A 115,343-nucleotide genomic window follows, 5' to 3' on the forward strand; every position below is an offset into this window, starting at 1 on the left:
TGACTTGCAATAAACCTACTGTTTTAAGAGTAATACTTTTTCCTCCAGCATTAGGTCCCGAAATAACAATGATTCTACTATCTTGCTTTAATTCTATGGTTTGTGGAAAGGTCGTTTCTTTCTTTTCTAAGTTGTTTAAATATAAAAGGGGGTGATAGGCATCTCTCAAAAACATAGTTCTTTCTTCTGAAATTTCAGGAAGGATAGCATTCATAGCCCTCGCATACTTCGCTTTTGCCGAAATAACATCTATATTTATTAAGAATGCTTGGTAGTCTTCTAGTAATGGTAAAAACGGACGAATAAAATTAGTAAGGTCTTTTAAAATACGAATCACCTCTTCGTGTTCCTCATATTCTAAATTATTGAGTTCTCTTGAATGCTGTAAAGTCGTTTCTGGTTCAATATAGACAATACTGCCTGTTTTGCTCCCGCCCATAATAGCTCCCTTTACCTTACGACGATACATAGCCTTTACTGCGAGGACACGTTTATTGTCTACTACAGATTCACGAATATCATCTAAGTATTCAAGGTTGTGGTAGGTGTTTAGGGCTGTTGAGAAGCTGGCATTTATTTTACCTTTTATTTTATTGATGGACTGACGCAGTTCAAGGAGTAAGTTGGACGCGTTATCCTTTATATCTCCAAAACGATCTACGATGGCATCTACTTTTTCAATAATAGCTTTGGTGACTTCAATATGTGACGCATATTCGTTGAGCTTCGGATAGTATTCTTCAAACTTTTTTAAATATATAACGATGTCATTTGTTGTTAACGACATGGAGACTATTTTTTTCAATGCATGCACCTCTAAATAAGTGTTTTCAATGCGCAAAAGTTTGATTTCCTTTGAGATTGCATCAAAACCATGGTTTGGAATACGGTTATCATTGTAAAAAGAAGATAGGTACTCATTGGTTAATTGCAAAGCATCAGTAAGTTTATCCTTAGTTTTGTAAGGGCTAATCAACAATACTTTTTCATTACCTAATGGTGTCACACAATGTTCGCTTACTTGTTGCAGAACAGTTGAGAATTCCAGATCTTTTAATGTTTTGTCATGAATATTTATCATTCGTTTTCTCATCAAGAAATAAGTGAACAAAGTTAAAAATTCTATTCAATTAAGGTGCAGTTTTGAAAGAAGTAAATAAACACTCTGAAACTCTTAAATTATGTTAATTAACAGTAAATAATGATTCTTTAACATAATGCTAACATCTGCGGATGGGATTTGTACATACCTTGAAAACACAATCAAAAAATATGACTAAAATGAAAACTAACAATCTTACCGCATTATTTATGTGCTTATTACTTACATTAAGTTTTAGCTCATTTGCCCAAGTAAATACGCCTCGAGGAAGTCAACAAGCAACAATGACCCAACGTATTGGTATTTCAGATGTTTCAATAACCTATTCCAGACCAAGTGTAAAAGGCAGGGAAATATGGGGGAAATTGGTTCCCTATGGAATGAACAATTTAGGATTTGGAACGGCTACTGAAGCACCTTGGAGGGCAGGAGCGAACGAAAATACGATTATTACACTAACCCATGATGCTAAAATAGAAGGAAAAGCCATAAAAGCAGGAACCTATGGATTTCATGTGGAATTAAAAGATGCAGACAATGCCACCATCATTTTATCTCATGATGCCAATGCCTGGGGAAGCTATTTTTATGATGCTTCCAAAGATGCACTGCGAGCAGATGTTAAAACAAAGTCTGTAGCACATAGAGAATTGTTAACTTATGAAGTTAACGATATACAACCAACCTATGCTATAGTATCTCTTGTGTGGGAGAAAAAAGAGATTCCTTTTAAAGTTGAATTCGATGTAACCAATATTGTTTTAAACGAATTTAGAGCTAAATCTATAGGAAGTTTAGGTTTTAATAGGCAAAATTGGGAAAATATGGCTCGTTTTTCATTAAATAATGGTGGTGACTTAAATGAGGCCTTAGGGTGGATAAATGGTGCTATTACTGGTAACTTTTACAGTCAAAAGACGTTTAACAACCTAGCAATTAAAGGTCAAATATTGAATAAGCTTGGGAAGACTCAAGAATATGCGGCATTAATGGACGAGGCTTCAACTATGGCGAATAAAAACCAATTGAATAATATCGGTTATCAAATGTTAGCAGCCAAAGATTATGATCGGGCGCTTAAATACTTTAAGCTAAATGTTGCTAATAATCCCAAAGATGCTAATTCCCATGATAGTTTAGGTGAATGTTATAAAACGATGGGAGATAAGAAAAACGCCATTAAGCACTTAAAAAAGTCATTATCGCTAAATCCGCCTGCCAATGTAAAAGCAAATTCAGAAAAACTTTTAGGAGAACTGGGGGCTTTATAAAAAATCATCAATCAAACTACTTATACAAACTGTGTGATAAGCTCAACTTATTAAAGTTGAGCTTTTTTAATGTATATATTTAATGCAGTGAGGCGGCTAAATCACGAGATATAATTCCAGATATTTTTGTATTTCCCTAATGATTTATAAGTATCCAAAATGGCTTTATTGTCTATAGAAGATAATGTGGCATCGTTTTTTAGTATATTCTTAGCGTGATGCCTCGCTAATTTTAAAATATCATTATCTTTTATAATGTCCGCAATTTTAAGATTTAAAACACCGCTCTGCTGGGTTCCCATAATATCACCTGGACCACGTAAGCGCAAATCGACTTCTGCAATTTCAAAACCGTCACTGGTTCTTGCCATAGTTTCCAAACGCGTTTTGCTATCGTTGCTCAGCTTATGTCCAGTCATTAGAATACAATAACTTTGCTCGGCGCCACGACCTACACGACCACGGAGCTGATGTAGTTGTGATAAACCAAAGCGTTCTGCACTTTCTATAATCATAACAGAGGCATTAGGAACATTGACACCCACCTCAATAACAGTAGTAGCTACCATAATTTGCGTTTCGCCCTTTATAAAACGTTGCATTTCATAATCCTTATCCGCAGGCTTCATTTTTCCATGTACTATGGAGATTTGATAATCTGGCATAGGGAAATCTCTAGCAATACTTTCGTAACCATCCATTAAATCTTTATAATCCATTTTTTCATTTTCCTGAATTAATGGATAGACTATATAAATTTGTCTTCCTTTAGCTATTTCATCTCGAATAAATTTGAAAACATTCAATCGATTTTTGTCATAACGATGTACCGTTTTTATGGATTGTCTCCCTGGAGGTAATTCATCAATGATAGAGATGTCTAAATCGCCGTAAACCGACATGGCTAAGGTTCTGGGAATAGGGGTGGCTGTCATTACCAAAATGTGTGGGGGCGATGTATTTTTCTTCCATAATTTACTTCGTTGTGCCACTCCAAAGCGATGCTGTTCGTCTATAATTGCAAGCCCTAAATTTTTGAATTTCACCTTGTCTTCAAGTAGGGCATGTGTGCCAACTAGTACTTGTAAATCGCCATTTTCTAGACTTTCATGAATTTCTTTTCTTTCTGAAGTTTTAGTTGAACCTGTTAGTTTTTTTATTCTGATATTCAGTTTATTACACAATTCAAGTAACCCGTTATAGTGTTGAACTGACAAAATTTCAGTCGGAGCCATTAAACAGGCTTGAAAACCGTTGTCAAGTGCTATCAACATTGACATGAACGCTACTATAGTCTTTCCAGAACCCACATCTCCCTGCAACAATCTGTTCATTTGTGCATTGCTGCCCAGATCGGCACGGATTTCTTTTAAAACACGTTTCTGTGCGCCAGTTAATTCAAAGGGTAAATGTGTCTTAAAAAAGGTATTGAAGTAGTTGCCGACTTTTTCAAAAGGAAAGCCTTTTATTTTTGACTTCTGAGTTAAATTTTTGATGATAAGCTGCAGTTGGATATAAAATAATTCTTCAAATTTTAATCGAAATTGGGCTTTGGAAAGCAGCTCTGGACTCATCGGAAAATGTACATTAAAAAGGGCTTCGCTTTTTGAAATTAATTTGAGTTCGGCAAGCAAGTTTTCTGAGAGTGTTTCGGTAAACTTTTTCCCAGTTTCTAAAAATAATTGCTGCATGATTTTGCTAACTACACGATTTGTAATACCTCTATTTGATAATTTTTCTGTTGAGGGGTATATGGGCTGCATTGCGGAACGTAAATTCCCTTTGTGAACTTCTAATTCCTCTATATCTGGATGTGGCATGCTAAACTTGCCGCTAAACCAATTGGTTTTTCCGAAAATCACATATGGCTTATTGAGTTTTAAGCTGTCTCGAATCCATTTCTGACCTCTAAACCAAACGAGTTCCATGGTGCCAGTATCATCTTGAAATGTGGCTACTAGGCGTTTTCCGCGTTTTTGAGCTACTTCTTTGAAGGCCGTGATTTTACCAATTATTTGAACATCTGCATTACTGCGTTGTAGTTGATTGATTTTGTAATACCTGGTTCTGTCTATGTACCTGTTTGGGAATAAATTAATGAGATCTTGATAGGTATGAATACCTAATTCTTTCCGCAACAAATCGGCACGGTTAGGACCAACGCCTTTTAAATAATCTATTGGGGTTTGAAGCTTTGCAGACATGAAAGCGAATTTAGGGTATTTGGTTAAATTTTAAAAACAAACATTTGTCGTTATTGGTTCTTTTCTGGAAAGACCTTCATTTATACCCCGTATATGCTTTTGTTGGGTTTTTATAACTTATTTGTATATTTACAAGGCCTATTAACCCCAAAGACATGAAACCTTACTTAACCCTAGTAGTATTCGTATGCATGTTAAGTGCATGTGAAAAATCGAGTATTGAAAACTTAGAGAATCCTAATTTACCTACTTCAGAAAATGTCATATATGAAGATGTGGCTTGTTCGTCATGCGATTTTGTAGTGCAAGAGAACGCATGGCAAGTTGATGGAAATGTAGAACAACTTAGAGCAGATGGTACCATGGGAAAAATTCAACCTGGAGATACCATTGGAATAACAGGAAGCAGAGCAGGGATTCAATTTATAAATATTACTGGTACAGAAGAAAAACCTATTGTGATTACCAACTGTGATGGATCTGCAAGAATTGGTACCACCATAAATGAATCTAAAGGATTGCATTTTATAAAATCAAAACATTTTATAATATCTGGCGCAGGCAGTACGTCTCAAAAATACGGTATTAAACTTATAGGATATTTTGGTATTGAAATAACGGATTACTCAACCGATTTTGAGATTTTTGCAGTGGAAGTTCTAGGTGCGGGCTATGTTGGTATAGCAGCAAGAACGAGCCCTCCATCATATCCCGATTGTGTTAATGCAGATAACACCAGGGATATATTTACTCAAAAAAACACCATAATACATCACAATTACATTCACGATACAGGAGGAGAGGGTTTTTATATAGGAGGTTCTCATTGGCATAAACTATGGGATGAAAAATGTCCAGGTGTATACGAACCTGAGCTCCACGGTGTACGCGTACACCATAATATCTTAGAGAATATAGGTATGGATGGTATTCAGGTAGGGAGCGCCTCGAAAGATGTGAAAATTTATAACAATACCATCGATAATTTTGGAACACGCAGTATAGGTGGTCATATGACAGGTTTTCAAATTAACCCAGGTACCACTGGGGAGTTATACAATAATGTAGTGAATAAGGGTAATGGCTTTGGTATATTCGTTTTAGGTAGTGGGAATAACCTAATATATAATAATTTAATCATTAAGCCTTCTTACGATGGTATTTATACTCAAGATAGAAGTCCAGCTGCCAATGCAGGGTTTTATATTATTAACAATACGATTGTTGAACCAGGAGAAAAAGGTATTGGATGGAATTCTTATGAGACTAGCAACAATGAAATTATTAATAATATAATCTACAATCCAGTCCGTGAGTTCATAGGTAGTGATGGTCATAATGACAACTATTTTTACGACAATAATCTGGAATTAAGAAATAATGAAGGGATTGAATTTGGTGAAAATTATCAATTACTTAGCGGTTCTACCGAAGCAATTGATAGGGGGAAGGATGTCTCTAATAAGTATGATATAATGTTTGATATTATAGGTAATAAAAGGCCTTCTGGATCTGGTTATGACATAGGTGCCTATGAGTATAATGATTGATTTTTAGGTTTAAATCAGGTTTTGGGGGCTTGCTTTCGTGGGAACTTTAAAAAAATTGTATTTTGGCTTAACCTTTGATGTATTGATTGTATGAAGCGTCTATCTACTTTTGTCCTACTCCTTATTCTTGCTAAGTCCTGGTGCCAACAATCTGATTATGTCGATTTTAAAAAAGCTAAAGTTGATATTGCATTTGGTGAACTTACACAGAAGGAGGTAAAAGGTGTCGTTTCTTTTACATTTGATGTTTTAAAAGATATAGATTCTATCTATATAGACGCTGTTGATTTTGATGAAATAACATATGAATTAGATGGAGAAACTTTTGGTAGCTTCTATGATGGTAAACGTATAATAATGAAGTACCCTTTTAAATCGGGTCATCATCATAAAGTAGTTGTTACGTGGAAAACCAATCCTAAAAAAGCCATGTATTTTATTGATTGGAATCATGATAAAGGTAACAAGCAAATCTGGACACAAGGGCAAGGTAAATACACAAGTAATTGGTTACCCAGCATCGATGATATGAATGATAAAATTGAATTTGATCTATCGATTACTTTTCATCAAAATTATAAGGTCATTGCTAACGGAAAACTTGTTGAAAAAACGAAGAAAGGAAATAAGGTTAAGTGGCGTTATGATATGCAAAATCCCATGTCAAGTTATTTAGTGGCCTTGGCTATTGGTAAATATGACAAAAAAGTTGAATATTCAAAAAGCGGCATTCCTTTAGAAATGTATTATTACCCAGAAGACTCCTTAAAATTTGAGCCAACATATAGATACACCAGACAAATGTTTGATTTTTTAGAAGAAGAAATAGGGGTTTCGTATCCTTGGCAAAATTACAAGCAGGTACCTGTAAAAGATTTTCTATATGCTGGTATGGAAAATACAGGGACTACCATTTTTTCTGATGCTTTTGTAGTGGATTCCATTGGCTTTGTTGATAAAAACTACGTAAATATTAATGCTCACGAATTGGCACACCAATGGTTTGGGGACTTGGTTACCGAAATCTCCGGGACGCACCATTGGCTTCAAGAGGGCTTTGCCACCTATTATGCTTTATTAGCGGAGCGCGATATTTTTGGAAATGACTATTACTATTGGAAACTTTATGAATATGCTCAAGAATTACAAAAACAGCATAAGGCTAGGCAAAGCACATCGCTTTTAGACCCCAAATCGAGTAGCACCACATTTTATAAAAAAGGAGCATGGGTATTGCATTTGTTGCGAGAAAAAGTAGGAGATACAGCTTTTAAAATAGCAGTCAAAAACTACCTTCACAAGAATCAGTTTAAAAATGTTGAGACGGATGATTTTATACATGAAGTAGAAAAGGCTAGTAAGCAGAGTTTGGATGTCTTTGTAGAGACATGGTTAAAAACTAAAAAGTTTCATTATAACGATGCCCTTGAAAGCCTTAAGCGGTCAGTTTTTATCCAAGAGTATTTAATGGTAGATTGTGAGGCTTACACGTCTAAATGTCACGGATATTTATCATCTGGGATTTCAGACGAAGCTAAAATGAAAATCATTTCGCAAATACCAAATCGCTTACAAAAAGAAGATTTTAAAAACCCTGTAAAAGTTCGTCAAGCCATTGCAAAAACTTTATCTAAAGTGCCTGAGGCATTCAAAAAAGAATATGAAACACTTCTAAGTGATAAGTCCTATATAACTATCGAAGCTGCCTTTTTTGGGCTTTGGAACAGCTTTCCCGAGGACCGAAATAAATATTTTGAAAAAACTAAAGGTATACAAGGGTTTAATGATAAAAATATTAGAATTTTATGGTTAACCCTCGCTTTGCTTACTGATGATTTCGAACCTGAAAATGACGAGCTGTATTTTAAAGAATTACTTGATTATACAAGTCCAGCATATGGTTTCGAAGTCCGACAAAATGCATTTAGTTATTTAAAATGGATACGTGCCTGCGGTGAAAAATGTCAAGAACATTTACAGCAAGCGACTAAACATCATAGTTGGCAGTTTTCAAAATTTGCTAAAGAAATGCTAAAGGCAAAATAAATATTATTTTCTTCTTTCTAGCGTTGCTGGATTTCTGCAAATAAGGCAACCTGCTAAATACGTGATAGAAAGTTCGTAAACACCATCGGTTCTACCAATATTAGATGTGTTTAAATCATAGGAAAGACCAAAGCGTAGTTGCTCAAATTCTAACCCTACAAAAGCATTAATTGATGTTAATAAATGGCTATTGATACTATTCTTAGCAGGGTTGGTAACGGCTATGGCACCTAACATGAGTTTTTCAAGCTTTATAGTAGTACCAACATCTAATCTGTTATAAGGGCCTTGTTGCATGTAATTAACAGAAATAAGCATATCGTTATAATCAAAATAAGGAAACTTGTAATTGGCATGTATGGAATAAAAAATATCTAACGGAACATGACCATTTTCTATAAATGAAATATTGGGTTTGTTTAAATGTTTGATAGAAGCGCCTAACCATAAATCAGTGTCATTTCGTGTATTTTTTTTATCAAAAACAAAGCCAGCATTGAAATCAAAAAAAGTGACATTTCTATTTGCGTTCATGGCAAATACATCTGATGAAACAGGGTTTATGGTCTCAGAGTTAATGTTGATTTGATCAGCTAGCACTAAGTTTCCAAAATTAAAGGACTTTGTGCCAAAGCCAAATTCTACAGCAGGTCTAAAATACCAGTCGTTTGCCAATCTTACATGATAAGAGTAATTAATATTTCCTTGTAAGTGATTGTAATTGGTATTGTTTTCATGCTGATTTAAAATGCTAACACCAACACCTCCAACATTTTCAAGCCATGTATTAAAAAAAGCATATTCGGTGTCCACTCTTAAATTTAAACTTGGCCATTGTGTTCTATGAATTAACCCTAAGTATGTTGCATCTTCAAAGCCTGAAAAACCAGGGTTTATAGTTTCTGGTACTAAATGATACTGGGTGAATATTGGATCTTGGGCATTTATTTTTGAGCAAAAATAGCTAATAGTAATTAAGGCTAATATTTTAACTTTCATCTATTTGTGTTATTATCTAATTAAAACTAAAGCCCCCTCTTTTGTTACTTCTCTACCGTAAAAAGTTTTGGCTATAAATTTAAAATGGTAATTTCCATTTTCTGCTCTTGAGTTTTTTATTTTTCCATCCCAACCTCTAATGTTTTCACCGCTTTCGGAATATATCATGTTTCCCCACGTGTTATAAATGTTTAAGGTCATCTCGTTTAGCCCTATAAAAACAGGAGAAAAGTAATCGTTAAGATCATCTCCGTTTGGAGTGAATGCATTGGGCATAACAAGACTGTATCCTTTTTCGACAACAATAGTTGTTTCGCTAGAGTATTTGCATCCAAAAGGATAGGTGACAGTTTGTTTTATAGTATATGTGCCTACTTTGGTATAGACATGCTCTGGATTTATTTCGTTTGAAAGGTTGCCATCCCCAAAATCCCAGCTAATATTAATAAAGTCTCCTATAGCGGTGTTTGTAAACTGAATGGGATCGTATATGGAATAAAGATCGTAAGTGCTATATCCAAAAGAGTTTACTGTAAAACTTGAGCCATCCAAAACAGGTGTTTCAACTTGAAGTGAAAAATCTTTAACACAACCAAAACTATCGGTAACAGTAAGGATAACTAACCCATTGGTTTCGGTATTCATGATTTCGTTGTTATCTCCCGTTATGGTACCACTTGACCAACTAAGCTGATACGGTGGAATTCCCCCCTTAACATTGGCTATAAAGGTTTGATCAACCTCTCTGGTTTCACAATTAAAATTCGTGATTATTTCGAAAGGGGCTTCAAGCGGTTCAAACCTTTTAATTTCGAAGGATTCTGTTTCGGTACAGCCATTAGCATCTGTAATAGTAACTGTGTAAATATCTGGCGGGATGTTATTAAGGTCTTCTGTTCTGGCTCCATTACTCCAAGCAATTGACAGCGGTAAAGTACCTCCTGTAACTTCCAGGTCGATAGCGCCGCTATTCACATCGTCGCAATCCAAGGCATCAGATGCAATGCCTATAAGTGTTAAAAGGGGAGGTTCCAAAATAGTAAATGATTCTTGTAAAACACACCCTTTGGCATCTGTAATGGTTACCGAATAATCTCCAGGCCCTATGTTATTTCGTTCATCTCCAGAGGTTGAACTATCATCCCAAACTAATGTTACAGGTTTTTCACCTCCTATGAGGTTTAACTTTATGCTTGCATCGTTTTCTCCATAGCAAGACACATTTTTAATGTCTGGATCAATGTCGAAAATTGGTGCGTTATCCAGAGTTATCGGGAAGTCGACCGAGCAGTCTAAAGCATCGGTTATTGTAACAGTATAGGTGCCGTGCGATAAATTATCCTGAACCATGCCAGTGCCTAAATTGCTCCATTGTACAGCATCATAAGGAGGTACACCTCCAGAAATACCATTAATAGTAATGGCTCCGCTATCATCATTATAACAAACGATTTCTTTTACGGTATAATCTAATTTAATTTCTGGATTTTGTGGTACAATAACTTGTAAATCTTCTGTGCATCCAGAATTATCTGTGACAACTAAATTATAGGTTCCTGCCTCTATATTGTTTAAATTTTGACTGTTACTTCTAAATCCGTTTGGTCCAGTCCAGGTGTATCTGTAGTTAAAAACTCCAGGAGCTGTTTCGGTTGCTCTCCCTCCAGTTACGCTAACGTTTACTTGACCTGTAAAAGCTCCATAGCAAAGAATAATATCTACAGGGCTTGCTAAACTGACTTCTAGCAAAGGAGGTTCTATGATTGTATAGGAACCGTTAAGGGTATTGCAATTATTAACCTCTGTAATGGTTACTTCATATTCGCCAGGGGATAAATTGCTTATATCTTCAGTTGATGCAGAAAATGTTGGATCTCCAACTTTTGTCCAGACAAATGTATAAGGGGGCGTTCCCCCATTAACATTGAGATTAATTCTCCCGTTATTTAGACCGAAACATGTAATATCGCTCTTGTTCCCTGAAAACCTAAATAAGCCAGGTTCAGTAACTCTATAGCTCGTAGTGAAAGGACAATTACCATCATCGGTAATTCTCAAAGTGTAATTTCCTGGTTCTAAATCCCTAATATCTTCATCGGTGCTATTAAATCCGTTTGGTCCTGTCCAGGAAATGATATAAGGAGCTCCTGTCGAAAAGGGTGTGCCACCAGATATCGTGATATCAATGGAGCTATCATCCGAAGCAAAACATGTGTTATTGGTAATATTTCTTGTAACATTAATCAATGGATTAACAGTTACGATTACTGTAAAATCAGGACCTGGACAGCCGTTTGCGATAGGAGATATAGTATATGTTACTGTAGCTGGAGAACCTGTATTATTTGTTAGTCTCTGACTAATATTGCTCCTTGGTGATGATTGAGCGGTTGCTCCATTAATGGCTCCAGAAGGCGTTACAACGGGGGCTGACCAAGTATAGGTGGTTCCTGTCGGAACATTGTCTGTACTATTAGTAACTGGTCTGACTTGAAAAGTCTCACCGCTACAAATTTCTACAGATTTTGGCGATATAATGGGTGATAGTACCATGTCTACCGAAAAATCAGCTGTTTTAGTTGTTGTACCACAGCTATTGGTAACACTAAAAGTTGCTGTGTAGTTTCCGCTTGTAGTATAGTCTATAGATCCAGGGTTTAATGACGTTGATGAAGAAGGCGTACCACCGGGGAAGCTCCATAAATACGTTAGCGTTTCCGAACCAGGAGCACAAGTTTCAATAACCCTGCCTACGGGATTAATTGTTGCAGAATTACAAAAGTCTGAGATAGGGTCTAATTCAGTTTTAGGTCTTTGTTTTACTTGGATTGTTTTGGTTATAGAACGAGAGATGCCACATGAGTTCCTTGTGGTCAATCTTAAGTTATAAGTGCCAGAAGTAGAAAAAATAAATGTAGGCTCTCTAGACACTGAGTTAGTCCCATTTGTAAAGCTCCAGCGCTCTGGTTCTTCTCCACAAAAACCGTCATAATAATCTGTGATTTCCCAACGATAAGTTTCGGCCCCACAGCCTAAACTAGCATCTGTAGTATTTGTAACTTGAAAATTTTCTCCAAGACAAGCATTACCAAATGTGAAATTGGGTTCTAATATAGGCTCTACACATATTGTTTTTGAAACTGCAGTTCCTGCTCCGCAAGGTGTTTCGGCAGATAAAGTTATAGTGTATGTTCCTGGAGTTGTATATACATGGCTAGGACTAACGGCTCTGGAAGGTGGGCTTCCGTCACCAAAATCCCAAGTATATACATTAAATGTACTACAGTCATTGGTATAACCAGCTATAGTTGTATTACTGAAAAACGTAGATGTATTTGCGCATACAATGTTGCTTACATTAAAGTTTACTGTAGGTACATCTAAAATAATAATAGGACCAGCAGTAAGAAAGGTGCTACCGCAAGATGTGGTTATTGTTAGGCTTACAGTGTTGCCACCAGGACAATTAAATCTGGTAAACGTGTGTGGAATAGGGAAATTTTCGGATGCAGGAGGGTTTGCTATATTATAATAAGGGGAACTTTCTAATTGTGATTGTGTATAACTTACTGTATTGCCATCACCATAATTTATTTGATAATTCGTGTCCGAAGGATTTAAGGCCCATGATCCAATTGCAAATTCCATAGGGTCTAATGGTGTACATAAATTGGTCGTATTACCAGGAGCTATTAAAGCGCCAATAGGGTTGTTGGAGTTTTTTATTACATAAGTAATCGAGTTATTGCAACCACTATTCCCAATACCAGTTATAACCATGTTATAGGATCCTAAGGTTGAGTAGGTGTGCATTCTTGGAAATGTGACATTGGTTTCTGAAGTTCCATCACCCCAATCAACATTATATGACGTAATACATGCGGAGGAACTGGAGTTATTGCCAACATTAATAGTATATTCTGGATCGGTATTATTATCACCACATTTTTCAAAAGGAGCACTAGAGCCAGGAGGAGCATTTAAGTTTATAAATTCTAAATCGGGCTGTTGTTGAATCGAAATAATTTTCGTTATTGGCGTGCTATCCCCATTGCCATCTGTAACTGTTAACGTTACATTGTTATTTTGAAAACCACATCCTAATTCGGTATAGAGATGAGTAGGGTTGCTCTCGTTCGATGTTGTGCCATCTCCAAATTCCCAGTTATAGGTAAAAGGAGCAACACCAGTAACTATTGGTGTGAATGTAATTGCCGTCCCAGAACAAGAGCCATCGTTATTAAAAGTAAAATCGACAGTTGGAGGTTTGATAGTGCCTTCAATATTAGAAATATTATATATAGCAGATTTATTTAACCCAAAAAAAGTAACAATTATTAAAAAAAATAAAAAGGTAAGAAAGGAATTCTTGTTCATGTAGAATGTTTAGTAACAGTTGGTTAATGCTAAACTAATATTTTGTTAATGTTAGGCAAGTTTTTAGCGTTGAAAAGAAGTAAATTTCGATATGCTACATTTTTCTATTTAAATTAAAAAAGAGGGTGATTTGAATTCTGTTAACTATTATTGATTACATGTGATTTTTTTAATCGTTATTTCTTCTTGGATGTTTAAAATGATTATTCTTGCTTATTTAACCATAATTTTTTGATGAAATATGTTTATTCTACAAAATGCATAAAATGGCTATATAAAATTCCAAATACTTAAATAAAGAATTTTTAGTATTAAAATTAATATTGGTTCTTACTATATTTACAATTAGAATAATAAAAATGAAAGCATTAGTAATTTCAGGAGGAGGTAGTAAAGGTGCATATGCTGGTGGTGTGGCTCAGTATTTAATAAAAGAAGAAGGCCGGGACTATGATATGTATTTGGGGACTTCTACTGGTAGTTTACTGGTACCTCATTTAGCTGCTGGTGAAATTAACAAAATAAAAGAGGTCTTCACAAATGTTAACCAAAGTAATATTTTTAGTGTGAACCCTTTTGTACAGCGAAAAAAGGGAAACCGGGAATTCGTATCCATCGATTTTATAAATACCCTTTGGCAATTCATTAAAATGAAACGGACTTTTGGTGAAAGTAAAGCATTAAGGCGCTATTTGAAAAAGCATTTTACTGAAGCTGAGTACGATTTGATTAAAGAAACAAAAGAAGATGTTGTTGTTACTGTTTCCAATTTGTCTAAAAATAGGGTAGAATATAAGTCTATAAAAGATTTTAGTTACGACGAATTCTGTGATTGGATATGGATTTCGTGTAATTATATTCCTTTTATGTCCTTGGTTAAAAGGAATGGTTTTGAGTATGCCGATGGCGGGCTTGGTTGCGTAGTACCCATTAGAGAAGCCATCTTAAGAGGAGCGACAGAAGTCGATGCTATTGTCTTGGAGTCTGAGAACATGGAGTATAATAAAGTACTTGGTAAAAACCCGTTCTCTTTAATGATTAATCTGTTTAGTCATTTATTAGACCAAGTAGAACGTAGTGATATTACTATTGGAAAATTAGCGGCAAAAAATAAAGACGTAAAGCTTAATTTATATTACACACCTTCAAAACTTATAGAGAATTCATTGATTTTTAACAAAAAACTTATGACTTCGTGGTGGCAACAAGGTTACGATTATGCTCGGGAGAAATGTAGGGAGGCTCGTTCTAACGAGTTGCGTATTGATGATTCTGTGTTACCATAAATCCGATACTTCTTCTTTGATAAAAGAAAGTGCAGCATCACTAGGTGATCGCCGTTCCATCATTTCGGTTAAAACAACTTCTCTTAACTTATTTGCTGTATCAGTTTTTTCAAGTAGATTGGCTTTTCTAATAAGTTGAATGGTTGCGTTTTTTGCAGTGGTAATAATGTTCCAGCACTCATCGCTAATGTATATTTGTTGCGATAGGTTGTGTTCGAATTCCTGTTCAATATTTTGTATAAGTAAAGCTTCGTAATCTTCTTTATTTGAGGATAATGGTGTGGTTCGTATTAATAATTTTGATGGTGTGATACGTTCTAAAAATAAAGCCATTCTTTCATAAGCTTGTAAACGTAAAGGCATGGCAGTTACCTGCAAATCTTTTTTCAATAAAAACCGTCTGCGACCATCTTCATTTTTAGTATGCTCTCTAAAAAAATAATATGCAATAACCCCAGTTATTAATGATGGGATTGCAAATAAAAATAAGTCTAAAATTCTTTGTGCATCCATAAAATGTTAATCGATTTGGGTTTTGTTATAATTTCCGCCCAAATATAAACAATCTTTTAAATCTTGCATACTAGTAAATGGCACAGGTGTTTTTCTATACATATATGTTCTGTCTAATTCTTTTGAAAGATTATGGTCATCAACATTAATTTCAATATCACTCATTTTAAATTGGCAAGGGTGTTCATATCCAGCAGCATGGGTTATTTCAATGAGTTCTTTTTTAAAAGTCTTGAAGTATTGCGCTAATCGTTCCGATTTTAAAGTGGGGTCTATACCACTTTGCAACCATTTACTTTGTGTTGCGACACCACTAGGGCATCTGTTGGTATGACAGATTTGTGCTTGAATGCAACCAATGCTCATCATGGCTTCACGTGCCACATTAATACAGTCTATTCCCATGGCAAATGCCATAGCTGCTTTGGCTGGGAATCCTAATTTTCCACTACCAATAAATACGATACGTTCAGATAAGCCTTTGTGCTTAAAAAGCTTGTACAAGTCGCTAAACCCATAAACCCAAGGCAACGAGACATGGTCTGCAAAACTTGGGGGTGCAGCACCAGTTCCGCCTTCACCACCATCTATGGTAATAAAATCTGGCCCCTTTCCTGTTTTTAACATGATTTCTGCAAGTTCTTCCCATTGATCCAGTTTGCCAATGGCTGCTTTAATCCCCACAGGTAAGCCTGTGGCTTCAGCAATGTTTTCTACAAAATCCACCATCTCTGGGACGTTTGAAAATGCTTTGTGATTAGGGGGGGATAATACATCTTTACCTACTTCAACACCTCTAATTTTAGCAATTTCCTTGGTTATTTTTGCTCCAGGAAGCACACCGCCTTTTCCTGGTTTTGCCCCTTGGGATAGCTTTACTTCAATAGCCCTAATAAATGGATTGTCCTTAACCAGCTGCTGCATTTTTTCCATTGAAAAGCCACCATCTTCGGAACGCACACCAAAATAGCCTGTACCAAAATGAAATACCACATCACCACCGTTACTATGATAGGGCGATAATCCGCCTTCGCCAGTATTATGATAGGCTCCAGCTATTTCAACCCCTTTATTTAATGAATCTACAGCTCTAGCCGAAAGCGAGCCATAACTCATAGCAGACACATTAATAACCGATGCAGGGCGATATGGTCTTTCACGTTTGTTAAACGCACCTATAATTTTAGCACATGGTAAGAAGGTTTTATCGATACTATTCGGGTGGTTTTTATCAATTTTAAAAGGCATCATGGCATTGTTTATAAAAACATGTTGGTGCTCGTAAATATCCCTGTCGGTACCAAAACCTTCGTAATTATTTTCCTTTTTTGCAGAGGCATAAATCCAACCGCGCTCTATACGATTGAAAGGTAATTCTTCTCTATTATTGGCCACAAAATACTGACGCATTTCAGGTCCAATACTTTCTAATAAATATCGTAAATGCCCAATTATGGGGAAATTGTGGCTAATGGTATGGCTTTTTTGAAAAAAGATATCGCGTATAGCAATTAGGGCTAAACCAATCAAAATCCACCCCAACCAAGAAATATTTGATAGAAAATCTAATACGTTGTTCATATTAATTATTTAAATAGTCAAAAGCTATATGAGTTAATGTTTTTACGCCTAAAAGCATACCACTTTCATCGATCATGAAATCGGGTGTGTGATGTGGAAATGCTTCTTTGTTCCCTGGGGTCATGCCTCCTAAGAAGAAGTAAAATCCTGGGATAACTTCCTGAAAATATGAAAAGTCTTCCCCTCCAGTAGTTGCTTTTCTCAAGCGTACGTTCTTTACGCCAGCTACTCTTTGTAAAGTAGGTAGCATTTTGTCTACCAAATCGGAGTCATTATAAGTAATTGCTGTGTTGTTTTGAAAGCTGATAGTGGCCTCGCCTCCATATGCCTTTGCTAAGGCCGTCACCATTTCGGTCATTCGTTTTTCAATATGTGCTTTCATTTTGGGATCCAGAGTTCTTACGGTGCCAATGAGTTCGGCACTTTCTGGTATGATATTAAAACGTGTGCCAGCTGTGATTTTTCCAACAGTTATGACCGCTGCTTCATCTACTAATTTCGACTCTCGGCTAATAATGGTCTGTAATCCATCAATAATTTTAGCAGAAATTAAAATAGGATCTACACCTTGCCAGGGCCTGCCACCATGGGTTTGTTTGCCTTTTACGTTAATTACAAAGCGTTCTACTGAGGCCATAATGCCTCCTTTTTTATAGTGAATAGTTCCAACCTCATAGTTAGAACGAATATGCAACCCGAATATCGCATCCACTTTTGGATTTTCTAAAACCCCTTCTTTAATCATAAGTTTCGCACCACCTTCTTCACCTGGAGGCGGTCCTTCTTCGGCAGGTTGAAAAATAAACTTTACGGTACCTTTAATTTTATCTTTGTTTTTTGTTAAAACTTCGGCAACTCCCATTAAAATGGCTGTATGCGTATCGTGTCCGCAAGCATGCATAACACCAGTTTCGGTGTTTAAAAATGTTGTTTTTACTTCAGATTTAAAAGGCAAATCATTTCTTTCGGTTACAGGGAGTCCATCTATATCTGCTCTAAGAGCAACAACTTTGCCAGGTTCGTTCCCTTTTAAAATAGCAACAACTCCTGTATGGGCTACACCAGTTTGCACCTCTAACCCTAATGATTTTAGATGTTTAGCAATAGTTTCTGCCGTTTTAAGCTCTCTGTTCGAAAGTTCAGGGTTTTGATGAAAATGACGACGCCATTCAATAACTTTAGGTTCAATATCTATGAATTGTTGTTCCATACTATTCTGTCCTTGAACGATAACGATTCCGAAAAGGGTAAATACCAAAAAGAAGTATTTCATAATGCTTATTTAAATTTCGAAGCTTAAAGATATTCAAAAAGAAGATGCAAGTGATAATTGTTTATAATTATTAATAAATCCACTTAATTAAAAGCATAACATTGGTTATTTTCACATCTTAAAATGGAAATGAATTGGAAAAGTATTTAAGTCAGTTAAATGATGCACAATTAGAGCCTACAATTCAAATTGATGGGCCAATGATTGTTATTGCAGGTGCAGGTTCTGGAAAAACGCGTGTGCTTACATATCGTATTGCCTATATGATGAGTAAAGGAATTGATGCTTTCAATATTTTATCGTTAACCTTCACCAACAAAGCAGCCCGTGAAATGAAAGAGCGTATTGCTACGATTGTTGGAGCTAGTGAGGCCAAGAATTTATGGATGGGGACATTTCACTCTGTATTTGCCAAAATATTAAGGATAGAAGCAGATAGACTGGGGTATCCTAGTAATTTTACGATTTATGATACTCAAGACTCTGATAGGCTAATTGCGTCCATTATCAAGGAAATGAATCTAGATAAAGACATTTATAAGTACAAACAGGTACGTTCTAGAATTTCATCATATAAAAATAGTTTGATTACGGTACGTGCTTATTTTCAAAACCCGGAGTTGAAAGAAGCAGATGTTATGGCCAGACGTCCTAGAATGGGTGATATTTATAAAGAATATGTAGAGCGCTGTTTCAAGGCTGGTGCTATGGATTTTGATGATTTGCTCCTTAAAACAAATGAATTGTTGACACGATTTCCAGAGGTGTTGGCAAAATACCAAAATCGTTTTAAATATATTTTAGTTGATGAGTATCAAGATACCAATCATTCTCAGTACTTAATTGTAAGGGCGCTATCCGATAAGTTTCAAAATATTTGTGTGGTGGGGGATGATGCGCAGAGTATTTATGCGTTCCGTGGCGCCAATATTAACAATATTCTGAATTTCCAGAAAGATTACGATGATGTGAAAGTGTTTAGGCTGGAACAAAATTATCGCTCTACAAAAAATATTGTTAATGCTGCAAATTCCATTATCGATAAAAATCAGACGAAACTGGAAAAAGTTGTTTGGACGGCAAATGATGAAGGTCCAAAAATAAAGGTAAATCGTTCGCTAACGGATGGAGATGAAGGGCGTTATGTGGCGAGTACCATCTTTGAAAGCAAGATGCAAAATCAGTTGAAAAATGGTGATTTTGCGATTTTATATAGAACCAATGCACAATCGCGTTCTATTGAGGATGCTTTGCGTAAACGTGATATTCCTTATAGGATTTATGGTGGGTTGTCATTCTACCAACGCAAAGAGATAAAAGATGTTTTGTCTTACTTGAGATTAGTTATCAATCCAGCCGACGAAGAAGCTTTAAAACGTGTTATTAATTTCCCGCCTCGCGGCATAGGTCAGACTACAGTTGATAGATTGATCGTTTCGGCAAATGGATACAATCGTACCATATTTGAGGTGATGAAAAACATAGATAAGGCTGATGTTAAGATTAACTCGGGTACCAAAGCCAAGCTTCAGGATTTTGTAACTTTAATAGAGAGTTATCAGGTGTTGAACCAAACTGCTGATGTGTTTGAGTTAGCCGAGCATGTTACGAGAACAAGTGGTCTTATAAGAGAGTTTAATAAGGACGGTACACCAGAAGGTGTTACCCGAATGGAAAACATTGAGGAACTCTTAAATGGTATGAAGGATTTTGTGGAGGGGCAAAAAGAAATTGCCGACGCCACAGGGTCATTGGCAGAGTTCTTGGAAGATGTGGCGTTAGCAACCGATCTGGATAATGATAAAGACGATGCAGATCGTGTGTCATTAATGACTATACATTTGGCTAAAGGATTGGAATTCCCATATGTATATATTGTTGGCCTGGAAGAAGATTTGTTCCCCAGTGCTATGAGTATGAATACCCGTAGTGAATTGGAGGAGGAGCGACGGCTATTCTATGTGGCTTTAACACGTGCCGAAAAACAAGCTTATTTAACGTACGCACTGTCGAGATATCGTTGGGGAAAATTGGTCGATTCTGAACCAAGCCGTTTTATTGAAGAAATTGATGAGCAGTATTTGGACATTGTAACACCTACGGAGGAGCGTCGTTTTAACCCCATGTTGGATGCTGATATCTTTGGGGATGTTATCCCTGAACCTAATAAAATTAGGTATAAACCTGCTAAGCAACCAATTTTAAAGAAAGGTAGTGCAAAAAAAACACCCGAAAAATTTCAGGTTACAACTCCTAAAAAGCTAAAACCAGTTACAGATACTGCTTCTAATGGAAATACGAACTTATTTGACAGTAAACTAGTGGTTGGCAATATTGTTAAGCATATCCGTTTTGGAACTGGAGAGGTTCTAAAAATTGAAGGAGTAGGGGCAGATACTAAGGCAGAAATTAATTTTCAGCATGGAGGTGTTAAAAAGCTGTTATTGCGTTTTGCTAAATTAGAGGTTGTGGGATAATTTTCTGATAGAATATTATATTTGAATGTCCGTTTTGTGTCATAATAATACTTTTAGCGTCATTCCGAATTTATTTCGGAATTATATTGATTTGATTGTAAGATCATTATAGTGAGAACCTGAAATACTGAAACAAGTTCAGCACAGGCAAGTTCAGGTTGACATGTAGCTCCTTATGATTGATGATTGATTACGGGTATTCAAACTTTGTACATTAATTTTTTATAATACAAATAGAGTTTTGATAAAATCAGGCGGATTTATTTTCTAGTGTATTGTTTTTGAATTGCTTATTTTATCATACAAACAGAATTCACATGCCCCTTGTCGTCATATTCTTTAACACTATTGTTAGGGTCTACAATCCATACGCCATCTACAATGAATTTATAATGATGTTTTCCTCCAGATAATGGTACAACGTATTTCCAGCCATAATCCATTTTTCGCATCACAAAATCGTGTTTATTCCAATTGTTAAAAGACCCGGATAAAATGACTTTTTTAGCATTGGTGTAACCTTTAAGTTTGAACGCTGTATATTCTTTTATATCTATAACCGAATTATATTCACCAAATTCGTTTTCAATTTTATTAGGATTGTGAGGATCTTCCATCCAGTGTCCATCTACTATAAAACGATACTGGTATATGTCTGGTTTTAATTGCAATGTTAATTCCCAGCCACTTTCAGTTTTATTCATTTTAAATAGTGATTCGTTCCATTTGTTAAATGAACCTGCTAAAATGACTTTTTTAGCATTTTTGTAACCTTTTAATTTAAAACTGGCATTACCATTTTTATGGGGGTAAGCGGTATACATTTTTAGGTTATATACGCCCCGAAGCTTTCGTCCATTTTTGGTTGCTTTAGCAACATTTGGATCCTTTTTTGTAGGTTCAGCCCAATAGGCATTGTTTATAACGAATTTGAATTCCCACGAAAATGCATCTGTAAAGTCTTCGACATGCTTTCTGAGTTCATAGTTGAATTCATCAATTTTTTTCATCTTCCAATGGTCTCTGGACCATAAATTAAATTCTCCAGAGACGACAACATTTTCAATATCGAAATCTTCAAAATCGTGAATTTGACCAGTGTGTTCTTGAGTAAATTTAGAATAATCCCTAACATCAAAAGCAAATACGACGGTGTCGCCTTTTATTTTATAGCCTTTAAACCTGTGGTTCTGTCCGTATGCATAAAAACTAATAAAAGCGAAAATTAAATAGCTGATATATAATTTTTTTTGCTTCACCGTGTGTTTAGGGGGTAATTTATAAAATATAATTTTTCTTTTTGATAATTAATGATAGTCCGTTTTTGAGCAAAGAACTCATAGCCCAAAATACCATCCAATTGTGTACCAAAGGCATCGTTCATCTTGTTAAGATTTGTAAGAACTGTTAACATAGGGCCAAAATAAACCGTTTCACTTAGTTTAACACGATGCAATTTTCCTGCCAAAACAACTATTTTCTTATTACCGATACCAGATAAAGATATTCGCCTTTTAGGAATGAAATATTTCAAAGCTTTCCTGTTCACCTTTCTGTTTATTTGGTTAAATTCAGCTGCAGTATCTATTCCAAATTTAACTTCTTGATTGTTTATTGTTCCGTTAACTATAATAGTATGATTTTTTAAGTTAAAAGACAAGCTATCTTCGATTTTTTCTAAATACACATTATTATTTAGCTTATTTCCAAAACGATCTACTTTTGTTAATGTTATTTGATTTAAGTACAGATCTATAAAAACCTCGTAATCTTTTAAAACACTATACCCAATGATGCCTAGAAGTTTGATCTTTTTGCTTTTTTCAATATGAGAAATATCAATAACATCGGAGTCTTTGTTATGAAGCTTTAGGCTTTCTATAGCAAACTCTTTAATTCTTCTCTCATGTAAATTTTCAATTGACCGTAAAACACCTGAAGTTTCTTGGTTCTTTTTTTGGAAACCATAAAAATTAGGAAAATGAACCTCATTAAGTATCATGGTTTCAGAGCCTGTATCAATAATAAACTTTCCTTTTTTATTTAAAAGTTCTGCTTCAACTACAATTAAATGATCTACTAGCTTAAAAGGTATTCTAGTGGTATGATTATTTAAAACTTCTGCCTGAGTAAAGAAAATAGGAGTATGGGTATCATCATTTGCATGAGCCAGATTGATACCAAAAGCTAAAAATAATATAGAATAAAAAAACCTTAGCATATTATATAAGACTAAGATAAGAATGAATTGTTACATCTTTTCTGTTATAAATGCGTATTTATGAAAACTTTAAGTTTTGCCCAGGTGTCCAATAATTCTAACCCTACCCATCCATGACCAGCATCTGGGTATAGTGTCAGTTGATTGACGACGCCCAGGTTTTCAAGTTTATCTCGTAAATCGGTGCCTTGTGTTGTAGGAATCAAAGGATCTTTACCTCCATAAAATAGGATGGTAGGAGGTGCGGAGTCAGTGACCTGGTGGTATGGACTGGCCTCTTCTAAAAAAGATATTGTTGGATCTACGCCAAATAGGTCTAGTGCTTCTTGGAGTTCTACACTTGTATTATTTAAATAAGCTGGATCGGTGAAATTTGTAGGGCCAACTATGCTGCAAACCATATCTGTATTATTTCCGTTATCAAAAGCATAACTCCATAATAGAGATAGGTGACCACCAGCACTAATTCCAATAAAACCAATATTTTCGGATATGCTATATTTTATTTTATTACTTTTTAAGTAGTTAAAGAAAGCAGTGATATCTTGAACTTGCATAGGGTATGCCTTGTTGTTGTCATCTGCTAATCTGTAATTAATATTTGCAATAGCTAGGTTTGGAAAATCTTGTCGTAATAAATCCTTAATAGGATTCATGTCACTTTTATCCCCAGAAGTCCAACCACCTCCATGTACTAAAATAATTGTTTTGGTGTCTGAATTTCGATTTGCTGGTAAATATAAATCGAATTTTTGATTAACATCATCTCCATATGAAATGTTTAGTGCTTCGTAGTAATTAGTTGGGTCTAAATCATTAGTTTCCTTATCTTCTACTGTTTCATTGGAACAATTGAAACATGTTATTATAAAAATTAAGCTTAAGAAGTAGTATTTTAGATTTTCCATAACGAAAATAATATTTACTTTGTAAACGGAAATGCAAGATAGTTATTATGGCTGATTTTTTTAGAATATATGAAGAAAACCCTAATCCTAAAGAGATTGAGAAAGTAGTAACTATCTTAAAACGTGGTGGGATTATTATTTATCCAACAGATACTGTTTATGGTTTGGGGTGCGATATTACCAATATTAAAGCTTTAGAGCGTATTGCTAGGATTAAAGGTGTCAAGCTTGAGAAATCTAATTTTTCATTTGTATGTCACGACTTAAGTAACCTGAGTGATTATGTAAAGCAAATTGATACATCGGTTTTCAAGATTTTAAAAAGAGCCCTGCCTGGTCCTTATACATTCATTCTTCCAGGATCTAAATCGTTGCCTAATCCGTTTAAAAAAAGAAAGACGGTTGGTATTCGTGTACCAGATAATAATATTTCTCTAGAGATTGTAAAACAATTGGGAAACCCTATTATATCTACTTCGATAAGAGATGAAGATGAAGTGATTGAATATACTACAGACCCAGAGCTTATTTTAGAAAAGTGGGGAGATTTAGTGGACTTGGTGATTGACGGGGGCTATGGAGGTAATGAAGCTTCTACTATTATTGATCTATCAGAAGAAGAACCTGTTGTTTTAAGAGAGGGGAAGGGGAGTTTGGAAATTTTTTGATTTTTTATTAAACAGGCTTTTTGTAAGTTTATGTCTATATGCTAACTAAGGATCAAAAAAGTTTACTATATTTTCATTGTTGAGACATTTTGGATAATATAACAGCAAAAAGAAAGCCCAACTTTTAAGTTGGGCTTTCTCATTATATATTATTTTTAAAACTGATTAATTTCCTCCAGCTTCAAGGTTTTTCATTTCTTTTTCAATCATGTCATAAAACTGATCGATTTTAGGAAGAACCACGATACGTGTACGTCTATTTTTTGATCTGTTTTCAGCTGTATCATTATCTACCAATGGTACATAAGAACTACGACCAGCGGCGATTAAACGACCAGGGTTTACATCTAAAGTTTCAAGTACTCTGATGATAGATGTAGAACGTTTAACACTTAAATCCCAGTTATCAATTAATGGCGCTTTTTTGTAAGGTACGCTATCTGTATGGCCTTCTACCATACATTCGAAATCAGGTTTACTATTTACTACTTTAGCTACTTTAGCAAGCACTTCTTTAGCTTTGCTTGTTACATTATAACTACCGCTTTTAAATAATAATTTATCAGCAATAGAAATAAATACAACACCTTTTTCTACATTTACTTCAATATCTGGATCATTGATTCCAACTTCACGTTTAAAGCTTGTCACTAATGCTAAAGTAACACTGTCTTTTTTAGTAAGTGCATCTTGTAAGCGTGTAATTTTTAAATCTTTCTCTTTAATACTTTCTAAAGTCTTCTCGATGTTACTAGCTCCCTTTGCAGAAAGAACTTGTAAATTGTCATTACTTTTACGTAAATCTTCTATGCGTTCTTCTAAAGCAGCAACTCTTGCCGTTGCAGATGCTTTGTCTGCGATACACGAATTTAATTTTACTGTTGCAGAATTAAGTAAATCTTGAGTTTCTTTTTGTTTGGCTTCCAAGTCTGTAAATTGTTTTTTAGAAACACAAGAACTTAGTAGAAGCGTTGTAGATAAACTTAGTAATAAAAGTTTTTTCATAATGAGTTTTATGGGATTAATTTTCCTTTAAATTTATTAAACAAAAGTATATAAAAAACGTTAAATTTTAAGTATGTTAACAAAACTTTTGCTAAGTATATTATAAACTTTTGTAATTAGTCTTGTTATTTACGAAATAATCAAATACTATGGATGTTTTTTGATGATATTTTATTTTATTTCCTGTATATTTTCGTTGTTTCAATAGTCTTCCTAAATTGCGATAAAATCCAAAATGTGCTTTTATTATTGCTACAGTATGCTTTGGCCTAAGCTCAATAAAAAACTTTATTCCAGCAATGCCATCTAAAATTAATCTAACAAATATTAGAGGCAGTAATAATCCTTTGGCGTTTTTAATTAAGATAAACAAACTGTTTCTAAAATTCAGATAAGTCTTTTTAGGATTTGTATTACTAAGTGTTGCGCCCCCCACATGATAAATCTTAGATTGGCCAGTGTATTTTACATCATATCCCAAATTTTTAGCACGCCAGCAGAGGTCTATTTCTTCCATATGTGCAAATAGGAATTCATCTAATCCATTTAACTGTTTAAAAACAGTGCTTCTAATAAAAAAACAAGCACCCGAAGCCCAAAATATTTCAGCATCGTCATCATACTGGCCTGAATCTTTTTCAACAGTATTAAAAATACGGCCTCTGCAATAGGGGTAACCATATTTATCTATAAAACCACCAGCAGCTCCAGCATATTCAAAATGATCTTTCTTATTATAATCTAACAGTTTGGGCTGAATTATGGCTGTATTTGCTTCAGTATTAAAGATCTTTATGATAGGAGTTATCCAGCTTTTAGTAACTTCTACATCGCTGTTTAATAGACAAAAAATATCAGCTTCAATATTTTCTAAAGCATCATTGTAACCTTTAGCATAACCACCGTTCTCCTTATTCTGAATTATTTTAATGAATGGATAGGTATCCTTTACAAAAGAAATAGAATCATCAGTAGAAGCATTGTCTGCTATATATATAGAAGCTTCTTTAGAATGTTCTATGACTGATGGTAAAAATTGCTCTAATAGCTTTTTGCCATTCCAATTTAATATAACAATAGCTAGTTTCAAGAATACGGTTTAAAAAGTTTATTTTTCATTTACTGACCACTGGAACTATTCACAATAATCAGGAATTTCTTTTAAAAAATTATAGCGTTCATTTTTAAAATCCATTTGGCAATAATAATGATTTAATCCATTAGTAACCATTAAATAGGTAGCATTTAATTCTAAATTATAACGTGCTATTTGATCGAATGTACTCTGGTTTATAATAATTTTTGGAGCCTTACATTCCACTATTAAGTGAATACTTCCATTAGAATTGAATATTACGATATCATACCGTTTTCTTAAAGAGTTAACAATCAATTCTTTCTCTACATTAATTAAAGATTTAGGGTAGCCTTTATTATTTATTAGATATTGGATACAGTGCTGGCGTACCCATTCTTCGGGTTGTAAAACCACAAATTTTTTACGAATACTATCGAAAATAGAAATTTTATTTTCGCTATTTTTGAATCGAAACGAAAATTTTGGAAAATTAAGCTCTTGCATGAATGCACTCAGATTTTTTTCAAAGTTAAGCTACAAAACCAGAAATCACAATATTCAAACATCAAATCCCAATAAAGTAAATGTTCTTATTTGGATTTAGAGTTTGTCATTTGAAAAATTTTAGGATAGTTTGGACGAAGTCAAACAATTAGTTACCGATATAAAAAATAAAAAATTAAAGCCTATTTACTTTTTAATGGGAGAGGAACCTTATTATATAGATAAGATTTCCGATTTTATTGAAAATACTATTTTGGCAGAAGAAGAGCGCGGTTTTAATCAAATGGTTTTATATGGTCGGGACATAACAGTTGAAGACATTGTTAGTCACGCCAAACGCTATCCGATGATGGCCGAACATCAAGTGCTTATTGTTAAGGAAGCTCAGGATTTATCACGAACTATTGAAAAGCTGGTATCCTATGCAGAGAATCCGCAACCTACCACAGTTTTAGTCGTTAATTATAAATATAAGAAAATAGACAAGCGCAAATCGTTATATAAAACGCTTAAAAAAACGGGGATAATTTACGAAAGCAAAAAATTATACGAAAACCAAGTGGCCGATTGGATTCGGCGTGTATTATCTCCTAAAAAGTATACTATTTCTCCTAAAGCAGCACAAATGCTTGTCGAATTTTTAGGAACAGATTTAAGTAAAATAAATAATGAGTTGGAAAAGCTTCAAATTATTTTACCCGAAGGAACTCAAATTTCACCAGAACATATTGAAGAAAATATAGGTTTTAGTAAAGACTATAATAATTTTGAATTACGAAAAGCTATTGGAGAAAAGAATACTATTAAAGCTTATCAAATTATCAATTATTTTGCAGAAAATCCTAAGGATAATCCTATGGTCGTAACAGTATCTTTGTTATTTAATTTCTTTTCACAGTTACTTCATTTTCATGGCTTAAGCGACAAATCTCCTAGAAATGTAGCCTCTGCCTTAAAAGTAAATCCATATTTTGTAAACGAATATATTGCGGCAGCAAGGCATTATCCAATGCGAAAAGTAAGTGCTGTTGTTGCTACCTTAAGGGAGTTTGATGTAAAAAGTAAAGGTGTTGGAGCTCATGCGGTTCCTCAAGGTGATCTATTAAAAGAATTATTAGTAAAAATATTATCTAATTAGTATGAGTGTTGATATTCACGAAAGTTGGAAACCATATTTAGAAGGGGAGTTTAGTAAATCTTATTTCAAAGAGTTGATAGGTTTTGTTAGATCAGAATATAAATCCCAAACGTGTTTCCCTCCAGGAAAACAAATTTTTAATGCCTTTAATCATTGTCATTTTAATCATGTAAAAGTTGTTGTTATTGGGCAAGATCCATACCATGGATATGGACAAGCAAACGGACTGTGTTTTTCTGTTAATGATGGTATTAGCCACCCCCCGTCATTGATTAATATTTTTAAGGAGATAGAAACAGATTTAGGGATTCCGTACCCCAAAAGTGGTAATCTTATGCGTTGGGCTGATCAGGGCGTGTTGCTATTAAATGCCACACTAACAGTTAGAGCGCATCAAGCTGGGAGTCATCAAAAAAGAGGCTGGGAAACCTTTACAGATGCTGTCATAAAAATTATAAGTGAACAGAAAGAACATATAGTATTTTTACTATGGGGCGGTTATGCCAAGCAAAAAACAAGATTAATTAATACCAGTAAGCATAAAGTATTAACCTCAGGGCATCCTTCACCTTTAAGTGCTAATAGGGGATATTGGTTTGGAAATAAACATTTTAGTAAGACTAACTCCCTGTTGGAGCAAGCCTCGTTGGTTCCCGTTCAATGGTAATCTGAGGTGTAAGTACTACAGGCTTTTTATTTGTTTTTGCAGTTCTATCAATTTTATTAGTACTAAATTTTAGCAGTAAAAAATTGATAGCTACTAACGCTGTGAGGGATATAGCAATTGTAAGTATCATAGGTTTTGGGTATTAATATTCGGCAAATTACAATTTTTATCGTTAAAAAACGAATTTTACCGATAAAAAATAATATTTCACAAAAGTAATAAATAAAGTACTACAGGCAATGCGTTTAAAACACGTATTTTTTATTTTTAGCATTATGGTAAAATTCATAAATGATATTTACGCTTTTCTCAATTTTTTAAGAACATTTTTACCAAGTACATCTTTAATTTGCCAATGAAATAATTGAGTGAAATTTATAGCCTATCTAATTAGTACGAAAACACATACTACTATTGATTTTTTTATTTTGAAAAATTGATTAATAGTCATTATTGTGTTCTAATATTTAAATGACTTTTAAAAGAATTATAATAATTTTTGGTTATGAAGCTTAGAATTAAAAATTAAAACAGGTACTCAAAATTATTTTTCAATCTGAAGTAAGCGATTTAATGAAATAAAATTTATTTTTGACCAAAACAATAAAAATGAGCCAAGAGAATTGGGTTACTGTAAAGGAATATGAAGACATTACTTATAAAAAAAGTCATGGCGTTGCTCGTATAGCTTTTAACAGACCAGATGTACGTAATGCTTTCAGACCAAAAACTACGAGTGAATTATATGATGCTTTTTATGATGCCAATGAAGATGTAAATATAGGTGTTGTACTTTTATCTGCAGAAGGACCATCCACTAAAGATGGTGTATACTCCTTTTGTAGTGGTGGTGACCAAAAAGCCAGGGGACATCAAGGTTATGTTGGGGAAGATGGGTACCATCGTTTAAATATTTTAGAAGTTCAGCGTTTAATTAGGTTTATGCCTAAAGCGGTCATTGCTGTTGTTCCTGGTTGGGCGGTTGGTGGCGGACATAGTCTACATGTTGTTTGTGATTTAACATTAGCAAGTAAGGAACATGCCATTTTTAAGCAAACAGATGCAGATGTCACTAGTTTTGACGGCGGTTATGGGTCTGCTTATTTAGCGAAAATGGTTGGACAGAAAAAAGCGCGTGAAATATTTTTCTTAGGAAGAAATTATTCTGCACAAGAAGCTTACGAAATGGGCATGGTAAATGCCGTAGTGCCTCATGATAAGTTAGAAGCTACTGCTTACGAATGGGCGCAAGAAATATTAGCAAAATCACCAACATCGATAAAGATGCTTAAATTTGCTATGAATTTAACAGACGATGGTATGGTAGGACAACAAGTATTCGCAGGCGAAGCGACCCGTTTAGCTTATATGACAGATGAAGCCGTTGAAGGTAGAAACGCCTTTCTTGAAAAGCGTAAGCCTAATTTTACTAAAAAATGGATTCCATAATGAATAGAGTCTCTCTTTGGGTTTCTACAATGCGTTTAAGGACGTTGCCTTTATCAATATCGGGGATTATTTTAGCATCATGTTTAGCAGAATATAATGGGTATTTTGAATGGCGAATCGGTATTCTGGCTATTTTTACCACGCTTAGCTTTCAAATATTATCTAATTTGGCTAATGATTATGGAGATGGTATTAAAGGCACCGATAATAATGATAGGATTGGACCAGAACGCGCTATACAATCTGGAAAAATATCGCCAGAAGAGATGTTTAACGCTATTAAAATAAACGTTTTAATTTCTATAGGTTTAGCCTTTTTACTCATTTTTAGTGCATTTGGAGTCAAGCATTTTTTGCTTACACTTTTGTTTTTTATACTCGGTATTGCATCAGTAGTTGGAGCTATAAGATATACCGTTGGTAACAATGCCTATGGGTATAGAGGGTTGGGAGATATTTTTGTGTTTATTTTTTTTGGTTTAGTAAGTGTTATTGGCTGCTATGTATTGTATGCAAAAACAGTAGATCATGTAGTTTTTCTTCCAGCTTGTACCATAGGGCTATTAAGTGCAGGTGTTCTTAATCTTAATAACATGCGGGATATTGTTTCTGATGAAAAATCAAACAAAATAACTTTGGCGGTTAAGATAGGTGTTAAAAATGTTAAGATATATCATTATACATTAATAGGAACAGCAATTGTATTATCTGCCTTATTTGGAATATTGTATTATACATCACCATACAATCTGATTTTTGCTGTGGCTTATATTCCTTTAATAATTCATCTTAAAAAGGTAAGTAAAAATAAAGATCTAAAATTATTAGATCCAGAACTTAAAAAATTAGCACTAACAACAGTTTTATTAGCTGTACTTATGGGAGTAGGACATTTGTTGTAGTTTTTTTGTATTTTACTATAGCCAAATTTAATATCATAAAATAATGAAAATCACATTTTACGGTCACGCTAGTTTAGGCATACAAGTAAATGATGTTGATATACTTGTAGACCCATTCATTTCTGGAAACCCTAAGGCGTCACACATTAATATAGATGCATTAAAAGCGGACTATATTTTAGTAACACACGCCCATCAAGATCACATTTTAGATGTTGAAGTTATAGCCAAACGAACAGGTGCCGTAGTAGTTTCTAACTTTGAGATTGCGACGCATTTTGAAAAATTAGGAATCGATTGCCACCCAATGAATCATGGAGGAAAGTGGGATTTTGATTTTGGTACGGTTAAGTATGTTAATGCCATTCATACATCATCTTTTCCCGATGGAAGCTATGGTGGACAACCTGGAGGTTTTGTTATAGAAGGGGAGCATAAAAATATTTATATAGCAGGGGATACTGCGCTCACTTTTGATATGAAGCTTATTCCACTTCAAACAAAATTAGATTTAGCTATTTTGCCTATTGGCGACAATTTTACTATGGGTATAGATGATGCTATTTTAGCAAGCGATTTCGTTGCCTGCGATAAAGTATTGGGGTGTCATTTCGATACGTTCGGTTATATTGAAATAGACCATGAGGCAGCAAAACGAAAGTTTTTTGAAAAAGAAAAAGATTTGATGCTTCTTGAAATTGGTGACTTTATCGAATTGTAGATGATAGTTGCATCGTATAAAAAATACATTCTAAATTTTAAACAGGCTAGTGGTACATCACGAGGTATTTTAAAAACTAAAGAAACATGGTTTCTTATTTTAAATTCCGAAGAGAAACAAGGTATAGGAGAATGTGGTTTGTTTAAAGGCCTTTCTGCTGATGATAGACCTGATTATGAAAAAAAACTACAATGGCTTTGTGAAAATATCAATAATGATTTAGTTGACTTATTGTCTGAATTAGTGGAGTTCCCAAGTATTCAATTTGGTTTAGAAATGGCTTTTAAATCTTTAGAAAGTCAGAATAAATTTGAATTATTTCCATCAAAATTTACTCAAAGCAAAGATGCTATTCCAATTAACGGTTTAATCTGGATGGGAACGGAAGCATTTATGAAACAGCAGATAAAAGATAAAATAGATGCGGGCTTCTCGTGTATTAAGATGAAAATTGGAGCTATCGATTTCCAAACAGAAATAAACCTTATAAAATCCGTTAGGGAAGAATTTACTCCAAAAGATATTGAATTACGAGTCGATGCAAATGGTGCATTTTCGCTTTCAGAAGCTTTCGAAAAATTAAAAATATTATCAGATTACGATTTACATTCAATTGAACAACCTATAAAACAAGGGCAAATTGAAGCTATGGCTCAATTATGTGAAAAGACACCATTACCAATCGCTTTAGATGAAGAACTTATAGGTGTTTTTTCTGTAACAAAAAAGCAGGAGTTGCTACAAACTATAAATCCGCAATATATCATCTTAAAACCAAGTTTAGTTGGCGGTTTTAAAGGGAGTAATGAATGGATTAATATTGCAGAACAGTATCAAATCGGATGGTGGATTACCAGTGCTTTAGAAAGTAACATAGGGCTTAATGCGATTGCTCAATACACTTATAACAAGCAAAGTAATATGCCTCAAGGGCTTGGGACTGGTGGTTTGTTTACCAATAATTTTGATTCACCATTAAAAGTTAAAAATGGTACATTGCAATATAATAATAGTATTAACTGGAATTTAAACTTATAATTAGATGTATATAGCTCAAGCTTTTAAAGGATTGCATGAATGGTGGCGGTATATAATAGGTGTTGTATTGGCAATTGCTGGAGTTTTTGTTTTTTCTGCCCCTCACATAATAGCTCTGGGAATAGAAGCTCTAAATGGAAATGTAGACCAATCTCGGATGAATGATACCAATTATATCATGTCATTATTTGAGCCTAATTTGAATTTAGTGTTTGTATTGTTACCATTTGTTGGTGGTTTATTAGCCTTGTTATTAGCGGTTAAATATTTGCATAAACAATCTTTAAAGCATTTAACGACCACTCGAAAAAAGATAGATTGGAAACGCTTTTGGTTTATTTTCTTTCTTTGGGGCATCGTTTCTAGTAGTTTTGTTTTAATAGATTATTATTTCACACCAGAGGATTATGTATTAAACTTTAAATTACAACCATTTTTAATCCTTTGTGTTATCGCTATTTTATTAGTGCCATTACAAACCAGCTTTGAAGAGTATTTATTCAGAGGGTACTTAATGCAAGGTATTGGGATTATTTTAAAGAATAAATGGGCACCATTAATTATTACCTCTCTAGTTTTTGGTTTACTACATATAGCCAACCCCGAAGTAGAGAAGTTGGGCTATGTGATTATGATTTACTATATAGGTACAGGGTTGATGCTGGGGATAATAACCCTCATGGATGAAGGCATGGAATTAGCGCTAGGGTTTCATGCTGCCAATAACTTATTTACTGCGTTACTTGTAACAGCAGATTGGACTGCCTTTCAGACCCATTCTGTTTTCAAGGACATGTCCGACCCAGAAACCATGGGGCTCATGGAAATATTTGTCCCGGTATTTGTTGTGTTTCCTATATTGCTTTTCATTCTTTCTAAAAAGTATAAGTGGACCAATTGGAAAGACAAACTTTTTGGAAATGTCGTAGAGCCATCAAAAGAAGACTATAAAATCATGGAGGAGATAGGAAGTGACACCTAAATACAATAAAATTCATAATAAATTTAAGCTCAATGGGCTTCCGTACACTTACGAAGATCTTATGGAAGTGGCTTATAGTTTTGTTAAGGAAGGAGAGGTGTATGAGAGCCATATTGGTGAGTTTCTACTTGATTGGCTAGACCATAACGATTTTATAGTTGTTAATACCTCTGGATCTACCGGAAAACCGAAACCAATTTCCATTAACAAGCAGGCCATGGTAAACTCTGCTATAGCTACAGGCGATTTTTTTAATTTAAAACCTGGTAATAAGGCTTTACATTGTTTGCCTTCAAACTTTATAGCTGGTAAAATGATGCTTGTAAGAGCCATGATTCTTGGACTGGAACTAGATTTAGTAGCCCCCACTTCGCAACCAGATTTTAACTCTAAGATTCATTATGATTTTTGTGCTATGGTTCCATTGCAACTTCAAAACTCATTGGATAGATGTGATTGTATTAAAACCATTATTGTAGGGGGGGCATCGGTTTCGAATGTATTAAAAAATAAGATTCAAAACCTTAATTCGCGAGTTTATGAAACTTATGGTATGACAGAAACCGTGACCCATATAGCTATTAAGCAAATAAATAATTTTAATAAAAAAGGGAATAGCGTTCAGTCTATAGAGGTACCTAACTTTCAAACACTCCCAAATGTCTTTGTTTCACAAGATGAAAGAGGTTGTTTGGTAATAGATGCTCCAAGGCTTTCGAAAACAAGAATAGTAACGAACGATCTTGTTAGGTGCCTTTCTAAAAATGAATTCGAGTGGTTAGGGCGCTACGATAATGTTATAAACTCTGGTGGACTTAAATTGTTTCCTGAAAAGATAGAAGCTAAACTTCACAACAAAATAAATAACCGCTTTTTTATAGCCTCAAAAGCTCATAAAACTTTGGGAGAACAACTCATTTTAATTTTGGAAAACGACTCCAACACATTGGATCAATCTATCTTTTTAGATTTAGATAAATTTGAAAAACCGAAAGAAATTTATGCAGTTGAACGGTTTGTAGAAACACCTTCGGGAAAAATTCAACGCAAAAAAACACTAGAGCTATTAGATTTATTAGCTTAAGTCTTAACTTTGTTACCCTTTAAACACAAATAGAAAATAGAGATTATGAATTTTATTAGACGTGTCTTATCAACAGTAACAGGTATCATTGTATTTTTTGTTATCTGCTTTTTTGGGTTATTATTAATTGGGCTATTGTTTGGGTCTTCATCCGACGAAGTAATCCAGGTAAGATCAAACTCTGTTTTAGAATTAACATTAGATTTCCCTATAAGAGATTATGCCGATAAGACCGAATTCGTAGAATACCCGTTTTTAAACGAAGATGAAAAAAACGGCTTATTTAATATTATAGATGCCATACATTATGCTGCAAATGATAATAAAATTAAGGGTATTTCAATAGATAACAATTTTATTATTGCAGGGATATCACAAATAAAAGCTTTGAGAAATGCTTTGTTGAAGTTTAAGGAGTCTGGAAAATTTATAGTAGCATATGCAGATATTTATACGCAAAAAGATTATTACTTAAGTTCTGTTGCCGATACAATTTATATGAACCCTGTTGGTATGATGGAGTTTAAGGGATTATACTCAGAACGTTTGTACTATAAAGATTTTCAGGAGAAATCGGGTTTCAAGATGGAAGTGGTGCGATTTGGAAAATACAAAAGTGCGGTAGAACCTTATTTAGCTAATGAAATGAGTGATGAAAACAGGGAACAGGTTTTTGTTTATTTAAATGGCCTTTGGAATGAGATAAAACAGGATATTTCAAAAAGCAGAGGTATTACTTCAGAGCGCTTAAACATCATTGCAGACAGTTTGTTAGGCAGAACTGCCAAATTAGCTAAAACATCTCAACTTATAGACCGAATCGCGTATCATGATGAGTATGTTAATGCTATGAAACATGCTGTTGGCATTGATACCAACGAAGATTTGGAATCCATCGCTATTGCAGATTATTCAGTTTACGCAGCTAATAAATCAACATCCTATAGAAGTAAAAACAAAATAGCGGTCATTTATGCTGAAGGTGATATTATTTATGGTGAAGGTGATGAAAAAAATGTAGGACATGGCATTATGAACGCTTCATTAAAAGAAGCTAGAGAAGACGATAAAATAAAAGCCATTGTCTTACGAATAAACTCTCCTGGAGGAAGTGCTTTAGCAAGTGAATTAATTTGGAGAGAAATAGAGTTGACCAAAAAAGTAAAGCCCGTTATAGTATCTATGGGGGATGTTGCGGCATCCGGGGGGTATTACATAGCATGTAATGCCGATAAAATTATTGCAGAATCAACAACAATCACAGGCAGTATTGGTGTGTATGGCATGTTACCAAATGGAAAACAATTAGCAGATAAAATCGGTATTAACGCCGAACAGGTGGTTACTAATAAAAATGCAGTGACATATAGCTTTTTTGAGCCTTTAAATGATGAGCAACGTGCTTTTATTAAAGAAGGAATTGTTGATATTTATGAACTGTTTACAGGTCGTGTTGCCGAGGGGCGCAGGATGAATCAAGATGATGTAAAAGCCATTGCCCAGGGGCGTGTTTGGACTGGTGTAGATGCCTTAAACAATGGGCTGGTAGATGAACTGGGCGGACTGGATTTAGCACTGCAAAGAGCCTCTGAAGTTGCCGATGTTGAAGATTATAATATTGAAGAGTTTCCTGTTTATGAAAAAAATCTTGATGAAATGCTAAATGATCTAGGTTTGGTAAAAGCTAAAGAAACGATTCTAAAAGAAGAACTGGGAGAGGAAAATTATAGGGTTTTAAAAGAAATAAAATCGATGTCTGAGAAAAAAGGCATTCAATTATTATTTCCTTATAGCTTGGAAATTAAATAGATTCGATATTTGTCATTCCTGCGAAAGCAGGAATCCACTGGTTTACAAAATACTTTACATAGATGTAACAAGTGATCTCTAGGATTCAAAATATAATATTTTAAAAAGGGTAGACAAAAGTTTACCTTTTTTTGTGCCTTACTCATTCAAAAGGGCACTTCACTCAATGTTGGTTTTATACGAAGGTGTTAGGGGGTAGTTTTATGCAGAACTTTAAAATCAACCATCATGAAAGCATTATTGAAAGTTATTTTTTTACTAGGCGTTTCTATACAATTGCAAGCACAGGAAATTCCAAAAGTTATACTTAAAGATTCTACATCACTTAAGCTCTTAGAACTGCATATTAAAACAAATATTACTGGGAATGTTGCGACTACAACCTACAATATGAAGTTTTATAATGCAACAGACCAAGTTTTAGAAGGTGAATTATCTTTTCCATTGGGGCAAGGGCAATCGGTTATTGATTTTGCTATGGATGTTAATGGCGAATTAAGACATGCAGTGATAGTAGAAAAAGAATTAGGACGTATTGCTTATGAAAGTACTGTAAGGCAAACTATAGATCCAGGGTTATTAGAAATGACTAAGGGTAATAATTACAAAGCACGAGTTTATCCTATTCCAGCTAATGGATTTAAGGAAATTCAAATAACCTATGAGCAAGTACTTTTTGCAAATAATAAATTACATGTTTATTATTTACCTCTAAATTTTAAAAATAATTTATCAAAATTTTCAATAAATATAAAGGCTTATGATAAAAAGCATATAGAAATTGTTGATGCAAAAAACTATATGGATTTTAAATTTTCAGAAGGAAAACAGAACATTAAAACAGCTTCTTTTAAAGCTGAAAATTACACCCCAAATACTCCAATTAATATTGAATTACAATTAGAGAACTCAAAAAGTATAACAACTTATAATGATTACTTTAATCTATATAAAGTGTTTGAAACTAAGCAAATACAGAAGGAAAAACCAAAATCGATTACTATTTTATGGGATGCATCTTATTCTATGGAGTATAGAAATCTGAAGAAAGAGTTAGAGCTTTTAAATCTATATATTAAATATTTAAATGATGTTAAAATAGAGTTTGTGTCTTTTAATAATAAAGTTAATAAATCGAAGAATTTCGAAATAGTGAACGGTAATTGGGAGTTACTTAATAATGAAATTAAAAGTATTGTTTACGACGGAGGTACTTCTTTTGTTGATTTAAATAAATATAGAGCTGATGAATATTTATTATTCACAGATGGCATGGACAATTTAGGAAGTTTAAATAAAGTAAAAGTTCCTGTTTACACTATAAATGCCGTTACCTCAGCGAATCATAATAAACTTCAAAAAATAGCAACACAGTCGGCAGGTAATTATGTGAATCTTTCAATAAAATCAGTTGATTTAGCATTCAGCTTATTGATAAACGAGACATATCAATTTCTTGGAATCACTAAGAATGATCATGTTTTCGATGTATATCCAATTAAAAACACAAATGTAGCGCAAGATTTTTCATTGTCAGGTAGATTTAAAGAAGCCACTGAAATTGAATTATTGTTTGGTTATAATAATAAAATAACAGATAGGTTTAAAATTGATTTGAATAAAACAAGTAGTAATCCAATTGTAAAAAGGTTATGGGCAAAACAAAAATTAGAATATTTAAGAGGCAAAAAGCTTAAGACAGAAATAATAAAATTAGCCAAAAAGTACCATTTATTAACCAACTATACATCTATGATTATCCTTGATAGAATTGAAGATTATGTTAGGTATAGAATTGAACCACCAAAAGAGTTAAAAGAAGAATATAAAAGACGTTTAGAACTTTCTAAAACAAATGACATTGAACGATTAGAAGATTTAAATGATAGAAGAGAAGAGCTTAAAGAAGATTATGCTGATTTAATGAAATGGTACCATACAGATTTTTCAAAACTAAAAAAACTAAAAAAGGTTGTGAAAAAAGATAATGATAGAGTCTTATTGAACAGAATAAGTGATACACTTAACAATCCAGAAAACAATATAAATAATTCTCTATCCAATCAAATGCCGTTAACTTCTCAAAATCTCAATAGTGTTACTTCTAGTAGAAATAAGGAAATTGATTCAACTAAGCATTTTGTATATGGTGTCATTAAAGATAATAATGGAAGCCCGTTAGTAGGGGCTAATATATACATAAAGAATAAATCAAGAGGAACAACTGCAGATTTTGATGGAGAATATGCTATAAATGCTGACATGGGTGATGTTTTGGTTTATTCATATATAGGTTATATTACGAAAGAGATTGAATTGAACAATGAAAGTATTATTAACATATCATTGGAAGAAGATAGCTCTACGTTAGATGAAATTGTTGTAATTGGCTATGGGACTCAACGAAAAAAATCAATAACAGGATCAGTGAGTGTAGTATCATCAAAAAGTGTTGAAGCTAGTTTGGATAATTCATTTACAAATGCGCTTCAAGGAAAAATTTCTGGTGTTGAAATACAACAAAATTCTGGAATGTCAGGAGGAGGTACATCTATTAAAATCCGTGGTTTGAGCTCAGTTACAGGAGATATGAGCCCTTTATATATAGTAGATGGTGTACCCTACACCAAAGAAGCCCTTCTAGAGATTTCCACTAAAGATATAGACAATATTAGAGTATTAAAGAATGGTTCGGGAAGCTCAATTTATGGTGCTAGAGCAAACAATGGAGTTATTATAATATCTACCAAAGAAGGCTTAGAAACGAATTCTGATAAAATTGAAGAATTAAACAAGAAAATAGACGAAGAAATACAATTTAAACCATGGACTCCTAAGGCTTCATATTTAGAAGAAATATCAAAAACATATAGTAAAAATGAAGCTTTCAATAAATATATAGAATTAAGAAAAAAGTATAAAAACACACCAACTTTTTTTATTGATGTAGCCGAGTTTTTTGAATCTATTAATGAGAATGAATTAGCAATTCAAATAATTACCAACCTTGTTGAGATCGATATAGATAATCATGAACTTATGAAGGCTTTAGGTTATAAGTTAGAAAGTTTTGGAATGAATCATTTAGCAGTTCATGTATATAAAGAAATTTTGGAATTAAGACCAGAAGAACCTCAATCCTATAGAGATTTAGCTTTGGCTTATGAAAATATAGGAGAGTATCAGAAAGCTTTTGATTTATTATATAAGATTATTTATGGTGATTTACTTGAAAAAGATGAAGATGAACGTTTTCACGGAATTGAGCAAATAGCTTATGTAGAAGCTTGTCATATAGTAACTAAGTATAGTAAAAAATTAAAATTAAATTATGATCAAAAACGATTGATTAAAAATTTAAAAATTGATGTAAGGGTGGTTGTAGATTGGAATCATAACGATACAGATTTAGATCTTTGGGTGGAAAATCCGAATGCAGAAAAAATTCTTTATAGTAATAAAAACTCTAAAGATGGGGGGAGGCTGTCAGAAGATATGATGGATGGGTATGGGCCTGAGGAGTTTATGATCAAGAAAGCGTTTCAAGGAGATTATAATGTGTTAATAGATTATTATGCAGATGAAGTTCAAAAAATTTCAGGACCAACGACATTAAAAGTTACAATGTTCACTAATTATGGAAGCAAAAGTGAAACTAAAAAAGTGAAAATATTAAGATTGGATAAAGAAGAAGATGAACTTGAAGTCGGAAAAATAAAATTTTAAAAAAGAGCTATCTAAAAAATACTCAAAAGTAAAAATTGTTATATCGAGCGCAATCGAGATCTTAAAAAGTTTTCGATTGCGCTTAAACTAATATTTAGATTTAATTTTCAGAACTTTGTTTATTTCTGCATTTTAAAATAATAATCCAAGGAGTTCTTTCCAGAGCCATATAGTAAGAAAAAAGCACAAACCAATAGGGTTATAATAGCTAAGATTAAATTATTAGAATTCATTTCTCCAGCAAAATTTATCGCAATGGCACCAATTAAAATAGGGAGTTGGGCAATAACGACCCATCTGGTCAATAGGCCAAAAGCAATTAAAATACCACCAATAAAATGAACAGGTGCTACATAATGAATAACAACCATGCCCCCTGCTAAATTTTGTATTGGTTTAAATAGCTCCATCAGCATCGAGCTGTCAGACATAAAACTAATGCCTTTAATAAATAAAAAGACACCAAGAGCGACACGAAGTAAATCAAGTGGTAAATAGGTATGCGCATTTGCCCACTTGTTGAGTGTTTTTATTGTTCCCATGATTGAAAAAAGTTTAGTTATCAATCTATAAGATACATAATTTTCGTGAGAAAATGAAAATATATAGCTTCAAAACCGCTTTTTAAATACTAAGTTCTCATCAAAATTATAAACACGCCAAGTGCCTTTTTGTTCATCCTTAGAATACTTTCCAGAGATTTTAAGCTTACCATTCCTATAATACTCTTTATAGTTTCCATGTTTTAATCCATCCTTTAGTTCTACAGAAAATCTAGTTTTTCCATTAGAATGTTTTTTTACAAACTCTTTAGCGGTTAAATCTGTAGGGAAAATTTCAGGAATATTAAAAACTGTTTCTTTGTTTAAATTTTCTTCTGTAATTTCTATGATTCGAAGTGGCTTGTTTGGTTTTAGTAGTGTACTTGTATCAGTAAAATTATATTTCGTTTTTACAATACTAGGATCTTCATAATCGATCACTATTTTACTTTCAAAAAAATCTTTTTCTGGGGTTAACTGAATACCAATTTGAGGAAAACAAATAAAATAATCTTTATTCGTTCTTAGTTGATTTTTTGTATTCGTGTCTACAAAATTGTACGCACTGTTGTACAAATAAGGAGCATTGATATAAGAGAAAACACTACATCTACTATCGAATGCATCGTTAAAGTCGTTATAAGCTTCAAAAGAGTCCAGGGTTTCTTCATTTGTATAACTACTTATAATGCTCTTTAAAGTATTAGGATGATTACTAAACACAACATAATCTTCTATTATCGTAAAATAAGGCTTATCAATCTCTTTGAACAAGTTTCCTATAAGGAGCTTAAAAAAGCCTTTAATGGACATGAAATTGATAGGATAGCCCTTATAATTAACTTCTTTGAATTTTACAGGACTCCGTTTTCGTATTTGCTCTAAAATAAAATCTAAGTTTTGTTTGGCTTTTTTACGATTATTGGTTTTTAAAACAACAGCAACATCTTTTTTAGATTGAGATACTGTGGAGTGGAGTTGGAGTAGTGCAATTTCATCATCAATCCAACTCATAAAGTGTTCCTTTAGATCAATTTTTAAAAAGTTTTCTACTTTTTCTATGCCGTCTAAATAGCTTTTAAATTGTTCTGGGTTTTCTTTTTGAATCGATTCAAAATTATTATAAAATTCATTAAAGCTGCTAAATGAAAAACTTAAATAAAGAGCTGTTTGTTTTGGAGCAACTTTACTAATGGTGCGTGTACTTTTTCCAGATTTTTTCAGAGCTTTCAAGTATGCTGTTGCTTTATCGTTAGAATTTGTAATACCGTTTGCTATAATGGTATTGTCATCCAAATCAAAGCTAAAACCGCTAAATTCTAAGCTGTTGCTCAACGTCTTTCCAAGGTAACCAGAGTCATTCGAAAATACTTCAATAAAATCATCTAGATATTCATATTGAAAATACAAACGAAACATATCATTGTATCCAACTTCTTTACTGACTTCCAAAAAATTAAGATCACGGCCAATATCAGGTTCTAAATATTGATCTATCGAAGCTTCAACTAGCGTATGTACATAAGACACGATCATTTGATTTTGTATAAAGCTAATGTATAATGTCTCACGAGTTTTTGTATCGTAAACTTCGGTTATTTGGTGCTCATGGTATTTGCGTCTACTTACTTTGAAATTATCGCTAACAATGGTATTTAAATGATTTTTTAACACATTTAGTTTTGCTATTTTTTGTAAATCGATCACATAGAAAAAATCATATTTTCTTGGCGTATAAATATGAGCAGATATTAATATTTCCCGATCTCCAAACCTTTTAAAGGTACTTTCATCTTGTTTAAAAATAGTATCAAGTTTATTAAGACTTTCGGCAAGGCTGTTAAAATAGGTATTTGTGTTTAAATGCTTCCAAATATCGCTTTTGCTTATAGTATTCCAATTGTCAATTGGCTTCTGACTTTCAATAATGTAAACAGCATCTTTTGGAACTAAATAGATAGATTTTATATTGTCATTATTGTCAATATAGAAGGCATAAATTAAGTATAGTGCATAACTAGCAAGAAGTAAAATTAGTAATCTTACAATAGTCTTTTTTTTCATGATCTAAACAAATTTGGGGTTGGGAATGTTTCATTATACCTGCAGAACGCCTAAATTAAATGGTTTTTCAATAGGGGCATGGTTGGCAGCTTCAATTCCCATACTAATCCAATTTCTGGTATCTAAGGGATTGATAATAGCATCTGTCCAAATACGAGCTGCTGCATAATATGGAGATACTTGGTTGTCGTATCGATCTTTTATTTTGTTAAAAAGTTCAGTTTCTTTTTCAGGGGTAATTTTTTCGCCTTGCTTTTCTAACGAAGCTTTTTCAATTTGCAACAACACTTTGGCTGCCGAATTACCACTCATAACAGCAAGTTCTGCACTTGGCCATGCAACGATGAATCTGGGATCATAAGCCTTTCCACACATCGCATAATTACCCGCTCCGTAGCTATTACCAATAACAATCGTGAACTTCGGAACCACAGAATTACTAACTGCATTTACCATTTTAGCGCCATCTTTAATAATACCACCATGTTCACTCTTGCTACCAACCATAAAACCAGTGACATCTTGTAAAAATACTAATGGGATTTTTTTCTGATTACAGTTCGCAATGAAACGTGTTGCCTTGTCTGCACTATCATTATAAATAACGCCTCCAAATTGCATTTCACCTTTTTTTGTTTTTACGAGTTTACGCTGATTGGCTACAATGCCTACTGCCCAGCCATCTATCCTGGCATAGCAAGTAATAATGGTTTGTCCATAACCAGCCTTATATTCATCAAATTCCGAATTATCAACCAATCGCTTTATAATCTCATACATATCGTATTGATCTGCTCTGGATTTAGGCAAAATACCATAAATTTCTTCGGGATTTTCTTTTGGCTTTTTAGAGTCACTTCTATTAAAACCAGCCTTATCATAATCGCCAATTTTATCAATAATATTTTTAATAGTATTTAAAGCGTCTTTATCATCTTTTGCCTTGTAATCTGTCACTCCAGAAATTTCACAATGCGTTGTGGCTCCTCCTAAAGTTTCGTTATCAATAGTTTCACCAATGGCAGCTTTTACTAAGTAACTACCAGCAAGGAAGATACTCCCCGTTTTGTCGACGATTAAAGCTTCATCACTCATAATAGGTAAATAAGCCCCTCCAGCAACACAACTTCCCATGACAGCAGCAATTTGAGTAATGCCCATGCTGCTCATAACCGCATTGTTTCTAAAAATGCGTCCAAAATGTTCCTTATCTGGAAATATTTCATCCTGCATGGGTAAATAAACACCAGCAGAATCCACTAAATAAATTATAGGAAGTTTATTTTCAATAGCTATTTCCTGGGCTCGTAAATTCTTTTTTCCAGTTATAGGGAACCAGGCACCAGCTTTAACTGTAGCATCGTTAGCCACGACAATACATTGTTTTCCTTTAATATAGCCAATCTTCACCACAACACCTCCTGATGGACATCCACCATGATCTGTATACATATCTTCTCCAGCAAAAGCACCAACTTCGATAGATTTAGATTTGGCATCTAATAGATAATCGATACGTTCCCTAGCTGTCATTTTTCCCTTGGCATGGAGTTTTTCAATGCGCTTTTTGCCACCACCAAGACTTACTTTTGCTAGACGTTTGTTTAATTCGGAGAGTAAGAGTTTATTGTGATCTTCGTTTTTATTGAAGTTAATATCCATGTATGATTAGTTTGTTGCTAATGTACAAAAGTTGACATTCCTGTAAAAATAGAAATTCTATATAAAGTACATGTATTTTGATTTTTGTTAATGAAATCACAAAATATATAACATGGAATTAGTTTCCTTGGAAACTAAATATTTTTATTCTATATTTGTACTATTAAAATAATTTATACTTATGAAAAACATTATAGCATTTGCAGGAACCAATAGTAAAAAATCGATAAACAAGAAATTAGCAACCTATGCATCAAGTCTAGTTGAAGGTGTGGAAGTTGATATTTTAGATTTAAACGATTTTGAATTACCTTTATATGGTATCGATTACGAAATTGATCACGGTATACCAGACAACGCTCATAAATTTTTAGACATAATAAAATCATCCGATGGTATCATTTTATCATTAGCAGAGCATAATGGTGTTTATTCCACAGCATTTAAAAACCTATTTGATTGGATGTCTCGAATTGATGGTAAATTATGGAGTGAGAAACCCATGTTATTGATGGCGACTTCACCTGGAGGTAGAGGAGGCGCGACTGTTCTGGATATTGCCAAAGGACGCTTTGGGTATATGGGCGGGAATATAGTTGCAGACTTTTCATTTCCATCATTTAATGATAATTTTTCTGAAGGAAAAATAACAAACGAAGTACTAAATTCCGATTTAAAGAATAAAGCTGTAACATTTCAGAAAGCACTGTAATTGTTTGTAAACATTGAAGATTGTTAACTGAATATTTAAATATGGGAGACTTTTCTAAAGATATCAATTCAAAATTTCCAAATAACAGAGTTAAGGCCTTGCTGAACATAATCTATACGGCAAGTTGGATAACAAGTTATCAAAATGATTTCTTTAAACCTTATGGAATTTCTCCTCAACAATACAATATTTTAAGAATACTAAATGGTGCAAAAGAACCTTTAAATGTACAGGTTATAAAAGATAGAATGCTTGAACGTTCTCCTAATGCAACACGGTTAATGGATAAATTATGTGCGAAGGATTATATTAAGCGTTTGCCATCTGAACATGATAGGCGTGTTGTTAAAATTGTTATCACAGACAAGGGGAAACAACTTTTGAAGTCTATTCCTCAAAACATAAATAGAGATTTATTAAAAAACTTAAATGAAGAAGAAGCAGAACAATTAAGCAATTTGCTAGATAAAATGCGATAGACTTTGCATTTTTTTAAACAAATAGTTTCCATGGAAAATAAAAAACTTTTTCAAGGAAATAAAAAAACAATAGATATAACTCATGAAATCAAATACAATAAAGGCAATAAGTAGAAGCGATTTTGTTAATATGGGACCCATACAATTAAGACAGCCATTACCAAGCCGAAATATAGACATGGTTGATCCATATATATTATTACACCATTATGGTCCTTATGAAATTTCTGAAGATAATAACCCATTTGATCTAGGGCCACATCCACATCGTGGTTTCGAACCCATTACATTTTTAATTCAAGGAGAACAATTACACAGAGACTCCTTAGGTAATGAAAGTATAGTTAAAGCAGGTGACGTGCAATGGACCACTGCTGGGCGTGGCATCATTCATGCCGAGGGGCCAGCAAAAGGCTTTGTACAAAAAGGCGGTATTCTTGAAGGAATCCAATTATGGCTGAATTTACCAGCAGAAAAGAAAATGATTCCTGCCAATTATCAACATGCAAAAAATGAGGAATTTAATATCCTCAATTCTGAAGATGATAAAGTGAAAATTCAAATAATTGCAGGTGAATTAGAAGGGGCTTATGGAAAGATAAGTACACAAACACCTGTAAATACTTATATGATTGATATTGAGGCAGGAGGAGAGTACTTTATTGAAGTGCCTAAAACACATCAGTCCATGTTATATTTATTAAATGGAGAAGCGCTAATTAACAGTTCAGAAGTTTTGAAACTTGATAAAAACCAATTAATTCAGTTTAATCAAGATGGTGACGGATTTTCTGTTAAAGGCCATGAAACAAGTAAATTGCTATTTCTTTCAGGCGAACCTTTTAATGAGAAAGTAGCAACTTATGGACCGTACGTTATGAATACACAAACAGAAATCATGGAAGCCATGCGGGATTATCAAATGGGCAAAATGGGGTTTCTTCCAGCAAATTAAATAGCTTACAAAACGAAGTCATTAAATAAATGAGATTCCCTCTTACGAGGGAATGCAAAAATATACTATAACAATGAAAACAATAATTCACAAAGCAGATACCAGAGGGTATGCCAATCATGGTTGGCTAAAATCTCATCACACATTTAGTTTCGCAGGTTACCAAGATGCAGAACGCATGAATTTTGGCGCACTCCGTGTGCTTAATGATGATGTTGTACAGCCAAAAATGGGGTTCGGAACACATCCACATCAAAATATGGAAATTATTTCAATTCCTTTAAAAGGAGCATTGTCTCATAAAGACAGTATGGGAAATAAACGGGCTATTGAAGTAGGGGAAATACAAGTAATGAGTGCAGGTACAGGTTTGACACATTCCGAGTTTAACGATAGCAAAACAGATGATGTTAACTTTTTACAACTTTGGATTATTCCAGAGACACTTAATGTCACGCCCAATTATGAACAAAGAAAGTTTGATATTCTAGATCAAAAGAATAATTTGCAAACTCTAGTAGCTCCTAAAGACAAGTTAGAAGGCGATGCATTGCCTATTAGCCAACAAGCATATATATATCGCTCAGATTTAGATTCAGGGCATGAGATTATGACACCTCTGAAAAATAAAAACAATGGTTTCTATATATTTTTAATTGAAGGTGAAATTGAAGTTGGAGGGCAAATACTTGAAAATAGAGATGCCATAGGAATTTATGAAACAGATCAAGTTATAATAAAATCGAATGTAAATTCTAAAATACTAATTATAGAAGTACCAATGAATTGATTTTTTAAAAGTTTAAACCAGTTCAATAAGAAAGCATCCTGAAAAGGATGTTTTTTTTATTTAAAAATACGATATTTGCTGCTCTAACTGCGCAAAGGATAGAAAACAGTGTCTTTTTTAGAATATTTAACGTGCTATATGTTAAATATTAGAATAATCTAAAAGATACCGTAATATACCTAACCTTGGGTAACTAAAGGCTGCGCCCAAAATGAAATAGATTATTATGGCAATGAATAAAAACACTGTGTTGGCCTGGGCCACATGGGTAATGATTTTTGTAGGATTAGCATTGATTGGTTTAGGAGCTTTTAGATATGATGATGTTGCAGGCTGGGGCTTTGCTGCTGTAGGAGTAGGCTTTTTTGCTAATGCATGGGTATTTAATGCTTTAAAAGGAAGAGTTTGATTTTTTTCTGTTTTTTAATTGAAAATTTTTTACATATTATAAAGTCTGACGACTATAAACCAAATTACTGATAATGAGTGACGATAAAAAAGTAATTTTCTCAATGTCTGGTTTAACCAAGACATTTCAAGGTGCCAATACGCCCGTATTAAAAAATATTTATTTAAGCTTCTTTTACGGAGCTAAAATTGGGATTTTAGGGCTTAACGGCTCTGGTAAATCTACGTTGTTAAAAATTATAGCAGGTGTAGATAAAAGTTATCAAGGTGATGTAACATTTTTACAAGATTACTCTGTTGGGTTTTTAGAACAGGAACCAAAATTAGATGATAACAAGACTGTGATGGAAGTGGTACGAGAAGGTGCTGCCGAAACTGTTGCCATTCTTGATGAGTATAATAAGATTAACGATATGTTTGGTTTGGAAGAAGTATATTCCGATCCTGACAAAATGGAAAAATTAATGAACCGTCAGGCTGAGCTTCAAGACCAAATTGATGCCGCTAACGCCTGGGAGTTGGATACTAAGCTAGAAATAGCCATGGATGCATTACGCACACCAGACGGCGATAAGAAAATTGGTGTACTTTCTGGTGGAGAGAGGCGTCGTGTTGCTCTATGTCGTTTACTTTTACAAGAACCGGACGTGTTATTATTAGATGAGCCAACAAACCACTTAGATGCAGAATCTGTACATTGGTTAGAGCATCATTTAGCTCAATATAAAGGTACTGTGATAGCAGTAACGCATGATAGATACTTTTTGGATAATGTAGCGGGTTGGATTTTAGAATTGGATAGAGGTGAAGGGATTCCGTGGAAAGGAAATTATTCTTCTTGGCTAGACCAGAAATCAAAGCGCTTGGCGCAGGAAAGTAAAACGGCTTCAAAACGTCAGAAAACTTTAGAACGCGAGTTAGAGTGGGTAAGACAAGGAGCTAAAGGACGTCAGACTAAACAAAAGGCGCGTTTAAAGAACTACGATAAGTTAATGAGTCAAGATCAAAAACAACTTGACGAAAAATTAGAAATATATATTCCTAACGGTCCGAGATTAGGAACCAATGTTATTGAGGCTATTACTGTTAGTAAAGGTTATGATGATAAATTGTTATACGACGATTTAAACTTTAACCTGCCTCAGGCGGGTATAGTGGGCGTTATTGGGCCCAATGGTGCTGGAAAAACCACTATTTTTAGAATGATCATGGGAGAAGAAACACCCGACAAAGGTGAGTTTAAGGTAGGGGAAACGGCTCAAATCGCTTATGTAGATCAAAGCCATTCAAATATTGATCCAGAAAAATCGATTTGGCAAAACTTCAGTGACGAACAAGAGTTGGTCATGATGGGAGGTAAGCAGGTAAATTCACGTGCTTACTTAAGTCGTTTTAATTTTTCTGGAAGTGAACAAAATAAGAAAGTTAAGTTGCTTTCTGGAGGAGAAAGAAACCGTTTGCATTTGGCGATGACGCTTAAAGAAGAAGGAAACGTATTGCTTTTAGATGAGCCGACTAACGATCTTGATGTAAATACATTAAGAGCTTTAGAAGAAGGCTTAGAAAACTTTGCAGGCTGTGCAGTCGTTATATCGCACGATAGGTGGTTTTTGGATAGAATATGTACACATATTCTTGCCTTCGAAGGAGATTCTCAAGTATATTTCTTTGAAGGTAGCTTTAGTGATTACGAAGAAAATAAAAAGAAACGTCTTGGTGGCGATTTAATGCCGAAACGCATAAAATATAAAAAACTGGTAAGATAAATTTATAAAACGCCTGCTGAAAAGTGGGCGTTTTTATTTTTTGTAAATATGTCCAGTGCCTAATTTAAAACCAGAAACATCTAAAGCTTCAATAGTTCTTTGGTTTCGATTAAATTTAGTAATCAACTTTTTGCATTGTTTCAATTTGCTGTTAATAGCAAATAGTTAATATCAACATGGGTGAGATCAATACGACTAAAACCAATATAGCTTCCATTATAATTGTTCTAGTTATTATCATACATATGCCCATCTGTAAAATCTTTATAAGCCGCTTCTTCATCTGGCATTTCAGTATCCATATTGTTTAAAGCTTCGTTTTCCTTTTTTAATTTATAGGATTTCCTTACACCTAAAATCAATAAAATAGAGAAGATAACAACAACAATAATTAAAGTTGTTACAATATCAGATTGTTTCATTAAGAGGGGTGCTAGTAACAATGTAATCAAATAGTTAGTTAATATGTCTTGGGTTAATAGCCTCTCAAATATAACAATAATTTATTCATTAGACAATCTAAAAATGCAACATAAAGACATAATAAAATAGTTGATGATAAAAAAGGATGTAACATTTTTATAATATATTATACCAATAATTAAAGAAGGATAAGTTAAAAATCATTTCTCAAATTTTAATTTTAGATTTCCATTTAACTGTCATTACCTTGACAAAGGGAATCAAAAAGTAAACATTTGTTTGCTTTTAAAATTGATTTTTTTTAACGAAATTGCTTAGCTAAATATTTGTACAACTAAAAAACACATCACTCCCTATGTCAGACGATTTTGATTTATTGGAAACCAATTCTAACGAGAAAACAGAGAAAGTAGATGTCAATTGGGGAAAAGCCATAGACACTATGAAATCTAAATTGTCTCAAGAAGATGACCCGGAAGTTCGACAAAAAATACTAAATGCCACTTTAGATGATGTGGTACACATGGCAGAAAAAGATAGAACAACACTCTTAGATGCGATAAAAGACCTTACAGATTATCAAGATGAGGTCGGTATTATTTTCGAAAAATTCTCTTCACTTAATGCTACCGAACAAAAAGTTATTGATGATGCTCAAAAAGCTTTAGAACGTGCTAAAATAGAATTAGAAGATGCCGAAGCAAAGCCAGACACTTGGTGGAACAACCTTTGGGGACGTAAGAGCAAAATCAAAAAAGCCCAAGAAGAACTTCAGGCTGCTGAAAAAACACGTGCTGCTGCCGATAATAAGGCAAAAGCCATGTTTCAGGAACGTATTGAAAGTGCCGATGTACAAACACTGTTAAGTGAATTATCCTACAAATCTCAAGCTGCGGTTGGCAGACTTAAAAATCGTGAAGTAGAGATTAAAGAAGTAGAAGACAAATTGCAAGATGCTATTGTAGAAGCTACAAAAAATCATACAAAGGCTTTAGAAAAGAAGAAAGAGGTAGAGGCCAAGTTGGAAGAGCAATACGCTTTATTAAAACAAGCCCGCCAAGAGCTTGAGGATATAGCAGACAAACAATCTGCAGATTATGCACAAGCCGTTGGTAAAGTAACAACTCTAGAGCAAAAAGTAGAAGAATTAGAAGGTTTAAAGAATGCTTACACGACACTTGCTGCTAGTAAGGATAGTTTTGTGCACAAGCATAATTTAACCATTAAAGTATTAACTTCTTTACGCAGCAATTTACAAACACATCGCGCTAAATTAAAGAGTGATACCGAAGAGCGTTTAAAATATTATGATGGTTATGTAGTTGCATTAAAAGCAAGAACCGATCAGGAATTTGCGGCTATTTTAGAGCATTTAGGGGTGAAAACAGATGAACACATTGGGGAAACCTTAGCATCTATGCATACAGCAAGTGCTAAAGCACGTCAAGATATGATGGATAATATCCCAGTTCACGAAAAAGTAATGCAAGGTGTTTATAGTAGTTATGCCGAGGCTTTACAGGAAATCCGTGCTAAAGATAGTGATATTCAAAAGAATTTTGCAGAGCGCTATGGCATTGATATGAAAGAGATTTTTGAAGATTACTATAAAGTCGATCCCAATAAAGCTTCAGAAGGAGATGGTAACGAACCAGAAGGCCAACCAAAACCAGAAGCTAGTGACGATGATTTGTTATCCTAATATTTATTATTCCCGCGAAAGCGGGAATCTCAATTAAAAGTGAAACTTAAAATTTGATTTTTTGTTACGCCTTGGGATTAAAAACGTTAACTATGCGTAATGCAAGTTAAACATTTAGGTTCCTTGAAATAGTGCGTAGTGAAAGCCTAATTTTTAAAATATAAAATATTAGTGTATTCGTAGCAAAACAGACTATCGAATACTGAACAGAATACTTAATCAATGTCCATAAATCACATCGTAACACCATTAGATTCAGCAGTCCTAGACTCAAAAGATCATTATGTCTTCTATCATAAAATGGTTGATTTTGCTTTTAAAGAGCTTATAGTGGCTGTACAACAACAAAAGATTTGTAATAATCAAGAGGTGCTTTTGTTTAAACAGTATTGCGATTTGTTATTATATTCTATTGAGGCCATGCGTATCAAGTATATGTATGATGAGGAAGATAATATGAAGGTCGATTTAACCTATTCTGGATTTCCAAACTATTTGGAATTTCGGTATTTGTTCAACGATTTAGAATTACGCGACGATTACTTAGGTAGACTAACACCAATAACCACTTTAAAGGAAGAGTTTTTAGATACGCTAATGCGTAAAAAAGAGCCTATTAAAAAAAGCAAATTGTTTCAGGCGGCTTCCATAGTTTATTATTCATCTGTTAAGAAGCAATATATCTTTAATCGTTTTGTGCAAGGCAAGATTATTAGTGCTCCAGAAGAAATAGGTACTAAATACTTAACCAGTTGGAGTTTTTTCGACGTGACTCACAACCGTCCATTTATTTGCTTTATGTATTTCAACTATAATGGAACGGATGTACAAGATTATAAAGATGACATTTACGAAGTTTTAAAAACGACAGCCGATAGAAATATGGCCTTAGATACGATGGCCTATACAATCGATAGGAAACTATCAAAAGTATCACCCAAACTCATAAAACGTATTGATTTGGGACCCATGCACAATGTATTTGCAAAAGATGAAAACGATATCACGCATGTCATTTTAGAAGGTATCGGAAAAAAGGAAATTTCTTTAGAATCGTATGCAATTTCATTAAGAATAGATGAAGTAACATCAGGAAGTGAATTTAAAGAAGGTGGTTTTTTCAGTAAACAAATCCTTCAAAAATGGAACAATATATTTAAGCAGAGTTATGTGTTTGCTCCCCACCGTGTCATTCAACTATTGTATAACAAAACACCAGAGCTTATGAACGATCTAGCCAAACCGCCAGTAGAAATGAGTAGTTTAAAATATACTAAAAAGTAAAATAATAACCAAAGTTTTAGAAGCAACAGTAAGCACTGCAAACTGTGGACGAACACTGTTCACCAAATACAGAACACCAAGAAATGGAACACAACTCAACATTCCCAATAAAGCTAAACGAACTCGATATGCTTCGCGATGAGGCATCTGCCTATTTAAAAAGTATACAATGGGAACAGGGGCAGCGTGCAAAGAATAGAGATGATGATGCTAAAGATGAGTCTATCTTATTATATCTGTCGCGTGCCAATAATGGCAGTAATACTGCTGAGATAACCTCGGTCTCAAAAACCATTTTAGCTTTAAAAAAACGTTTATTACCAGACTCTATAGCCATTCCTATTTATTTGAATCGAACACTATATGCAGTTCAAGAAGGTATTACTTTAGGTATTTGGATTAAAGACAGTTATTATGACTCATCGGGATTATCAAGTTTAAACGAAAACAAATCAGCTTTAGATACTAACGGAAAACGTGAATTTGAAAGCAAAATGCATACGGCTACGGCCTTTATGCTTTTCAGTACGGCTTATAAAATATTAAACGACTTAAAGCCTTATGCGTCTGATGATTTAAGTGTGATGAAGCAAAAGTTTGCTGGTATTCCAGAAGTGTCATTAATGACCCCTTTAAAAGGTATATCTTGTAGTTTGTTTTATTATGACAAATATTTGGGGCATCCAGAAATTATAAAATCTGATAAAGACGTTATTGACTTTACCGTGGTCTATTTTGAAGCCTTGATAGATGAAATTCAACTACGTAAAAGTAGTTTGGAGTATACCGAAACTATAGAGGACAGAACTTATAAATTAGAAAAATCGGAATTTGCTGTTTCAGGTTGGAGCAATGTATTTCAGGGAACTGCAAAAAGTGTTGAGTTCAATAAAATCAAGTTTGAACAAATAGTGGGTAACCGCGATGCCAAGCATTTTTCGCGTCGTTTAACCGAACGCATGTTGAGCTACGATTTCGAGGCTAAAAAAAACCCGTTTCAGGAATTGGGAGGTTTTATGCCCGTTTTTATGGGCTATGGTATTCCTGGAACAGGAAAGAGTATGCTTATAGCGGCCATAGCCACGCGACTTAAGGAACATTGTGATGCTTTAGATATCCCATTTTTATTTCATCCCATGCCAGATACGCTTATAAGCACTTTTCAAGGAGGTTCGGCAGAAAAAATGGTAGAGTGGATGAAACCCATGCAAGATCCTTCAAAATTAATTTTTGCACCTATAGACGATGCAGAAAATAATTTACAGGAACGCACCGCACAAGGTGTTTCGGCGGGTGTAAAAGAAGTCATAGGTGTATTTTTGCGCTATACAGAAGGAGCTTATGCCGTGAACTACGGAAATAGTTCTATCGGCCTCTTTACCAATTTACCCGAAATGCTGGACAAAGCCGTAATCTCACGTGTACAAGGACGGTTTAAAATCGATGGCGCTAGAACAGAGCATGACTTTTTAGATCAAGACCATTTGTGGTGGCGTAAACTGGATGAAACGATGCCAGATTTTGTAAATATGCAAGGTCCAGAAAATTACACCTATTTACAAGACCAAGGACTGGCAAAAAACATGGGAGAAATTCTTAATGTTACCGACAAACCAACTGAAGCGCGTGTGCATGAGATTTACGATAACATAGAAAAACGATTTAGAACAAATGAGCATTTATTCTATGCTAATCTCTATAAAGACATGCAAAAAGCATTTCCATTCTTTTCATCACGCGATGTTAGAAATATTCAAAGTGCTGTGTCATTACGCTTAACAGATTTTGATCTAGAAGATGATTGGTTTAACAATCCAGAGATTTATTTCAAACAAGATTATAAAACCAAGTTTAACATGCTTCAGGAATTGATGCGAGCCAATATGAAAGGCTTGGATTTTTCCGAAATTCGTCGCCAAGAAGTTGTACGCTATTTAGACAATGTAGCAACCATAGCAGATACCGATTTTAAACGAAAAGTAGATGCCAGAGTCAACCAGTTGAATATAGAAACAGAAGCCAGAAAAGTATTTGAAAATGATTGATGAGCAGGTTAAAAATATAGAACATACTTTACTTTCAGATAACTACTACACCTTAAATAAAGTCTCTTTTGATTATTTAATGAAAAGTGGCGAATGGGTAAATCAAATGAGGGAAGTATACGATCGGGGGGATGGTGCTGGAATTTTATTGTACAATAAACGAAAAGGAACCATTATTTTAACCAAACAATTTAGAATGCCCACGTATTTAAACGATAATAAAGATGGTTTTTTGGTTGAGATTGCTGCTGGGATGTTAGACCATGATAGCCCAGAAGCATGTGTTATTAGAGAAACTGAAGAGGAAGTGGGTTATAGGTTAAAAGAAGTAAAAAAAATATACGAAGCCTATTCGTCTCCTGGAGTCATGACCGAAAAGATGCATTTTTTTATCGGTGAATATAGAGATGATATGAAAGTTAATGATGGTGGCGGATTGGAAAGTGAGCATGAAGATATTGAAGTATTGGAAATACCTTTTAAAGAAGCGGTTAATATGCTAAATGCTGGGGAGATTCATGATACAAGAACGATTGTTTTGTTGCAATATGCTTTGATTCATAAGCTATTGGAATAATTTATAGTATTTTAAAATGTCTGGTTGAGTGCAATCGAAACCTATTTTAATAAATAATTATTAATTAATTCGTAGTAAGTAAAATAACAGATTATAATAATAAGATTCCTGCCTGCACAGGAATAGAGAAGCATGCAAAAATTAATAGAGGCCAATTTATACAGAAGCGAACTCATACCTGTGAGCGGAAAACTGGTGGAGCGTTATAATAAATGTTTGGTAAAACTTGGGGTTGCAAAAACGAAGCTAAAGACGTTTCATATAGATGGTATAGGCTGGAGCCCAGAGATTTCAGAAGAAAAAAAAGAAGTACACTATCTAAACAATGGAGATGCCAATGCACATGGTATTATAATCTCTCCGCTTCAAAAAGGAAAACCAGTATATGCGCCTTTTCATACTTTCGATAGAGAAATAATGCAATATGTTTTTAAAACATATGGAGAAAAAATAAACGATATTACCCGAGATTGTGCCATCTGTTTAGATTTCGATCAAGGTATTGACGCTTTTTATGAACCTTTGGATGTTTTAAAATACAATACGGTGACTATAAGCTTTCACTTAATAAATGATCTGATAAACGTTCAAAAAAAGCAATTAGAGCTTATTGAAACCTTCAAAAAGGGGTATAATTTTATTGATGAGAAAATTCACGAACAATTATTAACATCTGCCAAAACTTATGGAGATCTGAGGGATCGGGATCTAGAATTACAAAGTTTGCAGTTTACCACAGATTCTTTTTATACTAAAGCATTTAAAGGAGTTTATGTGTTGCGGGATTTTATTACACCTATAGTTGTTTTTGAAGATGAAGCTTGGCATAAAGAGGCTATTAAGGATACTAATTATCAAGTGCTGATATATCATATTCGCCAACCCGAATTGATGGATAAATTGCGCGATCATGTTATTATAGAATACGATCTGGAAGCTGCAGTACAAACAGAACGTTACGAACGTATTAAAAAGTTTGAAATAACCCAATACCTAGAGGAAACGCAACATCCTATTAAAGACATTTTAAACGATCCTATTTTATATAAAAGCTATCTGAATAAATTAGATATTGAATCTCGAAAAAGAGTCATGAGTGTTGAGCGCTATCTAGAAAAACTAGAAACCAGTAATCAATATAAAATAGCAGACATTGTAGATTTAAAACTATTTGAAGCTTTACACAAGCCGCATTCCTCGTTGGAAGGCAAGCACCAGGATTTAATTTGGAAACTGTTGGTGAATATCTCACCCAAAGATGTGTTATATTGGTATTGGTACGACAAAGAAGATTTTTACGCCAGTTTTAAGTCTTGGGACGAGTCGCTTAAAGAATGGACTATAGAAATTATTCGTAACAAAATTTGATAATTGTAGACAGATTAATTAAAGTGTGAAGTTTGAAGCTAGAAGATGGAAGTTTAATTTTTATGTATAAAATTTAGAATATGAAATTTAAATTTGAAGATTTAATTATTTTGCAAAAAGGAATGAACTTAGGAGAAGAAATGAATGCTTTAGCATATAAATTTCCTAAAGAAGAACTTTATAATTTATCATCACAATTACGTAGAGCTTCAGATTCTATAGCATTGAATATTTCTGAAGGTTCAATTTTACAATCTGGGCCAGAATACAGAAAGTTTTTGGGATATTCAATTCGTTCTCTCGCAGAAGTTGTGACTTGTCTTCATAAAGCAAAAAGGAGAAACTATTTATCAGAAGAAAACTTTGACATATTTTATAAAAACTGTTTTGATTTAATGAATATGACCATAGCATTTAGAAACAAAATAAAGTATTAATAAAGCATGAGTAAGAAACTCCAAGCTTCAAACTTCACGCTTCTAACTAAATAACAACATGGGACTAGAGCTAATAATTTTTATTGCAGCCATATTTTTTGGAGCCTTTCTATATTGGAGAGAATCTAGAAGTAATGGTTTATATCGTTTTTTTAATAAGATTTTTAATTCAAAAGAATTACAGATGAAACCTAACGATAAAAAAGGTTTTGTTTACCAGCAAACATTTTTAGTTCGACTCATTTTTATTGGGTTCCTATTTTTAATAGGTATTGTTATTGTCCGCTTTTTAATTCCAATAGATATTACAACCATTTCAATATTTGCATCTATGATTGTCGGTACGTTGGCTGGGACCTATTTGGCGAATTTTATATTTAAATCTGGTGAAGTTATTGAAGAAAAATCAGAATCGTTAGAAGATATCGTACACGATACCATTGAAAAAGGAAAAGACTTTATTGAAGACTTAAAAACCAAAGAAGTTGAAGAGACTAAGGAAGTAAAAGAAATAGAAGAAACACCTAAAGCAGAAGAAAAGAGTGCTAGAGAACGATTGAAGGATAAGGGGTTGTTGTAATTGCCATTTCTGCGGAGGCAGGAATCCACTTTAGAAGAAAGCATTGTAATATAACTAAGATTTCCACCTTCGTGGGAATGACAAAAAATAAATATGATTAAAAAATACTGGAATAGAGGAAAACGTCAAAAGATAACAACAATAGTTGTTGCTTTAATCTTACTTATCGCATTATTTATTTTACGTGATGATTACCAACCTGCATTATTATTCGTTAGAAAATTTATTTTCATCATTTTACTAAGTGCAATCGTTTTGTTTTTTGGATTAAGAAAATTTAGAGGCTCTGCAAGTACAGGAAGGCGTTTGGGTATTTTAGGGCTTTTAGTTGCTTTTTTCGGTTTTTTATATGCAGTAGGTTGGCATTTTAAAATGTACGATTATATGAAAACATATAACGTTTTTAACAACCTGAATAGAGTTGAGATTAATGAGTTACCCCTAACACAAAACGAAAGAATTCAACCATTAAGAAATGTATTTTCTATGGCTAATGAAAGTGTTGGAGAAACTAAGGATGTTTCTTTACCACACTTGGTAAGAGTAGGAGAAGAGAACAAATGGACTATGGCGATTCAACCAACAGAGAAATATGTTTGGCAGGGTATGACCGATAATACTGAAGAGGTTTTTGCAGTATCAAGCACCACACCATTTCCAAGGTTTTCTAACGAAAATAGAATACCAGTAACCTTTTCAATAGGAGAATCTTTAAAGTTTAGCAGGAACACCTATAATGCCGTAGTACAGCGCTTTAATATTTTTCAACTATTCACAATGGAACCTAGCGATACCTACTACATGAAAAATGATACAGGACAATGGGTAGAAGTGGTAAGTTTAATTAAATGGAAGGGCTTTTTGTTTCCCTACCCAACTTTTGGGGGTGTTATGGTTATTGAGAATGGTGAACACGATTTTAACGATTACTTAGAGCGCATTTTAATAGGAAAGGGCACTTATATAAGACCAGAAGACATGAAAAATCACCCATACCTTACAAGACAAAATACATTGGCTGAAAAGGTATCGCGTTTACAGGCGGAGTCTTTAAAGTTTTTAGGAGGTTTTAGTGACCCTTTACCATGGAATATGGAAACAGCTGTTAAGATTCCTGATTTGCCCGATGATCAAAATCAGCAACCATTTGTAACCGATTTTGATTTTTCAGACACCGATTCTGATGCTTATAGTGGCTTATACCATTGGTTTGGATTAGAACCAGTGGGGGATGAGCGTACCAGTTTAACTTTTAGTGTTTTTATTCCGGCAGATGGTAGCGATACCATTTATTATTACGATCATGCATCAAAAAAACAGGGCTATGCAGGCGTTTCAGCCATGCCCTTAAAGGTTATTGAATCTCGTAAAGAGTTTGACTGGTCTGTGAATAAACCTGTCGAGTTTAGACCATACATTAAAGACATAGCAGGGAGAAAACGTATGTTCTTTTTAGGGACCATATCTGCCATAAGAGAAGGTTCTGATAATTTTGATGGTTCAGCTACACCAGACTTGGCATTGATTGATAGCGAATATAGGGATGTTGTTTGGATTGATGTAAAACATCCCAGCCAATGGGATAAAACAGTTTATGATCAATTAAACGAAGCTTGGAGGGCAAGTGAAGGTATTGGGTACTATTTTGCTGAAGAAAGAAAGGAGATTGATATCTCTGAAACTGTAAAAGATTCAATTATGAAGCTTCCAAGTGATTCGATATATGAACAAATTCAGAATAATAAAAAAGCTGAAGAAATTAAAAGACTTCAAAAGCAAATAGATTCTTTAAAGGCTATTAATTAAAAAGGTATGCTAGAAGGTCAACAACTTTTTAAAGCAATTGAAAAGAGACGCAACGCACGAAAAGACAAAGCCAGCAGGAAGTTTGATAAGAATAAATTAAACTATGAAACAATTGGAGACAAGCTAGAATTCAAATCCCCTAAACTTAGGCCATCTGAACTTGAGAGATTAAAATCGGGAATAAGAAGCAATATCAAAAGAGATAAGTTAAGGGATTATTTATTGTTTCTTATTATTTTTTTGATACTTTTTACTTCGTTTTATTATTTCATGAACTGACTTCTGCTATTAGATATTAGAAAAAAGAAAAGCCCGTTTAGCGTATACGTATATTAAACGGGCTTTTTTACATTAATTACAGACTTACTGTTTTGTATACGTATCAATCATCACAGAAGTTTCACCATTATTAGTTACTGTATATTTTAACACTAATTCTGTAGAATCTAGCATCATGATTTCCTTAGATTGGTATGAATCGGTAACGGTATTACCACTAATACTGTATTTACTAATCGAAGAACTAGATGTACATACGGTGGTGGTCCCTTTATAATAAGATATATAGCTAATTTGCGTTTTAGTAAAAAGTAGTGTATTCAACAAATCGCAAGCTGTTAGTGAAACAGTTTCGCCATCCTTGGAAGCGTTTGTTAATTTCCATGTGCCAATGATTAATTCAGAATTGATTTTTGAAGGTGAATCATCTTTACTACAAGAAAAAGTTAGACAAGTTGCAAAAATAATTAACGATGTAAGTTTAAAAGTGTTCATTTTTTATTTAGATTTTAAATTCTTACAAATAAAAAAAACGGAACCGCGTCATTAATTTCAATTAACTTCCTGTTAACTGCCAATTAACTTTTAATTATGTTAACTACATTTTTTAATCGATAATTTTAACTTTTAGTTAAGTATGTTGGTGTTTCAACCATTAAATTGTAACGAAACCCTACTGATTTCAGACTTATAAGTTAAAGATGTCGTTATGGGATATATGGGTTTAGGAATGCAAAAGTGGATTTACTCTAGAGAGTCACGAAAAAGCTTCATGTATGAGAGCGTGTATCATTTTTTGCATTTGATTTTTTTCTGGGGAAAATCGAATTTATATGAATAGTATAATTGGAGCTTAAATTGACTTGTAGCATTAATTCCACAAATAAGGAACTAAATTCATTGTCTATAGAAATATGATTTATTTTATGTTATCAATATGATTAATACTGCAAAGAATTGGATATGTTATTAGGTTGTCAAGTTTAAATCAAGTTGATTACTCTGATACGTGCAACATATGTCTAGTTGGATTAACCTAAAGTGCTGTTTTGAGTTTTATTAATGCTTTATCTTTGTTAATCAACAACTTAATAAATAAAAATGCTTATGAAATTTTTGATTAACAAGAATCCTTTTATTTTATTTTTTACGCTCATTCTACTTGTTAGTGGTTGTAGTAGTAACAATGATCCTGCTCCAGATCCAGACCCCGATCCAGATCCAGTGGTTGATACACCTACAGCTACAGACGATACTTTAACTGTAAATGAAAGTAGTAGTGCAGGAGCAAATAATCAAATAGATGTTTCTAATAATGATGATATTGGTGAGAATGGTGGCGATAATGATGATTATAGCTTATTGGCCAATGCAAGTAATGGTAATGTAACAGAGGTTAGCGATGGTGTTTTTCAATACTTACCTAATACAGCTTTTATAGGAAACGATAGTTTTACATATACCATAACAGATTCAGATGGAGACACTGATTCAGCTACAGTTAATATCACAGTAAATGATATTGCTACTGCTGAAAATTTTAACAATATAGACCCCGCTTTGCCTTCTTTTGTGTCTATTGTTAATACAACACCTAGTGATAAACAATGGGTTAAATTAGAAAGTATGTCAGATGAATTTGATGTATGGGATGGTTCAAAATGGTTCAAATCTACATGGAATTATGGTGTCCCAGTTTTTATGACAACCGCAAGTAGCAACTCTGGAGTGGCCGATGGAAACTTATGGATAAAAGCGACGCTTAATGAAAGTAATATTGAAGACCGATGGTTTCAAACGGCAAGGATTCACTCCGTTGCAGAAACCAGTTACCCTATGTACACTGAGGCTAGAATTAAAACGTCACATATCTCTGCTTATAATACTTACTGGTTGAATAATGGAGATATAGATAACAGAGATGAAATAGATATTATTGAAAATAATACAAACCCTTCTTGTGGCTGTCAACCCGAATTTCCAACCAGAATGAATTCTCAATATTTTCATGCAGATTCTAGTAAAAGCCCAGTTACCATAAGAGATGAAGATAATTTTATTAGTACAAATTTATCAACGGTTAATCCGCTTAGAGGTATACAATGGAATGAGGAATATCATACATACGGTGTATGGTGGAAAGATTCTAAAAACATTCAGTTTTACTTAGATGGAGAGCCTGCTGGTAGCGTAACTGTTGGACACGATAGATCTGGGCAAGTTTATGCAGATCGTGAATTTACACGTGACTTAGAAATAATTTTTGATTTATGGACTAACCAAGCTGACTGGCTAGGTGGGCTTCCTCCAAAATCAGACCTAGCCGATGACTCAATAAATACGATGAGAGTTGATTGGGTTAGAACTTGGAAATTAGAAGACAAATAAATAATCAATAGTATATATAATTTAAAAAGAGGCTATCTAAAAGTATTAGTAGATGGCCTCATTTTACAAGCTGTCTATTTGCGGTATAAATAATTTGATATAACTGGAATGATTATTTGTCTTATATATATCATTTTCATAAGCGTGTTTTTTCCAAACCTGTCTATAAGCAGGCTGGGAGAGAGGAACGAGCGACGAGAAATATCAATCGATAGAGATGCTTCCTCATGCTTCGCCTGAATGACAACAACTTCCATCATATCAAATACAAGTTGCTTTTATATCTAACACATGCTAAATATTAAAATACTAATTCCATCTTAATATCACAACGTATATAAGGGCAGTTTTCTTCTACAGGAATTTCTATAAAACCATATTTTCTATAAATATAAATAGCGTTTTCTAGTTTTTTATTCGAATAGATAATAAGTTTAGGCATACTATTTACTTTAGCAAAATTAATACAGTGTTGCATAAGTTTCTGACCTATTTTGTGCCCGCGATGTTTAGGAGAAACCCCCATTTTTGTCAATTCAAAAACTCCTTCTTTTCCAATAGGCATTAAAGCTACAGTACCTACAATTTGATCATTTAATTTTGCAAAGAATATATGACCGCCTTTATTAATAATATAGTGATCGGGTTTACTTAAAACCTCCTCGTCATAAGCCTCTACATAAAAAAATGCTTTTAACCACTCAACATTTAGCTCATAAAAATCCTTTGCATATTGTTTATCAAAAGAAATAATTTCGAAGTTTGCTGTTGTTGTATCCATTTTGATGTTGTTTATAATCGTTGAACTAAAACTTTTAGCGTTAAGTTTATTTTCCAGAATATTTAAGTGTTCTATCAGGGAAGAAGAACTTTCTAAAGTATACTCTTTAATCACTTTATCGATAGTTTTCCAGATAGGTTTTAATATGTCTAATGTACGATACCCTTTATCAGACAAGGAGATAATTTTTTTTCGTTTATCAGACTTGTCTAATGTATAGATAATTAAGCCTTTATCATTTAGTTTATTAATAGCTTGAGTTATGGCAGGTTGCGTAAATTGTAATGAATTTTGAATTTCAGAATTTGTTACTCCCTTTTTGTTAGCTATTATATTGAATATTGGAAAAAGGTAAGGATCGAAATCTACATTAAAATGGTTATAAACCAGCTGCGTTTCTTTCATCATATATTCACTTACTCTTTTAAGTCTTGAGCCCAATCCTAACTCACCATAACCACGTAATGCATCCATAATATTAATATTTATATAAGTACTTATGCAAATGTATATAAATATTAAATCATTTAAAGGATTTAAGCTTTTATAAAATCTATAATTAAATAGGAGATAAGCTTTCCAACAGTTTCACTGGTCTTTTTATTGGGGGATGCTTCGCATATATGTAAATAACGAGCATGATCGTGTTTTCCGAAAAAGTTTAAAAACTGTCTGGTCTTGTTTACACTAAAACCACTAGGAGTCATGGCACTACTTGGAATATTTTCGATAGCATCACAATCTATTTCTATACCAAATGATGTTTTAGAAATGTGGTTTAATGCACTTTTTAATTCTTCTTTGAATTTTAATTCACCTCTAACCTCTAAAGATTCGAAGGTATTATATTTAATGGATTTAAATTTTTTGAGCGTTTTAAATAATTTATCCGAAGTATAATTTTCATGTAAACCAAAAATAAAATAGTTTTTTAAAAAGCCTTCAGCATAAGCATAGCTAAAACCATTACCGCTGTGTCTTCCTTCTTCTGGTCTAAAATCGGAATGCGCATCAAAATTAATCACATTAATTGGTTCGTTCAAAGCCAACGACGCTCCTTTAATATTTCCATAAGCATTGTTATGTCCACCACCGATAATAATAGGTTTTTTACCAGCTAGAATTATTTGACTAATAATATATGACACATAACGGTCAATCTTAGAAACTATTTGTCTGGCCTTTAGCAGATCTTTTTTCTTGGAAATATCTAACTCTGAAGCTTCCAATATTTCTGAAGAGAAATCAAGATGCCCTAAAATTAAAACGTTATCTGCCTTCGTATATTGGTTGCTTTGAATGTTTAACAGAACTTTAAGGGTCGCTTCCCAAGCCTTTGAAGTTCCAGTATTACCGTAATTTGCAAGTACCCCAATATCCTCAGGCAAACCAATTATTACATACATAACATCCAAATTTTTAAGTTGTTCGTATATATTGGAAATGCTGGTTAATATTTTAACATGTTGACCAAATTTGGATTCACCAAGGCGTTTGTTTAATAATTTATTTCGCGTAGAATTTTTAAATAAAACGAGTTTATCCATTTGTGTAAATAAATTTTTGAGGACTAAAAATACACCATTATATTTGTTTACAGCATAAAAAAATAATTATATTAAATATATAACAATACTAAATTTTAAAAACAAGTAATTATGGAAAACAGCAAGAGTAATATGGGGCTTAAAGTAGGATTAGGGATTGCATTAGTTTTATTTTTAGGAACAGGTTTTTATACTATGAATTTGTATAAAAGTAGTAGCCAGATACAAAAGGACTTAACAGAAGAAAAGCAATTAGTTATGAATGATCTAAATGCTATGGCAAAACAATACGATGTGGCTATAAGTGAAAATGACGTGGCAAACAAAAACTTAACCGATGCAAGAGCACGTATTCAAGGCTTGATAGACTCATTAAAAATCTCTGAAACTAATGTTAGAAGTTTATGGAGATACAAAAAGAAATATCAGTCTTTACAAAAAGAAATGGATGTATTGTTAGCTCAAAATGATTCTTTAAGAGTTGAAAATTCATATTTAGCAACATCTCTAGATAGTACTCGTGTACGTTTAGAAGAACGTACTATGTTTACAGATTCTTTATTGGTTCAAAATAATGCTTTAGCTGAAGTTGTTGAAAATGCAGCAGTTTTGAGTACAGTTGGTTTAAAAGGGTTTGGAGTTATAGAAAGAACTTCTGGTAAATTAATACCAACAGAGAGAGCTTCACGTACAGATAAAATTAGAGTGTGCTTTACAGTTGCTAAAAATGGTTTGGTTCAAGCTGGAGATCAGGAATTATATGTACAGGTTATTGATCCAAAGAACAATACATTAGGATTAAATGAGCAGGTTCAGTTTAACGAGAAAACTTTGAGCTACAGTATTATTAGTAAGTTTAACTACGAGAATGCAAGTCTTAACATTTGTGAGTTCGTAGCATCGAAAGGGAAAAAGAATTTTGAAAAAGGACGTTATATTGTAAACGTTTTTAACGAAAAAGACCTAGTATCTAGTTCTGAATTTACTTTAAAGTAAATTTCATACAACACTTAAAGTAAAGCCTCAAGTAAAAACTTGAGGCTTTTTTATGCTATAAAATCACCTTTATTTATATTGGGAATATGCATCTAAACAAGTTTATTTGCAAATTATAGAGAAATTATTCGATAATGCCACTTAAGGTGTTATTTTAGAATATACTGAAACACAATCTCAATAGGAGGAATTAGTGTCTGTATCCTATATCAATTTTCTATTGTCATAACAAATGGCTAAAAACTATAAGTAATGGATCCAAATGTGGTTTTTTTAAATTCGTTTTTAGATGTTTCTGAAGAAACTTTTGAGAAACTTGTTAGAATATCAACATTTAAAAAACTGGAAAAAGGATTTAATATAGCTAAGTCTGGAGAAGTACCCAGCAAAATTTATATGCTTGTATCTGGGATGGTACGTGCTTACCTTAGTTCTGAGACAGGGAAGGAGTTCAATAAGAATTTTTTCATGCCTTTTAGTTTTGTTGGATCGCTTACAGCCCTGATAAAAAACAGACCTTCTAAATTAACTTACGAAACGCTTACAGCATGTAAGGTATATGAAGTGAGTTTCGAAGAAATTACAAGACTTTGCAAAGAAGATATTCATATTAGTAATCTGTATAGCAAGGTGTTAGAACATGTTTTTATTAAATATGAAGAACGACAATTGGAGTTCATTTCAATGGATGCCACAGAACGATATTTAAGGTTAAGGAAGAGAATATCTGGAATAGACGATTTAATTCCACAATACCATATAGCATCGTATTTGAGTATAACACCTGTACAATTAAGTAGAATTAGAAAAAAAATTGATAAGAATTAACAAATGTTAATTACTAATAATTTGTTTAATTATATATTTGAAGCGATTTCCTTTTAATTGTAAGATAAAGGGATTGATAGCTAACCAACCAAAAAAAACAGGTAATTAATAATTACCTGTTTTTTATTATGATATATTTATTGGAATTTATTTTAAGCTTCCTACCATATCTTCTGGTTTAACCCACGCATCATACTCTTCGGCAGTAACATAGCCTAAGTTAATAGCTTCTTCTTTTAAAGTTGTACCATTTTTATGTGCGGTATTAGCAATTTCAGCGGCTTTATAATACCCGATTTTTGTATTTAAGGCTGTTACTAACATTAAAGAATTGTTCAATAATTTGGTAATAACCTCTTTATTGGGTTCTATTCCTATAGCACAATTAACATCAAAACTTACACAAGCATCTCCAATTAACTGTGCAGAATGTAAAACATTCGCAGCCATAACAGGCTTAAATACATTCAATTCATAATGTCCTTGCAAACCTCCAATAGAAATAGCTACATCATTCCCCATAACTTGCGCACAAACCATTGTAAGCGCTTCACATTGTGTTGGGTTAACCTTTCCTGGCATAATAGAACTTCCTGGCTCATTGGCAGGAATAATTATTTCACCAATACCAGAACGTGGGCCAGAAGCCATCATTCGAACATCATTTGCAATTTTATTTAGAGAAACCGCTAGTTGCTTTAATGCACCATGGGTTTCTACAAGGGCATCATGAGCCGCTAAAGCTTCAAACTTATTGGGAGCAGTTACAAATGGTAAATCTGTAAATTCTGCAATATATTCAGCAACACGTTTGCTATATCCTTTAGGTGTATTCAATCCTGTTCCAACAGCAGTACCACCAAGTGCCAACTCGCTTAAATGCGGTAAGGTGTTTTCTAATGCTTTAATACCATGATCTAATTGAGCTACATAACCAGAAAGCTCTTGTCCTAGTGTAAGTGGTGTGGCATCCATTAAGTGGGTACGTCCAATTTTTACAACCTCTTTAAAATCATTAGCTTTTTTGTTTAATGTGTTTCTCAACTGTTTTACACCTGGAATAGTAGTTTCTATCACTTTTTTATAAGCAGCTATATGCATACCGGTAGGGAAGGTGTCGTTAGAAGATTGTGATTTATTAACATCGTCATTTGGCTGGATCGTTTTTTCTCCTTCACCAATAACTTTCCCTGCTAATTGATGGGCCCTGTTGGCAATAACCTCATTAACATTCATATTACTTTGAGTTCCAGAACCAGTTTGCCATATCACCAAAGGAAATTGATCATCATGCTTACCTTCCAATATTTCATCACAAACATTAGCAATTAAATCGCGTTTTTCTGATGGTAAAACACCCAGTTCGCTATTGGTATATGCTGCTGCTTTTTTTAAATATGCAAACCCATAAATTATTTCTAAAGGCATAGAAGCTGATGCTCCGATTTTAAAATTGTTTCTAGATCGTTCAGTTTGAGCTCCCCAAAGCTTATCTGCAGGAACTTTAACCTCACCCATAGTATCTTTCTCTATTCTGTAACTCATCTCTTAATGGTTTAATTTAAATTACAAAGTTAATTGTTTTGAAAAGCTTTTTTGTATGATATATGTTAGTTTTTTAAATACTTTTTTAACATTTATCTTATGTACTTATTTAGAATAGGTCTCTTAAAAATGGTATCTTGTAAGAGATTAGAAAGTAATGTAAAAAATTAATAATATAAACACTTAAAAATCATAATTATGGCAACAATTAGATTAGGGGACATAGCCCCAAATTTCACAGCTCAATCAACAGAAGGCTCTATAGATTTTCATGATTGGCTAGGGGATAGTTGGGGAGTTCTATTCTCTCACCCTGCAGATTATACACCAGTTTGTACTACCGAATTGGGAACGGTAGCAAAGTACAAAGCTGAATTTGATAAACGTAATGTAAAAGTAGTAGCGTTAAGTGTTGATGGGATTGATTCACACCATGGTTGGATTAAAGATATTAATGAAACACAGGAAACTACGGTTAATTTTCCTATCATAGCTGATGAAGATAGAAAAGTATCTGCGTTATACGATATGATTCATCCCAATGCTGATAGTAATTTAACAGTACGATCGGTTTTTGTTATTGGATCGGATAAGAAAGTGAAGTTAACGATAACATATCCTGCTTCAACGGGTAGAAATTTTGATGAATTATTGCGGGTTATAGATTCTTTACAATTAACAGCTTACCATAAGGTAGCAACGCCTGCGAATTGGAATAATGGAGACGATTGTGTTGTTGTGCCTGCTGTAGCAACTGAAGATATTCCAGGTATTTTTCCAAAAGGGTTTAAAGAAGTGAAGCCTTATTTAAGAATGACGCCGCAACCTAATTTAAACTAGGTATCGGATTCGTTAATAAATTTTAATTTGATATTGTATAACAAATAGCTTTACATTATCTTTGCAGAAGATTTTTTTTAAAGACACTTACAATTATGTTTGATTTTGATCAATATTTAGGATTTTTAGCTTTTCTAACCATATTAACAATAGGATTTTGGTTAATGATATTTCTTTTAACCTTTGTTATTCCTTATTGGATAGGTGGCTCTTTAATAGAAAGAATTAAAGAAATACGTGAAGAGAAAAAAGCGAAGCGTTTAAATTCATAACATGAATTGCAAATTAATATAAAAAAGGAAGCTAATTTAGCTTCCTTTTTTTATGCTGTTTTTACATATCAACCCCACTGCCGTTATCAAAACCTCTGCCATTTCGTTCCCGTTTTTTCTGCTGATTGAACCTGTATGTAAATGACAGGTTAAAAATACGGCCTCCTCTAAACTGAATTTCCTGATCTGCAGTAAAAGTTTCTGCTGTGATATGATTTTTGAAAATATTACTATTGAATACATCTCGAATATTAAATGCCAAAGAAGCTTTTTCCTTAAATAGATCTTTGCTAAATGCTAAGTTGGTAGTGAGCCTACCTTTCCTGTCATTTTGGGCATCTTCACTTGGACCTCTATAATTCATACTGGTTTGCCAGTCTATTTTATAGGGGAGAGTAAGTTTATTGGTCAATCTAGCAGACCAGGTCAAATTATCTGCATCTAGATCAATACCATTGAAGTTTCCATTCCTTTCTAATTTAAAGACGTTAAAATCGGTGTTAACCCGCCATTTTCTGGATGGACTATAATTCAGGTTAAATTCAAATCCATATCGGTTATCGGTAGCTAAATTTATTGGGCCTCTTTCAATAACGGGGAATTCTTCACCATTAATTATAACAGTCTCACCCGTTTTTCTGCTTACAAATGTCATAACATTTGTAGAATGTGCGTAGTATAAAGCAGAGCTTAACGTAAATTTATTAAACTTATTTAAATACCCCAATTCAAACCTATCTGTATAAGTGGGGTCTAAAGCAGGATTACCTTGAAACACATTGGTTATACTCGATCTGGAAGGAAATGGATTTAACATAAAGCCTCTAGGTCTTCTTAATCTACGATTATAGCCCAAGGTAATGCTTTCATCATCACTTATTTCATAATTTAGGTTTACTGAGGGAAATAATCCTGTAAGGTTCTTTTTTTCAAAATCCCCTGTAGTAGGTTGGTCTATGGTTGTTTTTGTGTTTTCAAGCCGTAGGCCTAGAAGATATGAAAACTTATTTATTTTACTACCAAATTGAACGTATGCTGCGGTTAGGTGTTGTTTAAAGTTAAAAATGTTAGTAAGATTTCTATTGATGTCAAACTCATTTGTATTTATATTTAAAGTATCAACTCTAAAATCTGTTGTATTGTTATTGTAATCACCGCGGTATCCTACTTCAAATTGACTTTTTTCTCCAATAGGTAATACATAGTCGGTTTGTAATAATATTTGTGTCTCATCTTCGAAAGTAGCCACCATTTCAGTATCGATACCGTCAAAATTAATGATAGAATTTTCATCATCATTAGTGTCTTCATATTGAAAGTCGAAACTTAATTTATGGTCGCTTTTTTCAAAGTTTTTTGTAAAATTAACAGTATATTGTATGGTTTCATTGGTACCCAATTCTGGATTTAATCTCAAACTTCTACTGGTCGTATTGGTATTTTTATCTAGTTGTACGAGATTGTTAATAGAACGGTCATCGCTATTACGATTACTATAAACCACAGCTGTAGTTAATGAAGCAGAACCGTTTATATACCACTCTAAACCAGTATTTGTAGTAATCCCTTTGCTTATATCTGTCCAATCCCTTTTTTCATCTAAATCTGGCGTGTTTATATCGTTATACTTAACGTCGTTATACCAGTGTCCAAGACGTTCATTATATCTGTATGAGGTTGTGCTAAAAAAATTAATATCACCCGTTCTATAGTTAATATTGCCTGAAACCCCAGCCGCCTCTGGATGTCCTACATTAGCTGTTACAGAACCATTAAGTCCTTGTAATTTACTGCGACGTAAAATAATATTTAAAATACCAGCAGTGCCTTCTGCCTCATATCTAGCGGAAGGAGATGTGATAACTTCAACTTTTTCAATAGATTCTGCAGGTAATTGTTGCAAAGCATCTGTAGAGTTTAAGCCTACTAATCCAGAAGGTTTGCCATTTATAAGAATACGAACATTGTCATTGCCTCTTAACGCTACATTGCCTTCTCCGTCTACAGAAACAGATGGGACATTATCTAGAACATCACTGACATTACCACCACTAACGGTAAGGTCTTTGCCAACATTATATATCTTCTTGTCAAGTTTGATTTCAACAGTGGTGCGTTCTGCTACTATTTCAACTTCATCAAGCGATTCTAAATCGACCTCTAAAAAAAAAGTACCCAGATTAACATTGGATGTGATTCTTTTGTTTTGAATCGTTTGCGTTTTAAATGAAATATATTCAATAGATATATCGTAGACACCTCTAGGTACAGGAATGTTAAAAGTTCCTTTAATATCTGTAATACCCCCAGCAACAATTTTGTTTTTTTGTTTGTTAAGAAATGAAATTGTTGCGTACTCAAGAGGTTCATTGGTCTCTTTATCAAGTATTTTACCTGTCACGGTAACATCTTTTGATAAGGTCGACTCACTTTGAACTTCATTACTTTTTGGCTGAGCATATGTTATGAGTATGCTCAAAAAAAACATTAAACCTGTTGAAATAAATCTGTTCATGAAGTTACTTTGACTTTTGATAGTAAAAGTAACTTAAGGTTTAATGAGATAAGGTTAAAATTGTGTTAATAAGCAAGTATTAGGACTAAATAATATCCAATATTTTTTCAGGGGGCCTACCAATAGTGGCTTTTTTCCCATTAATAATGATTGGCCGTTCTATTAATTTAGGATTTTCAACCATAGCAGTGATAACTTCTTCATCACTTAAATCTTTATTTTTGAAAGTCGCTTTCCAAATAGCTTCGTTCTTTCTAACCAGTTCTATGGGTTTTATACCTAAAAGTTTTATAATGTCTTTTAGTTCATTTTTATTGGGAACATCCTCCAAATACTTAACTATTTCGAACTCTTTTCCAGATTTTTCAAGTATTTCTAGTCCGCAACGTGATTTACTGCAACGATTGTTATGATATATTTTTATCATTATAAATGGATGTTATAATTTTTTAATTGTTGAATAAGCTGCTCCGGAGATTTAAATCGAATTCCATTAATGCCTAAAGCATTGGCAGCTTCAATGTTTCTTAGATTATCATCAATAAAAATTGATTTTTCGGCTGTAATATTAAAACGTTCTAAGGTGATGTCATAAATTTCTTTAAAAGGTTTTCTGGTTTTTTCGTCACCAGAAACAATAATACCTTCAAACCATTGTAAAAACTCAAAACGATCCAGAGCTATAGGAAACGTTTCGCTACTCCAATTGGTTAATGCAACAACTTTATATTTGCCTGATTTTATAAACCATTCAAGAATTTTTACAGTACCACTTATTTCTTCTCCCAGCATTTCTACCCATCTTCCATAAAACATTCTGATTAAAGTTTCATGTTCTGGAAAAAGAGCAACACGTTCTTCTGTTGCTTTGGCCATAGGATATCCTGCATCTTGATTTTCGTTCCAATCGTTGGTGCAAATATTGTCGAAAAACCATTGCATTTTTTTGCGGTCCCCACTAAATTCTTCCAGATAAACGTATTCTGGATTCCAATCGATTAAAACCCCACCGAGGTCAAAAATTATAGTATCTATTGTATTCATGTAGTTATCGATGTTTTATAATTGATTATCGTCTTCTACTTTTTGTCCCATCATCATTAGATATGATTTCAAGAATTCATCTAAATTTCCATCCATAACAGCATCAACATTACCAGTTTCGTGTGCTGTTCGTACATCTTTAACTAATTTATAAGGGTGCATGACATAATTACGAATTTGGCTTCCCCACTCAATTTTCATTTTGCCTGCTTCTATATCATCACGTTGTGCCAATTGCTTTTGAAGCTCAATTTCATATAACTGCGATTTTAACATTTGCATAGCACGAGCCCTATTATCATGTTGTGATCTAGTTTCGGAACAAGAGATTTGAATTCCTGTTGGCTTGTGGGTAAGCTGTACTTTGGTTTCTACCTTATTAACATTTTGTCCTCCAGCACCACTGGATCTAGCAGTTGTAATTTCGATATCTGCTGGGTTTATTTCAATTTCAATAGTATCATCAACCAGAGGGTACACGTAAACAGAGGCAAAACTCGTGTGCCGCTTAGCATTGCTATCAAAAGGAGAAATTCTTACTAAACGATGTACGCCATTTTCGCCTTTAAGCCATCCAAAAGCAAAGTCGCCTTCAATTTCTAAGGTAACCGTTTTTATTCCAGCTACATCGCCTTCCTGAAAGTTAAGTTCCTTTACCTTAAATCCACTTTTCTCTGCATACATTAAGTACATACGCATGAGCATACTGGCCCAATCACAGCTTTCTGTACCACCAGCGCCAGCCGTAATTTGTAGCACGGCACTTAAACTGTCACCCTCTTCAGACAGCATATTTTTAAATTCTATGTTCTCGAGGAAAACGGATGCTTCATCATATAATTGTTCAACATCTTCGGCAGAAGATTCGCCCTCTTTATAAAACTCATAAAGTACCTCTAAATCTTCAATTTGCGTCTTTATTTTATTATAATCCTCAACCCATTTTTTCTTAACTCGAAGCGACTTCATTATTGTTTCGGCAGCTTTCGGATCATTCCAGAAATTAGGATCGAACGTTTGTTCTTCTTCGTTCTGTATCTCTATAAGTTTAGTATCTACGTCAAAGATAGTGCCTTAGTTTATCAAGGCGGGTATTTAGATCTTTAATTTGATCTGAAGTAATATTCATGGTTATTATTTATTTCGAACAAAAATAGAACTAATTAGCTTATATTAAAATATAATTTTAATTTATAGGAAAATTCTACTTTTTATCGGATTTATTTATAAATAATTTATTTATATTATATATTTAATTATTATTGCTTGATAAACTAACCATTCTATTTCATTCTTAATCTCTCAATTCTAACAAATACAAATTTAGGACATGAAAAGCTATGCGTTTCTTATGTGATAGTCACATCTTTGTTTAATGAAATTTTGATAATTTGAAATTAAGTATCATTGTACCGTTATATAATGTGGAAAAATATGTTGCCTCCTGTATCGAGAGCCTTTTGAATCAAAACCTGGATGCTAGCGACTATGAGATTCTTATTATTGATGATGGTTCTACAGACAACAGTATACCCATTGTTAAAAAATTTGAACAGGCACATTCTAATATTTATGTTCATAGCCAAGAAAATGCTGGAGTAGGGAGTGCTAGAAATAAAGGGATTGATTTAGCTAAAGGGAAATATATTTATTTTATTGATCCAGATGATTATTTGGCATCTAATGTTTTAGAACCTATTTTAAACCACATAGAGACGCATAACCTGCAGGTCTTAACGTTTTCGTCTACAGGGACAACACTTACTGACCTATATGTTTCGGGCTCAAATAATTACCAAAGCTTTCCTGTTAACAAAATGCATGGTATGGATTATATAGGAGCTTTTCGTTACAAAAATGAAGTTTGGTGGTATATGATAGAAAGGGCTTTTTTAAAAGACCTTGAACTTAAATTTATAGAAGGCAGGTGGATGGAAGATGCTATTTTTACCACGACTTTATTTATTAATACCCTGCGAATGGCTCACGTACCTATTGATGCACACAGACATGTGAAGGTTGAGGGGTCTGCAATGACCAGTAAAGAGCCCAAGCATTATATACAAGTGATTTACGATAATGGTCATGCAGCCCAAGTGTTTAATAAATTAATTGAAGAAGTAAGTCGTTCAAAAAATACAAATTTAAAATGTTTAAAAAGGTTAAGAACGCGCCAGCAATCGTTTGTGTTTTTTATGATGGTAAGGATTTTAAAATCCAGAATGTTATTTAAAGATGTTAAAGCCGTTGTTAATAATATGGTTGAAGTTGGAGCATATCCGTTAAACAAATTTATAGGAGATGATTACAATGGGTTGGTTTATCGATTTATAACAAAGCTGTTTAACGTAGAGCCTCTTTATCTCTTTTTATTCTTAATCCTAAATCCTTTTTTTAAAGCAAAAAATTAATAGCCAAAATATTTATGAGTCATATTTTAATTACATCTGCGGGTAGAAGAGTTTCATTAGTCAGAGCCTTTATTAAAGAATTAAAGGAGATAGATGAACGGTCTCAGGTATTTGTTACTGATGCTGCCCCTAAACTTTCTGCAGCTGCACAAATAGCCCATAAAGCATTTGAAATATGTAAAATTGATAATGATAATTATATTGATGCCCTGTATAAAATTTGTTTAGAAAATAAAGTGGAAGTAATAATCCCCACATTAGATACAGAGTTAACAATACTTTCTAAAAATCATGAAAAATTCTTAGCGGCTAACATAAAAATTGTATTATCTGATGAGAAATTGATTAAAAAATGTAGAAACAAACTAAAAACCCATAAATTATTTAAAAAACTAGGAGTTGGTACGGCTAAAATATATTCTAAGATCAAGTATAAACTCCCTTTGTTTATAAAACCCATAAACGGAAGTAACAGTTCCAACAATTTCATAATAAAGAATAAAAATCAGATTTCTAAATACCAATTAGAAAGTAACATCCTTCATTTTTTTGAATATTTAGATCATGATATTTATGATGAATATACCTGTGATCTATATTATAATAAAACTGGAGAGTTAAAATGTGCTATCCCACGAAAACGAATAGAAATAAGAGCAGGAGAGGTTAGTAAAGGACTAACCAAAAAGAATGAGGTAAAGATGTTTTTGGATCAAAATTTTTCGTTTTTAAAAGGAGCAAGAGGCTGTATAACGGTTCAATTATTTATGCACAAAGAAACGAAAGACATAAAAGGTATAGAGATCAATCCAAGGTTTGGAGGCGGTTTTCCACTTTCGTATTTAGCTGGTGGAAATTACCCTAAATGGATTATCCAGGAGTATATTTTAAATGAAGATTTGAATTATTTTGATGATTGGAAAACAGATTTGTTAATGTTAAGATATGATGATGAAATTTTAGTAAATGATTATAAAGGATAATAAAATTGTAATTTTTGATTTAGATGACACGCTATACAATGAGATAGATTTTTTAAAGTCGGCGTATAAAGAAATAGCAGAAGAAATTGCTAATGACATAAATGCAGATGCTTTATCAATTTATAGAGAGATGCTAATATGTTTTGATAATAAAAATAATGTATTTGAAACCATAATTAAAAAGTATGGTGTTTCGTACGACACACAAGAGTTATTGCATATCTATAGGAATCATGTTCCTGAGTTGAAATTATCAAAAGATAGGCAAGATACCTTAAATAAATTGAAACATAGCAATATAAGTATGGGGATCCTAACAGATGGTAGAAGCCTGCAGCAAAGAAATAAGATTAAAGCCTTGCAGCTTGACATTTGGTTTTCTGAAATTGTTATTTCGGAAGAGTTTGGAAGTGAAAAACCTAATAGCAATAATTACACGCATTTCGAAAAAGTTTTTGGAAAAGGACAATATTATTATGTTGGAGATAACATTAATAAAGATTTTATAACACCAAATAAACTTGATTGGGTTACTATCTGTTTGGCTGATAATGGTTTAAATATACATAAACCAAACAATGTATCATTAATGAATAATGAGTATCTAGCCAAGTATACTATAACCAGTTTTATTGATATTTTAAAAGTTATTGATAAATGATTAAAATAAGTTTGAATCAAGTTTTAAATTGGTTTTTTGGTTTGTTTAAAGCAAACAAACCACTGCTAATCTTAATGATTCTGATAGATTTTATTTTTATTTCAATACATTGCTTGCTTTTGTACGAATTTATAGATTATAACCTTAATTTCTTTATTGAAAAAGATTTGGGGTTTGCAGAATTCTATCAATATATAAAAGAGTTTGGGATTTTTTTAATGCTGCTTCTTTTGTCTTATAAAGAAAAGCGACTTATATATCTAGTTTGGGCTTTATTTTTTCTATATGTCTTATTGGATGATTCTTTAAGTTTACATGAAATTTATGGGGTATATTTGGCAGACTATTTTAATTTTCGTTCCCAATTTAATTTGAGAGCTGAAGATTTTGGAGAACTATTGATTTTTGCTCTTTTAGGAATTATTTTTTTTACATCCGTAGTATTTACATTTTTCAGGGCAGATGCTAAGGGGAGGTTAGTAACCAAAACTCTTTTTGTATTGATTTTGATGTTAGTATTTTTTGGGGTTTTTATAGATTTATTGCATATTGCTATACCTGATGCCAAAAATGAATTTGCTGTCATAGAAGAAGGAGGAGAAATGGTAGTAATGAGCTTTATTTTTGCATATACTTTAAGTCTTAATTATATTAAATAGAAGTCGTAATTTGACTCCTTGCTAATTGAGACATTTCAACTTTCTAAAATTTAACCATAAGTATAAAAATGAGCTCCCAGCTATTAATAGTTCAATAAACTCTGAAGTTTTTACAATTGCAAAATCGTACCTGGCACTAATAGACACCCTATCCTGAATGAAATCAACTGCAGCATGGCAAAAAATAATTAAAAACCATAAAAAAAGTATTGGAGGCACACTTATTTTTTTCAATTTATTGAAATACCCTAATGCAATTCCGAATAGACCTCCAAGGCCAAAAACCATACGTAGGACCTCCGAATGACCTTGTAAGCCATGTAAATTATGAAGTGTTGTTTCTCCTTGTCCATTTATTTTGGCCCAACTCTCTGGAGTTTCGAAATGAAAAAACCATTGCCCCCATGAAATTTCTTCCATAGCGATCAAGATTAAACAGGTAGAAAAGAATATGTAAAAAAGTTTTGAATACTTGTCTAGAGATTTATTTAAACTTCTAACGTTATAAAGGCCTAATATACCTGTGAGCAGTAAAATAAGAAATGTTAGAATTTCAATAGGGGCATTCTCTTCCAGAAGCCAAAAACCAAAACTCTCTGTCGATGGAAAAACAAAAAAAGATCCCATTATTATTGTTAATGGTATGGGGCTAATAAAAATGGCTAATATTGTTTTTGGAGAAATGTTGTAAGTAGAAGAGAATGGTTTGAACATATTTTACTAATTTATTAAACAATATAAAGAATAAAAGATAAATACAGACTAAACTTTTGCAGTATAAATAAGCTTTTAATCTATTTATTAATTCCTTGATAAAGGTTCTTGTTATTTTAGTAACCATAAACCCTAAATATGAAATTAAGTATAGTTGTTCCATTTTACAATGCAGAATCACATATAGAAAGATGTCTGCACAGTTTGGTTAATCAAAATATAAATAAAAACGATTACGAAATAATATTAATAGATGATGGCTCTACAGATAGTGGTATAAAAATAGTTGAGAGCTTTAAGGAAGATCACAAAAACATTTTTATTTATAGTCAGGATAATATAGGCTTAGGAGCCACAAGAAATAGAGGCATAATGCTTGCTAAAGGCGAATTTATTTATTTTATCGATGCCGATGACTATTTGGTCTTTAATGTGTTAGATATTATATTAAAACAAGCCGAAACCTTAAATTTAGAGGTGTTAGGTTTTAATACAATGCCTACAGAAAGAATAGATTTATTTACTTCTAAAACAGAAGGAAAAACCTATAACCCAGATATTTTAAAAGGTGCCGATTTTTTGGTTAAGAATAAATATCATAGGCTTGAGGCCTGGTGGTATATTATTAAAAGAGAGTATTTACTAAAATCGGGTTGTAAATTTGAAGAAGGCAAGTTTATGGAAGATGCCATTTTTACATTTAACATTTTTTTAGGGGCAAACCGTACCATGTTTTTGCCAATAGACGCCCATAGATATGTAAAGACCAATGAGTCTATTATGAATAATAATAACGACGAGCACCTATTAAAGGTTATAGAAGATTATATTAGCTTGGTTTTTAGGTTTGATTCGCTTGCTAACGAAATCACAAAAAATGAAGTTCTAAACGCTTCAGAAATTGTTAAGAGTATAAAGTACAAAAGTACTGTGAGCATTTATTTTATGTTTTTCAAAATTATTAAATCCAAAATATCCATTAGGGAAATTAATAGTATTCTAACCAGACTAAAAAGGATTAATATATATCCATTAAAAGGATTTATAGGAGATCAATATTTTCATAAAAAATTTAAAATAAGCGCATTCATTTTTAATCATAAATATATATTCTATATTTTTTTGTATCCGCTTAGGCTTCTTTACAAGTATAAATTAATAAACCTAAACTTATAGGTGCTTGTCCATTTTTAATATATGTATATTATGAAGTTGAGTATTTTAATTCCTATGTATAATGCTGAATCTTACATTGAAAGGTGTCTGGACAGCTTGATGCACCAAGATATATCGAAAGAGGAATATGAAGTCGTAGTGTTTAATGACGGATCTAAAGATACAAGTGAAGCTATTGTCAAAAAAGTTGCAAAAACTCATACTAATGTCATTTTGCACTCGCACAAAAACGAGGGCGTTATATCGACTAGGAATAAATTATTAAAGTTGGCAAAAGGTACTTATGTGTATTTTATGGATGCAGATGATTATGTTGCACATAACGCTTTAGGGAAAATACTTGAGTTTTCGTTACAAAACAAATTGGATATTATGGGGTTCGATACCCAGGTGACGAAGAATGATAAACAATTTGATCTAGAAACACCGTTTCACGAATATGAATTGCCAAATATAGTTTCGGGAGCACAATTTCTTAAAGAAAATAAAAATTTGCGCATAGAAATTTGGTGGTTTTTGATACGCAAAAGCTTTTTAAATAAAAATAAATTAGCTTTTAATGAGAGTGTACAGGGTTATGATGGAGATGTTGTGTTTACATTACGATCATTTTTGTACGCCGAAAAAGTAGCTTATTCCCCAGTTTCTGTGTATAGATATTTTCAGTCTGTAGAATCAACTATGCGAACTGTAAACAATGCATACAAAAAAAGAATAGCGAACTATTTTCTGGCTTTGATTTTTGATTTTAGCAATTTAATAGATAGTATAGAAAAATATCCTATTTCACATAAAAATATCATAAAAGGCAATTTTAAATTTAGAAGAGATGCCTTTACTTTTTTTACAATAATAAAAATGATTCGTGCAGAATTTAGTATTGAAATAATTAAAGAAAAATTGATAAAGTTAGAACGTATTAAAGCCTACCCAATGCAGTCCTTTATTGATGGAGAGTACAATACTTTGAAGTATAAACTATTAACTTATATATTTAACCATAGACTTTTATTGTTCGTGTTTATTAGACTGTATGAAACTTATTCTAAAATTAGATAACTAATCCTAAGCCTCAAATAGAAGGAAAAAATATCAACTAGATATATATTGCAAAACAATGAAACAAGCTACTTTTTCGGCGTATAAAAACTTTGAGCATTTGGCTGATATTATTGGTTTTTTTGATGAAGGCTTTGAATTTTATATACATGTTGACAAAAAAAGTAAAGTGCCTAAAGCCGTATTAGAAAAAATTAGAGAAAGAAAAAATGTTAAAATACTATCGCAAAAATATAGAGTAAACTGGGGAGGTTTAAATCATTTAAAAAGTGCTTTGTTTTTGGCAGATAAGGCCTTAAAAGAATCAGACAACCAATATTTTCATTTGATTAGCGGGCAAGATTTTCCTATTAAAAATATGTCCCAATTTAAAACGATAACCAATAGTTCTATATTAAAAGATTATTTAGAATATTTTGAACTTCCAACAGAAAATTGGGCTAATGAAAATGGAGGGTTTGATAGAATTCAGTATTATCATTTATTAGATACTTTAAATGCAAAAAAACATATTAAGAGGTTGTGGTGGTTTGTTAGACTTCAAAAGAAATTTAGCTTTAAAAGAACCATTAAGAGTAAAGTTCCTAAATTATACGGTGGCTCAACATGGTGGAGCTTATCTAGAGAAACACTACAATATGTAATTGATTATACAGACAAAAGACCTTATTTAATTAAAAGGCTTAAATATACATTTTGCCCAGAGGAAATATATTTTCAAACGGTTATTATGAATTCAGATTTTGCAAAAAAAGTTATAAATGATAATTTAAGGTATATTGATTGGGAAAACAATCGTATTGGTAAATACAATGCTTCTCCCGCTGTACTAAGTATAGCAGATTTTGAAAAAATCATAGTGTCAGAAAAATTATTTGCGAGAAAATTTGAAGCACCTATTTCAGATAACTTGAAAGCCAAATTACTAAAAAATAAAAGCTAGAGAAAATATCTCTAGCTTTTATTGACTCAATCAAATAAGTATTTTTTATCTATTCACATACCACAGCATGAGCAATCACATATATTTCACCAGATAAATTAGGTGTAATAGTATATTGCCCAGGAGCAACGGTATTTACCCCATTTTTGGTTGGATAGCTATTCTTTCCAGCGTAAGTATGGGTTTCGTTAACAGTATATTCGTCATCTATATTATAAGTCACGGTTACTTCACCATTGTCGTATTTTACATCAACGGTACCAACTAACTCACCTTTATCGGTATCGCATTGACCAGCACCAGCGTAAATGTCATAGGTGTACTCGCCTTCAGTAAGAGGTCCTATAGTCCATCCCCATCTATTAAACCCATCTTCTATAAAACATGTAGAGTCATTGTCGTTGTTACCTTTAGCAAAGGCCGTTTCGCATGCCTCTTCGCACTCAATGTTGAAATTGAAATCCAATATCCAAGCACGTTCACCATCTTCGTTGATTAACCAACCCCAAGTACTTAATCCATATGCTTGTGTGTCTGAACTGTCAAATAAGCCAGCTCCAGGGCCAACTATAACACCAAAATGAGGTGTTGTATCATCGTTAGGGTCTGGACGTTGTTCAACACCAAATGTACCTTCTTCAACGCAGTCACCACCAGAAGCTGTAATAGTACTTCTGCTAGAATCTATCACATAATAGTAAAGATCTTCTTTAACTACATTAGTACAATCATTAGGCTCGTCTTTAAAGCTACCGCCCTCGGCAGAAAAAGTAGCCCAGTCTTTTTTGTCCTTAATCCAAACATCAACCTCTACGATACAGGTGCCTAAGACTGTAGACCCTTTTATATTTGCTGTTCCATCATCATATTCTGTATAATATAGCTGGTGTTCATCTGTAGAAGCAAATAAATTAGTCCAATCTGTGTCAAAATTCGGCCACCAAAAATTTGATGTGTACCCAGGGATATCACAACGATTTAAATTAACTGCCTTGCAATCCTTTACGATTTTAGGAGGACGATTTTCTTTCTCTTTTTTCTCAGTTAATGAGGAATCTTGCAAAGTTGCTTGGGTGTCTATATTTTCTACCTGACAAGATAAAAAGAACAGACATGCCCCCATTAGAAATGTAATGTGTCTTCTCATGATTTAATTATTAAATGGTTAGTAGTTTTATTAATAGCAATAACTATTTGTAAAATTAATTCAGAAAACTTATAAAACATTATATAATAGGTTAATCCCTTTAATAACTCGATGAATAGACAAAATTCTTATTTCTTCGTTATATTGAATTTAAATACTTTATAGTTGAAAAAATATTAGAATATATACTTCTGCTAAGTAGAAATATTTTATAGATTTACAAGCGTATAACTATAGGATGATAATAGATTTAAGAAGCGATACGGTTACAAAACCAACAAAAGATATGTTGGATGCTATGATGCAAGCCAAAGTTGGAGATGATGTATTTAGAGAAGATCCAACGGTTAATGAGTTGGAGGAACGTGTAGCTAAACTATTTGGCAAAAGTGATGCTTTGTTTTTTCCTAGTGGAACGATGGCAAACCAAACTGCATTAAAGTTGCATACCAACCCTGGAGATCAGGTTATCTGCGATAAATATGCCCATATTTATAATTATGAGTCTGGAGGAGTCTCCTTTAACAGTGGCGTTTCTTGTAAGTTGATAGACGGTAATCGAGGCATGTTTAAAGCAGAGCAGGTTTTAGAAGCGATAAACCCTGAGGCCTATTATTACAGCCAGACAAGTTTAGTAGCGATTGAAAATACGACGAATAAAGGTGGTGGTGCGTGCTGGGATATAAATGAGATAAAAAAAATAAGAACAATTTGTGACGAAAAGAATCTGGGATTTCACTTGGACGGTGCTCGTATATGGAATGTACTAGTCGCTAAAAACGAAACAACTGTTCAATATGGGGAAATCTTTGATACCATTTCGGTATGCCTAAGTAAAGGCTTAGGTTGCCCTATAGGTTCTGTTTTGGTAGGCGACTCGGAAATTATGAAGCACGCTTTAAGGATTAGAAAGATTTTTGGAGGAAATATGCGACAAGTGGGCTATTTAGCTGCTGCTGGCTTGTACGCTTTAGATAATCATGTGGAAAGACTAGCTGAAGACCATAAAAAAGCGAAAGAAATTGGAGATGCTCTAAGAAAGTCTTCAATAGTTAAAGCTGTAGAACCCGTTGAAACGAACATCGTTATCTTCGAATTAAATATCGATGTAAATGAAAATGCTTTTGTAAAAAAACTGGCCGATCAAGACATCCATATTATAAGCATGGGGAGCAATAAATTACGAATGGTCACACACCTAAACTACACAGATACAATGCATGACAAGCTGTTAAGTGTTTTACAGGGGCGTATCATTTAAACATATCCATTCCAGGAATGTTTGGCATACCATCTTTTGCTGCCGCAGCCAATTCGGACTCATTAATTTTTGTGGCCTTTTCAATAGCTCTGTTTAGGGTAAGAATAAGGTAATCCTCTAGCTGTTCCTTGTCATTAAGCAATTCGTCATCAATTTCAATAGATTTGATCGTACGGTTTGCTGTAAGGGAGACTTTAAGTTTATTGTCGCTACTAGTTTCATCAACCAGAACCGAGTCCAAGCGCTTTTTAGTCTCTTCAACTTTTTTCTGGGCTTCCTTAAGTTTACCCATCATATTCATCATATCTCCAAACATATTTTTTATAAATTGATTATTGCGTTACAAAACTATTTAATTTTTCTATTTTTGAAAGCTTAAATTTTAAGAATAAATTTACCTTTTTTGAAAAACACGATCCACCCCCCAGTAGCTATAAAAAAAACAAAGGAACTTTCAATGCATGGCGACATACGCATTGATGACTATTATTGGTTAAGCAAAAGAGAAAATCCTGAAGTTATAGATTATTTAAATGCTGAAAACGATTATACAAAAGGTATGATGCAGCATACAGAAACCTTTCAAAAAGAACTTTTTGAAGAAATGAAAGGCAGGATAAAAGAAGATGATATGTCGGTGCCTTACAAGCTTAATGGCTATTGGTACATAACGCGTTATGAAAAAGATAAGGATTACCCGCTTTATGTGCGTAAAAAAGAAAACCTAGATGCCGTAGAAGAACTTTTGTTCGATTGCAACGATATGGCCAAGGAACATGCTTATTTTAACTTGGGAGGTATCGCTATAAGCCCCAATAACACTTTAGCGGCATTTGCTACAGATGTTATTGGGAGGAGACAGTACAGCATTCAAATCAAAAATTTGATAACTGGAGAAATTTATCCAGATAAAATTTTAAATACAACAGGATCGGCAACATGGGCTAATGATAATAAGACTTTGTTTTATACTATTAAAGATGAAGTGACATTACGTTCGCATAAAATTTTTAAGCATAAATTACATTCGGAAGTAAAAGAAGATGTAACTGTTTTCCATGAAAAGGATGAAACCTTTAACACATTTGTATATAAAACAAAATCGAGAAAGTATATTGTCATTGGGGCTTCAAGTACCTTAACTACAGAATATAGAATACTTAATGCTGATACCCCTGATGATGAATTCAAAGTTTTTCAGGAGCGTATTCGCGAATTGGAATATAATATTTCTCATTACAAAGATCATTTTTATATTATAACCAATAGTGATGGAGCCACCAATTTTAAGCTGCTTAAAACCAAAGAAACAGCAACTCAGAAGGCATATTGGCAGGAAGTTATTCCACACAGAGAAACCGTTTTATTAGAAGATATAGAGATTTTTAAGGACTATTTGGTAATCAATGAACGTGAAAATGGACTCAATAATTTGAGAGTTATAAGTTGGGATGGGACCGAAGACTATAGACTACCATTCGATTCCGAGACTTATACCGTGTTTATAGGTAACAACGTCGATTTTGATAGTGACATATTACGATACGGTTTTAACTCACTAACTTCACCAAGTTCTGTAATTGATTACAATTTTAAGTCCAAAATAAAAGAAGTCAAGAAGGAGCAGGCTATTTTAGGAGGGGAATTTGATAAAAACAACTATGAATCCAAAAGAATTTGGGCAACAGCAAGAGATGGCTTAAAAGTACCTATTTCTTTAGTGTATAAAAAAGGAATTCAATTAGATGGAACGAATCCATTATTGCAATATGCCTACGGTTCCTACGGTTCGACTGTCGATCCTTCATTTTCGAGTATTCGGTTAAGTTTGTTAGATAGAGGTTTTATTTATGCCATTGCTCATATACGCGGTGGGGAGTATTTAGGGAGGTCATGGTATGAAAACGGAAAACTACTTAGCAAATTAAATACATTTTATGATTTTATAGATTGTTCAAAATATTTAATAGAACAAAAATATACATCAAATAAGCATTTATATGCATATGGAGGCTCTGCTGGTGGATTGTTGATGGGAGCGGTAATTAATATGAATTCTGAGCTTTACAATGGGATTTTAGCAGCAGTTCCATTTGTAGATGTTGTTACAACGATGTTAGATGACAGTATCCCTTTAACAACGGGAGAATATGATGAATGGGGAAATCCTAATGATGTAGATTATTACAACTATATGAAGTCATATTCTCCATATGATAATGTTGAAGCCAAACATTATCCTAATATGTTAGTGACTACAGGCTTGCACGATTCGCAGGTACAGTATTGGGAGCCAGCAAAATGGGTTGCCAAATTAAGGGAATTAAAAACAGATGCCAATAAACTATTGTTGCATACAGATATGAATTCTGGACATGGAGGTGCATCAGGGCGTTTTGAAAGTTTGAAAGAAATAGCCTTAGAATATGCTTTTTTATTAGATTTAGAGGGAATTTATAGGTAATATAAAAAAATGTTTTATTTTTGTCAGGTTTTAGGTTACAAATATTTTTAGTAATATTACCGAAGCTTATAAAAAGCATTTATGAAACACAAAAATAAGGTTTTTGACAATGTATTAGATTTAATAGGTCAGACCCCACTTATTAAGCTTAATAAAATAGCCTCAGAGTTTAAAGGGAACTTTTATGCAAAAGTAGAATCTTTTAATCCTGGGCATTCTTCAAAAGATAGAATAGCACTTTATATTATAGAGCAAGCAGAGAAAAAAGGGATCTTATCACCAGGTGATACTATTATAGAAACGACATCTGGGAATACTGGGTTTAGTATAGCTATGGTAAGTATTATTAAGGGATACGATTGCGTTTTAGCTGTAAGTTCTAAATCTTCAGCAGATAAAATCGATATGCTTAAGACTATGGGAGCTAAAGTTTATGTGTGTCCAGCACATGTAAGTGCAGATGATCCTAGGTCATATTATCAGGTAGCAAAACGTTTACATGAAGAGATAAAAGGATCTGTCTATATCAATCAATATTTTAATGAGTTAAATATTGATGCACATTATAAATCTACAGGTCCAGAAATTTGGAAACAAACAGAAGGTAAAATAACACATCTTGTGGCATGTAGCGGAACTGGTGGTACCATATCGGGTACAGCAAGGTATTTAAAAGAACAAAACCCTAACGTGAAAGTGATAGGAGTAGACGCTTTTGGTTCTGTTATTAAAAAGTATCATGAAACCAGAGAGTTTGATGAAAAAGAAATTTATCCATATAGAATTGAAGGCTTAGGGAAAAATTTAATCCCAACTGCTACAGATTTTGATGTTGTTGATGAATTTATAAAAGTAACAGATGAAGAAAGTGCACATACGGCCAGATTAATAGCTAAATCTGAGGGTATGTTTGTTGGTTACACATCTGGAGCAGCCATGCAAGCTATCATGCAGTTAGGCGAACAAGGAGAGTTTAAAAAAGATGATAATATTGTTGTGATCTTTCCAGATCATGGTTCACGTTACATGAGTAAGGTATACAGTGATAAATGGATGAACGAACAAGGCTTTTTTGATAGTAAAAATGAAGCTGCTGCACAAAATATTCAATATATAAAATAGCATAATTACTATCATTAAAGGAGATGATGTTTTGTTGTTAAAGCAAAATACCATCTCTTTTTTTATTTTATCAATAATTGGACGGTAAAAAATTATGTTCAAACCATATAAATATTTAATTTTGCAATAACTAACTAAGGACAGAAAGCTTTCATGAAATATACTAAAACATTCTAATTTGTTTTTGTTTTCCCTCAAAAGCAGCTACAAGCACGTGGCTATGTCTGAATTTTAATAGCTATAAGATTATAATAAATGAAGGATTTATTTGAAAAGATTTATAAGGACAAAGGGCCACTAGGTAAATGGGCTTCCCAAGCTGAAGGCTACTTTGTATTCCCTAAATTAGAAGGAGAAATTTCTAATCGTATGAAATTTCAAGGAAAAGATGTAATTACTTGGAGTATTAATGATTATTTAGGGTTAGCTAACCATCCAGAAGTAAGAAAAGTAGATGCTGAAGCTGCTGCTCAATACGGTTCTGCATATCCAATGGGGGCTAGAATGATGTCTGGACATACAGATTTACATGAAAAATTACAAGATGAGTTAGCATCGTTTGTAAATAAAGAAGCTGCATATTTGCTGAATTTTGGGTATCAGGGTATGGTATCTACCATTGACGCTTTAGTTGCTAAAGACGATATTATTGTTTATGATGTAGATGCACATGCTTGTATTATTGATGGTGTTCGTTTGCATATGGGCAAGCGTTTTACCTACAAGCATAACGATGTTGAAAGTTTAGAGAAAAACCTGGAAAGAGCCACAAAAATGGCAGAACAAACAGGGGGAGGTATTTTAGTGATCTCTGAGGGGGTTTTTGGAATGCGAGGAGAGCAGGGGAGATTAAAAGAAATTGCAGCTCTTAAGAAGAAATATAATTTCAGGTTATTTGTTGATGATGCGCATGGGTTTGGTACATTGGGAGCTACTGGAGCAGGAGCAGGAGAGGAGCAAGGCGTACAGGATGATATTGATGTCTATTTTGCAACATTTGCCAAGTCGTTAGCAAGTACTGGGGCGTTTATTGCTGGAGATCAAGAAATAATTGATTATTTAAAATATAACTTGCGTTCCCAAATGTTTGCTAAATCATTGCAAATGCAATTGGTTGTTGGTGCTTTAAAGCGTTTGGAGATGCTTAAAACTATGCCAGAGCTTAAAAACAAGCTTTGGGAAAATGTAAATGCTTTACAATCTGGATTAAAAGATCGAGGGTTCGATATAGGAACCACACAAAGTTGTGTGACACCTGTGTACCTAAAAGGAAGTATTCCGGAGGCTATGGCTTTAGTAAGAGATCTGCGTGAAAATTACGGAATCTTCTGCTCTATAGTTGTTTACCCAGTAATACCTAAAGGGTTAATTTTATTAAGATTGATACCTACGGCAACCCATACTTTAGAAGATGTATCGGAAACTTTAGCGGCTTTTGAAGCTATAAGATCCCGACTCGAAAATGGAACATACAAGCGTTTATCTGCTTCAGTAATGGCAGCAATGGGCGAATAGTATATTTCATAATATAGATGAAAAATCCGATTCAATTATGAATCGGATTTTTTTATGTAATATCTTTTCTAAATGTGCAGCGCCTTTTATTCACAACAGGTTGAAAATGTTTCCATATTTGTTGGATAGCAACATTATCATCTAATTCAGGGCCTCTTACGCACAATTCAATACCTTTTTCAGTAAATGTTTTGTGGAATTCATCAAAAATAATTGCTGTAACACCTTTGTTTTGGTACTCAGGTAAAATGCCAATTAAATAAAAGGTTACAGTTTTGGAATGCTTTTTAGCATGTAATAAATGTTTTATCCCAAACGGAAACAGTTTGCCTTTCATTTTTTGTAAAGCTTCAGCATAAGAAGGCGTTACAATTCCAAAACCAACTAGCTTGTCATCTTTGTCTAAAACAAACTTTACATATTCAGGGTTGAGGAAACCGATAAATTTTTTCTTGAAATATTCGCGTTGCTCGTCATTTATTTCAACAAAAGAGGAAAGAACGGCATGTGATTTCGAAAAGACATCAAACATTTCATCCGTATATGGTAAGATGTCTTTATTTTTCGTAAAGTTCAAGGCTCTTAACCCATAGCGTTTCTTTATAATCCCTTGCATTCTCGAGAAAAAATCGGATTTAATGTTTTTAAACTCCATGATATTCTCAGAATACGTTTTTGCAACATCATAGTCTAGTTTTTCAAAATGAGAAGCATAATATGGCGGATTGTGCCATGTAATCATACTCCCTATTTGATCAAATCCTTCAGTGACAACACCTACCTTGTCAAGGTTCGAAAAGCCAACGGGCCCCTCTATAAATTCAAGATTGTTTTCTTTTCCAATTTCAGTGACCTTATCAAGCAAAGCCTTTGTAACATTAACATCGTCAATAACATCAAACCAACCAAAACGCATTTTTTTTAAGGTTTGATCTTTTACTTCCAACCAATTGATTATAGCGGCTACACGGCCAACAATTTCTTTGCCTTTATATGCTAAAAACAACCTGGCCTCAGCATCATTGAATACGGGGTTTTCTTTTTTGTTGAAAGTTTTAACTTCTTCACTAATAATTGGAGGTACCCAATATTTGGAATCTTTATTGAGCTTAAAGGGGAACTTTACAAAAGCTTTTAAATCCCTTTTTTTATGCACTTCTTTGAGTATTATCATATGTTATGATAGCTGTTTATATTTTTAATCGAAAAAAACTCCTCGATGCTGAGCGTCGAGGTTTCCGCTGAAATTGTCATTCCAGTGAAAACGGGAATCTAAATAAAGAATTTTAATTTTTGACCAAATGGTTAAAGCTAGATTAATATTTCATGTATTTGTGTTAGGAATATTGGTTTTAAGGAATTCTTTATTCATTGTCAAAATCAATATCGTCTCGTTTTCGTTTTTTTGTTTTATCTGTATCATCGCCATCATTCTTTTTCTTGTCTTTTTTATTGCGTCTAGATTTTCTTTTTCCTTCTTCTTTGGCTGAATTGCCATTATTTATGTCTTCGTCCTTAATTTCTTTATCTTTATGAAAATCCAACCTATAGGATACTCCAAAGTTTACACCAAAAACCGAAGGTGTATCCTTTGTGTTAAATGTTAGGGCGGTATCCAGCTGAAGATTTCTTCCCCATAAATAGGCACCTCCAAACCTAAAAAGGTTGTCGGCATAAAAATCGCTTTGAATACCCTGTGTTTCGCCAAATATAACCCATTGAGGGCTGAATGAATGTGTTAATGTTAAAATATATTGAAAATCTGATTGATCAGATCCAATTCTATCCTTTATTAAGTTCATAACAAATACCCAGCCTCCAGCAAAATTGTTTTGAGTTGCGATCATTACTTTAGGGCTAAAACCTTCAATTCCAGGAGCTGTATAAGGATTGTCTTTAGAATCGAAGTTTGCTCCAAGATATACAGAAACAGCAGGGATTAATGAGCTCCATTTAAAGCTATGGTTGGCTTTCCAGCTATACAGGTTGGGCTTCTTTTCTTCTGAGTTTTTATAAGGGTCGTACACCAAATATTTAGCGCCAATGGTTATGGCTTTAAAATTAGATCGTTTTTCTTCTGCAGATAAATTTGACGTAAAGGTTTTTGTGTCATTTTGGTAAGTTCCTTCAATGTTTAGTTCTAATTCTTCAAGTAGCAGGCCATATCTCGCTGCAAAATCAATTCCAAATCCAGACGCTTTATATGCTGCAGCTGGTGTTCTTTTTTCATTGATTATGTAAGGGCCTACTTCAAGTTGTATAACGTTGGTGCCTACCGAAAAGGCACTTCGGGACACACCAGGTCTATTAGAGTTAATAACATCGGTATATTGACCGTATGCTTGAATTGAAATTAAAGTCAATAAAAAGCAAAAAGCAGATTTCATTGGGTTCATAATTAAGGTTTTAGTTTGCAACCAGTAGCACATTGGCAATACACTGTTGTTATATCCTAAGTTCAAAGACTTTTTCAAATATAGATATTTTATACTTTTTTTATCATTTTTGAACGTTTTTTAAGCGTATAGAATTGTATTTTTGTTAAAAATAATTTTTATGCTACAATTTGCATCTGTAACAGGTTTTGTTAGAATGGTATTGATCATTCTTCTTATTTACTTTGGAATAAAAATCCTATCACGTTTATTTGCTCCATTTCTTGTTAAGTATGTTGCTAAAAAAGCAGAACAACGTTTTGGTGATCAGTTTGGGCAGTTTAGGCAACAACAAGAAAAACCAAAAAAAGAAGGAGAAGTTACCATAGATAAGATACCAAAAACTAAAACCTCAAATAAAAATGTTGGTGACTATGTAGATTATGAAGAAATTGATTAATTTTCACAAACATTGTTCTTAATTTACTTTCATGCAATTTTCAATTAAAAGAGTAGTTCCCCATTTATTAGTTTTAGCGGGTTTTGTAATACTTTCACTAGCTTATTTTAACCCCGTTTTAAAAGGGAAGCAGATATTTCAAAGCGATATCATGCAATACATAGGCATGAGTAAGCAACAAAAGGATTTTAAAGCGGAAACCGGAGAAGAAACGTATTGGACCAATAGTGCGTTTGGAGGTATGCCGACTTATCAACTAGGAGCGAGGTACCCGCATAATTATATTAAAAAACTGGATTTAGCACTTCGGTTTTTACCCAGACCAGCAGATTATCTATTTCTTTATTTGTTAGGTTTTTACATACTGTTATTGGTTTTAAAAATTGATTTTAAACTTGCAACCTTAGGAGCTATAGCCTTTGGTTTTTCAACGTATTTAATTATTATTTTAGGGGTTGGACATAACAGCAAGGCGCATGCTATAGCTTATATGCCTTTGGTTTTAAGTGGTATTTTGCTTGTTTTTCAGAAAAAATATATATCAGGTTTTTTGCTAACCACTGTAGCTATGGGCTTGGAGCTAGTGGCTAACCATTTTCAAATGACCTACTATTTATTACTGTTGGTTATTGTTTTAGGGATAGCTTATTTGATTGATGCTTATAGAAAAAAGATATTACCGCATTATTTTAAATCGATAGGTATTTTAATTGCTGCTGTTGTTCTTTCAGTAGCTTTAAATGCTACAAATATTTTGGCAACACAGGAATATGTGAAAGAAAGTACTCGAGGAAAAAGCGAGTTAACCATAAACCCTGATGGCTCGCCAAAACCAGTAACCTCTGGTTTGGATAGGGATTATATTACGCAGTTTAGTTATGGTATTGCAGAAACTTTCAATCTTTTTATCCCCAGATTTATGGGAGGGGGTAGCTATGAAGATTTAGGCAAAGATTCGGCAACATATGAGGCTTACAGGAAGCTAGGTGCCAGCACAACGCAAGCGTTGGAAGCGTCCAAACAAGCGCCCATGTATTGGGGAAAGCAGCCTATAGTTGAAGCACCAGCCTATGTGGGGGCAGTAGTTCTGTTTTTATTCGTGTTTGCCTTATTTCTTGTAAAAGGGCGGCTAAAATGGTGGCTGGTAGGAGGAGTCTCGTTATCGTTATTGCTCTCTTATGGTAAGAACTTAGGATTTCTAACAAATTTCTTTATTGATTATGTGCCACTTTACAACAAGTTTAGAGCGGTTAGCTCTATTCAGGTTTTATTGGAGCTATGTATTCCAGTATTGGCTATTGTTGGACTGACACGATTGTTCAATGATTTTGAAAAGAAAGAAGAAAAACTGAAAGCTTTAAAATATACTAGTATTATAACTGGAGGTATAGCAATTGTATTCTTGGTATTCAAATCGTCGTTATTTGATTTTGTTCGTACTAATGACGGTCAATATATACAGGCTTACGGTCCGGATTTTGTTAGGGCACTTAAGGAAGACAGAAAAAGTATCTTTACACAAGATACACTACGGACATTGGTTTTAGTATTATTGTCTGCGGGTGTTATTTTTATGTTTTTACGCGATAAGCTTAAGGAGAAATGGGTAATCGTTGCATTTAGTGCATTAATTCTTTTTGATTTGGTTGGCGTGAACAGACGTTATGTTAATAATGATGATTTTGTATCCGCCATCAAAGTAAACAAACCATTTCAGGCTAATGAAGCGGATAAAAAAATCTTAAAAGATAAAACACATTTTAGAGTACACGATCTAGTTTCGGGACCTTCTAAGCCTTCATATTTTCACAATTCTTTAAATGGCTACAATGCTGCTGAATTAAAACGATATAGAGAAGTTTTTGATTTTTATGTATTGAGAGACAATTTTAACGTACTCAATATGCTTAATGCTAAGTATATAATTGCATCAGATGAAAAAGAAAGGGTTTTTGCATATGAAAACCATGAAGCAAATGGTAATGCCTGGTTTGTGAAAAACTTAGAAATGGTGGCGTCTACAAATGAGGAAATTAAACAATTAGATAGTTTGCCTAATAAGGTCAAGGCTATTTATTCACCCCATAAAGCCTTGGAAGAGCTAAAAGATCTGAAGCCGAACTATATAGTTGACTCGTTAGCCTCTATTGATTTGATGGAAGTTAAGCCAAACTACTTAAAGTATAAGTCCAAAAACTCAAATGATGGGTTTGTGGTCTTTTCTGAAGTGTATTACGGTAATGGCTGGAAAACTTTTGTTAATGGTGAAGAAGCTTCGCATATACGTGTTAATTATACACTACGAGGTATGTCTTTGCCAGCAGGAGTACACACTGTAGAATTTAAGTTTGATCCAGATGTTGTTAAGACAGGGAGCCGCATTGCTTTAGCAAGTTCTATTTTGTTTGGGATATTGTTGCTTGGAGGCTTATTTTACGGGCTTAAAAGGAATGATATGCAGTGATTTCTGTAAAAACACGGGGATCTATTATGTTAATATCTAGTTTCAGTTTTTTAAGATTCCTGCCTTCGTAGGAATGACAAGATGAAAAAAAAAGTACTTATAATAACTTATTATTGGCCACCAGCTGGTGGTCCTGGAGTTCAGCGTTGGTTGAAGTTTGTTAAATATTTACCAGGATTTGATATAGACCCTATTATTTATATTCCAGAAAACCCCAATTACCCTTTAATAGATGAGAGTTTAATCTCTGAAATTTCAGATAAAGTCACCATTCTAAAGCAACCTATAAAAGAACCGTATAAATTAGCGGGGATTTTTTCAAAAAAATCATCAAAAACAATTAGCAAGGGGATTATTTCAGATAATAAAAAACAAAGTTTTATCGAAAAGATCATGCTTTATGTTAGAGGTAATTTTTTTATACCTGACGCTCGAATTGGTTGGGTGAAACCTTCAGTGACTTATCTTGAGCAATATATTACACAAAACAATATAGATACTATAATAACCACAGGCCCTCCGCACAGTATGCATCTTATAGGTTTGCGGTTAAAGGAAAGGTTAGAAGTAAAGTGGTTGGCCGATTTTAGGGATCCATGGACGACCATTGGCTACCATAAACAGCTAAAACTAACAAAGATTTCGAAAGAAAAACACATAGCTTTAGAAAAGCAGGTTTTAAATACGGCAGACCAGTTAATTGTAACGAGTTTTACAACTAAAGCTGATTTTCAAAAAATAACTGGCCGCCCCATAGAAGTCATTACAAATGGATACGATTACGAACCTGTTAATGAATTCAAGCTAGATTCAAAATTCTCAATGGCACATATAGGTTCTTTGCTATCAAAACGAAATCCGGAAATTTTATGGGAAGTGTTGCGTGATCTCATAAAAGAATATAATGATTTTTCAAAAGATTTGGAACTTAATTTTATTGGGGCTGTTAGTGAAGATGTATTGAATTCTATTAAAAAAAATAATTTAAGTAATCGTGTTAATGAGGTGGGGTATATTTCACATAAAGAAGCAATTGTGTTTCAGAAAAAATCACAAGTATTATTGCTAATTGAAATAGATTCGGAAGATACGAAATGTATTATTCCAGGAAAACTATTTGAATACATGGTTTCAAATAGACCTATTATAGCTGTAGGCCCTAAAGATTCAGATGTTGAAAAGATCATCAAACAAACCAATACAGGTGCTTATTTTGGTTACGACGATTACGAGTCACTAAAAACAACTATCTTGGGGCATTATAAAGCGTTTCAAAATAAAAGCTTACAATCGCATCCTATTGGCTTGCAAAAATATAGCAGAAAACAGTTAACCATGCGGTTAGCTGAGTTGATTAAATAATAAAACTTCAAATTCTAAGTCTCAATTCTTAATATTTTGGAACTTAGAGTTTAATGACTAAAGAATTCATGGGTATAGTTGCTTCGCAATCTTTTAAAAATGTTATCTCAACCTATCTAGGTTTTTTTATAGGAGCCATTAATACCCTGTTCCTTTATACAAAATTCTTAAGTGATGAGTATTATGGAATGGTAGGGTATATGCTATCTCTGGCATATGTTATTATGCCTATCATGGCTTTTGGGGCACATAATACGCTGGTTAAATTTTATTCATCTTTTAAAACACGTATATCGCTGAATAGCTTTTTAACACTTATGTTGTTTTTGCCTTTTTTAATCACGGTGCCTTTAAGTGTTATTAGTTATGTGTGTTACGATATGATTGGTGATTTTTTATCCCAGAAAAACAGCATCATTAAAGGGTATTTATGGCATATTATAATCATAGCGCTTGCACTGGCTTATTTTGAAGTGTTTTTTGCCTGGGCTAAAGTGCAATTACAAACCGTATTTGGAAACTTTATGAAAGAAGTTTTTCATCGTGTTGCGACTATGGTATTGTTATTCTTATTACATTTTGAAATTGTTAATGTGGAACAGTTTATGCTGGGGTTGGTTGGTGTTTATGTCCTAAGAATGCTTATTATGAATGTATATGCATTTAGCATCAAACTACCTGTTATAACATTTAGACGAATAAATGGTTTAAAAAATATTTTCAAGTACTCTTTTTTAATAATTATAGCAGGATCTATAGTCACCATTCTTTTAGATGTAGACAAAGTCATGCTGGGGCATTACATCCAAATTGAAGAAATTGCATATTATAATGTGGCTATTTTTATAGCTACAGTTATTGCTGTCCCTCAACGGTCCATGCACCAAATACTATTACCTTTATCTGCTAAGTATTTAAATGAAAAAGACTTTGATGCTCTAGAAGACCTGTACAAAAAGAGTTCGTTGAATCTGTATATTATTAGCGGGTTTATATTCCTTTTAATCATATTAAACATAAACCAACTGTACTATATAATTCCAGAAGAGTTTAGTGGCGGACTCTTTGTGGTGTTTATAATTGGTTTATCCAGGTTGTATGATGCCTTTTTGGGTAGTAACAATGCTATTTTGTTTAATAGTGATTATTATAGGATGGTTCTGTTTTTTGGTGTTGTCCTGGTTATTTTGATGATCGTACTAAATATGGTCTTCATTCCTTTATTGGGAATTAATGGAGCGGCTTTAGCGACTTCTTTGGCTATCTTTGCATATAATTCCATAAAATTACTTTTTGTTTACAGAAAATTTAAAATACACCCTTTCACGACAGATACACTTCAAATAACAGGTTTAATACTTTTAAGTGCGTTGTTGTTCTATTTTTGGGAATTTCCTTTTAATCCTATTATCAATATTGCTTTGAAGTCTGTTTTACTTACCCTGATGTATGTGTTTGTGGTTTACAGGCTTAAGTTTTCTGAGGATATATCTGCATTGATAGAACGTTATTTAAAGGTCAAGTAAACAGAAAACCCCACGATGTCGCTTTGAGGCAAACATATCGTAGGGCTTTCCAAACTAACCAACCAAAATTGTTATGATCGTCTTCTACTAGTCGATCTTGTATTGTAATTACTAGATTTACTTCTGCTTTGAGTAGCTCTTTGTCTGTTACCTTGAGAGGGTCTATTAACACTTCTTTGTTGTGTTACTCTGGATCTATTTTGAACAGGACGTTGAGTTGCTACACGTTTTGTATTTCTAATATTATTATTGTTTCTATTATATGTACGTGAGTTTTGTGTTCTTGGTTTTTGAGTAACTATATTTTTACGCTCACGAGTATTTGTTCTTACTTTATTGGTTTGATATTTAACGGTGTTATTAGCATTTTCTCTGGTTCTTTTTATTTGGTTTCTTTGGGTGTGATTTCTTGTGTTTTTAACAGTGTTGTTATTGCGTCTAATAACCGTTTTATTGTTTCTGATGATTGTAGGATTGTTTCTTGTGTTTCTATTTATGTTAGAATTGTTGCGTCTGGTAATATTTCTGTTTCCTGTTGAATAATTTCTGCCAGAATTCCTATTGGTAGCGCTGTAGCGTCTTGTGTTATTGTTTTGAGCGATACTTCTTCTGGAGTTAGCATTCCTATTTATTCGTGTAACATTTCGAGTACTTCTATTTACTGTGGCATAACTTCTATTTCTTCTTATGGTTTGACCACGTCTACTAGCAATTGCTGTTCTTGGTCGATAATTATTGTAGAAGGGCCTATTGTAAACATAGCGTACAGGTCTGTAGTATTGTCTGTATGGTCTGTTGTAAACTACGCAGTAGTCATAAGCAGGAACGCTATAGTAACGATGCCAAGGTCTGTAAACATAACGTCTGTTGTATACGTTAATAAATCCTGAACAATGCGAAAAACGGTTGTATCTGTTGTAGTGTACATATAAGCCTCCCACACGGTTTACGTATCCGAAACTATTGTAGAAGATATTTACATCGCCCACACGGTTTACACGTCCATAATAATCGTAATAGATAGGTGTATTTTCTATTTGAATGATCGCTCCAAACTCATCATATTGTACATAAGCATCGTAATCATATCCAGAATTAAAACTAAAGTTAATGTTTGGGGTTCCGATTGAGACATTTACATTTGAGGAACAATAACGTTGTATATTAAAGTCAAATTGACCATCTCTAAATATCGAAAATTCGATACCGTTTTCAATAAATATGAAAGAGTTGCCATAACCTCTGTTATAAATAGATGTTGTATTTGATGTATTGGTTGTGGCTGCGTTAGTAGTAAACCCCATAAGGATTAAACTAGCTACTAAGAATATATACTTTTTCATAATAATTTGTTTTAATGGATGAATATATTCTATCAATTACAAACAGCGTGCCAAAAATATTTGGTATAATAATGAGGGCTGAATAAGTATTGTGGTCAACTAAAATTCAAAAAGACAAAGTGGATTTTTGTGTATCCTTAAAGTTTTTTGATGTAAAAAATTGATTTTTAGAGTTTTGTCAAGTTTTTGTCAAGTTTTTTTACAGGTATTTTTTTTATTGACAAGTTTATGTAAAGTTGTTAATGACACAAAAAAAGGAGTTATAAATTAATTTTATATCAATAAATTAACTTAAACTTTATAGATATGAGAAAAATTACTTTATTGCTTTTATTGATAATGGGGTCTTCCGCAATAGCCCAACGAGTAGAGCCTACATTTGTTTGGTCTAATAAATCAAATTATCAAATTAATGGAGAGGATGCAGTTACCTTTAAACCAGGAGATGCAATTACTATAGAAATGACTTACACGATGGGCTCAACAGGAGGCGTTCAAGATGCATTTGATTTTATTTTAGCAGGGCTTCAGGATGAAGCCATAGCTAATCATGACGTTGTTAATGGGGTCTGGGCCAATGAAACTGTTGCGCAGCCAAACGATTATGCATACCCAGGAGCAGGAACTGGCGGTGTTGTTACGGCTAATTATACAATTCCTGCGGATGCTGAATTAAGTTCAGCAAATGCAACTTTGACTTACAGAATCTTAACGTATTTGGCATACACTCCAGATGGTGGCTCTACCATATATGGAGGAGATAACGCTAGCGATCCAACGTTAGTTTACATACGTAGTCAGGCGGAAATTGATGCTATATTATCAACAGAAGACTTCAATAAAAACAAATTACAGTCTTTTTATAGCGCATCTAAAGATGCTATAGTTATTAAGGATAGAATTGATAGCGGTTATTCAATTTATAATTTATTAGGTCAGGAAGTTTTAGAAGGTGAGATTGCTAATGCTGAAGAAATCAGTGTCGCATCCTTAAAGTCAGGTTTGTATATTTTATCAACCAAAGAGGGAACATTAAAATTTGTTAAGTAAAATAAATAATAACTACTCTTCAAACAAATATAAAAGGGCACCAAGTTAATTGGGGGCCCTTTTATTATAAAAATAACTTATTATTTTCTTTTTGGCTGTTTTTTGACTTTGCCGTTCTTTTTGTAATAGTAATAGTTGTCATCATCATGATGCCTATCCCTGTATTCAAACGCATGTTCTGTAGTGCAAGATTGTACACCGCAAAAATTACAGTAATCATCATGTCTTTTTACCTGACCTCGAGTATTTATAATTTCTCCCCAACGATTGTAACGCACTTGTAGTCCGCCAACCTGATTTAATACCATGTAGCGCCCATGTCTGTAGCTCATATATACAGATCCTATACGTTTAATTTTTCCGAACCTGTCATAATTTAAGTAGACATTACCTATACGTCTCACTTTACCATCTCTGTCATGCGAAATAGAAAACCCTCTATTGTAGCGGTAAGGATTATTATATTTGTGTCTTTTGTTTCGTATACCATAGGTGGCATCTACCAACCCTCTTCTTGAGTTTCTTTTGTAATGTGAGGCCTTATAATAATCACTGTAAGCATTTGTGTTAAAATCAAAACTTCCATCAGGAAAAATCAAAAACTCAACACCACGTTCCATAAACATAATAGGTTGTGCATAGCGGTAATATTTGGTAGTGTTTAAATAGTCTTTTGTTTTTGGATGGTGTAGTTCTGTTGCGGATACAGTTGTTAATCCTATTAACAAACCTGCAAATAATAGTACTAATCTTTTCATAATTATAGGATTAATTATTATGCCTACTCTTTAGCTTTTCGGCTTACGCTATTTTATTGTTTGGTGATTTTTATATGTAATGAGTACTATTAGTTGTACTCATCGTAAGAATGAATGGATTTCATTATTTCTTCATAAAACAAAACAGCTGCCACTAAGTTCTCTTTATCAGAGTATGGTAAAATCGCTTTTTGAAACTCGATCGTGTTTTTTACGTAATTATCGGTGTTTTCAATTTGGTTATCAAGTGCTTTTCTGTTATCATTACTATTAGGAATACCTAAAGTAGACATAGTAACACCAGGTTTTGTGGCAAAAGCTATGTAAGGTAATATATTGGTTAAAACTTCAATCCTTTCTACATACAAGTCTAGTAACTGGCCTTTTTGCATACGTTCTAGTTCATCACCGTCGTGATACTTCTTTATGCCTATATTTTTACTTATGATACTTTTTGGAGCTGTTTTTTTCTGGGAAAACCCAGAGGCTGCAATTAAAAAAAGGCAAATACTTAATAGGGTAATTTTTGTTTTCATGATTTTATGGGGTTGAATTCTGCCTACTCTTTAGCTTTTCGGCTTACGCTATTGTCTAATGGTATTCAATTTGCGTGCCAAAAATACAAATGTCTGATATTTAGAATCTTATGTGGTAATTGTCGTTTTAGGCATAGAGTAAGGCAAAAAATTATAGTAATCCAACTTAATATAAGGAGATATCCTTCAGTATTATATTGCATTTTATTTATCAATATTGTTTTAATTCATAGGTGTTTTTACAAAAATTCTTATTTTTATACAAACCAATCATTTTAATGAAAAGCGAACTCGAGACTTGTAAAAATTGCGAGAATCAATTTGAAAAAACATTTAAGTTTTGTCCGCATTGTGGACAGCAAACCAAGGAAGACCTTACTGTTGGTCTTTTATTTTATAATACAATAAGTAATTATTTTTCTTTTGATGCGCGTTTTTTCAAGAGTTTTTTGCCACTATTGTTTAGGCCAGGGTATTTAGCGAAAAAGTTTATTGAAGGTAAACGTTTATTGTATTTACACCCAGCCCAATTATACTTATTTGTCTCTGTGGTTTTTTTCTTTTTGTTATCGACCATAGTAGTCAGGGAGCAGGTGCAAGATTTAGATTCAGTTTTAAAGAAAACCCTGGATACTCCTTTAATTTCTGATAGTACTAAACAAAAAGCGCAACAGGCTTTGGATTCCGTGAAATTGGATAGTATTTTATTACCTTTAAAAGAGAAGGGGATTCCTGGGATGAAACATGAGCAAGTTGAGGCTTTGGATTCTATAATTAAATCTAATACAGAAACGACAAATGCTGAAGCATTATCTTTTGATTTTGATCAAAATAAGGTAGACTCTTTAATAGCCATTAATGCTAGTGAAACTAAGATTTATAGAGCTATGGGGATGGAAGAAGATGCTGGTTATATTACTAGAAAATTCCATGGGCAAGCACTTAAGTTTTACAAACAACGCAACGGGGGACAAATTTTACAAGCTGTTTACGACACCATTCCGATTTCGCTTTTTGTTCTATTGCCAATTTTTGCTTTTATTTTAAAGCTGCTATTTTATAAGAGGGGAAGTTATGCGCATCATTTGGTTTTTAGCTTTTACTTTTTCTCATTTTTATTCACTGTCTTTAGTTTAATTCTAATCGTTAATAGTTTTTTACTCATTCCAGATTGGATTGATTGGCTACTTGTAGTATCGACCTTTTTCTATTTATTGGTCGCTATTAAACGTTTTTATAATCACGGATGGTTTTTGAGCTTTATAAAAACATGCATTTCAAGTTTTGTTTATTTAATGTTTGTCATTCCAATAGCAGTTGTTATACTTGCTTTGGTAGGTTTCTTTTTTTATTAAACATAAGGAAAGGATATTATTAAAGTTTGTCTTTTAAGAATTTTCCGGTTTCTGAAGCTTTAGTTTTAATGATATCTTCAGGTGTACCATTAGCAACAAGGTTTCCGCCTGTTTCTCCTCCTTCGGGACCTAAGTCTATAATGTAATCAGCACACTTAATAAGTTCTAAGTTATGTTCCACAACTATAATAGAATGCCCATTATTAATTAAAGCATTAAATGACTTTAAAAGTTTTTGGATATCATGAAAATGAAGACCAGTGGTAGGTTCGTCAAAAATAAAAAGCGCTTTGTCTTTATTACGACCTTTACCTAGAAAAGATGCTAGTTTTATACGCTGTGCTTCACCACCTGAAAGGGTAGAAGAGCTTTGCCCCAAGGTTACATAGCCCAGACCGACATCTTGCAAAGGTTGCAACTTGTTTTTTATTTTAGTTTGGTTATGAGCCTCAAAAAACTCGATGGCATCATCTATCGTTAAATTTAAAATATCGTCAATACTTTTGTCGCCAAATGTAACTTCTAGTACCTCTTTTTTAAATCGTTTTCCTTTGCAGGTTTCACATTCCAGATGTACATCGGCCATGAATTGCATTTCAATAGTTACTTCACCTTCACCTTTGCAAGTCTCACAACGACCGCCATCTACATTAAAAGAAAAATGTTTTGCCTGATAATTTCTTATAGCGCTTAACTTCTGTTTTGAAAACAATGCTCTTATATCATCATAAGCTTTTATATAGGTGACTGGGTTGGAACGTGATGAGCGTCCGATAGGGTTTTGGTCAACAAACTCAATAAGCTTGATATTGCTAAAATTTCCTTCAAGGCTTGTAAACTGACCTGGTTTGTCACCAAAATCGGTTAATTTCTTTTGTAAAGCTGGATATAATATCTTTTTAATCAGTGTGCTTTTTCCACTACCAGAAACCCCAGTAACAACAGTGAGCATTCCTAGAGGAAAACGCACATCAATATTCTTTAAATTGTTTTCACGGGCTCCTTTTATATCTACATAATACTTTGAGGTTCTACGTTTTTCAGGTACTTCAATTTTTAGCGATTCATTTAAATATTGTGCAGTTAATGAGTTTGACGCCAGAATATCGGTGTAATTACCATTTGCAACCACATGGCCTCCAAAAGTGCCCGCTTCAGGACCAATATCTATAATATTATCGGCAGCAACCATAATATCTTCATCATGTTCAACCACAATCACTGTATTTCCTAAATCGCGTAACGATTTTAATACAGAAATTAACCGTTCGGTGTCTTTAGGGTGTAGACCAATACTAGGTTCATCCAATATATACATAGAACCTACCAGGCTGCTTCCTAAAGAGGTAGCCAGATTAATACGCTGACTTTCACCACCAGATAGGGTATTTGATTTTCTATTAAGTGTTAAATATCCTAAGCCAACATTGGCCAGAAATGATAATCTGTTATTTATCTCTTTTAAAAGTCTATCTGCTATTTGTGTGTCGTAATCGTTTAATTCCAGTTGCTTAAAAAAGTTTGCTAATTTATTTAAAGGCATTTCGACCAGATCGGTAATGGTAGCACCGCCCACTTTTACATAAGTTGCTTCGATACGCAGACGTTTTCCTTGACATGCCTTGCATTTTGTTTTTCCACGGTAACGGGATAACATGACACGATTTTGAATTTTATATGCTTTAGATTCTAATTCTGCGAAAAACGAATTTAATCCTTCGAAATACTGATTTCCGTTCCAGATAAGTTGTTTTTGGGCATCATTCAACTCAAAATATGGCTTATGAATAGGGAAGTCAAATTTATGAGAATTGTTCACCAATTGGTCTCTGTACCAACTCATACTCTCACCACGCCATGGAAAAATAGCATTTTCATAAATAGAAAGACCTGTATTTGGGATTACCAAATCGTCATCAATACCAATAATATCACCATAACCTTCACATTTGGGACAAGCACCATATGGATTATTAAAGCTGAATAGGTGCACGTTAGGTTCTAAAAAGCTAATACCATCCAATTCAAATCTATTACTAAAAATGCGTTGCTTACTGTCGCTCAAAGTTTCTATAATACATGCTCCCTTACCTTCAAAAAAAGCGGTTTGTATGGCATCTGCAAGTCTGTTAAGGAAATCTTCTTCATCTTTAATAATAATCCTATCAACTACTAATAAAATATTTTCCTCATCTAAAGATGTGTCAACTTCATCAATTCGAACAACAGTATCTTTTATTTTAATTCTTGCATAGCCTTGCTGTTGAAGGGCTTTAAGCTTATCCTGCATGTTGCGGCCTTCTTCCAAATGAATAGGAGCGAGGAGTAGGAGCTTTTCTCTTTCAGGAAACGTTTTCAAATAATTTAAGACATCGGTAACCGTATCTTTTTTTACTTCGTTGCCAGAGACTGGAGAGTAGGTTTTTCCAATTCTGGCAAATAATAGTTTTAAATAATCATAAATCTCTGTAGTTGTGCCAACGGTTGAACGTGGGTTGGTTGAGTTTACTTTTTGCTCAATGGCTATAGCTGGTGCAATTCCTTTAATATAGTCTACTTTTGGTTTATTTAACCTGCCTAAAAATTGACGTGCATAGCTTGACAAGCTTTCCACATAACGTCTTTGTCCTTCCGCATATAGTGTGTCGAAGGCCAAACTAGACTTCCCAGACCCTGATAAGCCAGTAATAACCACCAACTTATTTCTGGGTATCACAACATCTATATTTTTTAAATTATGCAATTTGGCCCCTTTAATAATAATGTTTTCTTTAGGGCTTACTTCAGAAATGTTAGTATTCATAGGCTTTTTAAAGGAATAATTTTGCAAAGATACTATAAGTATTTCAGCTTAAAAAATGCATCAAATTGTAAATAAATATTAAAAAAAGTGATTAATTTTTGTTTTTTAGGAATGATTGTTGTTATATTTGAATTCATTAATCAACAACAAATCCACTCTCGCCTATAGCAAAATATTACTTTTAAACATGTAACCCCAAGCAAAGAAGCCCTCTTCGATGCACTAAAAGTAATTATTATGCAATACGAAATTATTTCAGATGCTAATCTAGTTAGTAACTACATTAAAGGTGATGAAAGCGCTTTAGAAATACTTATCACCAGACACAAACAGAAAATTTATAGTTTTATTTACTCTAAGGTTTACGATAGAGATATTGCTGAAGATATCTTTCAAGATACTTTTATAAAAGTAATTCGAACACTTAAACGTGGATCGTACAACGAGGAAGGAAAGTTTTTACCATGGGTAATGCGTATTTCTCATAATTTGGTCATTGATTTTTTTAGAAAAAACAAAAGAATGCCAAAGTTTGATAATGCAGGAGAGTTTAGCATCTTTTCTGTGTTAAGTGATACAAGCTTAAATGCAGAAAAAAGCATCATTAAAGAACAGGTTGAAACAGACGTAAGACGTTTAGTGGATGAACTACCTGAGGACCAGAAAGAAGTATTGTTAATGCGCATTTATAACGACATGAGTTTTAAAGAAATTTCAGACAGAACAGGCGTTAGTATTAACACTGCACTAGGAAGAATGCGTTATGCTTTAATCAATTTAAGAAAGATTATAGAAAAGCATAATATTGTTTTAACAAATTGATGCAATAAAGTAAATTTTGCTGCGTTTATATTTTTGAATAAACCCTTAAAAAGATAACATGGCAAAAATTTACTCTAAAAATTCTATTAAAGATTTAAATGAACAAGAACCGAGAGAAGAAACGGTTAATTTTCTTCTAAATTACTCTAAGGCTTTAAGTGTTATAAATTGTAATAAATTGAAGTTTGAAGCGCTTCTAAACTAAGTTTTCAAAAAGTCCTAATATCATATATTAGGACTTTTTTAATTTATTGTACTCATTTATAATTGACTGCCTTCCAATTGTCTTTGTGATAATGTCTTTATCCAAATTCCAACCTCGTGCAGGAGAATACTCTCTACCATACCATATAATTTGAAGATGTAAATCGTTCCATAGCTCTTTTGGAAACAATCTCTTGGCGTCTTTTTCTGTTTGAACCACATTTTTACCATTGCTCAAATTCCATCTGTACATTAATCTATGTATATGGGTGTCTACTGGAAAAGCAGGAACACCAAAAGCTTGAGACATAACAACACTAGCTGTTTTGTGTCCCACGGCTGGCAGGGCTTCTAAGGCTTCAAAGTTTTGCGGTACGTCGCCATGATGTTTTTCTATAAGTATTTTTGACAGACCATGAATGCCCTTGCTTTTCATTGGTGATAAACCAACTGGCTTTATAATATCTCTTATTTCTTCCACAGAAAGTTTAACCATATCGTATGGGTTGTCGGCTTTTTCAAAGAGTAACGGGGTTATTTTATTTACCCTAACATCGGTGCTTTGAGCCGACATTAATACCGCTATTAGCAGCGTATACGGGTCTTTGTGGTCTAAAGGGATGGGTATTTCTGGATAAAACTCATTTAATGTATTAATAACAAAGTTTACTCTTTCTTGTTTGGTCATTCGTTTGTATTTTAGCGATCACAAAGTTATAAAATATGAACACATTAAAAGTAGGAGACAAGGCACCAAATTTTGAAGCTTTCGATGAACAAGGAAACATCGTTAAATTATCGGATTTTGCAGGTAAAAAATTAGTGGTTTTCTTTTATCCAAAAGCAAATACGCCAACATGTACCGTAGAAGCCTGTAATTTGCGTGACGAGTATGCTGTTTTAAAGGAGCAAGGTTATGAAATTTTGGGCGTTAGTGCAGATAGCCAAAAAAAACAATCTAATTTTAAAAAGAAATTTAATTTTCCGTATCCATTATTGGCTGATGTAGACAAAGAAGTTATTAATGCTTTTGGCGTATGGGGAGAAAAAAAGTTTATGGGACGTATTTTTGATGGCATATACCGCATAACATTTGTTATTAATGAAGAAGGGATTATTGAAAAAGTGATCGATAAAGTAAAAGCAAAAATACATGCAGCTCAAATATTAGAGCAATAAGAAAACGTCTAAAGTGTTATTCTAATTTAGGTGAAAATTTTATAGTGCTTAAATAATTAACACATTACATTCTAGACAACTAACACTTTAACTTTAGCTTCTTTTTTTATTTATCCATGTACCCTTGTAATGCTATTTACGCTTAGTGGCTAAAGTTAGGGGTTTTCGAGTATACCCAAATAAACGGTAATCTTTTATTAAGTCTGCGGTCCCTTCGGGCACCATATCTTCCCATCCAAGCTCACCTTCAGAAATCATACGTAAAATTTCACGAGAGAATATACCTAATATACTTGTGTCGTAATCTTTTATATCGATAACTTTTCCGTTGTATTTAAAGAATTTATACAATTCTTTCATGCGAGGATATACTTTTAGGTTTTCACTAGTAATTAATTCTCCAGTTTTTGGGTCTAGCATAGGATATAGGTAAACCTTTAAATCTTTGAAAAATAATTTACCAAATGCTTCAAGAATTCCGCCACTAATATGTCTATAATATTTCTCATCAAAAATATCAACCAAGTTACTTACGCCCATAGCCAATCCCATTCTGGCCTTTGTATAATTTGAGAAATACTCAACTACTTTATAGTATTCCTGGAAATTGGAAATCATAACCGAATGCCCTAAAGAGCATAACAAATCTGCTCTATCTATAAAATCTTGCTCATCAATCTCTCCTTCTGCTCTTAGATTTGATAAAGTGATTTCAAAAACCACAACTGTTTTATCTTTACTAACTTTATTTTCTTTAACGAACATTTCATATGACTTCTCGTACATCGCCATATTTACTTTAGTTACAGGTCTGAAACTACCACGCAAAGCCAGAATATTCTTTTTGTAAAACACTCTTGCAGGAAGGACGTTGGTACCGTCTGGACCAAACACAACGGCATCTGTCATCTCGTTTTTCACAAGCTGCAAACTCATCAATCGGTTATCAATATTTTTAAAAGCAGGCCCAGAAAAATTAATTGTATCAATTTCTAATTGATCTTTATCCAAATGGTCGTATAAATAACGTAGTAATTTTTTAGGCTCATTATATTTATAAAAAGCCCCATAAATAAGATTAGTACCTAACACTCCTAGAGTTTCTTGTTGCAAGCGCGCATCGGTTTCTTTAAACCGAAGGTGTAAAATGATTTCATTATAATCACCTGTAGCTTCAACTTGGTATTTAATGCCTACCCATCCATGCCCTTTAAATTGCTTAGCAAAATCTATGGTAGCAACCGTATTTGCGTATGTGAAAAATATCTTGTTCGGGTGTTTTTCTCGCGTAAGCCTGGTTTCCATAAGGTGCATTTCATGACTAAGCATCTTTCTTAATCGTGCCTCGGTTACATAGCGACCGTCATCTTCTGCTCCATACACGGCATCACTAAAATCCTTATCATAAGCAGACATGGCTTTAGCTATGGTGCCTGAGGCTCCACCAGCTCTAAAAAAGTGACGACAAGTTTCTTGACCTGCTCCGATTTCAGCAAATGTTCCGTAAATATTTTCGTTTAAATTAATACGAAGTGCTTTCGATTTTAATGACGGAATATCATTAAATTCTTTGTCGCCTGTTATGGTTATTTCCATATGATTAACTGCTTATTTATCCTTTTACAAAGGTATTAAATATGTGTAGCAAACAAAAAAATAACGTTATTTTTGTGCAAAACTAAAATCGTTGAAAGTAACTTTTCTAGGAACAGGAACATCACAAGGCATCCCAATAATCGGAAGCAAACATCCTGTTTGTTTAAGTTCTAATTCTAAAGATAAAAGGTTGCGTGTTTCTGTATTGGTAACCTGGGAACATTATAAATATGTAATTGATTGCGGTCCTGATTTTAGATATCAAATGCTAAGAGCAGGATGTGATAGAATTGATGGTGTTATTTTCACTCATGAACATTCCGATCATGTATCGGGGTTAGATGATATTAGGCCGTTTTATTTTAGACAAGGCGATATTCCTATTTATGCGCATAAACGTGTATTGAAATCTTTGCGAAAACGATTTGATTACATTTTTGCTACTAAAAATAAATATCCAGGGGCACCAACAGTCATTACAAATCGAATAAAAAACAAACCATTTAAGTTGCAAAATTTAGAAGTAGTGCCTGTAAATGGCTTACATGACAAGTTACAGGTTTTTGGTTTTAGGTTTAGTGATTTTGCATATTTAACCGATATGAAAACAGTATCGGATGAGGAAATTAAGAAAATAAAAAATGTCAAGGTTTTAGTTGTAAATGCTTTAAGAATAGATTCTCATCGTTCGCATTTTAATTTAGAAGAAGCATTACAATTCATTGACAAAGTGAATCCGGAAACAGCATACTTAACTCATATTAGCCATTTGCTGGGGTTTCATGAGGAAGTAGAGAAGACATTACCAGAAAATGTTTTTTTGGCTTATGATGGATTAGAGATAACAATTTAAATTAAAGTATATGAAACAAAGAATTTTTATGTACCTGTTCGTTTTTGCAGCATTATTGGTTTTATTTCAGTATGTTAACTCAAAACGGGTGTTTGAAGACATAAATAACAAATTAGTAACTCAAAAAAAAGCATTAAATAAATACAAAGATTCGTTAGCAGTCTTACAAGATGATATTTTAGAAGTATCCCATTTTAATTTAGACAGAAATGAGGATGCCATTAGTTATTTTGAAAATGATGGCTATAATGTTTCTGAATTAATTCCTTTTATAAAAGATGAGCTTTACAGATTAAATGAAGTAAAAGGCGAACACCCTATCGTACCTTATGCTGCCAGCGAAGGCAGAAAAATGCTAATCAATACTGTGAAAATGCTAAACCACAAGTGGATTATAGCTGATTTTTCGGATGGTGAATTTTGGGGAGAGATTTTTTTAACTTACGAAATAACAGAGGATAAGCAACTTAAATTTAATTTAGTTGAATCATTTTTATACCCATTCTATTAGAATTATTTTGTCTTATAGGCCACTCCTTTTTGTTTTTTTGTTTCTCCCACATAGGAGTATTCAAACGTATACGAAGAATCCGTTGTCGCTAAAATTTTTAAATGAATATCTTTTTGCTCAGCCATATTTTTAGGATTGATCGTTTTAAAAATAACTTCACAATCGTTTATCCAACGCAGTGCAGATGAATCTATTTTATTGTTGTAAGTCTCAATCTGTAGTTTCTCTGTTCGCTTAAATTTAGATACGAACAATTCGTCATTAATAACCACTTCACTATAAAATTCGCCAGTTTTATAATCTTTGCAATTTCGAGCTGTTTCGTAACAACTTATCAAACTCAATAAAAATATCAGGAGTAAAAGTCTCATTTTGTAAATTTAAGCGCAAATTTACTAAAGAATCATTCTAAATTCTGAAAATTTTTAAAACTTCCGTCAGTATAAAAAATAACAATACGTTCAATTTCTTTATCGTTATTAGATTTTTTAGGTGTTTTAATTTGCTCTTTTATGCTTTCACTTACAGAAAAAAGGTCTGTTTCTCTTGTAATGGGGGCAGGTCTATCTTTAGGAAATTCTCCTTTACCATTTAATAGCCAATACAAATCAACTTCAGGAAAGGCGGAAAGGGTTTTTAAGATAAAATCCAAACTAGGTTTATTTCTTCCAGATAAAATATGGGAAATGCTTGAGCGCTGTACGCCGATCTTCTCAGCAAAAGATGAAGCGGATTCACCATAGTAATCCATTATTTGTTGAAATCTGTTTACAAAATCTTCAATGTTTACCATTGTAAACAAGTTTAAATTAATGACATTACAAATGTAGCTATATAAAGTTAAATCATTACTATATATTCTTTATAATTACTATTATATATAAACTATAAGTTGATATAAATAGTTTTAAAAGTCTAATATTAAGTGTTTTAATTTGTAATTATAAAGCAATCGTATTTTATGTAAACAAATGTAAATTAAAGGCTAATATATGAATTACACTTGTAAACATGCTTGTTATTTTACTTGTTTACATTTGTGAAATTGTAAATGTTTACATTTGTTACATAAAAAACAATATGAAAGTAGAAGAAATAAAATCCCTGTTTTTAAAACACAAAGAAGTTAGTTTATGGCATCGCTATATAACTAATAAGCACATAGAACCTCTCCTAGATAATTTAGGTAAACATGTTATTTGGGAAACGATTGGTGAATCAGTTTTAAACAACCCTATTTATGGATTAAAAATTGGTGCTGGTAATAAACGTATTTTAATGTGGTCTCAGATGCACGGTAACGAATCAACTACAACTAAAGCGCTATTTGATCTATTAAACACATTCTTAAAAGATACAAGCCTTAAAGGTATTTTAGAAGCTTGCACATTATATGTTATACCTATATTAAATCCTGATGGTGCAGAAGCGTATACACGTATAAATGCTAACAGGGTTGACTTAAATAGAGATGCTCAAGATTTATCACAGCCGGAGAGCAAGGTGTTAAGAAGTATTTTTAACTCATTTAAACCGCATTTTTGTTATAATTTACATGGTCAACGCACTATTTTTAGCGCAGGGCGCACAAATAAATCTGCAACGGTATCCTTTTTGTCACCAGCACAAGATGAAAATTGTACTATAACACCCAATAGAAAGGTTGCTATGGAAATTATTGGAGTTATGAATGATACCTTGCAAAAGATAATTCCTAATCAGGTAGGGGTATACGACGATGCATTTAATTTAAATTGTGTAGGGGATACGTTTCAAAGAGAGGGAATTCCTACTGTTTTGTTTGAGGCTGGTCATTATGAAGGTGATTATGACCGGGAAATCACTCGTGAGCTCATTTATACATCGTATATTTCATCATTAAGTTATATTGCAAATAAAGATGTCATAGGTAATTATCATGAATCTTATTTTGAAATTCCAGAAAATGAAAAGTGTTTCTATGATATTATTGTTAGAAATGCCAAAGTAGGGCATATGAAAAAAGATATAGCTATTCAATATCAAGAAAAGCTGGTAAATGGAAAAATAGAATTTTTTCCTAAAATAGAAAAAATTGAGAGTTTGGATGCTTTTTTTGGACATAAAGAAATAGATGCCAGTGGTTTTGAAGTATTTGGACATGACAATCAATTAGTAGATATTAATTACGAAAACGTTTTCGTAATAATAAATAATGATAAAATCGCATTATTACCGAAATAAAACATATCTTTTATGCATAATTATTAGTGAAAATGTATTAATTTTGACTTTTATTTAAGAATAATTAATTATGGGGAAAATTAAATTAGACGAAATCGACCATCAAATTCTTGATATGTTAATTGATAACACAAGAATACCATTTACAGACATTGCCAAAAAGTTATTGATCTCCGCAGGTACAGTACATGTTCGTGTTAAAAAAATGGAAGAATCAGGAATCATTAAGGGCTCTTCATTAATGTTGGATTATAAAAAACTTGGTTATTCATTTATAGCATATGTGGGTGTGTACCTAAATAATACCTCTCAAACGAAGTTTGTTTTAGAACGCATTAATGAAATTGCATATGTCACCGTAGCACATATTACGACCGGAAAATTTAATATTTTCTGTAAGATTAGAGCTAAAAGTACAGAACATGCTAAAGAAGTTATTTTTCTATTAGATGATATTGAAGGGGTATACAGAACCGAAACTATGATATCTTTAGAGGAAAGTATTAATGATAAGAAACGTTTGATGCATTCTATATTTAAAAATTTATAAATTGCAATTTTTCTGATATATTTAAAATAAAAAAGCCCTTTTAGGGCTCTTTTATTTTAATTCTTTTCGCAACAAAAACAGTTATTAGCTTTGTAATAACCTCTCTTATGCAAGGACTGTATTATTCTTTCTTTAAGCTTCAGGCTATAAACTTCAAATTTAGTATAACCAAAATTACTAATGCTTATTGAGGGATTTATAGCTTGTACATAATGCCACCAATTTTGAGGTACAAATAGCACATCTCCTGGTTCCAGAATAACACTTTTAAAATCATTATCCATAAATTTAGGAAATTTGTCTTTATCGAAATTATTGATATCTACCTCACTAGCTACAGCACCATAAATATGCTTGCTGCTTGGATACATTGTTTTATTAAACGCTGTAGAACAAATAATAAACATTTTTTTTCCTCGTATTTGAGCATACATATTATTAGCCGTATCTGCATGAAAACCAGATATAGTACCTGCTGGTCCAATCCAAGCTGTGACATCATTTAACTTAGTATGTGCTTCAAAAAAAGAAAAATCGATATGATCTTTAAGTTCTGGATAGTATTCAAAAACATCTAATGTTGTCAAATAATCTTTAAAATTTTTATTATTGTCTTCTGCATCTTTTAATTGTCTTATATAATCTTTAAAAGAAGCCTTTCTATACCTGTTGTCATCCTGAATAAAATTATCTGATAGCAAGAATATATCTTTATCATCTTTAAGGCTTAGAAAAAAGTCTAAGTCCCATTTTTTTACAGATTCCCATTCTTTAGCCAGTCCTTTTATTATTACAGGCTTTTTCTTATTGAAATAGTCTTTTTTGAAAGAAGTAGCATCTATAGATGAAATTTCTTTAATTGGTTGACTTTGATCTAATATTTCAGATACTATATTCATCTTATATTTTTTATGCTTTGAAAATAACGTAAAACCCTTTTCTGGTAGATAAAAATATCAAAATTATTAATGTTAGATCCCTATAATCAAATTACTTAGATTAATTGATCAATTATTTCGACATACCAACTTTAAGGTATCATATATATCGATGAAGTGTAAAGCCCATTTTGTGTTATTGGTATAATAATCATGTAATTCAAAGAATAATTTTGATATTCCGAATAGGGTGTAAGACATTTATAGATATTTCGACTGTCAAGATATTTTAATTGGATAATACATGGTATTTAACTCTTTAGATTTTTTTATTTTTCTTTTCATAGTCTTTGTGCTTTATTGGCTTCTTTTTAAGAACCATGTTAAAATCCAAAATATTTTTTTACTAGTAGTTAGCTACATTTTTTATGGTTGGTGGGATTGGAGATTTCTTTCTTTAATACTATTAAGTACAACTGTAGATTATTTTGTTGGGATTATGATAGATTTCAATACAAAAAAAAACAAAAGAAAGTTATGGCTTTGGGTGAGTGTCTTGTTTAACGTTGGTCTTTTAGGTTTTTTTAAATATTACAACTTTTTTGTAGACTCATGGATAGATATGTTCTCTATGCTTGGATACCATATAAAAAGTACATGGACATTAAAGGTTATACTTCCTGTAGGTATTTCTTTTTACACGTTTCAAACCATGTCCTATTCCTTTGATATTTATTACAATAAACTCAAGCCAACAAAAGACTTTTTGTCTTTTGCCGCCTTTGTGAGTTTCTTTCCTCAGCTAGTAGCTGGACCAATAGAGCGGGCTTCAAATTTACTTTCTCAAATAATAAATAAAAGAACTTTTAGTTACGATCAGTCCGTAAATGGTTTAAAATTAATACTATGGGGGTTATTTAAAAAAGTGGTTATTGCAGATTCATTAGCTCCCATTGTGGACGATATTTTTGCTAATTATAGTACTTATTCAGCTTCAACACTCATTTTAGGGGTTACTTTATTTAGTTTTCAAGTATACGGTGACTTTAGTGGGTACTCCGATATCGCTATTGGTACAGCCAAATTATTTGGTATAGAACTAAAATCTAATTTTAAATTCCCAAACTTTTCCAGAAATGTTGCCGAATACTGGCAACGTTGGCATG

100 protein-coding genes (2 of these 100 cut by a window edge) are annotated in these 115,343 nt (G+C 33.2%); 61 read left to right on the forward strand and 39 right to left on the reverse strand.

All coding sequences use genetic code 11. The features are described 5' to 3' along the window. Positions 1-1,081 carry the beginning of an endonuclease MutS2 gene (locus HHX25_RS11380; protein WP_169673252.1) on the reverse strand. The gene continues 1,088 nt to the left of window position 1, outside the view, so 1,081 of the gene's 2,169 nt are visible here — the first part of the coding sequence; its start codon is at positions 1,079-1,081; its stop codon lies off the left edge, out of view. A 200-nt stretch (positions 1,082-1,281) separates the two neighbouring features. Here HHX25_RS11380 and HHX25_RS11385 point away from each other — a divergent pair, with 200 nt between their 5' ends. After that, positions 1,282-2,373, forward strand: a complete 1,092-nt coding sequence (locus HHX25_RS11385; protein ID WP_169673255.1) for a DUF2911 domain-containing protein — start codon at positions 1,282-1,284, stop codon at positions 2,371-2,373. A 101-nt stretch (positions 2,374-2,474) separates the two neighbouring features. On the opposite strand, the gene recG is transcribed toward HHX25_RS11385, so the two are convergent. Further along, positions 2,475-4,577 carry an ATP-dependent DNA helicase RecG gene (recG, locus tag HHX25_RS11390; RefSeq protein ID WP_169673258.1) on the reverse strand — a complete coding sequence of 701 codons (2,103 nt, stop codon included), beginning with the start codon at positions 4,575-4,577 and terminating at the stop codon, positions 2,475-2,477. A 155-nt stretch (positions 4,578-4,732) separates the two neighbouring features. Between recG and HHX25_RS11395 the strand changes: the two genes are divergently transcribed. Next, positions 4,733-6,127, forward strand: coding sequence for a right-handed parallel beta-helix repeat-containing protein (locus HHX25_RS11395; protein WP_169673261.1), 1,395 nt, complete (start codon positions 4,733-4,735; stop codon positions 6,125-6,127). A gap of 90 nt (positions 6,128-6,217) precedes the next feature. After that, a complete protein-coding gene (locus HHX25_RS11400) occupies positions 6,218-8,173 on the forward strand; it encodes a M1 family metallopeptidase (protein WP_169673264.1) in 1,956 nt (651 codons plus the stop codon). Positions 8,174-8,176: 3 nt separating this feature from the next. On the opposite strand, the gene HHX25_RS11405 is transcribed toward HHX25_RS11400, so the two are convergent. Both HHX25_RS11405 and HHX25_RS21195 read right to left on the reverse strand, forming a co-directional pair. Then, entirely contained in the window at positions 8,177-9,172 is a 996-nt protein-coding gene (locus HHX25_RS11405; RefSeq protein ID WP_169673267.1) for a PorP/SprF family type IX secretion system membrane protein, read from the reverse strand. Between the two features lie 12 nt (positions 9,173-9,184). Further along, positions 9,185-13,549 (reverse strand): PKD domain-containing protein, encoded by a 4,365-nt coding sequence (locus HHX25_RS21195; protein WP_169673270.1) that lies wholly within the window; start codon positions 13,547-13,549, stop codon positions 9,185-9,187. Between the two features lie 359 nt (positions 13,550-13,908). On the opposite strand from HHX25_RS21195, the gene HHX25_RS11415 reads away from it, so the two are divergent. Further along, complete coding sequence (locus HHX25_RS11415) at positions 13,909-14,835, forward strand: patatin-like phospholipase family protein (RefSeq protein ID WP_169673272.1); 927 nt, start codon at positions 13,909-13,911, stop codon at positions 14,833-14,835. Here HHX25_RS11415 and HHX25_RS11420 read toward each other — a convergent pair. From HHX25_RS11420 to HHX25_RS11430, 3 genes are read right to left on the reverse strand one after another with little or no spacing between them, the layout of a single operon-like run. Beyond that, entirely contained in the window at positions 14,827-15,348 is a 522-nt protein-coding gene (locus tag HHX25_RS11420) for a DUF7935 family protein (RefSeq protein ID WP_169673275.1), read from the reverse strand. The two genes, HHX25_RS11415 and HHX25_RS11420, sit on opposite strands and share 9 nt — an antisense overlap. A 6-nt stretch (positions 15,349-15,354) precedes the next feature. Next, positions 15,355-16,929, reverse strand: a complete 1,575-nt coding sequence (locus tag HHX25_RS11425; RefSeq protein WP_169673278.1) for an FMN-binding glutamate synthase family protein — start codon at positions 16,927-16,929, stop codon at positions 15,355-15,357. 1 nt (position 16,930) lies between these two features. After that, the gene (locus HHX25_RS11430) at positions 16,931-18,202 is read right to left on the reverse strand and encodes an amidohydrolase (RefSeq protein ID WP_169673280.1); all 1,272 of its coding nucleotides are present in this window, start codon (positions 18,200-18,202) and stop codon (positions 16,931-16,933) included. Between the two features lie 134 nt (positions 18,203-18,336). Between HHX25_RS11430 and HHX25_RS11435 the strand changes: the two genes are divergently transcribed. After that, complete coding sequence (locus tag HHX25_RS11435; protein ID WP_169673283.1) at positions 18,337-20,679, forward strand: ATP-dependent helicase; 2,343 nt, start codon at positions 18,337-18,339, stop codon at positions 20,677-20,679. 290 nt (positions 20,680-20,969) lie between these two features. Here HHX25_RS11435 and HHX25_RS21425 read toward each other — a convergent pair whose 3' ends face one another. From HHX25_RS21425 to HHX25_RS11450, 3 genes are read right to left on the reverse strand one after another with little or no spacing between them, the layout of a single operon-like run. Further along, the gene (locus tag HHX25_RS21425; RefSeq protein WP_169673286.1) at positions 20,970-21,938 is read right to left on the reverse strand and encodes a glycogen-binding domain-containing protein; all 969 of its coding nucleotides are present in this window, start codon (positions 21,936-21,938) and stop codon (positions 20,970-20,972) included. Further along, a complete protein-coding gene (locus HHX25_RS11445) occupies positions 21,935-22,900 on the reverse strand; it encodes a retropepsin-like aspartic protease (protein ID WP_169673289.1) in 966 nt (321 codons plus the stop codon). Before HHX25_RS11445 ends, HHX25_RS21425 begins: the two co-directional genes overlap by 4 nt. Before the next feature lie 44 nt (positions 22,901-22,944). Beyond that, on the reverse strand, positions 22,945-23,808 hold the full coding sequence (locus HHX25_RS11450; protein ID WP_169673292.1) for an alpha/beta hydrolase: 864 nt from the start codon (positions 23,806-23,808) through the stop codon (positions 22,945-22,947). A 47-nt stretch (positions 23,809-23,855) separates the two neighbouring features. On the opposite strand from HHX25_RS11450, the gene HHX25_RS11455 reads away from it, so the two are divergent. Beyond that, positions 23,856-24,476, forward strand: coding sequence for an L-threonylcarbamoyladenylate synthase (locus HHX25_RS11455; protein WP_169673295.1), 621 nt, complete (start codon positions 23,856-23,858; stop codon positions 24,474-24,476). Between the two features lie 165 nt (positions 24,477-24,641). Here HHX25_RS11455 and HHX25_RS11460 read toward each other — a convergent pair whose 3' ends face one another. The 3 genes from HHX25_RS11460 to HHX25_RS11470 form a co-directional block, all read right to left on the reverse strand. After that, the gene (locus HHX25_RS11460; RefSeq protein WP_169673298.1) at positions 24,642-25,481 is read right to left on the reverse strand and encodes an OmpA/MotB family protein; all 840 of its coding nucleotides are present in this window, start codon (positions 25,479-25,481) and stop codon (positions 24,642-24,644) included. Between the two features lie 100 nt (positions 25,482-25,581). Then, positions 25,582-26,571 (reverse strand): glycosyltransferase family 2 protein, encoded by a 990-nt coding sequence (locus HHX25_RS11465; RefSeq protein WP_169673301.1) that lies wholly within the window; start codon positions 26,569-26,571, stop codon positions 25,582-25,584. 45 nt (positions 26,572-26,616) lie between these two features. Beyond that, positions 26,617-27,063 carry a type I restriction enzyme HsdR N-terminal domain-containing protein gene (locus HHX25_RS11470; RefSeq protein WP_169673304.1) on the reverse strand — a complete coding sequence of 149 codons (447 nt, stop codon included), beginning with the start codon at positions 27,061-27,063 and terminating at the stop codon, positions 26,617-26,619. Between the two features lie 130 nt (positions 27,064-27,193). On the opposite strand from HHX25_RS11470, the gene holA reads away from it, so the two are divergent. The 10 genes from holA to HHX25_RS11520 all read left to right on the forward strand — a co-directional run bounded on the left by holA (position 27,194) and on the right by HHX25_RS11520 (position 40,579). Further along, positions 27,194-28,201, forward strand: a complete 1,008-nt coding sequence (holA, locus tag HHX25_RS11475) for a DNA polymerase III subunit delta (protein WP_169673307.1) — start codon at positions 27,194-27,196, stop codon at positions 28,199-28,201. A gap of 1 nt (position 28,202) precedes the next feature. Continuing rightward, positions 28,203-28,868, forward strand: a complete 666-nt coding sequence (gene ung / locus HHX25_RS11480; RefSeq protein WP_169673310.1) for a uracil-DNA glycosylase — start codon at positions 28,203-28,205, stop codon at positions 28,866-28,868. A gap of 609 nt (positions 28,869-29,477) precedes the next feature. Then, positions 29,478-30,317 (forward strand): 1,4-dihydroxy-2-naphthoyl-CoA synthase, encoded by an 840-nt coding sequence (locus HHX25_RS11485; protein ID WP_169673313.1) that lies wholly within the window; start codon positions 29,478-29,480, stop codon positions 30,315-30,317. Beyond that, positions 30,317-31,219, forward strand: coding sequence for a 1,4-dihydroxy-2-naphthoate octaprenyltransferase (gene menA / locus HHX25_RS11490; RefSeq protein WP_169673316.1), 903 nt, complete (start codon positions 30,317-30,319; stop codon positions 31,217-31,219). Before HHX25_RS11485 ends, menA begins: the two co-directional genes overlap by 1 nt. Positions 31,220-31,262: 43 nt before the next feature. After that, positions 31,263-31,940 carry a metal-dependent hydrolase gene (locus HHX25_RS11495; RefSeq protein ID WP_169673319.1) on the forward strand — a complete coding sequence of 226 codons (678 nt, stop codon included), beginning with the start codon at positions 31,263-31,265 and terminating at the stop codon, positions 31,938-31,940. After that, entirely contained in the window at positions 31,941-32,978 is a 1,038-nt protein-coding gene (locus tag HHX25_RS11500) for an o-succinylbenzoate synthase (RefSeq protein ID WP_169673322.1), read from the forward strand. It abuts the gene before it with no gap. A 4-nt stretch (positions 32,979-32,982) separates the two neighbouring features. Then, positions 32,983-33,960: a CPBP family intramembrane glutamic endopeptidase gene (locus HHX25_RS11505; RefSeq protein WP_169673325.1), complete on the forward strand. Its 978-nt coding sequence runs from the start codon at positions 32,983-32,985 to the stop codon at positions 33,958-33,960. Continuing rightward, positions 33,950-35,044, forward strand: a complete 1,095-nt coding sequence (locus HHX25_RS11510) for an AMP-binding protein (protein WP_169673328.1) — start codon at positions 33,950-33,952, stop codon at positions 35,042-35,044. Before HHX25_RS11505 ends, HHX25_RS11510 begins: the two co-directional genes overlap by 11 nt. 45 nt (positions 35,045-35,089) lie before the next feature. Beyond that, a complete protein-coding gene (gene sppA, locus HHX25_RS11515) occupies positions 35,090-36,853 on the forward strand; it encodes a signal peptide peptidase SppA (protein WP_169673330.1) in 1,764 nt (587 codons plus the stop codon). A 228-nt stretch (positions 36,854-37,081) separates the two neighbouring features. Beyond that, on the forward strand, positions 37,082-40,579 hold the full coding sequence (locus tag HHX25_RS11520; protein ID WP_169673333.1) for a VIT domain-containing protein: 3,498 nt from the start codon (positions 37,082-37,084) through the stop codon (positions 40,577-40,579). 119 nt (positions 40,580-40,698) lie between these two features. On the opposite strand, the gene HHX25_RS11525 is transcribed toward HHX25_RS11520, so the two are convergent. The 3 genes from HHX25_RS11525 to HHX25_RS11535 all read right to left on the reverse strand — a co-directional run bounded on the left by HHX25_RS11525 (position 40,699) and on the right by HHX25_RS11535 (position 44,847). Continuing rightward, positions 40,699-41,121 (reverse strand): DoxX family protein, encoded by a 423-nt coding sequence (locus HHX25_RS11525; protein ID WP_169673336.1) that lies wholly within the window; start codon positions 41,119-41,121, stop codon positions 40,699-40,701. A gap of 69 nt (positions 41,122-41,190) precedes the next feature. Next, positions 41,191-43,185 carry a DUF3352 domain-containing protein gene (locus tag HHX25_RS11530; RefSeq protein ID WP_169673339.1) on the reverse strand — a complete coding sequence of 665 codons (1,995 nt, stop codon included), beginning with the start codon at positions 43,183-43,185 and terminating at the stop codon, positions 41,191-41,193. Positions 43,186-43,218: 33 nt separating this feature from the next. After that, positions 43,219-44,847: an acyl-CoA carboxylase subunit beta gene (locus HHX25_RS11535; RefSeq protein WP_169673342.1), complete on the reverse strand. Its 1,629-nt coding sequence runs from the start codon at positions 44,845-44,847 to the stop codon at positions 43,219-43,221. A gap of 181 nt (positions 44,848-45,028) precedes the next feature. Here HHX25_RS11535 and HHX25_RS11540 point away from each other — a divergent pair, with 181 nt between their 5' ends. The 6 genes from HHX25_RS11540 to ettA all read left to right on the forward strand — a co-directional run bounded on the left by HHX25_RS11540 (position 45,029) and on the right by ettA (position 49,957). Continuing rightward, positions 45,029-45,559 (forward strand): NADPH-dependent FMN reductase, encoded by a 531-nt coding sequence (locus HHX25_RS11540; protein ID WP_169673345.1) that lies wholly within the window; start codon positions 45,029-45,031, stop codon positions 45,557-45,559. A 41-nt stretch (positions 45,560-45,600) separates the two neighbouring features. Next, a complete protein-coding gene (locus tag HHX25_RS11545) occupies positions 45,601-46,038 on the forward strand; it encodes a MarR family winged helix-turn-helix transcriptional regulator (protein WP_169673348.1) in 438 nt (145 codons plus the stop codon). An 82-nt stretch (positions 46,039-46,120) separates the two neighbouring features. Continuing rightward, positions 46,121-46,993: a pirin family protein gene (locus HHX25_RS11550; protein ID WP_169673351.1), complete on the forward strand. Its 873-nt coding sequence runs from the start codon at positions 46,121-46,123 to the stop codon at positions 46,991-46,993. Between the two features lie 73 nt (positions 46,994-47,066). Beyond that, positions 47,067-47,783, forward strand: a complete 717-nt coding sequence (locus tag HHX25_RS11555) for a pirin family protein (RefSeq protein WP_169673354.1) — start codon at positions 47,067-47,069, stop codon at positions 47,781-47,783. 226 nt (positions 47,784-48,009) lie between these two features. Continuing rightward, a complete protein-coding gene (locus tag HHX25_RS11560) occupies positions 48,010-48,192 on the forward strand; it encodes a CAL67264 family membrane protein (RefSeq protein ID WP_135877986.1) in 183 nt (60 codons plus the stop codon). Positions 48,193-48,265: 73 nt separating this feature from the next. Next, positions 48,266-49,957, forward strand: coding sequence for an energy-dependent translational throttle protein EttA (gene ettA / locus HHX25_RS11565; RefSeq protein ID WP_169673357.1), 1,692 nt, complete (start codon positions 48,266-48,268; stop codon positions 49,955-49,957). A gap of 227 nt (positions 49,958-50,184) precedes the next feature. Here ettA and HHX25_RS11570 read toward each other — a convergent pair whose 3' ends face one another. Beyond that, positions 50,185-50,379, reverse strand: a complete 195-nt coding sequence (locus HHX25_RS11570) for a hypothetical protein (RefSeq protein WP_169673360.1) — start codon at positions 50,377-50,379, stop codon at positions 50,185-50,187. Positions 50,380-50,735: 356 nt separating this feature from the next. Between HHX25_RS11570 and HHX25_RS11575 the strand changes: the two genes are divergently transcribed. The 8 genes from HHX25_RS11575 (at position 50,736) to HHX25_RS11610 (ending at position 60,179) form a co-directional block, all read left to right on the forward strand. Then, positions 50,736-52,082 (forward strand): coiled-coil domain-containing protein, encoded by a 1,347-nt coding sequence (locus HHX25_RS11575; protein ID WP_169673364.1) that lies wholly within the window; start codon positions 50,736-50,738, stop codon positions 52,080-52,082. Between the two features lie 222 nt (positions 52,083-52,304). Continuing rightward, positions 52,305-53,366, forward strand: coding sequence for a hypothetical protein (locus HHX25_RS11580; RefSeq protein WP_169673368.1), 1,062 nt, complete (start codon positions 52,305-52,307; stop codon positions 53,364-53,366). Between the two features lie 83 nt (positions 53,367-53,449). Beyond that, complete coding sequence (locus tag HHX25_RS11585) at positions 53,450-55,411, forward strand: AAA family ATPase (RefSeq protein WP_169673371.1); 1,962 nt, start codon at positions 53,450-53,452, stop codon at positions 55,409-55,411. Further along, entirely contained in the window at positions 55,404-55,988 is a 585-nt protein-coding gene (locus HHX25_RS11590) for an NUDIX domain-containing protein (protein ID WP_169673374.1), read from the forward strand. The genes HHX25_RS11585 and HHX25_RS11590 overlap by 8 nt, the downstream gene beginning before the upstream one ends. A 132-nt stretch (positions 55,989-56,120) precedes the next feature. Further along, positions 56,121-57,356: a DUF6638 family protein gene (locus tag HHX25_RS11595; RefSeq protein WP_169673378.1), complete on the forward strand. Its 1,236-nt coding sequence runs from the start codon at positions 56,121-56,123 to the stop codon at positions 57,354-57,356. Between the two features lie 80 nt (positions 57,357-57,436). Continuing rightward, positions 57,437-57,793, forward strand: coding sequence for a four helix bundle protein (locus HHX25_RS11600; protein ID WP_169673381.1), 357 nt, complete (start codon positions 57,437-57,439; stop codon positions 57,791-57,793). 58 nt (positions 57,794-57,851) lie between these two features. Beyond that, on the forward strand, positions 57,852-58,373 hold the full coding sequence (locus HHX25_RS11605) for a hypothetical protein (RefSeq protein ID WP_169673384.1): 522 nt from the start codon (positions 57,852-57,854) through the stop codon (positions 58,371-58,373). Between the two features lie 93 nt (positions 58,374-58,466). Then, the gene (locus HHX25_RS11610; protein ID WP_169673387.1) at positions 58,467-60,179 is read left to right on the forward strand and encodes a hypothetical protein; all 1,713 of its coding nucleotides are present in this window, start codon (positions 58,467-58,469) and stop codon (positions 60,177-60,179) included. Positions 60,180-60,542: 363 nt separating this feature from the next. Here the strand turns inward: HHX25_RS11610 and HHX25_RS11615 are convergent, their stop codons facing one another. Further along, positions 60,543-60,953 (reverse strand): lipocalin family protein, encoded by a 411-nt coding sequence (locus HHX25_RS11615; RefSeq protein WP_169673390.1) that lies wholly within the window; start codon positions 60,951-60,953, stop codon positions 60,543-60,545. A gap of 612 nt (positions 60,954-61,565) precedes the next feature. Here HHX25_RS11615 and HHX25_RS11620 point away from each other — a divergent pair. Further along, on the forward strand, positions 61,566-62,846 hold the full coding sequence (locus HHX25_RS11620) for an Ig-like domain-containing protein (protein ID WP_169673393.1): 1,281 nt from the start codon (positions 61,566-61,568) through the stop codon (positions 62,844-62,846). A 301-nt stretch (positions 62,847-63,147) separates the two neighbouring features. Here the strand turns inward: HHX25_RS11620 and HHX25_RS21430 are convergent, their stop codons facing one another. Continuing rightward, positions 63,148-64,101, reverse strand: a complete 954-nt coding sequence (locus HHX25_RS21430; protein ID WP_169673396.1) for a bifunctional helix-turn-helix transcriptional regulator/GNAT family N-acetyltransferase — start codon at positions 64,099-64,101, stop codon at positions 63,148-63,150. 62 nt (positions 64,102-64,163) lie between these two features. Then, positions 64,164-65,174 (reverse strand): formimidoylglutamase, encoded by a 1,011-nt coding sequence (locus tag HHX25_RS11630; protein ID WP_169673399.1) that lies wholly within the window; start codon positions 65,172-65,174, stop codon positions 64,164-64,166. 111 nt (positions 65,175-65,285) lie between these two features. On the opposite strand from HHX25_RS11630, the gene HHX25_RS11635 reads away from it, so the two are divergent. Beyond that, complete coding sequence (locus tag HHX25_RS11635; RefSeq protein ID WP_169673402.1) at positions 65,286-66,170, forward strand: chromosome partitioning protein ParA; 885 nt, start codon at positions 65,286-65,288, stop codon at positions 66,168-66,170. Between the two features lie 252 nt (positions 66,171-66,422). Next, a complete protein-coding gene (locus HHX25_RS11640; protein WP_169673405.1) occupies positions 66,423-66,998 on the forward strand; it encodes a Crp/Fnr family transcriptional regulator in 576 nt (191 codons plus the stop codon). A gap of 147 nt (positions 66,999-67,145) precedes the next feature. On the opposite strand, the gene fumC is transcribed toward HHX25_RS11640, so the two are convergent. Next, on the reverse strand, positions 67,146-68,543 hold the full coding sequence (gene fumC, locus HHX25_RS11645; protein WP_169673408.1) for a class II fumarate hydratase: 1,398 nt from the start codon (positions 68,541-68,543) through the stop codon (positions 67,146-67,148). A 198-nt stretch (positions 68,544-68,741) separates the two neighbouring features. Between fumC and HHX25_RS11650 the strand changes: the two genes are divergently transcribed. Both HHX25_RS11650 and HHX25_RS11655 read left to right on the forward strand, forming a co-directional pair. Beyond that, on the forward strand, positions 68,742-69,383 hold the full coding sequence (locus HHX25_RS11650; RefSeq protein ID WP_169673411.1) for a peroxiredoxin: 642 nt from the start codon (positions 68,742-68,744) through the stop codon (positions 69,381-69,383). A gap of 95 nt (positions 69,384-69,478) precedes the next feature. Then, a complete protein-coding gene (locus HHX25_RS11655; RefSeq protein ID WP_169673415.1) occupies positions 69,479-69,655 on the forward strand; it encodes a hypothetical protein in 177 nt (58 codons plus the stop codon). 61 nt (positions 69,656-69,716) lie between these two features. Here the strand turns inward: HHX25_RS11655 and HHX25_RS11660 are convergent, their stop codons facing one another. The 4 genes from HHX25_RS11660 to prfB form a co-directional block, all read right to left on the reverse strand. Next, complete coding sequence (locus HHX25_RS11660; RefSeq protein ID WP_240964516.1) at positions 69,717-72,170, reverse strand: TonB-dependent receptor domain-containing protein; 2,454 nt, start codon at positions 72,168-72,170, stop codon at positions 69,717-69,719. Positions 72,171-72,255: 85 nt separating this feature from the next. Next, on the reverse strand, positions 72,256-72,597 hold the full coding sequence (arsC, locus tag HHX25_RS11665; protein WP_169673419.1) for an arsenate reductase (glutaredoxin): 342 nt from the start codon (positions 72,595-72,597) through the stop codon (positions 72,256-72,258). Next, the gene (locus HHX25_RS11670; protein WP_169673423.1) at positions 72,597-73,214 is read right to left on the reverse strand and encodes an HAD family hydrolase; all 618 of its coding nucleotides are present in this window, start codon (positions 73,212-73,214) and stop codon (positions 72,597-72,599) included. Before HHX25_RS11670 ends, arsC begins: the two co-directional genes overlap by 1 nt. A gap of 15 nt (positions 73,215-73,229) precedes the next feature. Continuing rightward, positions 73,230-74,343 (reverse strand): peptide chain release factor 2 gene (prfB, locus tag HHX25_RS11675; protein WP_169673426.1). Its coding sequence is split into 2 segments (ribosomal slippage): positions 73,230-74,276 and positions 74,278-74,343, totalling 1,113 coding nucleotides; the frame shifts between segments, so codons are not numbered across the junction. A 262-nt stretch (positions 74,344-74,605) separates the two neighbouring features. On the opposite strand from prfB, the gene HHX25_RS11680 reads away from it, so the two are divergent. The 4 genes from HHX25_RS11680 to HHX25_RS11695 are packed head-to-tail and all read left to right on the forward strand — an operon-like array spanning position 74,606 to position 77,928. Then, positions 74,606-75,625, forward strand: a complete 1,020-nt coding sequence (locus HHX25_RS11680) for a glycosyltransferase (RefSeq protein WP_169673429.1) — start codon at positions 74,606-74,608, stop codon at positions 75,623-75,625. 14 nt (positions 75,626-75,639) lie between these two features. Further along, entirely contained in the window at positions 75,640-76,608 is a 969-nt protein-coding gene (locus HHX25_RS11685; RefSeq protein WP_169673432.1) for an ATP-grasp domain-containing protein, read from the forward strand. Beyond that, positions 76,592-77,269 (forward strand): HAD family hydrolase, encoded by a 678-nt coding sequence (locus HHX25_RS11690; RefSeq protein ID WP_169673435.1) that lies wholly within the window; start codon positions 76,592-76,594, stop codon positions 77,267-77,269. The genes HHX25_RS11685 and HHX25_RS11690 overlap by 17 nt, the downstream gene beginning before the upstream one ends. Next, on the forward strand, positions 77,266-77,928 hold the full coding sequence (locus HHX25_RS11695) for a hypothetical protein (protein ID WP_169673438.1): 663 nt from the start codon (positions 77,266-77,268) through the stop codon (positions 77,926-77,928). Before HHX25_RS11690 ends, HHX25_RS11695 begins: the two co-directional genes overlap by 4 nt. Positions 77,929-77,949: 21 nt before the next feature. On the opposite strand, the gene HHX25_RS11700 is transcribed toward HHX25_RS11695, so the two are convergent. Beyond that, positions 77,950-78,348 carry a hypothetical protein gene (locus HHX25_RS11700; RefSeq protein ID WP_169673441.1) on the reverse strand — a complete coding sequence of 133 codons (399 nt, stop codon included), beginning with the start codon at positions 78,346-78,348 and terminating at the stop codon, positions 77,950-77,952. 103 nt (positions 78,349-78,451) lie between these two features. Between HHX25_RS11700 and HHX25_RS11705 the strand changes: the two genes are divergently transcribed. The 4 genes from HHX25_RS11705 to HHX25_RS11720 all read left to right on the forward strand — a co-directional run bounded on the left by HHX25_RS11705 (position 78,452) and on the right by HHX25_RS11720 (position 81,820). Next, a complete protein-coding gene (locus HHX25_RS11705; RefSeq protein ID WP_169673446.1) occupies positions 78,452-78,619 on the forward strand; it encodes a hypothetical protein in 168 nt (55 codons plus the stop codon). 161 nt (positions 78,620-78,780) lie between these two features. Beyond that, positions 78,781-79,818, forward strand: a complete 1,038-nt coding sequence (locus tag HHX25_RS11710; RefSeq protein ID WP_169673449.1) for a glycosyltransferase — start codon at positions 78,781-78,783, stop codon at positions 79,816-79,818. A 30-nt stretch (positions 79,819-79,848) separates the two neighbouring features. Beyond that, a complete protein-coding gene (locus HHX25_RS11715) occupies positions 79,849-80,877 on the forward strand; it encodes a glycosyltransferase family 2 protein (RefSeq protein WP_169673452.1) in 1,029 nt (342 codons plus the stop codon). 58 nt (positions 80,878-80,935) lie between these two features. Then, entirely contained in the window at positions 80,936-81,820 is an 885-nt protein-coding gene (locus tag HHX25_RS11720; protein WP_169673455.1) for a beta-1,6-N-acetylglucosaminyltransferase, read from the forward strand. Between the two features lie 49 nt (positions 81,821-81,869). Here the strand turns inward: HHX25_RS11720 and HHX25_RS11725 are convergent, their stop codons facing one another. Further along, positions 81,870-82,967 (reverse strand): hypothetical protein, encoded by a 1,098-nt coding sequence (locus HHX25_RS11725; RefSeq protein WP_169673458.1) that lies wholly within the window; start codon positions 82,965-82,967, stop codon positions 81,870-81,872. 238 nt (positions 82,968-83,205) lie between these two features. Between HHX25_RS11725 and HHX25_RS11730 the strand changes: the two genes are divergently transcribed. Beyond that, positions 83,206-84,228 carry a threonine aldolase family protein gene (locus tag HHX25_RS11730; protein WP_169673461.1) on the forward strand — a complete coding sequence of 341 codons (1,023 nt, stop codon included), beginning with the start codon at positions 83,206-83,208 and terminating at the stop codon, positions 84,226-84,228. Here the strand turns inward: HHX25_RS11730 and HHX25_RS11735 are convergent. Beyond that, positions 84,221-84,544 (reverse strand): YbaB/EbfC family nucleoid-associated protein, encoded by a 324-nt coding sequence (locus HHX25_RS11735; protein ID WP_169673464.1) that lies wholly within the window; start codon positions 84,542-84,544, stop codon positions 84,221-84,223. The genes HHX25_RS11730 and HHX25_RS11735 overlap by 8 nt on opposite strands. An 87-nt stretch (positions 84,545-84,631) precedes the next feature. Between HHX25_RS11735 and HHX25_RS11740 the strand changes: the two genes are divergently transcribed. From HHX25_RS11740 to HHX25_RS11750, 3 genes are all read left to right on the forward strand, one after another. Continuing rightward, complete coding sequence (locus HHX25_RS11740; protein WP_169673467.1) at positions 84,632-86,692, forward strand: S9 family peptidase; 2,061 nt, start codon at positions 84,632-84,634, stop codon at positions 86,690-86,692. Between the two features lie 81 nt (positions 86,693-86,773). After that, positions 86,774-87,814, forward strand: a complete 1,041-nt coding sequence (locus HHX25_RS11745) for a PLP-dependent cysteine synthase family protein (RefSeq protein ID WP_169673470.1) — start codon at positions 86,774-86,776, stop codon at positions 87,812-87,814. Between the two features lie 255 nt (positions 87,815-88,069). Further along, on the forward strand, positions 88,070-89,329 hold the full coding sequence (locus tag HHX25_RS11750; RefSeq protein ID WP_169673473.1) for an aminotransferase class I/II-fold pyridoxal phosphate-dependent enzyme: 1,260 nt from the start codon (positions 88,070-88,072) through the stop codon (positions 89,327-89,329). A 52-nt stretch (positions 89,330-89,381) separates the two neighbouring features. Here HHX25_RS11750 and HHX25_RS11755 read toward each other — a convergent pair whose 3' ends face one another. Then, positions 89,382-90,503 (reverse strand): GTP cyclohydrolase, encoded by a 1,122-nt coding sequence (locus HHX25_RS11755; RefSeq protein WP_169673476.1) that lies wholly within the window; start codon positions 90,501-90,503, stop codon positions 89,382-89,384. Between the two features lie 190 nt (positions 90,504-90,693). Then, positions 90,694-91,725 (reverse strand): transporter, encoded by a 1,032-nt coding sequence (locus HHX25_RS11760; RefSeq protein ID WP_169673479.1) that lies wholly within the window; start codon positions 91,723-91,725, stop codon positions 90,694-90,696. A 160-nt stretch (positions 91,726-91,885) separates the two neighbouring features. Between HHX25_RS11760 and HHX25_RS11765 the strand changes: the two genes are divergently transcribed. From HHX25_RS11765 to HHX25_RS11780, 4 genes are all read left to right on the forward strand, one after another. Continuing rightward, positions 91,886-92,164, forward strand: coding sequence for a DUF4834 family protein (locus tag HHX25_RS11765; protein WP_169673482.1), 279 nt, complete (start codon positions 91,886-91,888; stop codon positions 92,162-92,164). 31 nt (positions 92,165-92,195) lie between these two features. Further along, positions 92,196-94,628, forward strand: a complete 2,433-nt coding sequence (locus tag HHX25_RS11770) for a YfhO family protein (protein ID WP_169673485.1) — start codon at positions 92,196-92,198, stop codon at positions 94,626-94,628. 81 nt (positions 94,629-94,709) lie between these two features. Further along, positions 94,710-95,990 carry a glycosyltransferase family 4 protein gene (locus HHX25_RS11775; protein ID WP_169673488.1) on the forward strand — a complete coding sequence of 427 codons (1,281 nt, stop codon included), beginning with the start codon at positions 94,710-94,712 and terminating at the stop codon, positions 95,988-95,990. Positions 95,991-96,043: 53 nt separating this feature from the next. Then, positions 96,044-97,516: a lipopolysaccharide biosynthesis protein gene (locus HHX25_RS11780; protein ID WP_317169082.1), complete on the forward strand. Its 1,473-nt coding sequence runs from the start codon at positions 96,044-96,046 to the stop codon at positions 97,514-97,516. Positions 97,517-97,587: 71 nt separating this feature from the next. On the opposite strand, the gene HHX25_RS11785 is transcribed toward HHX25_RS11780, so the two are convergent. Further along, complete coding sequence (locus HHX25_RS11785; RefSeq protein ID WP_169673491.1) at positions 97,588-98,859, reverse strand: hypothetical protein; 1,272 nt, start codon at positions 98,857-98,859, stop codon at positions 97,588-97,590. Positions 98,860-99,165: 306 nt separating this feature from the next. Here HHX25_RS11785 and HHX25_RS11790 point away from each other — a divergent pair, with 306 nt between their 5' ends. Next, entirely contained in the window at positions 99,166-99,909 is a 744-nt protein-coding gene (locus HHX25_RS11790; RefSeq protein WP_169673494.1) for a T9SS type A sorting domain-containing protein, read from the forward strand. 80 nt (positions 99,910-99,989) lie between these two features. Here the strand turns inward: HHX25_RS11790 and HHX25_RS11795 are convergent, their stop codons facing one another. Continuing rightward, on the reverse strand, positions 99,990-100,667 hold the full coding sequence (locus HHX25_RS11795) for a hypothetical protein (protein ID WP_169673497.1): 678 nt from the start codon (positions 100,665-100,667) through the stop codon (positions 99,990-99,992). Between the two features lie 89 nt (positions 100,668-100,756). Next, on the reverse strand, positions 100,757-101,203 hold the full coding sequence (locus tag HHX25_RS11800; protein WP_169673500.1) for a hypothetical protein: 447 nt from the start codon (positions 101,201-101,203) through the stop codon (positions 100,757-100,759). A 278-nt stretch (positions 101,204-101,481) separates the two neighbouring features. Here HHX25_RS11800 and HHX25_RS11805 point away from each other — a divergent pair, with 278 nt between their 5' ends. Then, the gene (locus HHX25_RS11805; protein ID WP_169673503.1) at positions 101,482-102,558 is read left to right on the forward strand and encodes a DUF3667 domain-containing protein; all 1,077 of its coding nucleotides are present in this window, start codon (positions 101,482-101,484) and stop codon (positions 102,556-102,558) included. A gap of 19 nt (positions 102,559-102,577) precedes the next feature. Here HHX25_RS11805 and uvrA read toward each other — a convergent pair whose 3' ends face one another. After that, the gene (uvrA, locus tag HHX25_RS11810; protein WP_169673506.1) at positions 102,578-105,361 is read right to left on the reverse strand and encodes an excinuclease ABC subunit UvrA; all 2,784 of its coding nucleotides are present in this window, start codon (positions 105,359-105,361) and stop codon (positions 102,578-102,580) included. Between the two features lie 237 nt (positions 105,362-105,598). On the opposite strand from uvrA, the gene HHX25_RS11815 reads away from it, so the two are divergent. Then, positions 105,599-106,183 (forward strand): RNA polymerase sigma factor, encoded by a 585-nt coding sequence (locus HHX25_RS11815; RefSeq protein ID WP_169673509.1) that lies wholly within the window; start codon positions 105,599-105,601, stop codon positions 106,181-106,183. Positions 106,184-106,241: 58 nt separating this feature from the next. Further along, positions 106,242-106,388: a hypothetical protein gene (locus tag HHX25_RS11820; protein WP_169673512.1), complete on the forward strand. Its 147-nt coding sequence runs from the start codon at positions 106,242-106,244 to the stop codon at positions 106,386-106,388. Positions 106,389-106,415: 27 nt separating this feature from the next. On the opposite strand, the gene HHX25_RS11825 is transcribed toward HHX25_RS11820, so the two are convergent. Further along, the gene (locus HHX25_RS11825; protein ID WP_169673515.1) at positions 106,416-107,075 is read right to left on the reverse strand and encodes an endonuclease III domain-containing protein; all 660 of its coding nucleotides are present in this window, start codon (positions 107,073-107,075) and stop codon (positions 106,416-106,418) included. Between the two features lie 35 nt (positions 107,076-107,110). Between HHX25_RS11825 and bcp the strand changes: the two genes are divergently transcribed. Then, positions 107,111-107,566 (forward strand): thioredoxin-dependent thiol peroxidase, encoded by a 456-nt coding sequence (bcp, locus tag HHX25_RS11830; protein WP_169673518.1) that lies wholly within the window; start codon positions 107,111-107,113, stop codon positions 107,564-107,566. A 132-nt stretch (positions 107,567-107,698) separates the two neighbouring features. On the opposite strand, the gene HHX25_RS11835 is transcribed toward bcp, so the two are convergent. Then, the gene (locus HHX25_RS11835; RefSeq protein WP_169673521.1) at positions 107,699-109,162 is read right to left on the reverse strand and encodes a TonB-dependent receptor; all 1,464 of its coding nucleotides are present in this window, start codon (positions 109,160-109,162) and stop codon (positions 107,699-107,701) included. A gap of 91 nt (positions 109,163-109,253) precedes the next feature. Between HHX25_RS11835 and HHX25_RS11840 the strand changes: the two genes are divergently transcribed. Continuing rightward, a complete protein-coding gene (locus HHX25_RS11840) occupies positions 109,254-110,015 on the forward strand; it encodes an MBL fold metallo-hydrolase (RefSeq protein WP_169673524.1) in 762 nt (253 codons plus the stop codon). Positions 110,016-110,025: 10 nt separating this feature from the next. Then, positions 110,026-110,526 (forward strand): hydrolase, encoded by a 501-nt coding sequence (locus tag HHX25_RS11845; RefSeq protein WP_169673527.1) that lies wholly within the window; start codon positions 110,026-110,028, stop codon positions 110,524-110,526. A gap of 2 nt (positions 110,527-110,528) precedes the next feature. Here the strand turns inward: HHX25_RS11845 and HHX25_RS11850 are convergent, their stop codons facing one another. Continuing rightward, entirely contained in the window at positions 110,529-110,897 is a 369-nt protein-coding gene (locus HHX25_RS11850) for a DNA topoisomerase IV (RefSeq protein WP_169673530.1), read from the reverse strand. Between the two features lie 32 nt (positions 110,898-110,929). Continuing rightward, the gene (locus tag HHX25_RS11855) at positions 110,930-111,319 is read right to left on the reverse strand and encodes a helix-turn-helix domain-containing protein (protein ID WP_169673533.1); all 390 of its coding nucleotides are present in this window, start codon (positions 111,317-111,319) and stop codon (positions 110,930-110,932) included. Between the two features lie 287 nt (positions 111,320-111,606). Here HHX25_RS11855 and HHX25_RS11860 point away from each other — a divergent pair, with 287 nt between their 5' ends. Beyond that, a complete protein-coding gene (locus tag HHX25_RS11860; RefSeq protein WP_169673536.1) occupies positions 111,607-112,749 on the forward strand; it encodes a M14 family metallopeptidase in 1,143 nt (380 codons plus the stop codon). Positions 112,750-112,819: 70 nt separating this feature from the next. After that, positions 112,820-113,299 carry an Lrp/AsnC family transcriptional regulator gene (locus HHX25_RS11865; protein ID WP_169673539.1) on the forward strand — a complete coding sequence of 160 codons (480 nt, stop codon included), beginning with the start codon at positions 112,820-112,822 and terminating at the stop codon, positions 113,297-113,299. A 56-nt stretch (positions 113,300-113,355) separates the two neighbouring features. Here HHX25_RS11865 and HHX25_RS11870 read toward each other — a convergent pair whose 3' ends face one another. Beyond that, entirely contained in the window at positions 113,356-114,198 is an 843-nt protein-coding gene (locus HHX25_RS11870; protein WP_169673542.1) for a cupin-like domain-containing protein, read from the reverse strand. A 478-nt stretch (positions 114,199-114,676) separates the two neighbouring features. Here HHX25_RS11870 and HHX25_RS11875 point away from each other — a divergent pair, with 478 nt between their 5' ends. Beyond that, positions 114,677-115,343, forward strand: the 5' portion of a protein-coding gene (locus tag HHX25_RS11875) for an MBOAT family O-acyltransferase (RefSeq protein WP_317169083.1). It continues 590 nt past the right edge of the window; only the first 667 of its 1,257 coding nucleotides appear in the window; its start codon is at positions 114,677-114,679; its stop codon lies off the right edge, out of view.

The organism is Flavivirga algicola, from assembly GCF_012910715.1.
In the GTDB taxonomy this organism is placed as follows: Bacteria; Bacteroidota; Bacteroidia; order Flavobacteriales; family Flavobacteriaceae; genus Flavivirga; species Flavivirga algicola.

Coding starts and splice junctions, on each gene's coding strand:
- HHX25_RS11385 (WP_169673255.1), top strand. CDS start 1,282: ATGAAAACTAACAATCTTACCGCATTATTTATGTGCTTATTACTTACA.
- recG (WP_169673258.1), bottom strand. CDS start 4,577: ATGTCTGCAAAGCTTCAAACCCCAATAGATTATTTAAAAGGCGTTGGT.
- HHX25_RS11395 (WP_169673261.1), top strand. CDS start 4,733: ATGAAACCTTACTTAACCCTAGTAGTATTCGTATGCATGTTAAGTGCA.
- HHX25_RS11400 (WP_169673264.1), top strand. CDS start 6,218: ATGAAGCGTCTATCTACTTTTGTCCTACTCCTTATTCTTGCTAAGTCC.
- HHX25_RS11405 (WP_169673267.1), bottom strand. CDS start 9,172: ATGAAAGTTAAAATATTAGCCTTAATTACTATTAGCTATTTTTGCTCA.
- HHX25_RS21195 (WP_169673270.1), bottom strand. CDS start 13,549: ATGAACAAGAATTCCTTTCTTACCTTTTTATTTTTTTTAATAATTGTT.
- HHX25_RS11415 (WP_169673272.1), top strand. CDS start 13,909: ATGAAAGCATTAGTAATTTCAGGAGGAGGTAGTAAAGGTGCATATGCT.
- HHX25_RS11420 (WP_169673275.1), bottom strand. CDS start 15,348: ATGGATGCACAAAGAATTTTAGACTTATTTTTATTTGCAATCCCATCA.
- HHX25_RS11425 (WP_169673278.1), bottom strand. CDS start 16,929: ATGAACAACGTATTAGATTTTCTATCAAATATTTCTTGGTTGGGGTGG.
- HHX25_RS11430 (WP_169673280.1), bottom strand. CDS start 18,202: ATGAAATACTTCTTTTTGGTATTTACCCTTTTCGGAATCGTTATCGTT.
- HHX25_RS11445 (WP_169673289.1), bottom strand. CDS start 22,900: ATGCTAAGGTTTTTTTATTCTATATTATTTTTAGCTTTTGGTATCAAT.
- HHX25_RS11450 (WP_169673292.1), bottom strand. CDS start 23,808: ATGGAAAATCTAAAATACTACTTCTTAAGCTTAATTTTTATAATAACA.
- HHX25_RS11455 (WP_169673295.1), top strand. CDS start 23,856: ATGGCTGATTTTTTTAGAATATATGAAGAAAACCCTAATCCTAAAGAG.
- HHX25_RS11460 (WP_169673298.1), bottom strand. CDS start 25,481: ATGAAAAAACTTTTATTACTAAGTTTATCTACAACGCTTCTACTAAGT.
- HHX25_RS11470 (WP_169673304.1), bottom strand. CDS start 27,063: ATGCAAGAGCTTAATTTTCCAAAATTTTCGTTTCGATTCAAAAATAGC.
- ung (WP_169673310.1), top strand. CDS start 28,203: ATGAGTGTTGATATTCACGAAAGTTGGAAACCATATTTAGAAGGGGAG.
- HHX25_RS11485 (WP_169673313.1), top strand. CDS start 29,478: ATGAGCCAAGAGAATTGGGTTACTGTAAAGGAATATGAAGACATTACT.
- menA (WP_169673316.1), top strand. CDS start 30,317: ATGAATAGAGTCTCTCTTTGGGTTTCTACAATGCGTTTAAGGACGTTG.
- HHX25_RS11495 (WP_169673319.1), top strand. CDS start 31,263: ATGAAAATCACATTTTACGGTCACGCTAGTTTAGGCATACAAGTAAAT.
- HHX25_RS11500 (WP_169673322.1), top strand. CDS start 31,941: ATGATAGTTGCATCGTATAAAAAATACATTCTAAATTTTAAACAGGCT.
- HHX25_RS11505 (WP_169673325.1), top strand. CDS start 32,983: ATGTATATAGCTCAAGCTTTTAAAGGATTGCATGAATGGTGGCGGTAT.
- sppA (WP_169673330.1), top strand. CDS start 35,090: ATGAATTTTATTAGACGTGTCTTATCAACAGTAACAGGTATCATTGTA.
- HHX25_RS11520 (WP_169673333.1), top strand. CDS start 37,082: ATGAAAGCATTATTGAAAGTTATTTTTTTACTAGGCGTTTCTATACAA.
- HHX25_RS11525 (WP_169673336.1), bottom strand. CDS start 41,121: ATGGGAACAATAAAAACACTCAACAAGTGGGCAAATGCGCATACCTAT.
- HHX25_RS11530 (WP_169673339.1), bottom strand. CDS start 43,185: ATGAAAAAAAAGACTATTGTAAGATTACTAATTTTACTTCTTGCTAGT.
- HHX25_RS11535 (WP_169673342.1), bottom strand. CDS start 44,847: ATGGATATTAACTTCAATAAAAACGAAGATCACAATAAACTCTTACTC.
- HHX25_RS11540 (WP_169673345.1), top strand. CDS start 45,029: ATGAAAAACATTATAGCATTTGCAGGAACCAATAGTAAAAAATCGATA.
- HHX25_RS11545 (WP_169673348.1), top strand. CDS start 45,601: ATGGGAGACTTTTCTAAAGATATCAATTCAAAATTTCCAAATAACAGA.
- HHX25_RS11550 (WP_169673351.1), top strand. CDS start 46,121: ATGAAATCAAATACAATAAAGGCAATAAGTAGAAGCGATTTTGTTAAT.
- HHX25_RS11555 (WP_169673354.1), top strand. CDS start 47,067: ATGAAAACAATAATTCACAAAGCAGATACCAGAGGGTATGCCAATCAT.
- HHX25_RS11560 (WP_135877986.1), top strand. CDS start 48,010: ATGGCAATGAATAAAAACACTGTGTTGGCCTGGGCCACATGGGTAATG.
- ettA (WP_169673357.1), top strand. CDS start 48,266: ATGAGTGACGATAAAAAAGTAATTTTCTCAATGTCTGGTTTAACCAAG.
- HHX25_RS11570 (WP_169673360.1), bottom strand. CDS start 50,379: ATGAAACAATCTGATATTGTAACAACTTTAATTATTGTTGTTGTTATC.
- HHX25_RS11575 (WP_169673364.1), top strand. CDS start 50,736: ATGTCAGACGATTTTGATTTATTGGAAACCAATTCTAACGAGAAAACA.
- HHX25_RS11580 (WP_169673368.1), top strand. CDS start 52,305: ATGTCCATAAATCACATCGTAACACCATTAGATTCAGCAGTCCTAGAC.
- HHX25_RS11585 (WP_169673371.1), top strand. CDS start 53,450: ATGGAACACAACTCAACATTCCCAATAAAGCTAAACGAACTCGATATG.
- HHX25_RS11590 (WP_169673374.1), top strand. CDS start 55,404: ATGATTGATGAGCAGGTTAAAAATATAGAACATACTTTACTTTCAGAT.
- HHX25_RS11595 (WP_169673378.1), top strand. CDS start 56,121: ATGCAAAAATTAATAGAGGCCAATTTATACAGAAGCGAACTCATACCT.
- HHX25_RS11600 (WP_169673381.1), top strand. CDS start 57,437: ATGAAATTTAAATTTGAAGATTTAATTATTTTGCAAAAAGGAATGAAC.
- HHX25_RS11605 (WP_169673384.1), top strand. CDS start 57,852: ATGGGACTAGAGCTAATAATTTTTATTGCAGCCATATTTTTTGGAGCC.
- HHX25_RS11610 (WP_169673387.1), top strand. CDS start 58,467: ATGATTAAAAAATACTGGAATAGAGGAAAACGTCAAAAGATAACAACA.
- HHX25_RS11615 (WP_169673390.1), bottom strand. CDS start 60,953: ATGAACACTTTTAAACTTACATCGTTAATTATTTTTGCAACTTGTCTA.
- HHX25_RS11620 (WP_169673393.1), top strand. CDS start 61,566: ATGAAATTTTTGATTAACAAGAATCCTTTTATTTTATTTTTTACGCTC.
- HHX25_RS21430 (WP_169673396.1), bottom strand. CDS start 64,101: ATGGATGCATTACGTGGTTATGGTGAGTTAGGATTGGGCTCAAGACTT.
- HHX25_RS11630 (WP_169673399.1), bottom strand. CDS start 65,174: ATGGATAAACTCGTTTTATTTAAAAATTCTACGCGAAATAAATTATTA.
- HHX25_RS11635 (WP_169673402.1), top strand. CDS start 65,286: ATGGAAAACAGCAAGAGTAATATGGGGCTTAAAGTAGGATTAGGGATT.
- HHX25_RS11640 (WP_169673405.1), top strand. CDS start 66,423: ATGGATCCAAATGTGGTTTTTTTAAATTCGTTTTTAGATGTTTCTGAA.
- fumC (WP_169673408.1), bottom strand. CDS start 68,543: ATGAGTTACAGAATAGAGAAAGATACTATGGGTGAGGTTAAAGTTCCT.
- HHX25_RS11650 (WP_169673411.1), top strand. CDS start 68,742: ATGGCAACAATTAGATTAGGGGACATAGCCCCAAATTTCACAGCTCAA.
- HHX25_RS11655 (WP_169673415.1), top strand. CDS start 69,479: ATGTTTGATTTTGATCAATATTTAGGATTTTTAGCTTTTCTAACCATA.
- HHX25_RS11660 (WP_240964516.1), bottom strand. CDS start 72,170: ATGAACAGATTTATTTCAACAGGTTTAATGTTTTTTTTGAGCATACTC.
- arsC (WP_169673419.1), bottom strand. CDS start 72,597: ATGATAAAAATATATCATAACAATCGTTGCAGTAAATCACGTTGCGGA.
- HHX25_RS11670 (WP_169673423.1), bottom strand. CDS start 73,214: ATGAATACAATAGATACTATAATTTTTGACCTCGGTGGGGTTTTAATC.
- HHX25_RS11685 (WP_169673432.1), top strand. CDS start 75,640: ATGAGTCATATTTTAATTACATCTGCGGGTAGAAGAGTTTCATTAGTC.
- HHX25_RS11690 (WP_169673435.1), top strand. CDS start 76,592: ATGATTATAAAGGATAATAAAATTGTAATTTTTGATTTAGATGACACG.
- HHX25_RS11695 (WP_169673438.1), top strand. CDS start 77,266: ATGATTAAAATAAGTTTGAATCAAGTTTTAAATTGGTTTTTTGGTTTG.
- HHX25_RS11700 (WP_169673441.1), bottom strand. CDS start 78,348: ATGGAAGAAATTTCATGGGGGCAATGGTTTTTTCATTTCGAAACTCCA.
- HHX25_RS11710 (WP_169673449.1), top strand. CDS start 78,781: ATGAAATTAAGTATAGTTGTTCCATTTTACAATGCAGAATCACATATA.
- HHX25_RS11715 (WP_169673452.1), top strand. CDS start 79,849: ATGAAGTTGAGTATTTTAATTCCTATGTATAATGCTGAATCTTACATT.
- HHX25_RS11720 (WP_169673455.1), top strand. CDS start 80,936: ATGAAACAAGCTACTTTTTCGGCGTATAAAAACTTTGAGCATTTGGCT.
- HHX25_RS11725 (WP_169673458.1), bottom strand. CDS start 82,967: ATGAGAAGACACATTACATTTCTAATGGGGGCATGTCTGTTCTTTTTA.
- HHX25_RS11730 (WP_169673461.1), top strand. CDS start 83,206: ATGATAATAGATTTAAGAAGCGATACGGTTACAAAACCAACAAAAGAT.
- HHX25_RS11735 (WP_169673464.1), bottom strand. CDS start 84,544: ATGTTTGGAGATATGATGAATATGATGGGTAAACTTAAGGAAGCCCAG.
- HHX25_RS11745 (WP_169673470.1), top strand. CDS start 86,774: ATGAAACACAAAAATAAGGTTTTTGACAATGTATTAGATTTAATAGGT.
- HHX25_RS11750 (WP_169673473.1), top strand. CDS start 88,070: ATGAAGGATTTATTTGAAAAGATTTATAAGGACAAAGGGCCACTAGGT.
- HHX25_RS11755 (WP_169673476.1), bottom strand. CDS start 90,503: ATGATAATACTCAAAGAAGTGCATAAAAAAAGGGATTTAAAAGCTTTT.
- HHX25_RS11760 (WP_169673479.1), bottom strand. CDS start 91,725: ATGAACCCAATGAAATCTGCTTTTTGCTTTTTATTGACTTTAATTTCA.
- HHX25_RS11765 (WP_169673482.1), top strand. CDS start 91,886: ATGCTACAATTTGCATCTGTAACAGGTTTTGTTAGAATGGTATTGATC.
- HHX25_RS11770 (WP_169673485.1), top strand. CDS start 92,196: ATGCAATTTTCAATTAAAAGAGTAGTTCCCCATTTATTAGTTTTAGCG.
- HHX25_RS11775 (WP_169673488.1), top strand. CDS start 94,710: ATGAAAAAAAAAGTACTTATAATAACTTATTATTGGCCACCAGCTGGT.
- HHX25_RS11780 (WP_317169082.1), top strand. CDS start 96,044: ATGACTAAAGAATTCATGGGTATAGTTGCTTCGCAATCTTTTAAAAAT.
- HHX25_RS11785 (WP_169673491.1), bottom strand. CDS start 98,859: ATGAAAAAGTATATATTCTTAGTAGCTAGTTTAATCCTTATGGGGTTT.
- HHX25_RS11790 (WP_169673494.1), top strand. CDS start 99,166: ATGAGAAAAATTACTTTATTGCTTTTATTGATAATGGGGTCTTCCGCA.
- HHX25_RS11795 (WP_169673497.1), bottom strand. CDS start 100,667: ATGAAAAGATTAGTACTATTATTTGCAGGTTTGTTAATAGGATTAACA.
- HHX25_RS11800 (WP_169673500.1), bottom strand. CDS start 101,203: ATGAAAACAAAAATTACCCTATTAAGTATTTGCCTTTTTTTAATTGCA.
- HHX25_RS11805 (WP_169673503.1), top strand. CDS start 101,482: ATGAAAAGCGAACTCGAGACTTGTAAAAATTGCGAGAATCAATTTGAA.
- uvrA (WP_169673506.1), bottom strand. CDS start 105,361: ATGAATACTAACATTTCTGAAGTAAGCCCTAAAGAAAACATTATTATT.
- HHX25_RS11815 (WP_169673509.1), top strand. CDS start 105,599: ATGCAATACGAAATTATTTCAGATGCTAATCTAGTTAGTAACTACATT.
- HHX25_RS11820 (WP_169673512.1), top strand. CDS start 106,242: ATGGCAAAAATTTACTCTAAAAATTCTATTAAAGATTTAAATGAACAA.
- HHX25_RS11825 (WP_169673515.1), bottom strand. CDS start 107,075: ATGACCAAACAAGAAAGAGTAAACTTTGTTATTAATACATTAAATGAG.
- bcp (WP_169673518.1), top strand. CDS start 107,111: ATGAACACATTAAAAGTAGGAGACAAGGCACCAAATTTTGAAGCTTTC.
- HHX25_RS11835 (WP_169673521.1), bottom strand. CDS start 109,162: ATGGAAATAACCATAACAGGCGACAAAGAATTTAATGATATTCCGTCA.
- HHX25_RS11845 (WP_169673527.1), top strand. CDS start 110,026: ATGAAACAAAGAATTTTTATGTACCTGTTCGTTTTTGCAGCATTATTG.
- HHX25_RS11850 (WP_169673530.1), bottom strand. CDS start 110,897: ATGAGACTTTTACTCCTGATATTTTTATTGAGTTTGATAAGTTGTTAC.
- HHX25_RS11855 (WP_169673533.1), bottom strand. CDS start 111,319: ATGGTAAACATTGAAGATTTTGTAAACAGATTTCAACAAATAATGGAT.
- HHX25_RS11860 (WP_169673536.1), top strand. CDS start 111,607: ATGAAAGTAGAAGAAATAAAATCCCTGTTTTTAAAACACAAAGAAGTT.
- HHX25_RS11865 (WP_169673539.1), top strand. CDS start 112,820: ATGGGGAAAATTAAATTAGACGAAATCGACCATCAAATTCTTGATATG.
- HHX25_RS11870 (WP_169673542.1), bottom strand. CDS start 114,198: ATGAATATAGTATCTGAAATATTAGATCAAAGTCAACCAATTAAAGAA.